The 115,343-nt window shown below is 38.8% G+C and carries 105 protein-coding genes, 5 tRNA genes, 1 pseudogene, 1 CRISPR repeat array and 1 riboswitch (2 of these 113 cut by a window edge); of the genes and pseudogenes, 12 read left to right on the forward strand and 99 right to left on the reverse strand.

All coding sequences use genetic code 11. From position 1 onward, the window contains the following. The 5 genes from PYS62_RS05355 to rho all read right to left on the reverse strand — a co-directional run. On the reverse strand, positions 1-616 hold the 5' portion of the coding sequence (locus tag PYS62_RS05355) for an L-threonylcarbamoyladenylate synthase (RefSeq protein ID WP_066712631.1). 551 nt of this gene lie to the left of the window's left edge; the window shows 616 of its 1,167 coding nt (coding positions 1-616); the start codon lies at positions 614-616; the stop codon falls past the left edge of the window. A gap of 38 nt (positions 617-654) precedes the next feature. Next, positions 655-1,737, reverse strand: a complete 1,083-nt coding sequence (gene prfA / locus PYS62_RS05360; protein ID WP_066712634.1) for a peptide chain release factor 1 — start codon at positions 1,735-1,737, stop codon at positions 655-657. Between the two features lie 90 nt (positions 1,738-1,827). Next, complete coding sequence (locus tag PYS62_RS05365) at positions 1,828-2,754, reverse strand: HemK/PrmC family methyltransferase (RefSeq protein ID WP_066712636.1); 927 nt, start codon at positions 2,752-2,754, stop codon at positions 1,828-1,830. Positions 2,755-2,817: 63 nt separating this feature from the next. Beyond that, entirely contained in the window at positions 2,818-3,018 is a 201-nt protein-coding gene (gene rpmE, locus PYS62_RS05370) for a 50S ribosomal protein L31 (protein WP_066712642.1), read from the reverse strand. Positions 3,019-3,120: 102 nt separating this feature from the next. Then, positions 3,121-4,953, reverse strand: a complete 1,833-nt coding sequence (gene rho, locus PYS62_RS05375; protein WP_066712645.1) for a transcription termination factor Rho — start codon at positions 4,951-4,953, stop codon at positions 3,121-3,123. A gap of 165 nt (positions 4,954-5,118) precedes the next feature. On the opposite strand from rho, the gene PYS62_RS05380 reads away from it, so the two are divergent. Beyond that, entirely contained in the window at positions 5,119-5,994 is an 876-nt protein-coding gene (locus PYS62_RS05380; protein WP_066712648.1) for a TraX family protein, read from the forward strand. Between the two features lie 126 nt (positions 5,995-6,120). Here PYS62_RS05380 and PYS62_RS05385 read toward each other — a convergent pair. The 5 genes from PYS62_RS05385 to PYS62_RS05405 form a co-directional block, all read right to left on the reverse strand. After that, positions 6,121-6,194 (reverse strand) — tRNA-Val (locus PYS62_RS05385). Positions 6,195-6,242: 48 nt separating this feature from the next. Further along, positions 6,243-7,094, reverse strand: coding sequence for a CPBP family intramembrane glutamic endopeptidase (locus PYS62_RS05390; RefSeq protein WP_315573868.1), 852 nt, complete (start codon positions 7,092-7,094; stop codon positions 6,243-6,245). A gap of 2 nt (positions 7,095-7,096) precedes the next feature. Further along, positions 7,097-7,444, reverse strand: coding sequence for a DUF1292 domain-containing protein (locus PYS62_RS05395; protein WP_066712654.1), 348 nt, complete (start codon positions 7,442-7,444; stop codon positions 7,097-7,099). Between the two features lie 18 nt (positions 7,445-7,462). Continuing rightward, positions 7,463-7,885, reverse strand: coding sequence for a DUF1292 domain-containing protein (locus tag PYS62_RS05400; RefSeq protein WP_066712656.1), 423 nt, complete (start codon positions 7,883-7,885; stop codon positions 7,463-7,465). Between the two features lie 106 nt (positions 7,886-7,991). Further along, positions 7,992-8,063 (reverse strand) — tRNA-Glu (locus PYS62_RS05405). 132 nt (positions 8,064-8,195) lie between these two features. Between PYS62_RS05405 and PYS62_RS05410 the strand changes: the two genes are divergently transcribed. Further along, positions 8,196-9,038: a metal ABC transporter permease gene (locus PYS62_RS05410; RefSeq protein ID WP_066712658.1), complete on the forward strand. Its 843-nt coding sequence runs from the start codon at positions 8,196-8,198 to the stop codon at positions 9,036-9,038. Here PYS62_RS05410 and PYS62_RS05415 read toward each other — a convergent pair. Further along, positions 9,035-10,276 carry a DNA polymerase Y family protein gene (locus PYS62_RS05415; protein WP_066712660.1) on the reverse strand — a complete coding sequence of 414 codons (1,242 nt, stop codon included), beginning with the start codon at positions 10,274-10,276 and terminating at the stop codon, positions 9,035-9,037. The genes PYS62_RS05410 and PYS62_RS05415 overlap by 4 nt on opposite strands. A 174-nt stretch (positions 10,277-10,450) precedes the next feature. Between PYS62_RS05415 and PYS62_RS05420 the strand changes: the two genes are divergently transcribed. Both PYS62_RS05420 and PYS62_RS05425 read left to right on the forward strand, forming a co-directional pair. Next, a complete protein-coding gene (locus PYS62_RS05420) occupies positions 10,451-10,843 on the forward strand; it encodes a helix-turn-helix domain-containing protein (RefSeq protein WP_066712663.1) in 393 nt (130 codons plus the stop codon). Between the two features lie 7 nt (positions 10,844-10,850). Then, on the forward strand, positions 10,851-11,423 hold the full coding sequence (locus PYS62_RS05425) for an ImmA/IrrE family metallo-endopeptidase (protein ID WP_066712666.1): 573 nt from the start codon (positions 10,851-10,853) through the stop codon (positions 11,421-11,423). A gap of 182 nt (positions 11,424-11,605) precedes the next feature. Here PYS62_RS05425 and PYS62_RS05430 read toward each other — a convergent pair whose 3' ends face one another. From PYS62_RS05430 to PYS62_RS05475, 10 genes are all read right to left on the reverse strand, one after another. After that, positions 11,606-13,018, reverse strand: a complete 1,413-nt coding sequence (locus PYS62_RS05430) for a S1C family serine protease (RefSeq protein ID WP_066712669.1) — start codon at positions 13,016-13,018, stop codon at positions 11,606-11,608. 101 nt (positions 13,019-13,119) lie between these two features. Further along, complete coding sequence (locus PYS62_RS05435) at positions 13,120-13,521, reverse strand: hypothetical protein (protein WP_066712672.1); 402 nt, start codon at positions 13,519-13,521, stop codon at positions 13,120-13,122. Positions 13,522-13,600: 79 nt separating this feature from the next. Continuing rightward, entirely contained in the window at positions 13,601-15,343 is a 1,743-nt protein-coding gene (gene pyk, locus PYS62_RS05440) for a pyruvate kinase (protein WP_066712675.1), read from the reverse strand. A 15-nt stretch (positions 15,344-15,358) separates the two neighbouring features. Beyond that, positions 15,359-16,084, reverse strand: coding sequence for a hypothetical protein (locus PYS62_RS05445; RefSeq protein WP_066712678.1), 726 nt, complete (start codon positions 16,082-16,084; stop codon positions 15,359-15,361). Between the two features lie 87 nt (positions 16,085-16,171). Beyond that, on the reverse strand, positions 16,172-16,900 hold the full coding sequence (locus tag PYS62_RS05450; RefSeq protein ID WP_066712680.1) for a pseudouridine synthase: 729 nt from the start codon (positions 16,898-16,900) through the stop codon (positions 16,172-16,174). Between the two features lie 127 nt (positions 16,901-17,027). Then, positions 17,028-17,711 (reverse strand): YitT family protein, encoded by a 684-nt coding sequence (locus tag PYS62_RS05455; protein ID WP_066712683.1) that lies wholly within the window; start codon positions 17,709-17,711, stop codon positions 17,028-17,030. Between the two features lie 513 nt (positions 17,712-18,224). Continuing rightward, a complete protein-coding gene (trpS, locus tag PYS62_RS05460; protein ID WP_066712687.1) occupies positions 18,225-19,313 on the reverse strand; it encodes a tryptophan--tRNA ligase in 1,089 nt (362 codons plus the stop codon). Positions 19,314-19,349: 36 nt separating this feature from the next. After that, the gene (locus PYS62_RS05465; RefSeq protein WP_066712689.1) at positions 19,350-21,776 is read right to left on the reverse strand and encodes an HAD-IC family P-type ATPase; all 2,427 of its coding nucleotides are present in this window, start codon (positions 21,774-21,776) and stop codon (positions 19,350-19,352) included. Then, complete coding sequence (locus PYS62_RS05470; protein WP_066712692.1) at positions 21,757-22,269, reverse strand: deoxycytidylate deaminase; 513 nt, start codon at positions 22,267-22,269, stop codon at positions 21,757-21,759. The genes PYS62_RS05465 and PYS62_RS05470 overlap by 20 nt, the downstream gene beginning before the upstream one ends. Positions 22,270-22,303: 34 nt before the next feature. Further along, positions 22,304-25,096 (reverse strand): transglycosylase domain-containing protein, encoded by a 2,793-nt coding sequence (locus tag PYS62_RS05475; RefSeq protein WP_066712695.1) that lies wholly within the window; start codon positions 25,094-25,096, stop codon positions 22,304-22,306. 229 nt (positions 25,097-25,325) lie between these two features. Between PYS62_RS05475 and PYS62_RS05480 the strand changes: the two genes are divergently transcribed. After that, positions 25,326-26,294, forward strand: a complete 969-nt coding sequence (locus tag PYS62_RS05480; protein ID WP_315574168.1) for a DMT family transporter — start codon at positions 25,326-25,328, stop codon at positions 26,292-26,294. Positions 26,295-26,576: 282 nt separating this feature from the next. Here the strand turns inward: PYS62_RS05480 and mgtE are convergent, their stop codons facing one another. The 42 genes and pseudogenes from mgtE to PYS62_RS05690 all read right to left on the reverse strand — a co-directional run bounded on the left by mgtE (position 26,577) and on the right by PYS62_RS05690 (position 73,318). Further along, positions 26,577-27,968 carry a magnesium transporter gene (gene mgtE / locus PYS62_RS05485; protein WP_066712701.1) on the reverse strand — a complete coding sequence of 464 codons (1,392 nt, stop codon included), beginning with the start codon at positions 27,966-27,968 and terminating at the stop codon, positions 26,577-26,579. A gap of 282 nt (positions 27,969-28,250) precedes the next feature. Continuing rightward, the gene (locus PYS62_RS05490; protein WP_066712704.1) at positions 28,251-29,102 is read right to left on the reverse strand and encodes a carbohydrate ABC transporter permease; all 852 of its coding nucleotides are present in this window, start codon (positions 29,100-29,102) and stop codon (positions 28,251-28,253) included. Between the two features lie 10 nt (positions 29,103-29,112). Further along, the gene (locus PYS62_RS05495) at positions 29,113-29,997 is read right to left on the reverse strand and encodes a carbohydrate ABC transporter permease (RefSeq protein WP_066712707.1); all 885 of its coding nucleotides are present in this window, start codon (positions 29,995-29,997) and stop codon (positions 29,113-29,115) included. A 70-nt stretch (positions 29,998-30,067) separates the two neighbouring features. Further along, positions 30,068-31,408 (reverse strand): extracellular solute-binding protein, encoded by a 1,341-nt coding sequence (locus PYS62_RS05500; RefSeq protein WP_066712709.1) that lies wholly within the window; start codon positions 31,406-31,408, stop codon positions 30,068-30,070. Positions 31,409-31,417: 9 nt separating this feature from the next. Beyond that, the gene (locus tag PYS62_RS05505) at positions 31,418-33,229 is read right to left on the reverse strand and encodes an alpha amylase N-terminal ig-like domain-containing protein (RefSeq protein WP_066712711.1); all 1,812 of its coding nucleotides are present in this window, start codon (positions 33,227-33,229) and stop codon (positions 31,418-31,420) included. A gap of 15 nt (positions 33,230-33,244) precedes the next feature. After that, positions 33,245-34,288 carry a LacI family DNA-binding transcriptional regulator gene (locus PYS62_RS05510; protein WP_066712713.1) on the reverse strand — a complete coding sequence of 348 codons (1,044 nt, stop codon included), beginning with the start codon at positions 34,286-34,288 and terminating at the stop codon, positions 33,245-33,247. A 226-nt stretch (positions 34,289-34,514) separates the two neighbouring features. Next, positions 34,515-34,980 (reverse strand): annotated as a pseudogene (locus PYS62_RS05515) (hypothetical protein); the annotation flags it as partial. Then, the gene (locus PYS62_RS05520) at positions 34,979-37,129 is read right to left on the reverse strand and encodes a DNA gyrase subunit A (RefSeq protein ID WP_066713014.1); all 2,151 of its coding nucleotides are present in this window, start codon (positions 37,127-37,129) and stop codon (positions 34,979-34,981) included. The gene PYS62_RS05520 and the pseudogene PYS62_RS05515, both read right to left, overlap by 2 nt. A gap of 163 nt (positions 37,130-37,292) precedes the next feature. After that, entirely contained in the window at positions 37,293-39,281 is a 1,989-nt protein-coding gene (locus PYS62_RS05525; RefSeq protein ID WP_066712715.1) for a toprim domain-containing protein, read from the reverse strand. 146 nt (positions 39,282-39,427) lie between these two features. Continuing rightward, positions 39,428-39,501, reverse strand: a tRNA-Arg gene (locus PYS62_RS05530). A gap of 10 nt (positions 39,502-39,511) precedes the next feature. Beyond that, positions 39,512-39,582: transfer RNA gene (locus PYS62_RS05535), tRNA-Gly, on the reverse strand. Between the two features lie 202 nt (positions 39,583-39,784). Continuing rightward, positions 39,785-40,357 (reverse strand): xanthine phosphoribosyltransferase, encoded by a 573-nt coding sequence (locus PYS62_RS05540; RefSeq protein WP_066712717.1) that lies wholly within the window; start codon positions 40,355-40,357, stop codon positions 39,785-39,787. Continuing rightward, a complete protein-coding gene (locus PYS62_RS05545; RefSeq protein ID WP_082714261.1) occupies positions 40,354-41,754 on the reverse strand; it encodes a nucleobase:cation symporter-2 family protein in 1,401 nt (466 codons plus the stop codon). Before PYS62_RS05545 ends, PYS62_RS05540 begins: the two co-directional genes overlap by 4 nt. A gap of 57 nt (positions 41,755-41,811) precedes the next feature. Continuing rightward, positions 41,812-41,907, reverse strand: a riboswitch (purine riboswitch). 51 nt (positions 41,908-41,958) lie between these two features. Continuing rightward, positions 41,959-42,465 carry an ATP-binding protein gene (locus PYS62_RS05550; RefSeq protein ID WP_315574169.1) on the reverse strand — a complete coding sequence of 169 codons (507 nt, stop codon included), beginning with the start codon at positions 42,463-42,465 and terminating at the stop codon, positions 41,959-41,961. A gap of 366 nt (positions 42,466-42,831) precedes the next feature. Next, a complete protein-coding gene (locus PYS62_RS05555) occupies positions 42,832-43,203 on the reverse strand; it encodes an AlbA family DNA-binding domain-containing protein (protein WP_082714262.1) in 372 nt (123 codons plus the stop codon). A gap of 190 nt (positions 43,204-43,393) precedes the next feature. Then, positions 43,394-44,542, reverse strand: a complete 1,149-nt coding sequence (locus tag PYS62_RS05560) for an MFS transporter (protein ID WP_066712719.1) — start codon at positions 44,540-44,542, stop codon at positions 43,394-43,396. 95 nt (positions 44,543-44,637) lie between these two features. Further along, a complete protein-coding gene (locus PYS62_RS05565; RefSeq protein WP_066712721.1) occupies positions 44,638-46,134 on the reverse strand; it encodes an ATP-binding protein in 1,497 nt (498 codons plus the stop codon). 29 nt (positions 46,135-46,163) lie between these two features. Next, positions 46,164-46,913: a YebC/PmpR family DNA-binding transcriptional regulator gene (locus PYS62_RS05570; RefSeq protein WP_066712728.1), complete on the reverse strand. Its 750-nt coding sequence runs from the start codon at positions 46,911-46,913 to the stop codon at positions 46,164-46,166. 135 nt (positions 46,914-47,048) lie between these two features. Continuing rightward, entirely contained in the window at positions 47,049-47,807 is a 759-nt protein-coding gene (locus PYS62_RS05575) for a hypothetical protein (protein ID WP_066712733.1), read from the reverse strand. Further along, positions 47,804-48,169, reverse strand: coding sequence for a hypothetical protein (locus tag PYS62_RS05580; RefSeq protein WP_066712735.1), 366 nt, complete (start codon positions 48,167-48,169; stop codon positions 47,804-47,806). Before PYS62_RS05580 ends, PYS62_RS05575 begins: the two co-directional genes overlap by 4 nt. Before the next feature lie 181 nt (positions 48,170-48,350). Beyond that, on the reverse strand, positions 48,351-49,307 hold the full coding sequence (recO, locus tag PYS62_RS05585; RefSeq protein ID WP_066712737.1) for a DNA repair protein RecO: 957 nt from the start codon (positions 49,305-49,307) through the stop codon (positions 48,351-48,353). 4 nt (positions 49,308-49,311) lie between these two features. Continuing rightward, on the reverse strand, positions 49,312-50,997 hold the full coding sequence (gene era / locus PYS62_RS05590) for a GTPase Era (protein ID WP_066712740.1): 1,686 nt from the start codon (positions 50,995-50,997) through the stop codon (positions 49,312-49,314). Further along, the gene (locus PYS62_RS05595) at positions 50,981-53,344 is read right to left on the reverse strand and encodes an HD family phosphohydrolase (protein WP_066712743.1); all 2,364 of its coding nucleotides are present in this window, start codon (positions 53,342-53,344) and stop codon (positions 50,981-50,983) included. Before PYS62_RS05595 ends, era begins: the two co-directional genes overlap by 17 nt. Before the next feature lie 3 nt (positions 53,345-53,347). Next, entirely contained in the window at positions 53,348-54,322 is a 975-nt protein-coding gene (locus tag PYS62_RS05600) for a PhoH family protein (RefSeq protein ID WP_066712746.1), read from the reverse strand. Between the two features lie 73 nt (positions 54,323-54,395). Then, positions 54,396-55,481, reverse strand: a complete 1,086-nt coding sequence (locus PYS62_RS05605) for an RluA family pseudouridine synthase (RefSeq protein WP_066712748.1) — start codon at positions 55,479-55,481, stop codon at positions 54,396-54,398. Positions 55,482-55,493: 12 nt separating this feature from the next. Further along, positions 55,494-56,003, reverse strand: coding sequence for a signal peptidase II (gene lspA / locus PYS62_RS05610; RefSeq protein WP_066712750.1), 510 nt, complete (start codon positions 56,001-56,003; stop codon positions 55,494-55,496). Further along, positions 55,988-58,072, reverse strand: a complete 2,085-nt coding sequence (locus PYS62_RS05615; protein WP_066712752.1) for an ABC transporter substrate-binding protein — start codon at positions 58,070-58,072, stop codon at positions 55,988-55,990. The genes lspA and PYS62_RS05615 overlap by 16 nt, the downstream gene beginning before the upstream one ends. Positions 58,073-58,195: 123 nt before the next feature. Beyond that, positions 58,196-58,268: transfer RNA gene (locus PYS62_RS05620), tRNA-Lys, on the reverse strand. 93 nt (positions 58,269-58,361) lie between these two features. Then, on the reverse strand, positions 58,362-59,729 hold the full coding sequence (hemW, locus tag PYS62_RS05625) for a radical SAM family heme chaperone HemW (RefSeq protein ID WP_315574170.1): 1,368 nt from the start codon (positions 59,727-59,729) through the stop codon (positions 58,362-58,364). 97 nt (positions 59,730-59,826) lie between these two features. Next, a complete protein-coding gene (locus tag PYS62_RS05630) occupies positions 59,827-60,765 on the reverse strand; it encodes an SPFH domain-containing protein (protein ID WP_066712758.1) in 939 nt (312 codons plus the stop codon). Positions 60,766-60,780: 15 nt separating this feature from the next. Beyond that, positions 60,781-61,257, reverse strand: coding sequence for an NfeD family protein (locus tag PYS62_RS05635; protein ID WP_066712761.1), 477 nt, complete (start codon positions 61,255-61,257; stop codon positions 60,781-60,783). A gap of 66 nt (positions 61,258-61,323) precedes the next feature. Continuing rightward, the gene (locus PYS62_RS05640; RefSeq protein ID WP_066712764.1) at positions 61,324-62,541 is read right to left on the reverse strand and encodes a 4-(cytidine 5'-diphospho)-2-C-methyl-D-erythritol kinase; all 1,218 of its coding nucleotides are present in this window, start codon (positions 62,539-62,541) and stop codon (positions 61,324-61,326) included. A gap of 8 nt (positions 62,542-62,549) precedes the next feature. Beyond that, positions 62,550-63,485 carry a YitT family protein gene (locus tag PYS62_RS05645; RefSeq protein WP_066712767.1) on the reverse strand — a complete coding sequence of 312 codons (936 nt, stop codon included), beginning with the start codon at positions 63,483-63,485 and terminating at the stop codon, positions 62,550-62,552. 119 nt (positions 63,486-63,604) lie between these two features. Continuing rightward, positions 63,605-63,859, reverse strand: coding sequence for a YdbC family protein (locus PYS62_RS05650; protein ID WP_066712770.1), 255 nt, complete (start codon positions 63,857-63,859; stop codon positions 63,605-63,607). A 173-nt stretch (positions 63,860-64,032) separates the two neighbouring features. Then, a complete protein-coding gene (locus tag PYS62_RS05655; protein ID WP_066712773.1) occupies positions 64,033-64,755 on the reverse strand; it encodes a hypothetical protein in 723 nt (240 codons plus the stop codon). 183 nt (positions 64,756-64,938) lie between these two features. Further along, positions 64,939-66,378, reverse strand: coding sequence for an ATP-dependent Clp protease ATP-binding subunit ClpX (gene clpX, locus PYS62_RS05660; RefSeq protein ID WP_066712776.1), 1,440 nt, complete (start codon positions 66,376-66,378; stop codon positions 64,939-64,941). 1 nt (position 66,379) lies between these two features. Further along, a complete protein-coding gene (gene clpP, locus PYS62_RS05665) occupies positions 66,380-66,982 on the reverse strand; it encodes an ATP-dependent Clp endopeptidase proteolytic subunit ClpP (RefSeq protein WP_066712779.1) in 603 nt (200 codons plus the stop codon). Positions 66,983-67,164: 182 nt separating this feature from the next. Next, the gene (gene tig / locus PYS62_RS05670) at positions 67,165-68,523 is read right to left on the reverse strand and encodes a trigger factor (protein ID WP_082714264.1); all 1,359 of its coding nucleotides are present in this window, start codon (positions 68,521-68,523) and stop codon (positions 67,165-67,167) included. A 240-nt stretch (positions 68,524-68,763) separates the two neighbouring features. Next, on the reverse strand, positions 68,764-69,531 hold the full coding sequence (locus PYS62_RS05675) for a nucleoside phosphorylase (RefSeq protein ID WP_066712784.1): 768 nt from the start codon (positions 69,529-69,531) through the stop codon (positions 68,764-68,766). A gap of 155 nt (positions 69,532-69,686) precedes the next feature. Beyond that, on the reverse strand, positions 69,687-70,262 hold the full coding sequence (locus PYS62_RS05680) for a xanthine phosphoribosyltransferase (protein ID WP_066712787.1): 576 nt from the start codon (positions 70,260-70,262) through the stop codon (positions 69,687-69,689). Positions 70,263-70,374: 112 nt separating this feature from the next. Beyond that, positions 70,375-71,517, reverse strand: a complete 1,143-nt coding sequence (locus PYS62_RS05685; RefSeq protein WP_066712790.1) for a class II fructose-bisphosphate aldolase — start codon at positions 71,515-71,517, stop codon at positions 70,375-70,377. A 91-nt stretch (positions 71,518-71,608) separates the two neighbouring features. Next, entirely contained in the window at positions 71,609-73,318 is a 1,710-nt protein-coding gene (locus PYS62_RS05690) for a Yip1 family protein (RefSeq protein WP_066712798.1), read from the reverse strand. 206 nt (positions 73,319-73,524) lie between these two features. Here PYS62_RS05690 and nadE point away from each other — a divergent pair, with 206 nt between their 5' ends. After that, positions 73,525-75,606: an NAD(+) synthase gene (gene nadE / locus PYS62_RS05695; RefSeq protein WP_066712801.1), complete on the forward strand. Its 2,082-nt coding sequence runs from the start codon at positions 73,525-73,527 to the stop codon at positions 75,604-75,606. Between the two features lie 93 nt (positions 75,607-75,699). On the opposite strand, the gene PYS62_RS05700 is transcribed toward nadE, so the two are convergent. Continuing rightward, on the reverse strand, positions 75,700-77,124 hold the full coding sequence (locus PYS62_RS05700; RefSeq protein ID WP_066712932.1) for a CCA tRNA nucleotidyltransferase: 1,425 nt from the start codon (positions 77,122-77,124) through the stop codon (positions 75,700-75,702). An 11-nt stretch (positions 77,125-77,135) separates the two neighbouring features. Continuing rightward, positions 77,136-78,197, reverse strand: coding sequence for an asparaginase (locus PYS62_RS05705; RefSeq protein ID WP_066712934.1), 1,062 nt, complete (start codon positions 78,195-78,197; stop codon positions 77,136-77,138). A gap of 466 nt (positions 78,198-78,663) precedes the next feature. On the opposite strand from PYS62_RS05705, the gene PYS62_RS05710 reads away from it, so the two are divergent. Then, positions 78,664-80,025, forward strand: coding sequence for a uracil-xanthine permease family protein (locus PYS62_RS05710; protein ID WP_066712937.1), 1,362 nt, complete (start codon positions 78,664-78,666; stop codon positions 80,023-80,025). Between the two features lie 298 nt (positions 80,026-80,323). Here PYS62_RS05710 and PYS62_RS05715 read toward each other — a convergent pair whose 3' ends face one another. The 5 genes from PYS62_RS05715 to PYS62_RS05735 form a co-directional block, all read right to left on the reverse strand. Continuing rightward, the gene (locus PYS62_RS05715; protein ID WP_066712942.1) at positions 80,324-80,788 is read right to left on the reverse strand and encodes a hypothetical protein; all 465 of its coding nucleotides are present in this window, start codon (positions 80,786-80,788) and stop codon (positions 80,324-80,326) included. Between the two features lie 159 nt (positions 80,789-80,947). Next, complete coding sequence (locus tag PYS62_RS05720; protein ID WP_066712944.1) at positions 80,948-81,436, reverse strand: LURP-one-related/scramblase family protein; 489 nt, start codon at positions 81,434-81,436, stop codon at positions 80,948-80,950. A gap of 105 nt (positions 81,437-81,541) precedes the next feature. After that, positions 81,542-81,886, reverse strand: a complete 345-nt coding sequence (locus PYS62_RS05725; protein WP_066712947.1) for a DUF4298 domain-containing protein — start codon at positions 81,884-81,886, stop codon at positions 81,542-81,544. Positions 81,887-81,908: 22 nt separating this feature from the next. Then, positions 81,909-82,463, reverse strand: a complete 555-nt coding sequence (locus PYS62_RS05730) for an LOG family protein (protein WP_066712951.1) — start codon at positions 82,461-82,463, stop codon at positions 81,909-81,911. A 56-nt stretch (positions 82,464-82,519) separates the two neighbouring features. Next, positions 82,520-83,293: a gamma-glutamyl-gamma-aminobutyrate hydrolase family protein gene (locus tag PYS62_RS05735; protein ID WP_066712953.1), complete on the reverse strand. Its 774-nt coding sequence runs from the start codon at positions 83,291-83,293 to the stop codon at positions 82,520-82,522. Positions 83,294-83,567: 274 nt separating this feature from the next. Between PYS62_RS05735 and arcA the strand changes: the two genes are divergently transcribed. Then, a complete protein-coding gene (gene arcA, locus PYS62_RS05740; protein WP_066712955.1) occupies positions 83,568-84,788 on the forward strand; it encodes an arginine deiminase in 1,221 nt (406 codons plus the stop codon). A 94-nt stretch (positions 84,789-84,882) separates the two neighbouring features. Here the strand turns inward: arcA and PYS62_RS05745 are convergent, their stop codons facing one another. The 9 genes from PYS62_RS05745 to PYS62_RS05785 all read right to left on the reverse strand — a co-directional run bounded on the left by PYS62_RS05745 (position 84,883) and on the right by PYS62_RS05785 (position 92,344). Continuing rightward, entirely contained in the window at positions 84,883-85,143 is a 261-nt protein-coding gene (locus PYS62_RS05745) for a hypothetical protein (RefSeq protein WP_156422936.1), read from the reverse strand. A gap of 46 nt (positions 85,144-85,189) precedes the next feature. After that, positions 85,190-85,438, reverse strand: coding sequence for a type II toxin-antitoxin system Phd/YefM family antitoxin (locus PYS62_RS05750; RefSeq protein WP_066712961.1), 249 nt, complete (start codon positions 85,436-85,438; stop codon positions 85,190-85,192). Between the two features lie 340 nt (positions 85,439-85,778). Beyond that, positions 85,779-86,591, reverse strand: a complete 813-nt coding sequence (locus PYS62_RS05755; protein ID WP_066712962.1) for a carbohydrate ABC transporter permease — start codon at positions 86,589-86,591, stop codon at positions 85,779-85,781. Next, complete coding sequence (locus PYS62_RS05760; protein WP_066712964.1) at positions 86,584-87,468, reverse strand: carbohydrate ABC transporter permease; 885 nt, start codon at positions 87,466-87,468, stop codon at positions 86,584-86,586. Before PYS62_RS05760 ends, PYS62_RS05755 begins: the two co-directional genes overlap by 8 nt. Positions 87,469-87,535: 67 nt before the next feature. Next, a complete protein-coding gene (locus PYS62_RS05765; RefSeq protein WP_066712967.1) occupies positions 87,536-88,909 on the reverse strand; it encodes an ABC transporter substrate-binding protein in 1,374 nt (457 codons plus the stop codon). 238 nt (positions 88,910-89,147) lie between these two features. After that, entirely contained in the window at positions 89,148-90,059 is a 912-nt protein-coding gene (locus PYS62_RS05770; protein ID WP_082714265.1) for a DMT family transporter, read from the reverse strand. 58 nt (positions 90,060-90,117) lie between these two features. Further along, entirely contained in the window at positions 90,118-90,807 is a 690-nt protein-coding gene (locus PYS62_RS05775) for a GntR family transcriptional regulator (RefSeq protein ID WP_315573758.1), read from the reverse strand. A 70-nt stretch (positions 90,808-90,877) separates the two neighbouring features. Next, complete coding sequence (locus PYS62_RS05780) at positions 90,878-91,990, reverse strand: sodium ion-translocating decarboxylase subunit beta (RefSeq protein ID WP_066714651.1); 1,113 nt, start codon at positions 91,988-91,990, stop codon at positions 90,878-90,880. Positions 91,991-92,002: 12 nt separating this feature from the next. Then, positions 92,003-92,344, reverse strand: coding sequence for a biotin/lipoyl-containing protein (locus PYS62_RS05785; RefSeq protein WP_066714653.1), 342 nt, complete (start codon positions 92,342-92,344; stop codon positions 92,003-92,005). Positions 92,345-92,596: 252 nt separating this feature from the next. Here PYS62_RS05785 and PYS62_RS05790 point away from each other — a divergent pair, with 252 nt between their 5' ends. Then, on the forward strand, positions 92,597-92,848 hold the full coding sequence (locus tag PYS62_RS05790; protein ID WP_315574171.1) for a hypothetical protein: 252 nt from the start codon (positions 92,597-92,599) through the stop codon (positions 92,846-92,848). 32 nt (positions 92,849-92,880) lie between these two features. Here the strand turns inward: PYS62_RS05790 and PYS62_RS05795 are convergent, their stop codons facing one another. The 7 genes from PYS62_RS05795 to citX form a co-directional block, all read right to left on the reverse strand. After that, the gene (locus PYS62_RS05795; RefSeq protein ID WP_066714649.1) at positions 92,881-93,162 is read right to left on the reverse strand and encodes an OadG family protein; all 282 of its coding nucleotides are present in this window, start codon (positions 93,160-93,162) and stop codon (positions 92,881-92,883) included. Continuing rightward, positions 93,162-94,607 carry a pyruvate carboxylase subunit B gene (locus PYS62_RS05800; RefSeq protein ID WP_066714648.1) on the reverse strand — a complete coding sequence of 482 codons (1,446 nt, stop codon included), beginning with the start codon at positions 94,605-94,607 and terminating at the stop codon, positions 93,162-93,164. The genes PYS62_RS05795 and PYS62_RS05800 overlap by 1 nt, the downstream gene beginning before the upstream one ends. A 72-nt stretch (positions 94,608-94,679) precedes the next feature. Then, positions 94,680-96,014, reverse strand: coding sequence for a 2-hydroxycarboxylate transporter family protein (locus PYS62_RS05805; protein WP_066714646.1), 1,335 nt, complete (start codon positions 96,012-96,014; stop codon positions 94,680-94,682). A 34-nt stretch (positions 96,015-96,048) separates the two neighbouring features. Then, positions 96,049-97,593, reverse strand: a complete 1,545-nt coding sequence (gene citF / locus PYS62_RS05810) for a citrate lyase subunit alpha (protein ID WP_066714644.1) — start codon at positions 97,591-97,593, stop codon at positions 96,049-96,051. Further along, positions 97,590-98,483, reverse strand: coding sequence for an aldolase/citrate lyase family protein (locus PYS62_RS05815; RefSeq protein WP_066714640.1), 894 nt, complete (start codon positions 98,481-98,483; stop codon positions 97,590-97,592). The genes citF and PYS62_RS05815 overlap by 4 nt, the downstream gene beginning before the upstream one ends. Beyond that, positions 98,480-98,773: a citrate lyase acyl carrier protein gene (gene citD, locus PYS62_RS05820; protein ID WP_066714637.1), complete on the reverse strand. Its 294-nt coding sequence runs from the start codon at positions 98,771-98,773 to the stop codon at positions 98,480-98,482. Before citD ends, PYS62_RS05815 begins: the two co-directional genes overlap by 4 nt. Before the next feature lie 160 nt (positions 98,774-98,933). Continuing rightward, positions 98,934-99,476: a citrate lyase holo-[acyl-carrier protein] synthase gene (citX, locus tag PYS62_RS05825; RefSeq protein WP_066714636.1), complete on the reverse strand. Its 543-nt coding sequence runs from the start codon at positions 99,474-99,476 to the stop codon at positions 98,934-98,936. A gap of 64 nt (positions 99,477-99,540) precedes the next feature. On the opposite strand from citX, the gene PYS62_RS05830 reads away from it, so the two are divergent. Next, positions 99,541-100,383, forward strand: a complete 843-nt coding sequence (locus PYS62_RS05830; protein WP_066714633.1) for a triphosphoribosyl-dephospho-CoA synthase — start codon at positions 99,541-99,543, stop codon at positions 100,381-100,383. Positions 100,384-100,631: 248 nt separating this feature from the next. Here the strand turns inward: PYS62_RS05830 and PYS62_RS05835 are convergent, their stop codons facing one another. Together PYS62_RS05835 and PYS62_RS05840 are read right to left on the reverse strand one after the other, a co-directional pair. Then, on the reverse strand, positions 100,632-101,195 hold the full coding sequence (locus PYS62_RS05835) for a biotin transporter BioY (RefSeq protein ID WP_066714631.1): 564 nt from the start codon (positions 101,193-101,195) through the stop codon (positions 100,632-100,634). Positions 101,196-101,237: 42 nt separating this feature from the next. Further along, a complete protein-coding gene (locus PYS62_RS05840; RefSeq protein ID WP_066714628.1) occupies positions 101,238-102,131 on the reverse strand; it encodes a biotin--[acetyl-CoA-carboxylase] ligase in 894 nt (297 codons plus the stop codon). A gap of 55 nt (positions 102,132-102,186) precedes the next feature. Between PYS62_RS05840 and PYS62_RS05845 the strand changes: the two genes are divergently transcribed. Further along, a complete protein-coding gene (locus PYS62_RS05845; RefSeq protein WP_066714626.1) occupies positions 102,187-103,242 on the forward strand; it encodes a GNAT family N-acetyltransferase in 1,056 nt (351 codons plus the stop codon). A 297-nt stretch (positions 103,243-103,539) separates the two neighbouring features. On the opposite strand, the gene PYS62_RS05850 is transcribed toward PYS62_RS05845, so the two are convergent. Next, positions 103,540-104,937, reverse strand: a complete 1,398-nt coding sequence (locus PYS62_RS05850; protein ID WP_066714624.1) for a YfcC family protein — start codon at positions 104,935-104,937, stop codon at positions 103,540-103,542. 141 nt (positions 104,938-105,078) lie between these two features. Between PYS62_RS05850 and PYS62_RS05855 the strand changes: the two genes are divergently transcribed. Further along, entirely contained in the window at positions 105,079-106,251 is a 1,173-nt protein-coding gene (locus tag PYS62_RS05855) for a M20 family metallopeptidase (protein ID WP_066714622.1), read from the forward strand. A 166-nt stretch (positions 106,252-106,417) separates the two neighbouring features. On the opposite strand, the gene PYS62_RS05860 is transcribed toward PYS62_RS05855, so the two are convergent. The 10 genes from PYS62_RS05860 to cas9 form a co-directional block, all read right to left on the reverse strand. After that, a complete protein-coding gene (locus PYS62_RS05860) occupies positions 106,418-107,038 on the reverse strand; it encodes an NUDIX hydrolase N-terminal domain-containing protein (RefSeq protein ID WP_066714620.1) in 621 nt (206 codons plus the stop codon). Positions 107,039-107,159: 121 nt separating this feature from the next. After that, positions 107,160-107,765 carry a phage antirepressor protein gene (locus PYS62_RS05865; RefSeq protein WP_390086219.1) on the reverse strand — a complete coding sequence of 202 codons (606 nt, stop codon included), beginning with the start codon at positions 107,763-107,765 and terminating at the stop codon, positions 107,160-107,162. A 276-nt stretch (positions 107,766-108,041) separates the two neighbouring features. Beyond that, positions 108,042-108,698: an SWIM zinc finger family protein gene (locus PYS62_RS05870; RefSeq protein WP_066714618.1), complete on the reverse strand. Its 657-nt coding sequence runs from the start codon at positions 108,696-108,698 to the stop codon at positions 108,042-108,044. 4 nt (positions 108,699-108,702) lie between these two features. Further along, on the reverse strand, positions 108,703-110,112 hold the full coding sequence (locus tag PYS62_RS05875) for a DEAD/DEAH box helicase (protein WP_156422991.1): 1,410 nt from the start codon (positions 110,110-110,112) through the stop codon (positions 108,703-108,705). Positions 110,113-110,267: 155 nt separating this feature from the next. Next, positions 110,268-110,804 (reverse strand): SNF2 helicase-associated domain-containing protein, encoded by a 537-nt coding sequence (locus tag PYS62_RS05880; RefSeq protein WP_066714614.1) that lies wholly within the window; start codon positions 110,802-110,804, stop codon positions 110,268-110,270. A 125-nt stretch (positions 110,805-110,929) separates the two neighbouring features. Then, positions 110,930-111,280 (reverse strand): hypothetical protein, encoded by a 351-nt coding sequence (locus tag PYS62_RS05885; RefSeq protein ID WP_156422989.1) that lies wholly within the window; start codon positions 111,278-111,280, stop codon positions 110,930-110,932. Between the two features lie 365 nt (positions 111,281-111,645). Then, positions 111,646-112,077: direct repeats of the CRISPR family, unit length 36 nt; unit sequence GTTTTAGTCCTATTCAAAACTACATACCTCTAAAAC. An 87-nt stretch (positions 112,078-112,164) separates the two neighbouring features. Next, on the reverse strand, positions 112,165-112,845 hold the full coding sequence (gene csn2, locus PYS62_RS05890; protein WP_082714316.1) for a type II-A CRISPR-associated protein Csn2: 681 nt from the start codon (positions 112,843-112,845) through the stop codon (positions 112,165-112,167). Further along, entirely contained in the window at positions 112,835-113,155 is a 321-nt protein-coding gene (gene cas2, locus PYS62_RS05895; RefSeq protein ID WP_315574172.1) for a CRISPR-associated endonuclease Cas2, read from the reverse strand. The genes csn2 and cas2 overlap by 11 nt, the downstream gene beginning before the upstream one ends. A gap of 4 nt (positions 113,156-113,159) precedes the next feature. Further along, on the reverse strand, positions 113,160-114,032 hold the full coding sequence (cas1, locus tag PYS62_RS05900) for a type II CRISPR-associated endonuclease Cas1 (protein ID WP_066713967.1): 873 nt from the start codon (positions 114,030-114,032) through the stop codon (positions 113,160-113,162). 17 nt (positions 114,033-114,049) lie between these two features. Beyond that, positions 114,050-115,343 carry the end of a type II CRISPR RNA-guided endonuclease Cas9 gene (gene cas9, locus PYS62_RS05905; RefSeq protein ID WP_066713970.1) on the reverse strand. 2,915 nt of this gene lie beyond the right edge of the window, so 1,294 of the gene's 4,209 nt are visible here — the last part of the coding sequence; its start codon lies beyond the right edge, outside the window — the gene reads right to left on this strand; its stop codon occupies positions 114,050-114,052.

The following is a 115,343-nucleotide window of genomic DNA, read 5'->3' on the forward strand; positions in this document are numbered from 1 at the left end:
CGGGACGCAAAATATGAAATGTTTCCTGGCTCAAATCAAGAATCGTCGATTCAACGCCAAAAGCACTGTCGCCACCATCAATTATGCAAGGCACTTTGTTCCAAAAGTCATGTACAACTGCTTGACTATTTGTCGGGCTTGGACGGCCTGAAATATTGGCAGATGGAGCAGCGATACCTTCGCCACAGTAGCTGATCAAACGTCTTGCAATCGGGTTAGATGGCATTCTAATACCAACTGTATCAAGATGAGCCGTAATTGCGTTATTTACCAATTTGCTACGCCGCATAATAAAAGTAATTGGGCCTGGCATAAAATGTTCAATTAAAAACAATTCAACTTCATTTAATGGTTGTACATAACGTTTCAGCATAGCGAGGCTATCAACGTGCAAAATGAGGGGATTGTCTTGTGGACGCCCCTTAACTAAGAAAATATTTTTGATTGCCTGCCATTTGTTAACTAGCGCACCAATTCCATAAACTGTCTCGGTTGGAAAGACCACGAGCTGGCCTGCTTTTAAGAAATTCGCAGCTTGTAACAATTCAGCGTCATCCAAAGAATAAACGCCATCATCATTCCTTTTGGCTGTAAACAATTTTGTTGTCATCAGCATTCAAATCACTTCTCTCTATTTTCCAATGCTCTTTACAATCAGTTAGCTTGTTTAGCAATATTATTGCGTTCGGCTGCCTGTAATTGTTCAATAATTAAATCTAAGTCGCCATCCAAAACTTGCTGCAACTGATACAAAGTTAAACCGATTCTATGATCAGTTACACGGCCTTGTGGGTAATTGTATGTTCTTATGCGCTCACTTCGGTCACCTGTACCAATTTGTGAACGCCTCTCTTCTGACAATTCTGCCTGATGCTGTTCATTGTATAACTGTTCCAACCTCGACATCAAAACCAACATTGCTTTTTCGCGGTTTTTTATTTGTGAACGCTCATCTTGACAAGTTACAACCAAGCCTGTCGGGAAGTGCGTAATACGAACAGCAGAGTCAGTCATATTAACATGTTGGCCACCTGCACCAGAAGCTCTATACGTATCGATACGAATATCTTTCGGATTAATTTCTACCTTAGATGTCTGAGTCGCTTCCGGGATAACTGCAACTGTAGCTGTAGAAGTATGAATACGTCCGCCTGACTCAGTAGCTGGCACACGTTGTACGCGATGTACACCCATCTCGTACTTCAATCTGGACCAAGCACCCTTACCTTCAACTTGGAACACAATCTCTTTGATCCCGCCAATTTCTGTTTCGTTCAGTTCAATGGTTTTGCATTTAAAGCCATGCTCACTCGTATATAATTGATACATACGATAAAGCTCATAAGCAAACAAAGCAGCCTCTTCGCCACCAGCCCCAGAGCGAATCTCCATAAAGAGACTAAGCTCATCACGCGGGTCTTTGGGTAACAAGGCAACTTGTAATTCCTCATCTACCTTGGCTAACTCTGTTTCCAAATCATGCTGTTCACTCTTCAGCATCTCAACTAATTCTGCATCTTCTGTTTCGTTGAGTAGCTCATGATTCTGCTTGATTTCTGCCTCGATCTTTTGGTATTTCTGAAATTGACTGACAATTGGTTCTATATCACCCAACTCCTTAGATAAGGCTGTAAAACGTGGTAAATCGCTAACAATTTCAGGCTGAGAAAGTGCCTGTTCAAGTTCTTCCATACGCATACTCATGCGTTGTAATTTCAACAGATTAACTTCTAACATAAATTCTACCTTTTACAATTTACTAACTTTTCTAAGTTCTCTATATCCTCGCGGCCTTATTATAACAAATAGTAATTAATTTTCTCATATTTATGGACAATACTGTATAACCAGCACGCGATCTTTACCGTGATAGTCTTGGCGCCATTTTTTGATTTTAAACAGCGAATAAGCAGGTTCTGATAATAAATTAGCTAGACTTGCTTTCTGCATATAGCCGTGCTCAAACAAAATATAAGCACCAGCACGCAAATATTTTTCCGTCCTTACTTTATCCAATATACGCCGATAAACTGCTAAACCCTCTTCTTCGGCCAATAAAGCATTTTTAGGTTCAAAATTTTTCACAGACTGATCTAAATCATCCCATTCAGCTGGCGCAATATAAGGTGGATTGCTGTACAAAAGATCAATTGGCAAAAGCCCTGCTTGTTTAGCTGTATCTAAATCAGGTAAAAGATCAACTTGCCATAATTTAGCTGGTACATGTTTAGCTAGCAAATTTTCTTCACTCAATTTGATCGCCAATGGATTTATATCGCTCGCAAACAAACGTAATTGCTTATCCTTAACTGTAAAATGGCTATAAATTCCCGCTAATAAGGCAGCACTTCCAACGCCTATTTCGCAAACATTGAGCGTATTTTGCGGCACATTGGTCGCTAGATCAGTTAGAACACGCAAGCATTCTTCTACAAGCACTTCACTATCAGGTCTAGGGATCAATACACCTTCTTTGCATTTGTAAGTCTCATCAAAGAAATCAGTTTCACCCAATACATATGCAAAAGGCCAGTTATCCAACAATTTGGCTATATCTGCCTCGTAATTTGTCACAATTTGCGAAGATAAGGCAATTTCACCAGGCCTAGCTAGGTGAACTTTCTGTTCACTACAGGCTAAATATTTATGTGCCAGCAGCTTAATCAATTGCCCCCGTGTCAAATCAGGTCTATCTTTTGCCAAACGTTCCTTAGCCTGTATGATCAAATCCAGGTGATTAACTGTTACGGTCACAAAATACTCTCCTTATGCCTAACCGATGGGGTAAAGAAAAAGGAGGTCGTAGCCTCCCTTATCTTACTTACGTGATTCACGACGTTTGAACTTATCAACACGTCCGCCTGTATCGATGAGCTTCTGACGGCCTGTGAAGAATGGATGGCACTTACTGCAAATATCAGCTGAAATGCTGTCCACTGTTGACTCAGTTTCCCAAGTCTCGCCGCAAGCACAACGAACTACGCACTTATCGTACTTCGGATGGATTCCTTGCTTCATATCTTTCACCTCACAAAAATATAGCGTGTAGCAGCTAGCTGTACATATGCTATACCAGTAATAACTTGATTAGTTTAGCGCTAAATACCTAGCTCTGTCAAATTAATTTTGATAGTTATTAGCCTTATTATTAGCATTTTTCTTAATCAACGAATCAATCACATCTTTGTCATTCAGTGACATACTGATGCATTCAACAAAATGAGCATTATTTTTAGTTTTTTGCATGAAATTAATGATTAATTCCGTGACTGAAGCTGTGTCCAAACGGCCCATCGCCTTACGAATTGACCAGACTGCATCAAGTTCACGCTCATTCAACAATAATTCCTCACGGCGAGTACCTGAACGGTTAATATCGATAGCTGGGAAGATACGTTTCTCAGACAACTTGCGATCCAAGTAAACTTCCATGTTACCTGTACCTTTAAATTCCTCAAAGATAACTTCGTCCATGCGCGAACCAGTTTCCACCAAAGCTGTTGCTACAATTGTCAAGCTACCACCATTTTCAATTTTACGAGCTGCACCGAAGAAACGCTTCGGACCATGCAATGAACCTGGATCCAAGCCACCAGACAAAGTGCGACCAGTTGGGTTAATTGTTAGGTTGTAAGCACGTGCCAAACGAGTAATAGAATCCAACAAAATAACAACATCTTCGCCAAGCTCAACCAAACGTTTAGCTCGTTCTAAGACTAATTCAGTAATACGCACGTGATTCTCAGCTGTCTGATCGAAAGTAGAATAAACAACCTCGCCTCTGATGCGTCTTTGCATATCTGTAACTTCTTCTGGGCGTTCATCAATCAACAAGACAATTAAATGTGCTTCTGGATTGTTACGACTGATTGCATCAGCTATTTTTTGGAGCAAAATTGTTTTACCAGCTTTAGGTGGAGAAACAATCATGCCACGCTGTCCCTTACCAATTGGGCAAACTAGATCAATAATACGTGTACTCAATTCCGTACTTGTAGTCTCTAAGGTATAACGTTCTTGTGTATAAATTGGAACTAGGCGAGCAAATTGTGGACGCTTGAACAATTTCTCTGGTGCAAACCCATTAACATCTTTGATAAAGTTAATAGCTTGAAAGCGTTCATCACCACGTTTCTTGCGCAAAAATCCATGCACTTCATCGCCTTCACGCAAATTAAATCGTCTAATCAACTGAGGGGATACAAAATAATCATTTGCACTTAAATTATAATTTTCAGTCCGTAAGAAGCCGTAGCCATCTGGTGTAATATTAAGGATACCACCGACAAGTTCTCTTTTTTCAAGCTCTTTCTCATTTTCTTGCTCAAGTTCAACTGCTTCGGCTGTATTGCTCTCAGCTGTTTCTGCTTGTGTATTGACTTTATCTTCGGCTGGAATTTTTTTATCTTCAGTTTCTACTTCTGCCTGTTTTGGTTTGTGAAGTTTGACACTTAATCTCTGTTTACTGAAAATCTTTTTTTGCCTATTAGCTGATTTGCTCTTTGTTACAGGCCTTGAATCTGTTTTATCATCACTTAAAGTAGTGGATGCAGGCTCATCTTTTAATTCAGTTTTAGCTGTTTCTACACTGTTTTCAGTGCTTGGTGCTTGCGGGCTTTCCAAATCATTTTCTTTACTTAGCTTTGTGACTTTTTTTTCGTTCTTGGCTTGCTCTTTGACTTGCAAATTAGCTACCGCTTCCTCACTCATAACTTGTTGAGCGGCCAATTCTTTTTTACGTGGTTTTTTGCTAAATGTATCAGGCGTAAATTCGAAATTTTGATTTGCTTCGACAATTGTTTTATAACCGTGTTTACGATCATCTTCAATCAATAAATCCATCAAAAATTGACGTTTTTTTTGCATTGCTTTACTAATTTGCATCAATTTACGCTGCACAATTAACTTGACAAGCGTTTCTTTACTAAGTTCACTATAAAAAATTGGAACCATGAATCCTCCACAATCGAACATATAAATAAATGGGATTACTTAGATAAACTAAGCTGAATTTACAAGCCTGATGAGCAGCGGCAAAAAGCTTGTATCCTCTGTTGCTGGACTTGTGAACTTATTTATTTTAACATATCTTATATTAAAGAAACAAGGTGATTTGTAATGCTAAAATTAATTGCTTTTATTTTGATGACTATCGACCATATGGCTTGGCTTTGGCCCCATATTATTCCCTATCAGGTTAGCTATATTTTGCGCTTAATCTGTCGTCTAGCTTTTCCGCTTTTCGTCTACGATTGCGTTTTGGGCCTGAGAAGAACTAGAAGTATTCCTAAATATCTAAGTCGTTTAGCTATTTTGGCGGTCATATCACAAATATGTATTCATCTCTGTTACGTTAAGCTTAACGTGACTGATTTTGAGGGCTTTGTCAACATTTTCTTCTCACTCTTTTTCGGTTTGATCTTCATCATGGCAATCGACCTCTTATTAGCCTGTCTCTTACGCTTAAAAGTAATAAAGTCGCTACCTTTTGAATTATTTCATTATAAGAATTTCAAATTATGGCATGGTTTACTGAACAGTTTGCATTCCAAAAAGAAATCTACTTTAGCAGCCATCTTATTTTTCAGTTTAGTCATAGTTATCACATGTCCAATCATCGTGTTTATAATTCACTGCGATTACAGTCTTTTCGGTTTAATCTTATTCGTCTGCTTACATTATCTTGTTTATGCCAAAGGTGCTTTCTCAGCTGAGCTTAGTCAAGTTGAATTGAAGAACAAAGTGCCTGCATACATTTTGTATCTAGCTATCGTCTTTGGTATTTATCTCGGTATAGCAGACTATTTGCTGCCACGTTTGGGTGTAACAGCTTTCATGTTTGGCGACTTGCAAACTTGTGTCATCTTCTCGCCATACCTCTTCCCACTTGCTGCTAAGAGCAAAAAGCCAAAGCGGTGGTTAAGTCGACTTCTCTACTTCTATTACCCACTGCACCTAGTTTTAATCTCAATCGTGCGTTACCTGACAATTTAGCATTACCAATAATTAAATAGACAGAGCCCCTTAATCTAACGTATCCAGAAATTCTGGTACAGTTCAATTAAGGGGCTTAATATTTGCAACAAAAAAGAGACTACAACGTAGTCTCTAAAATCGAAATGGGTAGTATTGGACTCGAACCAACGACCCCTTGCATGTCAAGCAAGTACTCTAACCAGCTGAGCTAACCACCCGCAGTGCTATTTAATTATACATGTAAAGGCTAAAATGTCAACCATTAATTACTGTTCAACATGATTATCAGCTTCCAAATGCACTTTTTGCTGCTTATCCATGTACTGATGATATAAATTGCCAAAAGCAAAATAGCCAACCAGAGCCAAGGTCAATAAAACTAATACATAAGGAATTTCGAATTGCGGATAGCGTAAAACAAGATGTGGAAAGACTAAGCCACAAAAATTAAATATTGCATGTAAGGCAATCGAATAATATATGCTTCCAGTCCAAACATAGACACAGGCTAACGCTAATCCAGCAGCGAAAGTATAGACTGATTGCAACAAATTCCAATGTGCAATTGAAAAAATTAGGCCCGAAATAAAGCAAGCCCAAGTAACAGATGTAATCTGCTTCAATTCGCCTACAACAAAGGCACGAAACAGAAACTCCTCTGCTATAGGTACCATCACAACAATAGCCAACAATGTCATAGGATTTAAGGGCTGTAACTGTTGTAGAAGTAAATCGCTGTAATCTTGTAGAGCGTTCGCAAAAATTGTAAAATACTTGGCCAAGAAATTGATAAGATTCGTAAGTAAACCACTCAAGAAAAGCAAAAAGCAACATAGGCTTGGCAACTTAAACCAATTTCTCAAGCTAACTTTGTTCAGCCAGATATAACCTGTCCTCACAGTTTCCTTATACCTAAACCAAGCAGAAAAGGCAATTATCTGTACAAAGCTATATAAACTTGCTGCAATTGTGAAGGCATAAACTGGATCACATTTAAGCACACCGTTATCAAGTAAGAGTTTAATAAATTCACTTATCAAACTGGCACTTACTAAGAAAACTAATATACCTAAGACTAAGTGAGAAATCACCTGTCCAATATTCTTTCGTTTAGTCACCATTACTCCTTAACCAAAGCTTCCATGACCATTCGTTCGTTAAATTTAGCAAAGACCTCATCCAACTCGTTACGATCCAAAATAGATTCAAATTGAATCTCTTCGCCTAATTGCTTAGATTTTTTTCTTTGTACTGATGCGTGCAGAATACGCATAATCACAATATCTGGGGCATTATGCTCGCCATCAGCTGGCTCAAACGGAGCAAACACAATATATTCCTGCCCGTTATAGGCGAACATATCTAATTTGCGCATATAAAATTCATAGCCGTTATCTAGATCTTCTAGCACTATCAGCTTTTCATCATCAGAAATTTGTTTATTAGTTTGCTTTTTATCATCTGCCATTATTAGATAACCTTAAACCTACTCGTTATAGACTATATCAGACGCTTCTCCTGGCTCAATCTCTGTTTCATCATCCATCAAATCACACAAGCGCTCATATTCAGCTGCAACTTTTTCAAATTCGTTATCAGTTAATGTTTCAAAGCCATCTGTACCATCTTCCAATTTAACAGAACGGGCAAAAAGTGCTTCTGGTTCTTTCTGATTTACAGAAACTAGAACATAATAATACTCATCTTCAAACGGGAACTCATAAGCAACATAGAACTGTAAGTCCTCGCCTGTCTCGCAATCTGTTAATGTCACGGTAGAAGTTGCTAAGAGATCTTCATCACTTAGCTCACTTTCGTCCAACATAACCTCAGCCTCTTCACCTGTTAAAGATTGCTCATTCTGAACATCTGTTTGAGCTGTTTTCAATTCGGACTCTTCCTTTTTCATAAAGCTTAACTCCCGTATTTTTCTAAAATTATAGCATATGCAACTAAGCAATTAGCTTAATATCTCATATATAAAAAAGTCGCTATCTTAAATAGCGACTTAAAAGTGACTCTACCGAGAATCGAACTCGGGATTCCGCCTTGAGAGGGCGGCGTCTTAACCGCTTGACCATAGAGCCATATTTTGTATTCTAGCAAATTAATTAGTTGGCTGCAAGTACTTCTTGCAAATTTTACATTTGTCCAGCCAATTAATTTGTCTTTGTCGCTATAATTATGAGTAGTTGTGCTTATAATGTGAAAGGTCACCTATGCTATATCAATTCTTTCTCAACTTGTTATCCTATCCTTTTTTCCGTAACGCACTACTTACTTCTATCCTCTTAAGCATAGTTTGCGCTTGTTTAGGGCAAGTTCTCTTATTGAAGCACCTTTCTTTAGCTAGCGATGCTTTTTCCCATAGCGCCTTGACTGGCGTAGCTTTAGGCTTAGCCCTGGGCTATAACCCAACTGTTATAGCTATTATAGTCTGTATTGTCGCCTCCTTACTGATTGAATTTTTCCGCTACTTCTTCAAAAGCTATGCCGAATTAGCCATCGCAATCATCATGAGTCTATGCATCGGTCTAGCTGGTATTTTCAGCAAGTACATGCCTTATTCAGCTGATCTCAACTCATTTCTATTCGGTAGTATCGTCAGCATTAACAATCAAGATTTAGTCAGTATATTCGTTCTATGTGGAGTGATTCTAATTATTTTCGCCTATCTCTATTATCCCTTATATTTAGTTTGTCTTGATGCACGCAATGCAGCTTTACTGGGTATAAACGTTAAATTACTTAACTGCGTATTTAACATATTGACAGCTGTATGCATTGCAGCCTGCAGCCATAGTGCAGGTACATTAATAGTTTCTAGTTTGCTTGTCTTACCTGCTGCTAGCGCTTTTGTCTGGAAATTAAGCTATTTTCAGACATTACTCTTAGCTATCAGCTTCGGTATAATCAATACAATTACTTCCTTCTTCCTTGCTTTTGTACTTAACTGGCCAACTGGTGGCAGCTTAGTAATCGTAAGCACGCTTAACCTGCTTTTATCACTCACCATCTACCAATTAATTCAACATTTGCCAAATAACAAGCAAAAAGTCTAATCGACATAAGTAAAAGAAGATGTCACACTATTTTCCTTCATTTTAGGAAACAAATCATTATATTTAACTTGTACCGCATAATTAGCTGCCGATTGCCCATACGTTGAGCGAATCTCTTGCAAAGTTAAATCTAAACGTCTATTTCGTTCAAATCTTACATAGTCATCAGACCAATCAATTTGTTGGGCTTGCCTAGTCGTTAGATTACTAGCTCTAAGCGATAGGGCGCGGATAGGAGCAAATAATAAATCACATTTGTAGACTAACGGTAATATATTATCGACAAAATAGCGTGCAGATGCCGCTGGATAAGCTAGTGGCACTTGAATCTGTTTATGATTAAAGTCTTGATACCGTACATTTAGCTGTAAAACTCTTGCCAAATAATCATGCTTAGCTAAACGAGCTTGTACTTGTTCAGCTAAGTTCAAAAGTACAGCTTCTAATTCCGTTAAATGCACAATATCACGAACGCAAGTCATCCCATTACCGATACTTTTAATTGGTATTGCCTGTGCGTAAGAATGGACTTGGCTCATGTCGCGGCCATTGGCAAAATACCATAATTTTAGTCCATTAATACCTAATAAGCTCTCAAGGAATTTAGCATCTGCCTTGGCATAATCTCCAATGGTATTTATTTCGTATTTGGCTAGTAATTTACGCGTGTGGCGGCCAACTCCAAGCAAATTAGCTATATCCAATGGCCAAACTTGCTCTCTGTAATGAAGAGGACTTATGGTAAGTAAACTAGCATTATCTGCTAAATCACTAGCTAATTTGGCAAATATCTTGTTGTAACTATATCCAACTGAAATAGTTAAACCTAATTCCTGCTTGATTCGCATGATAATCTCCCGCGCAATCTGTTCTGGGGAGCCAAACAACTTCTCACTATGTGTAATATCTAGCCAGCATTCATCCAGGCCGAAACTTTCAACTTGATCAGTGTAGCTCAAATAGATTTGCTTAGCTAAGTTAGAGTATTTTAGATATTTGTCATAATGGGCAGCTAATAAATACAAATTGCCATTGCACTTAGCTTCGGCCTGTTGAATGGTTTCACCAGTTTTCACGCCCAACGCCTTAGCTTCAGGTGATTTAGCCAAAATGATGCCGTGACGTTCTTTGGGATTGCCGCAGACAGCTACCAGCTTGCCCAGTAAATCAGGCCTGTCCAATAGCTCTACTGAAGCAAAAAAATTGTTCATATCACAATGCAAAATTCGCCTATACATACAAACTCCTTGCTGAACTTATTTGCATAATGCTTGCAAACAAGAACTTTGTTGCATTTAGAATACGCATTTCGTTGTAGTTTGTCAAGAACTTAAGTTCATGCTATACTTTGAGCATGCAACATTGTTCCTTTTTAGAGCTATTGAATGTTGATCATTATACGAGGTGTAAGTATGAATTTTGGCGAAAAACTGAAGAAATTAAGAGCCGAACATAATATGAAGCAGGAAGAACTAGCTCAAATGCTCGGTGTTAGCGTGCGTAGCCTATCTAATTATGAGAATGGCTTACGCTTTCCTAAACACAAGGAAACTTATGAAAAATTGTCTCATATTTTTCAAGTAGACTATAATTATTTGCTCGATGAGAACAGCGCTTTCGTCAATCAAGTCTATCAAGAGTACGGTACCCAAGGAAAAGACGAGGCTTTCAGTCTGCTTAACAATCTCACCGCCTTGTTTGCTGGTGGCAAATTAAGTGAAGATGACCGTGACGAAATAATGCGCTTGCTGCAGCAAGCTTACTGGCAATCTAAGGATAAGGCCAAACAGAATCACAACTATTGATACAACTATGGAATCAAGAGAAATCAAGCAAAAAGTTCTTGAACTGAGGCAATTTTACGGTCAAGCAGAACCAGCCAAATTAGCTACTAACTTAGGCGTTGAGCTTATATTTTCGTCTAATTTACAGACTGTACTTGGTATGTATAGCCAGGTAAATAATTTTCCCTTCATTTTTATTAATCAAAAGCTCGATGATAACGTACAAAAATTAGTCTTAGCCCACGAGTTAGGTCATGCCATTCTCCACACTCAAACTCTGAAGCAAGATGTTTTCACGACCAATGACTTCTTCAAATTGAACCAAAAATTATTAGTAACTTACGAACATGAAGCAAATCTGTTTGCAGCCTTTCTCTTGATCAATGTCCCAGAATTAAATGAGCTTTTGCAGCATGGCTTAAGTTTAAACGAAATTGCTAATGCTTTGGCAGTCTGCCCAGAGCTTTTAATGTATTACTGTCGAATTATCCAGAAGGAGCCTGATTTGTGCCCAGAATTAAACTTAACTATTACCTTAAGCAATAAGTTCCAAGATTTTACGCAAACTGTCGATTTCTGGCAAAATTACTGCAAGCACTAAGCTTAAAATTTCACTAACGTTAGACATATACATTAGCATCTTAACTAGCACATCTGGTTTTTATTTTGTAACGATAGTACGCTGCCCTTATTTGTATACGTTATACCTACAGTCTTAATTAAAAAGCAGCTCATAGTTCAATCAACTAGAGCTGCTTAAAATATTAATTATCTAAATTAAATTTATTTGAAAGCATCCATGTCTTTCTTCTCATGCTGAGCTAGTTTAGGTGCAGATGTTGCTTCTGGTTCTTTACCCTCAACTTTAGCATGATTATCATTAGATGACTTCTCATCTTCAAATGACTCATCTGGCTTAGATTCCATGATTTCATTAGGCTTATCAACAAATTCTGGTGTACTAGCCTCTGGCTTAACCTCGCCAAAAGTAACTTTGATTTTCTTAAGTTCACCCTGACGCCAAACCTCAAGTTCAGCTGTGTCGCCTGCTTTGTAGCGATCCTTAACAGCATTGAGCATTGTCGAATTCTTAGTATCTTCGCCATCCAACTTCGTAATAATATCGTGGCGACGTAAACCAGCTTTATCGGCGGCTGAATTTTTCTCAACAGCAATTACGTATACACCAACTGGCATACCATACATTGCAGAATTGCTCTCTGTTAAATCGGTGACTCGAACACCTAAATATGGTCGACCGCTCACATAACCATTCATGAGTAATTCATTGATAATTTTCTTAACTGTATTAGATGGAATAGCAAAGCCGATACCTTCAACGCTGACGCCATCGCGTGAGGTTGCTTTGGCTGTATTGATACCAATTAACTCGCCTCTTGCGTTTAAGAGAGCGCCTCCTGAATTACCAGCATTGATTGAAGCATCTGTCTGCAAAACATTGCTGAGGCGTGTCAATTTACCACTTTGAGCTGATTTAGTATAAACTTCACGATTCATGCCTGAAATAATACCTTGTGTTACTGTACCTTCCAAATCGCCAAGCGGGTTACCAATTGCAATTGCCTTCTCACCAATTTCAACCTTATCTGAATCGGCTAAATGAATAAATGGGAATGGGCCTTTTTTATCAACAATTTTGAGCACGGCCAAATCTGTCCGTGAATCGCTAGCTACCAATTCTGCCTTGTGTGGCTTTTCATCACTAGCTAATTTGATTGAAATATTTTGTGCCCCTTCAACAACGTGATAATTTGTAACAATGTATCCCTCTTTGTCAATTAAGACGCCTGAGCCAGCGCCAACGGCCATATCCTTGCCCCAGAAATTTTGCACTTCAACTTCTGTCTTAATAGCCACAACGGCTGAAATTGCCTGTTTGACAACTTGCTGAGTTGACATAGTCGCAGCCAAAGACTGTCCTTCATTAGACTCGTGTTCAATTTGCTCTGACTTATTAACTGGTGTCTCAACACCATTTAACTTATCAGCTAACGTATTGTACCTTTTAAGCAAAACAAAATTGGCAAACAAAGAGAACCCGAGACCTGCTACGAGAATTAATGCGAAAGCAGTTTTAAAGAATATGCCTAGGCCGCTCTTCTTAGCTTTGGGCATTGACTTCTGCATTTGTTCGCAAAATGCTTGATAATCGAAATTTGTATTTTCATTCTCCATAAGATCACCTGTTTTCTTCTAATGTTTTCCTAAGTTACTGTCTCAAGTATAACAAGCTTTTTTGGCTAGATTGCAAATAAAAGCAAGGCTTTTTGTGTCAATTATTTTAGTAAATCCCGACGTTTATTCAAGAATAGTAACTGTTTAGTTAAAACAATCAAAACAGCCACTGCTAATGAGCAACAGATAGCTGCTACACTGAATAAAGCAACGGCAAAAAAAGGCATCTGATGTAAATCATTAGAAAATTTATAGACTAATAGCAAGCAAATGGCTGCTAGTACCAAAATAGCTAAGCTGCATATAAGTAAACTCTTTTGCAGCCTCGTTTTTTGTAAATCAAGCGCCGCTTTCAAAATTACTTTGCTAATATTTTCATCACAATTTGGACAAATTAAATCCGACTGAACATGCCAGCGTAAATTTAATGACCATGTTGATTTGGCAGAACAAAAAGGGCAACTAACTTGAAACTCATCCTTTGCACTTGCTAATTCTCTCATTTTCACTCCTGATTTTACAAATTGAGCTACCGTTTTAACTAGCGGTAGCCCAGATTGTAGGTTATATTTAAAGCTTCTTTTAGTAGATGATACCACGGATTGGATCCAAGGTAGCAATCGAACCATTCTTAAGAATCTTTGTTGCATTTTCACAGCCAATCAAGACTGGAATATCAAGAACTGAACCTGCAACTTTAGCAAAATCTTCAGCATCTTGTGCCTCAACTACCAATGCTGATGCATCGCGAATGATAGGTAATTGTTTCTCACCAATTCGCTTAGCAACCAAAATTGTTCCATTTGGCAACTGCAAATTATCAACAAAGTCCGTGCTCTTTAGCACCTTAATCTCGCCTGTCACCTGATGAGAACCAAAGCCTTGGCCTTTTGACAAGATGTTACCAACGTTTTGTACCATCAAGCTATTAGTTGTACCGCTTAAACCAAGTGGCTTACCACAAGTTTCAACGACAACGTCGCCTTTTTCAACAAAGCCATTTTTCTCAGCCAAAGCCATTGACTCCGCAAACAACTGATCTTCCGTATCGGCAATCTTAACTAAATATGCTTGAACGCCCCATGCTAATTGCAAATTACGTAAAACGCGTTCAGTAACAGTTGTGGCAATGATTGGGCACCATGGACGGAAACGTGAAATAGAACGAGCTGTCCGGCCAGACATAGTAACTGTCATGATTGCCTTAGCATTCAAGTCCTTAGCTGTCGTACAACAAGCATGTGAAATAGCTGTTGATACTGAAGGTTGTTCGAAATTATTGTCCTGTTCAAAACGGTGCCAATAGTTAATATTTGATTCTGTGTAACGTGCAACCTTATCCATCATCTGAACACTCTCAACTGGATATTTACCAGCAGCTGTCTCACCTGACAACATGATAGCAGATGAACCATCATAGATAGCATTGGCAACATCGGTAACCTCAGCTCGTGTAGGACGTGGATTTCTAATCATAGAATCAAGCATCTGGGTAGCTGTTACGCAAGGCTTACCTGCTTTGTAGGTTGCATGAATCATCATCTTCTGAGCAGCTGGAACTTCCTCAACTGGAATTTCTACACCTAAATCGCCACGTGCAACCATAATGCCATCAGATACAGCCAAAATTTCATCGAAGTTACGGACACCCTCGCGACTCTCAATCTTAGAGATAATCTCATAATGAGCTGCATTATTCTCTTTGAGTACACGCTTAATGGCAATAACATCAGAAGCTTTACGAATAAAGGAAGCAGCCACAAAGTCAAAATCATTAGCTGCAGCGTATTTCAAATCAGAAACATCCTGCTCTGTTAAAGCTGGTAAATTAGTTACAACTTCTGGCAAATTGACGCTCTTATAGTCTGAAACTGGGCCAGAATTCATACATGTACAATAAATATCACGATCAACAATCTTATCAACTCTTAAGCCAACTAGACCATCATCAATTAAGATTTGATCACCCTTTTTCAAGTCGCGATCCATATTTTTGTAACTGACAGAGAATTTCTCAGCTGTGCCCATAACATCAGCATGTGAGATGATAACCTTTTTGCCTTCTTCTAGGAAAACTTTTTTATCTGTGAAATGACCTGTTCTGATTTCTGGACCTTTTGTATCCATCAATGCAGCTACTGGAATATTTAATTCTTTACTTACTTTGCGCAACAAAGCTAAGCGGCGGCCATGTTCTTCATGTGTACCATGAGAAAAATTAAAGCGAGCAACATTCATGCCGTTTAAGATCAGCTTACGCATGACCTCTTCATCATCAGTAGATGGACCTAAAGTACAAATAATTTTTGTTCTCCGATAATTCATAAGTTATCCTCTATTCTATTTATTTCGCTTGAATGACTTTTTGTTATGTCGACCTTCATTCTGCCGTTGCACACGGCTGACATGTTGAACTAAGCTCAACATCTGTTTAGGTACAACAATTTTTTTCTTGCGTACCAAGACACGCGAAAAATCAACACAAATCCACATTATGTCATCAACGACTGCTTGCAACCAACGTAATAATTTAAAGTACAAGAAAGGTAGGCAAATGCACATGCTTAGCAGCAAAATTCCGACAATCAGTGCAATTAAGCCCAAAACTGCTGTACTTGCAAACAAGCCTGATGTTTGATAGCGCTCTGTATAATACTCGATGGCTGTACCAACTGTATCATTCAAAAATACAGTTATTGAAGTTAAAGCATTGGCAAAATCTATCTCCAAGCTTGGTGCCAACCACTTAAAGAACGCTAAATAAAGAGCTACATATTTACCAAACTGAACAGACAGAATGGCAAAACGAGCTACCAAAGGGCAACGATAATAAATCAAGCAAAGTAACGGTGAAGCAAGGAAAAGAACGCAACCGATAAAGGTCCAATTAAGGAAATTGTCTGCTAACAAAAATGGCGTTCCAGAACTGTTAATCCGATAGAAAGCATAGAACAAATAGAGCCAAAAAGTAAGTGAGATTAACAAATTAAAGCCCGTATGGCGGCGGGTTTGATAATCTGTATCGCTCCACAATGGTCCCAGTAGGGTACCTTCCAAAAAATCCATGGATGACCTCCTTGTCCATTTATATTTTAGCAGAAAATAGCGCAAAGGTATAAGTAAAATAATTAACTTTCATTGGCAGCCTGCCAATTAATTTCGCTCCAAAGCCACCTCTGCATAGAGTTTTGCATATTCAGCGGCATTAAGTGGCCTAATTTCGCCAGTTTGCAAGTTGCCTAATTCAATTGGCCCTTCACACAAGCGAATCAGGCTTGTAACTTCATGCGCAAAATGAGCCATCATGCGCCTAACTTGATGAAACTTGCCCTCGCTAACTGTAACTAACGCTGTATTTGCACTTAAAGCTTGAAAAGTCGCTGGTTTACAGATTAAATCTTTCATCTCTAAGCCATTAGCAAATTGTGAAGTTATAAGTTCAGCTTCTCCAGCTTTAAGTTCTGGGCTAAAAGTTACTTTGTATGTTTTCTTAATCTGCCATTTGGGTTGGGTCAAACGATGAATAAGTTCGCCATCATTAGTCAATAGCAATAAACCCTCTGAATATTTATCTAAGCGACCGACACAGCTATATTTCCGCGTCTGTAAATTACTAGGTAAATAATCAAGCGCACAAGGGGATTTATCATCTTTGGCGGCACTTAAAACTCCAACTGGCTTATACAGCATGAAAACCTGCTTGCTATAAGGTGACAAATTAGTAGCTTGATAAACAACCTGCTCTAATTCAAAATCAGCTAATTGGTATTTCGCTTCTTTCACAACTTTTCCATTGATGGTAACTAAATCCTTACTAAGCAAAGCTTTTATTTCGCTCCGTGTACCTAAGCCGCGCTCGGCCAAAAATTTATCAAGTCGCATAATTTCCTCACATTTTAATTGCTGCTCAAATTATCGCATAAGCTAAGCTCGGGTAACAAGTAAAAAATGAAACAGCTTACATAATGTAAGCTGTTGTCTAAACTACTATGGAATGCTTGAGATTAAATTATTCAACTGTTACGCTCACATTGTTCTTTACCTTTGACTTATTTCGAGCCAACTGACTACGCAAGTATGTGGCAATCTTGGATGTTTCAAATTTACCAACTACACCAGATGAAATAGTTGTCGTCAAAATTGACCACAACACGTTGTAGAATGGCAGATATGACAATGACATACCCAAAACAATTAAATCAAGTGCCATATAAGTGATGCCCATTGGAATTTTGAGCTTGTTGAACATCAAGATAACGAAAGCATCATCACCACTCGTTGCAAAGCCTAAAAGAACGACTAATGAACAGCCAACACCGATACCTAAGCCTCCGACCAAAGCTGCCAAAGCTGGCATATTTTCTAGACTTGGTAAAATTGGTCCGATTGCCAAAAATACTTTCAGCATTAAAGCATATAAGCATGCAGAAAATAAAGCTTTTTTTATAAAGGCGGCACCTAAGAAAGAAAAGGCTAATAAATAAATTGTACCGTCTATAAACAAGCCACAATAAGATGGCTCAATTCCCGTAAAATGGGACACTAGTAACGATAATCCCAGCATACCTCCTTCAGTTATTTTGGCCTGCATATCAACATTAACCATTGCAAAGGCCATGATGGTACAGCCCAAAAATAGGCTCAAAAAAGAAACCTTGTTCAGGCCCAAATGACGTTTAAAAAACTTCAGCATATAACACCTCTTACCAGTTACGGTATTAGAGACCGGCACCTTAACAAAGCTTAAAGTCACCTAAGCTATTAAAAGCTAGGTCTCCAGTTCTTTGGATGGTGGTTGATGATATTTGTTTGCTGATTTTTTCTTGTAAAAACTCTGCCTCGTTTGAACTTTTTCTCTGCCGTCAACCTACATCAGGATCAACGTAGCGCTTTGAATCGCCCAAATCAGTATCAGATAAAAACTACTTGCGAAGTCACAAAGCAAATAAAAATTTCTGCCCGTCTTGCAAGCAACCATCGCGCGACTTTTGTCGCTACTCATGCATATATTTTGCCACAAAATTACTAGATTTGCAAATTTGGCAGGTTTTTGGTCAAATGAATCAATATATAGTCCAGCAATTATTTGCTTTATACTTGTTAAATATTATTTATTTTTACTTACGCCTCTAATGAATTTTATTTTACATATAAAAATAAGCCTAAACATTCAAGTTCAGGCTTAGAAAATAAAACTTGCTACTTATTATTTCGCACTAAATCTAACTTTCTGTTCATCCAAGAAATCAGAGCCATCAAAATAATTAATTTTCATCGCAGCTCTAACTTCAGCCAATGTCTTGCTAGCAGCTTCTTCCGCTTGCAAGGAACCTGTTTTCAGAACGTCATAGACATAGTCAAGGTTCTTCGCTAATTCTTTGCGGCGTTCACGAATTGGCTTGAGTGTAGATTCCAAAACGGCTAACAAGAAGCGCTTGACTTTGACATCACCAAGGCCACCTCTAGTATAATGTTCTTCCATCTCAGCCAAATTCTTATAATCAGGACAGAATTCTAAGAAATGCTCATCTGTCGCAAAAGCTCGCAAATAAGTAAAGACAGGGTTGCCTTCAACTTCACCAGGATCACTTACCCGTAAATGCTTAGGATCAGTGAACATAGACATAACTTTTGTCTTTAATTCTTCTGGTTCATCAGATAAATAAATGCAATTGCCAAGTGACTTACTCATCTTAGCTTTGCCATCGATACCAGGTAAACGGTTACAGACAGACTTTTCTGGTAATACAGCCCTAGGATTTACCAGCACCTCACCATATATATTATTAAATTTAGCTACAATTTCCTGACATTGCTCAATCATAGGCAACTGATCTTCACCAACAGGAATAATGTTGGCCTTAAAAGCCGTGATATCAGCCGCCTGACTGACTGGATAATTCAAGAAACCGCTTGGAATTGTGGCAGCAAAATCACGCATTTGAATTTCACTCTTAACCGTTGGATTACGTTGCAAACGGGCAACTGTGACCAAATTCATGTAATACATTGTGAGCTCACAAAGTTCAGGGATCATAGATTGTACGAAGAAATTTATCTTTTTGGGATCAAGTCCGCAAGCTAGATAATCTAATGCTACTTCTAGCACGTTATCACGAATCTTGCTCGGATTTTTTGCATTATCAGTTAAAGCTTGAGTATCAGCAATCATGACATACATTTTCTTAATATCAAGCTCATTCTGCAATTCCACTCTTCTACGCAAAGAACCAACATAATGGCCAACGTGCAAGCGTCCAGTCGGACGATCACCAGTCAAAATAATCTTTTCCATCTTCATCTCTTCTCTACGTCCAAGCGTCTATGACTGCTAAGACAAATATTTAGTAAAAATTGGCATTAATTTTAACACGAACCTAGTCAACAAGTAAACTAAGCTAAACCATAAGCCACAATACATGATGTCAAATAAATTCAAAACTGGCAAGCTAAACAAGTTTGGTAAGTAAATTATCGCTAAGCTAAAAGCAAGGCCTAACGTTATAGCCAAGCCCAATTTCAGCTTATCTAACGGCTGAGCTTTGTAAACTAATAAAGCAAAGGCAGGTGCTGCTAAACTAAGTAAGATATAAATTTGCCGCCATTTAATGTAAAATGCGTTGCCAGTTAATAATAATTCGGCACTAACAAGTAAAATCAAACTGACAGTTGCTGTAAGGCCAGCGCTACTCAAAACATCACGCCAAAAATGCCCTGTTAGACGCTCTTTGTTCGCCTTTAATGTCAAACAGAAACCAGGTATACCTATCGTCAAAGTTGAAAGCAAAGTCAGTTGAATTGGATAAAGCGGATAAAGTTTACGGCTGAACAGATAAAACACAGCCATCAGCGAGGCATAGATGGTTTTGTTCAAGAAAAGGCTTGCTACTAACTTAATATTGTTAATCACGCGTCTACCTTCATAAACAGCTTGAATTAAGACGGCGAAATCATTATTTAGCAAAACTAAATCTGCGCTCTTACGACAAGCATCACTACCGGAACGCATAGCTACGGCACAATCAGCTTTTTTCAAAGCTGGCACATCATTAACACCATCGCCTGTCATTGTTACAACATGGCCTGTCGCTTGCAAAGCCTCGACCAAGCACTCTTTTTGAGCTGGACTTACCCGCCCAAACAGCTGATATTCATTGACTAACTTTGTATAATCAGCTACTTTAGAGAGCTTGCTCAAATCAATGTATTTTGCATTTTCAACCAAGCCAGCTTGTTTGGAAATTGCACTTAACGTTTCTGGATTGTCGCCAGATATTATCTTAATATCTACACCCTGCTTGCGAAAATAATCAAACGTCTGTTTAGCCGTTTGCCGAATTTCATCTGTCAGTAAAAGGAGCGCTAATGGCACAATTTCACTTGTTGCATTCGGCTTATATGCCACAAGTAAGACCCGATATGCCGCCTGACTGTATGTTGATATTTTTTGAGTTAAGCTAGCTGGTATTGCCTGATTTAAATAGATAAATTCAGTTGCACCGATATAAAACGTCCCCAAGGCAAATTTTAAAGCTTGATATTTCCTAGCCGAATTAAAAGGCTGCTTCATGATAGCTTGACCTAATTTCGCTTCCACCTGCCTACAATCAATCTTAGACCAAGCTTTAAGTAAAGCTTTAGCTGTCTGATTGTCGCTATCATTAGAAATAAGCAAATACTTAGTTAAGGCAGCCAAATCAAAAGTGGCTAATTGTTGTGGAATTTCTAAAGGAACTAATTCAATTAATTGCATCGCGCCAGTTGTAATTGTGCCGGTTTTGTCCAAGCATAAAACATCTGTACGTGCTAGCATTTCAACCGCCGATACATGTTGAACCAAGCAATCAACTTTGGCTAACTTCATGGTTGCTACGGCAAATGCCACCTCACTCAATAGAATCAAGCCCTCAGGTATCATGCCTATGACAGTTGCTACGGTCAAAACTAAGTTTTTAGCTAAATCAATATTTTGCAGATAGTTTTTGTAAAACAAAATAAGGCCAAGCGGTAAAATCAAACTAGCTAAAATAGCAATTAGGCGGCTTAAGCCCAAGCGAAGCTCAGATTTCTCGCCTTTTACTTTCTTAGCCTGTAACGTAATTTGGTTAGCGAACGAATCTTTTCCAACCAAACAAGCTTGGACAAGCGCAGAGCCACCTGTACAGTTAGAACCTGCAAATATATAATCGTGAGCTTGCTTAGTGACAGCTACCGATTCACCTGTCAAAAGTGATTCATCAACAGTTAAGCCTTGGCTCTCAACAACTATGCCATCAACGGGCAACTGTAAACCACTTTTAACTTGGAAAATATCGTTAACAAGCAACTTATCACTACTAATCTCTTTGGCTTTGCCATCTCTTATAACCGTTACATTCAGATTAAGTAAAATCGATAGCTTATCTAATATCCGTTTAGCCTTTAATTCTTGACTGAGTGCAATTAGTAAATTGCTCAAGACAACACCCATGAACAAGCCATTTTTTAGGTAAGCTATATCATAACTAGCTGCCCACAAAATGAAAAAAGCCAATAGAAAATTGACAATATTAAAGACGTTAAAAACATTGCGCCAAATTATAGTTCCAACTGAAGTGCTATTAGGATTTTTGCAGACATTAATCTGGCCTGTCGCTTCGCGCTTACTAACTTGCTCTACGCTTAAACCGCTTTTAGGGACAGCCTGATATGCTGCTTTAATCCTCGTTAAATGCTTATATATTTCAGGCACAACGCTTTTATTCGCACGCTTCAGCATCTAAATTCACCGTCAAAGATTTGTGCTTTACTTTTAACTGACGCATTTTAACAGAAGCTGCTTCTAACATTCGTCTAGAAGCTTGCATATTAGGCGATTTGGCATACTTGTCTGACAGATAAATCACTTCCTTGATGCCTGTCTGAATAATTGCCTTTGCACATTCATTGCACGGGAAAAGCACAACGTAAATGCGACAAGCTTTTAAATTTTGGCCAGAATTGTTCAAAATTGCATTTAGTTCGGCATGACAAACATAGGCATATTTGGTCATACTAAAGTCACCATCACGTTGCCATGGAAATTCATCATCGCTGCAACCAAGTGGGAAGCCGTTGTAGCCAGTTGAAACAATTTTATTTTGTTCATTAACGATACAAGCGCCCACTTGTGTATGCGGATCTTTACTACGCTTAGCTGCTAAAGCAGCCACAGCCATAAAATACTCGTCCCAATCAATATAATCTTGTCTTTTGCCACTTTCAACTGTCATAGTTCACCTCGTTCAATCGAGCGCAAGCACACTTTTAGTTGTTAATCTGCCAGCTGTCATCGTGTTGCCCACTGTTACTATCACTTGTTGTCTCTGTCTCTTTATCCTCAGGCTCTTCTTCTCGCTTGTGGCGACGTCTCAAGCCTCTTAAGCCACGCTTTTTCTTCTTAGGCACACGCTTAACTTCGCCATCTACAAGCACCTCTTCATAATCCTCATCTGAATCAGACTCTTTCTCATCATCAGTATCCCAATAATCGCCAGGATAAATCTTATCAAGAGCGTCATAGTAGCTCTCCAAATCTTCCTCACTTGAAACTGTCGTTGGTTCCAACTTCGAGCCTTTGACGAAGAATTCTTGTTCAGCATAATTACTTGCAACTTCAGATTCACTTGCTAATTTACCTGTGATGGTTGAAATTGTATGCGCCACAATATTATCTGGCTTGATCCAACCTTTCGGTGCTTTATCTTTATGAATACGGTTCATTACATCTTGCCAAATGTAAACGACATTACCATTATCCGCTTCCGAAATTTCAGTTGTTTTGAGGCGGTTATCAAAGCCATACCAAGTAGCAGCAGCATAATATGGCGTGTAGCCGCAGAACCAACGGTCAACGATTGCATCTGTCGTACCAGTTTTAGCAGCTACTGGAATTGCCTGGCCCTGTCCATTTTGAATCCCACGGACATTCCACAAGTAAGCCAAACCAGCTGTATCATTAGCTGAAATAGCGCCCTGGAAATAGCCTTCCAACATTTTCGTAATCATATAAGTCGTAGCTGGACTGTACACTTGTTGGGTTCTTGGTTTAACTTCAAGAACAACATTATCTTCAGCATCAACAACTTTACTGAAGCAAGTTGGCTCAATGTACTGTCCAGCATTAGCTAAGACGTGATAAGCAGTTGCCATTTCAAGTGGGCTTACACCGTATGTCAAAGCACCTAGAGCTAATGACAACCAAGACTGGTCATCTTTCAACTCCATACCTTGCATGTGTAAATATTCTTTGGCTTTCGGCACAGTCAACTGATTCAATACTTTGACAGCCACAACGTTGTTAGATTGTTTAAGAGCATGGCGAACTGTCATTGGTCCACGATGCTGACGATCGACGTTGTTTGGCCACTCCTCAGTTGGATTATCCTTGTTCATAAACACAGGCTCATCAACCACCATCGATGCACCTGTAATTAGGCCTTCTTCTACAGCTGGGGCGAAGACTGCTACTGGTTTGATGGCAGAACCTGGCTGTCTGCGAATGTCAGTTGCACGGTTGAGATAAAAGTTACCAGTCTTAACACCAAAGCCACCTCCTAAACCAACGATACGCCCTGTCCCAACTTCAATAACAGCCATACCAGCTTGTGGTTTTTCAGGCTCATTAGCAAAAGCTTTCGGATTTTTTTGGAAAAGTTTTTCGGTATTAAAGCTCTCATCTATTTCATTTTGAATTTTAGGATCAAAATATGTGTAAATTCTTAAGCCGCCAGAGCCTACCAAGCGTTGTGCTAATTCTAAGGAATAGCCCTTTTCTTGTTGCAAGGCCCTAACTACCTGCTGATACGCATATTCGACATAATAAGTATTAACAGAATAATTTGCATTAGTGCTCTTATTCTGACTAAATACAATCTCTGTATTTAACGCATCTTTGTATTCTTCTGCGCTGATAAAGCCTTGCTCAAACATCTTAAGCAGCACTTGTCTTTGGCGTCTCAAAACATTGCGTCTACCACTTTCACGGAACGGATTGTATGTAGATGGACTCTTAGGAATACCAGCTAAAAGCGCACATTCAGCTAAATTCAAGTCTTTAGCATCTTTGTCAAAATAAGCCCGTGCCGCACTCTTAATACCATAGAACGAGTTGGCCATAGGTACCAAGTTTAGGTAGTTTTCCATAATCTTTGATTTGCCTAATTCTTGCGTTAATCTAATAGCACGATACCATTCTTGGACTTTACGCTGAGCACTCGTACGATCATCGCCTGTCAACAATTTGACAGTCTGTTGGGCAATTGTCGAACCGCCATGGCTATTTTCAAAATTGAAGATGAAGCCAGCAACAGCTGACAAAATACGTCTAGGGTCAATACCGATATTACTTGCAAAGCGCTGATCTTCAATAGCGATAAAGGCCTTAGCAATATAAGTATCTGCCACTTCACTCAGTGATACATAGTCACGGTCAATGTTTTGCGCACCAGTCTGCTTACTAATCTCATTCCCATCCTTATCGTAGAAATACGAAGTTTGCGCACCTCTAGCAAGTAAAGCTGATGAAACAGGTTCAGTGGTAGCAACATATCCAGTGACAATGCCCAAACCAATCGAACCTAAAAAGATGACTAGCGCTAAGACCAAGACTAAGCCTAATTTGACGACTTTGAAAAAGCCCTTAGACAAAGCTGAAAGCATCGGTAATGAATATGCCGCCCTAATTGGACGTCCTTTTACCCTTTTTTTCATGCTCTTCTCTAAATTTATGCTCAATTCTTTCGCCTCTTTTATCTCTTCAGGCGATAAATTTTGCAAGGCGCTTTGATATTCTTGCTCTAAAGCTGTCTGTTGCAAAACCATACTATTGAATTCAGAATTGACAGCTGTACTACTTTGGGTTGCGTTTTCGTTTACGTTATTTAGATTGCTATCCAACTTTCTACTAGCTATATCAGTTAATGCCTGTGTTGCTTGTAAATCATCATTTTTCGGCTCAGTTTGCTGAATTTGCAAGAAAGCTTTCGTTTCGGACAAATCTTCAGGTTTGACTTCTTGCTGATTTTTTTCAGCTTGCTGCTTGTTATTATTTTTAAGCATTTTCTCCTCCGCCGCTATTTAGCTTAGCTTATTTTAGCAAAGTTTAGGCAGTGAAGAAAGGTTAATTGCAAGCAAAGCATAAACATATAGTGTATTTTTTGCTTATAATTAAGTTTTCAAATCAGATCTGTCTATTTACACCATTTAGTGTTTTAGGTGCTTTTAACTTGTGAGAATCGCTTATCTAGTGATACACTAAAAGAAAATCCAACAGATTGGGATGACTAATATGGACACAAATTTAAAACACCAAAGTAGTTCCTGGGCCTACCTCTTACCTAGATTAGCGCTCTTAACGACAGCTATTTTATGGGGTACGTCTTTGACCTTTGCTAAGTTTGCGATCGATGACATTCCAACCAATACACTTTTAGCTTTGCGTTTCACAATTGCTGCCCCTATCACGGCTATCATCTTTTGGAAGCGCTTGAAGAACTTAAAGCTAAAAGACGCTATCGTTGGTTTTATCTGCGGTACTTTCCTCTATTCTTCCTATGCTTTGCAGACATTCAGCATTAACTTCACTACACCTGGTCGAGCTGCTTTTCTCAATACGACTTATTGCGTATTAGTACCATTTTTGGCTTATTTGATCATGAAAAGTAAATTAGATCGTTACAATATCATCGCATCAATTTGCTGCTTTGCCGGCGCTAGTTTGATTGGCATGACAGGTAGTAATGTTGCAGATATTCAAACGCAATTAAGCGCTTCTTCTGTCTTGTTAGGCGACGGAATTGCTCTATTTAGCGGCATGCTCTTTGCACTCTACATAATAATTATAGGTAAATATACGAAAGATATTGACCCATTTGTTTTGACAACAGTTCAGTTCTTCACTGCTGCAATTGAAGCATGGATCTGCCGTTTTGCTATTCAAGAGGAAATCACAGCTAATATTATGAATTTCAAAGTCATCGGTAGTGTTATCTACTTAGGTATAGCTTGCACAATCTTGGCTTTAATATTACAAGGTATTGGTCAAAAATATACCGACCCTTCAACTGCAGCTATTTTTCTCAGCACCGAATCAATTTTCGGCTTAATCTTTCCGGCTATCTTCGGGATGGAAGCTATCACACCATTAGTGATTTTAGGGTTTGCCTTAGTCTTCATGGCTACCATAATTTCCGAAACGAAGTTAAGCTTCCTTAATTTAGGTAAGAAGAAGGATGCAGCTTCTACGCCTAAGGAATAATAATTCTAAGACAAGCAATTAAGAAGCTCAAGCATTAACTTGAGCTTTTTGTTTGCTTGTTTCCGCCTAGATGGATCTGCTAGAGTAAGCACTACTCCCTAAATCTCCACGCTAACAACTCTTCTACTTCTCACTATCTGCCACACCTAGATATAACTACTATATTCACTTATAAAAGCTAAAAATAAAGCAACAAAAAGAGGAAACTCTAAAGTCCCCTCTTATAACTAAGCTCTACTTATAACTAAGTCTTCCTGTAACTAAGCCAGCCATTTGGCCAAATTAGAACACATGCTCCAACAAGAAAATAGCAGCTAGACCATAATAAGTTATAACAGCAACAAGGTCATTGATTGTGGTGATCAGTGGACCTGAAGCAACAGCTGGATCGACGTGAATCTTATCAAAGAAGATAGGTATTAAAGCGCCAATCAAGCCAGAAACTAGCATTGCTATACAGAGTGAAATACCAACACAGGCAGCAATTGAAGCAGCGGCGGCAAATAGATAGCCTTTGAACAAGCAAAGATAAACTGTAACTGCAAACAGCGCCATACCGCCTAAAATTAAGCCGTTGATCGCACCAATCTCAAGCTCTTTCAACATAAATAGTAACTTCTCTTTGCCTGAAATATCCTTATCCATCAAAATACGAATCGTGACAGCCAAAGATTGCGTGCCAACGTTACCAGCCATATCCAAAACAAGTGATTGGAAGCTTACAATAATGGCCAGTTTCATGACAATTTTTTCAAAGATACCTACGACACCTGAAACGCCCATACCTAAGAATAGCAAAAGAATCAACCAAGGTAAGCGCTGCATAGCACTTTTAAATATCGGCTGATGGTCCTCTTCTTCTGCCGTCAAACCAGCTAACTTAGCATAATCTTCGCTCATCTCATCATCGACAGCTTCAATCACATCTTGAGCTGTGATAACACCGACAATCTCATCTTTTTGGTTCAAGACAGGTATAGAGTCTTCTGAATAATCTTTGATATCTTCAATACATTCTGTGATGTTTTCATCAACTCTTAAGAATGGATAATTACACTGTATGATGCTTTCAAGTACGGTATTTTCTCTAGCGCGGATCAAATTACGCAAATCGATAGCACCGTAATATTTGCCATCTTTGTCTTTGACGTAAATTGTACTGACATTGTCATTGTCTTCAGCTTGACTAATGAGTTGCCGCATCGCAGCTTTAACTGACAAGTCATTTTGGATCAAGATATAATTGGTCGTCATCATGTTACCAATCGTATCTTCCTCATAAGAACTAATTAACTTAACGTTCTTAGAAGCCTTGTCACCCATCATGGCGACTAATTTCTCGCGGACGCTTGAATCCTCGATCTTATCAAGAATATCAACCGCATCATCGGAATCCATGTTGGCGAGAATTTCAGCCGCATCAGCCAAAGGCATATGTTGAATTTCTTCAGCACCATCTTCTAAGTACGAAAAGACATCAGAAAAGCGTTCAATGCCCAAGGCTTTGAACAGTTCTTCTCGTTCTTCGTCATTCAGGTCCTGTAAAACATCAGCGATATCTCGATCATGGAAGTCATCTAAGCGATGGCGAATTTCTATGAGCGGTAGATCGCTGCGAATAATTTCTAAAATATTGTCGTAACTGACGTTGTCTGTGAGCTTTTCGTTGTTCATGCTAACACACCCTCTTATTGCCAAGAGACTTTCTATTGAATTAATAAGCTTGCAGATTCGATCACTCAGCTATCTAAGCTTGTTAGTGAGCCAATCTCCATTTGTGAATTTTACTTAGCCCTCCTCAATGAACTTCATCTCTAACTAGTATATACCATTTGCCACCTAAAGCCGACTCATATTATCTTTTTCAAAGCTAAATTTTGAGTTCAAACATAAAAACAGCAAGTTGCCGATTGGCAGCCTGCTGTTTCAAAAATTATAGCTAATTTAATCTGTGAGTTAGCCTTTTACACCGCCTGTTTGTAAACCAGACACGAAATACTTTTGCATACTGATGAAAACTATTATGACTGGTATTAAGCTTGATACAGACATGGCAAACACGTATCCCCATTGCGTGAACTGATGTTGGCCAAAGAAACCAGATATAGCAATAGGTAATGTGCGTTTAACATTATCGTTGATTACCGTCAGCGCCCACTGATATTCATCCCAAGCTGTCAAAAAGTTAAAGATGCTGACTGTGGCAATGGCAGGACTTGCTAAAGGTACAACAATTTTAAAGAAAACTGTATACACACTACCACCATCTACATAAACTGCCTCATCAAAATCTCTCGGAATTGTCTCAATATAATTTTTAATCATAAACGTTGAAAATGGTATTACCCATGCAACGTAAAATGGTACCAAACCTAACAGTTTATTAGTTAAATTAAAGGTATTAGCCAACTGATACTGGGTAATTATCAAGGTTGTACCCGGAATAATCATGGTAGCAATAACTAAAGCAAACAAAATTTTACGACCCCAAAATTTAAATCTAGCAAGACAAAAAGCTAAAGCTGTCGAAATAAATGCAGCCAAAGTAACCGTCAGTACTGCCACAACTAAACTGTTTAAGAAATTACGATAGAATTTCTCTTGACTAAAGATAAAAGTATAGTTAGCAAAAGTTATTTCTTTCAAGCGTGGTAAAAAACGTGGTGGATATTCATATAGCGCACCATTCGGACGCAACGACGTGCTAATCATATACAGCATCGGCAATAACGAAATAATTGCGCCAATTATCAATAAGCCATACATGCAAATATGCTTAACCAACTTATTCGATTTATTATTTAGCATATCTTACTCCTTAATTTTTCGCTTTATCTTGCTGCATAAACTTAAACTGCAAAATAGCTAAAAGCATCAATGTTATGGCAACAATGAAAGATAAGGCAGCTGCATAAGAGAAATCTCCAGCATTAAAGGCCTTATAATACATCCAAGTTAGAACCGTTTCAGTTTGGTGCATAGGATTGCCATTCGTGATTAATTTAATCGACGTAAATGAGTTAAAGCCGCCAATTGTCAACATAACAAGCACGAAAAATATAGTTGATTTGATACAAGGCAGGGTAATATAAAAGAACTTGGCAATACTACCACAACCATCCATCTCGGCCGATTCGTAAAGTTCTTTACTAACACTTTGCAAAGCAGCTAGAAAAATTACCATATTCCAGCCAATGCCTTTCCAAATGCCCAAGATAATTAAAACAAACAAGGCCCCTGAACGTGTATCTAGCCAAGCTATATTCTCTGCTGACCAATGTAAAATATTCGTCAATACATAGTTCAGCATGCCTTCGGTGTTAAAAATATAGCGAAAAACGAGCGAAACGATAACCCACGATGTAATAACTGGCAAGTAGTACATTATTCTGAAACTAATTTGCAATTTAGGAATTGCATGTATAAACGTTGCCACTAGCAAGCCGATAATCATTTGACCAGGTACAGTTGTAATCGTATAAATCAGTGTATTCATAAAAGCTACTTGAAAGTTCTTATCACTTAGGACATTAAAATAATTTTTCAAGCCGCAAAAATTAGTACCCATACTTGAAAAATCCCATGTATAGAAACTCATAAATAGTAATTTCAATATAGGATAAATTGTAAATAAGACAAACACTAAAATACCTGGTAAAAGTAAGGAAAGAACCTGCCATTTTTCCTTATTTAATTTACCCATTTTAAGAACCCCCATCCTAGCTAAGAACGAATGGGAGATAAACTCCCATTCGCAAATTAAATAGTCACATTTACTTAGCTAATAATTCATCTACCTGCTTAGCTAATTGATCAAGGCTGCTCTGTACATCTTGTCCATCTTTAATAATGGCTGTCATTGTACTCTGCAAAGCATTATCAATTTCTGTCCATGTTGCAACTTGTGGACGTGCTTTAGCTGTTTTTAGAGCCTCTAAGAATGGTGCATAATCAGCTTGTTTAACTACGTCACTGGCAAGAACTTTATTATTTACAGGAATTTGGCCGCATTTAGCCATCTCGGTTTGCGCAAATTCGCTAGTCATAAATTTCATAAACTTCCAAGCACCCTCTTTATTAGCAGTATTGAACATGGCAATATCTTCACCGCCTAATACAGAAACGGATCCTTTTTCGCCCTTAGGAATTGGACATGTAGCATACTTAAAATCCGGATATGCTCCCTTTAATTCAGCTGTTTTCCATGGTCCTTCCAATAACATTAGATAACGACCTGTACCAAATCCATCAGTCATAGGAATATCACCGCTATTGAAACCAGTAAATTGTTTGTTAGCATAAAGGTCCTTGAGCATTTGCACAGCCTTTACAGTAGCTGGTCCATTCAATATGCCGCTAGCCTTAGTATTATTTGCATCGCAAATATCACCGCCATTGCTCCAAATCCAAGGTAAAACGTTCCATCCAGATAATGCTGGTTCATTCAAAGCCCAAACTTGTTGACCGTTTGCGTTTTTACCAGATAATTTAGCTGCTGCTGTAACTAGTTCGGCCATAGTTGCAGGTGCCTTAACCTGAGCTTTTTCTAAAGCCTCAACGTTGTAAAACAAAATCTTTGTATTGGTGTTCAACGTTAAAGCATAGTAATTATCTTTAATTTTGCCTGTGCTTATAGCACTTTCTAACAAACTATCCTTTACTTGCTTGAAATCAACTTGTTCTTTGTCAATAGGAGCTAAAACATTAAGCTTTTGTAATTCAGGTACCCACGCTATATCTAGGCGAGCCACGTCTGGTAGAGTCTTTGAACTTGCACTAATTAACAATTTATCATGCAAGCCTGCCCAGTCATGTGAAACTGCATTTATCTTGTAACCTGGATTTTCTTTCTCAAATTCAGGAATCAAGACATTCATCAATGTTTCGTTCTCTTTAGATTGCGCACTGTAATGGTGCCAAAAATTTAAGGTAACAGTCTTTCCAGCTGGTTTAGCTTCAGAACTCGTTGCCTGACTTGCACTAGTTGTCTGAACTAGCGTATTATTAGTTTTGCTGTCTGGCACTTGTTTAGAGCTGCAAGCACTTAATGCCGTCAACATGAGGCTTGCTGCACTAATCAGTGCTAGATTTCTTCTTGTGGTTAGACATTTCATATGTCATACCTACCTTTCTAAACTTATTACTTTCACACTATTTGCCGGCATTTCACAAAGTAAAACACCTGTTTTCACATCAGTTACCGCTTCTTCTGCAAGGCTTGTTACTCTAATCTCACCAGTTTCAGCATCAGCGGTTAAAATCGGCCTTGTTTGCTTATAATTGTCTAGTTCTAGCTTAAATTTGCTACTCTGTTCGCTAGCATTAATCAAACACAAAAGAGCTTCATCAGCATACGAACGCAAAAAGGCATAACAATTAGCTTCTTCCGAACAATAAACGGTTTTGAAATCGCCTCGCATTAAAGCAAGATTATTTTTGTATAAACTAATCAATTGTTTATACCAATTAAAAGTTACATTTTCTTTTTCATATCTCTGCCACGGCATAGCTTGGCGGCAATCAGGATCATTAGCACCAGATACTTCTAGCTCATCTCCATAAAAAATAGCTGGGCAACCTGGCAAAGTCATCTGTAGAAAAACTGCTAAACGTAAACAAGTCACATTGTTGTCAGACTGATAAAGGAAGCGTTCAGTATCATGACTATCAATTAAATTGTACATGCGCAAACAAATTTCATACGGATATAGCATCAGCATCTTATTAATTCGCTCATCAAATTCTACTGCTGTAAGTGTACGTTTAGCCAACCATGCTGTAACGGCATCGCGGAACACATAATTCATAGCGCTATCTAGGCGTTTACCGGATAATAGTTCTGTTGCATCACTCCATGTTTCGCCTAACAAAAGTAGTTCAGCATTTTCCGCTTTCAGAGCTTGGCTCAACTTATCGATAAAAGTAATTGGTAGCTCATCTGCAACATCGAAGCGCCAACCGTCAATTTTAAATTCACGGCACCAATACAACGCAACCCTAATCAAATAATTCTGCACGTCTAAATTAGCATGATTGAATTTAGGCATATATTTATAATGACCAACACAGTCATAATTAAGTGGCTCGCTAGTCAAAGGATAAGTATAAGCTGTAAACCAGTTGGCATAAGGTGAAGCAGCACCATTTTTCAGGACATCCTGAAAATAAGGAAATTCATAACCGCAATGGTTAAATACAGCATCCAATATTATTTTGATTCCAAGCTCATGCGCATGTTCAACCAATCTTCTAAAATCAGCCTGCGTACCGAACTCAGGATCTATCGTGAAATAGTCTATCGTATCGTATTTGTGATTAGAAAAAGCCTTAAAAATCGGGGTTAAATAAAGGCAAGTACAACCTAGATTGCTAATATAGTCTAATTTGCTATCGATACCAACTAAATCGCCACCCATGAAATTACTGCGGCTTGGTTTAGATCCCCATTTCACAACCGTCTTAGGTGAAAGCTGCGAATTACCATTATAAAAACGTTCGGGAAAGATTTGATAATAAACCTGTTCGCTAGCCCAGCTTGGCACAGAATAGTTGACAAAGTCCAAACTGTTAGGCCATAAAAATTCAAAATAATTCTTACTTTCCGTAACAAGAGCTAAATCAAAGCAATTTACAAAGCCATTGGCTGAAAAGTATACCGTTTCATCAGAGCTAGAAACCATGAAACAATAGCGTAAGTAACTTGCTAACGGCGCAAATTGGATATTTGCTTGAAAGCATTTATGCTCTTTATCATTCAAATAATTCGTCATGACTTTGCGTTTAACTTGTGTCGGGTCACCGTTAGAACGTTCCCAATAAAATAATTCTACTCGACTAATATCTTGGCTGGTAAACAGCCGTAAACAGATTTTCTCACGATCAAGTGGATAAATATAGCTATCAGTCGCTTTATGAAAAATTGCTGCTAGATTCATTTTATGCCTCATTACTTATTTTATTTTCTGTGTCGATAAACGTGGACAAACTGCACTATCTAATAGAATATGTTCTATCTTGCTCTCGCCCTTAGCCTTAGATTTGGCTTTAGCAAGTTGCTTAAACAACAATTCCGCTGCCTTAACTCCTAAGTCGTATGTATCAATCTCTAGGCAGCTAACTGCTGGCTCATAAAATTGGGTTAATTCTGTATTGTCATAGCAAAAAACGCCCAAATCCCTAGGCACAAGCAAGCCTAAGCTTTTGGCCATTCGTAACGTAGTAATAGCCAACTTATCAGAACTGCAAACAATTGCATCTGGTCTCGTACTTGAGCCCAACCAAGCACTTAATACTTGTCTTGCATCTCTTAACGTATTGACCGACTGCTTAATATAATTCCGCTCTGCCCTAATTCCATGACGGATACATTCCTCACTAAAGCCTTTTAGACGAGCCTGATTAAAAAACTCCTTGTCACAATTGCTGATAAAGGCTAAACGTGTATAACCTTGTTGGTAAAGATGGCGAACTGCATAAGCTCCAGCTTGAACGTTATTAATATCAACCCAGTTAATTTGCTTAGTATACTCAGTATCATTACTACCAAGCACAACGTAAGGGAAAGCATATTGCGCCAGTTTGTTAGCCAAATTCCGGCTAATTAAAGCCTCTGGCAAAATTAGGCCGGCGATTTTTTTGCCTAAAATTAATCGTTCAAGATTTTCCATATCTTCACTTGAATCTGTACAATTAATAATCAATAAATTGTGTTGCTTCGCGTGTGCTGTCCGCTCAATGCCAAAAATTGTAGCATTGAAGAAATTGTTAGCATAACTTTCCAACTTAGTTGAATCTATAGCTAAAGCTATTATCTTGACCTTGCCAGTAGCAAAAGTACGTGCAAATTCATTAGGTACATAATTAAGTTTTATCACAGCTGCTTCTACTGCTTTGATAGTTTCTGCAGAAATTTGAGCGCTGTGATTCAGCACCCTTGAAACTGTTGAAGGCGAAACTTTGGCTAATTTAGCTACATCTCTAATGCTTGCAGACATATACTTTAATCCCAGCTAAAATCATTTAGCGAACAAACTGGCTTGGTTTATGCATAATAGCAATGTTTTTATGCAACCGTTTGCATTAACTATTTTAGACCCCTACTAATAATTTGTCAAAACAAAATGTTATAAATTATCATTTTTCCCAAGCATGAAAAATAGACACATATTACTTAGCCGTAAAGATATATGTTTATAGCCAATCAGCAAATGAAGCAACTAACTAAAAATTTAGAATCAAACAAATTATATGCGCTGAAATTCCGGCAACAAGACCGCCGATGGTATGGCTAATTAGAGCTTTGCCAGTCGCCTCTTTTGTACCCAAGGCATCCATCATGCAATTTGTGTAGAAATATAACTGCTCCAACACATACAAATAGCTGTGAATACGGCAATACCATTAGCATTAACTCGCCCACCTCAGCCATTTTGGCAACTGCTGCTATTGCTGCGCCTGTAGAACCTAGTGCTGTAATTGGCACCGCTATCGCCTCAGGTGCACTAAAGCCAAATAGTGGATTTATGATAAACCTCAATTTATCACCTGGCCATGGCAAAAAAGCAATGCCTTCATTGGCAGCTCCTGTGTAAATACCGCCTGCTGACGGTCCTTTCGTAAGAATTGTAACAATGGTACAGATGATTACAACACCGGGGATAATAGATACGCCCATCTCTACAAAACTACTTAAATAACGTCACTTGCCTCTCGCCTAAGTCAGCACTCTTCAGCGTAATGCCTGTCGTACATAACTTTAAGCTTCTATGCCGTTGCCACTCACTAGGATCACTCATTGAACTTAATGGCAAGAAGCTGATCACCTTGGCCTGCTTTTTCAATTTAAGCACCTGATCGCCGCGATTGCTTCTAGTTGTTTTTTTGTTGACCAAATTGATGTTAAACAAAATAGCTCTCTGCTGATCGCTAATCATGATAAAGTCACTTGTTGCAGGATCATTTAACATTTCGTCTGTTAAATAATAAACTGCCACAACAGGACTGTGACTGCTTACAGCTTTAACGAGCTTTTTACGATTCTGTTTAGTTTCATAGTTGCTCAAATCAGCCCGGCTGACACGTCCATCAGCATAGGCAACGGCTATTTCGCCCTGATAATCACTCGTGATAACCAAGCCGACAATTTTTTCATCACTGGCTAAATCAAGCAAATTTGGCAGATACGTACCCCAGTCTGAAGGTTTGTCATCATTCAAATCGGCTAATTTCAGCTTATATAAATTGCCTAAAGAGCTGAACAACAAAACTTCCTGCTTGTTGCTACCTTCCATCATGCCAATGATGGCATCATTATCCTTCAGCTTTAATTCAGCCGTACTTCTCAAAGATGTTAAAGCTATCTTCTTCAGGTAACCGTCACGAGTTAAGAAAGCTTTCAAATTGAAATCAGCAATGAAGTCGCTCTCTTTCACTGTCACAACAGAATCGGCTGAAATTAACTTGGTTTTGCGCTCTTTACCGTAAGTTTTGGCAATTTCTTTTAATTCTTGCGCAATCAAATGATCTAATTTCGTCGTCGAAGCTAAAGTAGCTGCTATATCGGCTAATTCAGCCTGCAATTTATCTTTTTCTGCCAAGCGCTTAAGCAAATGCTCCTTGTTTAATTGTCTAAGTTTAATCTCAGCCACATACTCAGCTTGCGCTTGATCAATCCTGAAGGCCGCTGCCAAATTTGGCACAACTTCACTATCTAATTCCGTATTTTTAATGATCTTAATGGCTTTGTCGACATCTAACAAAACTTCAGCCAAAGCAGCTAATAAGTGCAATTTGTCTTTTAACTTAGCTTCTTTGTACAAAAGGCTACGTTTCACACAATTTCTGCGGAAAACCAGCCACTCAGAAATAATCCCGCGAATGCCTAAGACAACTGGTCGGCCATTAATCAGCAAATTGAAATTGCACGGGAATGTATTTTCCAATTCACTTAAGCTGAATAATTTCTGCATAAGTTGCTCAGGATCAGCACTCTTTTTGTAATCAATCGTAATGCAAAGACCATTAATGTCCGTTTCATCACGCACATCGACAATTTCTTTAATTTTATTCGTCTTAACAAGCTCAGCTAGCTTATCGATAATGCCCTCAATTGTTGATGTATATGGTATCTTGCGAATTTCAATGCAATTTTCAGCTTTATTGATCGTATAAGTTGCTCGCAATTTAAAGCTACCACGACCACTATTGTAAATTTCACGCATTTTAGCTTGGTCATAAATTAAATTAGCACCAGAGGCAAAGTCAGGCGCTGGCATATAAGTCAACAGATCACATGTTGGATCATCGATATAAGCAATAGTAGCTTCACAAACTTCCTTCAAGTTAAACGAGCAGATATTGCTAGCCATACCGACAGCTATACCCTGATTTGCATTCACAAGCACACTTGGGAAAGCGGCAGGCAATAAAGTTGGTTCCTGCATCGTGCCATCATAGTTTGGCACAAAATCGACCATATCTTCATCAATTCCGCGAAATAGCAATGCAGCAATTGGGTCTAACTTAACTTCTGTATAACGAGGAGCAGCAGATTGCATATCTTTGGAATACTGCTTACCCATGTTACCCTTAGAATCAATATAAGGGTGTAGCAAGCTTTCATTGCCTCTAGTTAAACGCACCAATGTATCGTAAATTGCCTGATCGCCGTGCGGATTTAACTTCATTGTAGCACCGACAACATTGGCTGATTTACTTCTTGGGCCAGTCAATAGACCACTTTTATACATCGTATATAGTAATTTACGGTGAGCGGGCTTGAAGCCGTCAATTTCTGGAATTGCACGTGAAATAATTACGCTCATGGCATACGGCATGTAGTTATTTTGCAAAGTCTGGCTGATGCGTTCCGTACTGATTGAACCAGCTTCATCTGCCAAATAGCTTAGTTCTTCTGGTAAAGCCGCCAAGCTCTGCTGCTTCTTTGCTGATGTATGTTCTTTATGCTGTCTTTTCATCTTTATCCTTGCCCTATAAACGCTAATCTAAATCTAACAAATCAAGATAATTGTGGCCCTCTTCAGCAATAAACTCTTTACGACCATTCAAGTTATCACCTAACAACAATTCAAAGCAATCTTTAGTTGTCACGGCATCTTCAGCCTGCACTTGTACCAAGCGCCGAGTTTCGGGGTTCATTGTCGTCAGCCACATCATCTCCGGCTCATTTTCACCTAACCCTTTTGAACGTTGCAATTTACAATTACTTGAGCCTAAAACTTTTAGAAAATCGGCTTTTTCTTTCTCATCGTAAGCAAAGTAAGTAACAGTTTCTTTTTTGGCCTTGTTCGTGTATGTCAATTCATACAACGGTGACTCTGCAATGTAAACTTTGCCCAATTTCAATAAGCTCGGCACCAAACGATAAAGCATTGCTAAAACTAATGTCCTAATCTGGAAGCCGTCAACATCGGCATCGGTACAGATAACAATTTTGTTCCAACGTAATAAATCTGGATCAAACTCGCCAACACCTTTGAGCTGCTTGTGTTTCAATTCAACGCCACAGCCAAGTACACGAATGAGGTCCATGATGATGTCATTTTGGAAAATCTTCGTAAGTTGTGCTTTTAAGCAATTCAAAATTTTACCACGCAAAGGGATAACAGCTTGAAATTCTGCATCGCGGCCTAATTTGACTGAGCCTAAAGCTGAATCACCCTCAACGATGTAAAGTTCACGTTTGGTTGCATCTTTGGAACGGCAATCGATGAATTTCTTGATCCGGTTAGTAATATCGACCTTGCCCTGTAACTTACTTTTGACGGTAATTCGCTGTCTTTCAGCACTCTCACGGGCCCGTTTGTTGATCAAAACTTGTTCCAATACTTTATCAGCCACAGTTTTCTGTTCGATGAACCAAAGCTCTAATCTTGATTTCAACAAATCAGTCATGAAATCTTGAATAAATTTGTTGTTGATCGCTTTCTTCGTCTGATTCTCATATGAAGTGCTGGTTGAAAAAGAGCTTGTAACCAACAAAAGGCTATCAGCAATATCGTTAAAAGTTATTTTGCCCTCATTATTCTTGTATTTGTCTTGCTCTTTGCAGGCTTTGTCAAAGGCGTAGGTAAAGGCCTGACGGCAAGCTTTCTCTGGTGAACCGCCATATTCTAGGTAGCTAGAGTTATGATAAAATTCCATGCGTGGTGATTTGTTGTTAAAGGCGAAAGCTACTTCAACTTTCACATCATATTCTGGCCGATCTTGCTTATCGCGGCCTCGTCCTTCATCTTGAAAGGAGAAAACATCTGTCAAACCATCATCCACATTGATTTCTGTAAGGTAACCAACTATGCCTTTATCATAACAATACTGCTCAGTTTGGCCAGTTTTTTCATCGATATATGTGAATGTGATACCAGCATTAACGACAGCCTGTTGTTTAAGGACAAGCTGCAAATATTCATCGCTGATGTTAATATCCGTAAACACTTCTGTATCTGGTAGCCAGCGCTGGAAAGTGCCTGTAGCTTTACCTTTGTATGGTGTTTTCTTCAAGCCACCAATGTTTTCGCCGTGCTCAAAATGTAATTCGTATACGTAGCCGTCACGCTTGACTTTGACATCAAAATAGCTTGAAGCGTACTGCGTTGCGCAAGCACCCAAACCATTTAAGCCAAGGCTGTAGCTATAATCCTGTCCCGCTGCATTGTTGTATTTGCCGCCAGCGTAAAGTTCCATGTAAACCAATTCATAGTTATAGCGCTTTTCACGTTCGTTATAATCAAGCGGAATGCCACGGCCGAAGTCCTCAACTGAAAATGAACCATCTAAGTAACGCTTAACGATAATTTCATGTCCGAAGCCTTCACGAGCCTCATCAATTGAGTTAGATAAAATCTCAAAAAAAGCATGTTCGCAGCCATGTAAATCATCCGAGCCAAAGATAACAGCCGGACGCAACCTGACACGGTCAGCGCCTTTTAACGCGGAAATTGATGCATTGTCATACTGTCTTTTCGTCACTTATCTAGCCTCATCTTAAACAATATTAGCCGCCTGAATAAAAGCAAGCTGTCTATCAGTTTAAGCTTAAAAGGGGGATTTTGGCAAATAAGGCTTTGTATTGGTCAATAAAAAAGTCGACAGTTACATGAACTATCGACTATATACGAGCCCAAAGGGATTCGAACCCCTGACCCACAGCTTAGAAGGCTGTTGCTCTATCCAACTGAGCTATGAGCCCATATTGACGAAGCAGGTGAAGGGAATCGAACCCTCATAGTCAGCTTGGAAGGCTGGAGTTTTACCACTAAACTACACCTGCATGTGCAGATGTGATTATACTACAAAAAGTCTAATATAGGCAAATTGCCTACGCACATCACGTAAAATACCGTGAAATAAAAGCCACTGGTAAACATAAGCTTTGCCAAACAACAAACTCAAAACTGTTTGAATATTTTCATGGCAATTAAGCAATAATTACCAATGGCTATATTAAAAGTGCTTCTTAATGTTATAGCTACTTAAGCTTGAAAATGCACCTTGCCACCCTCAAAGCTACTAATCATCGCCTGACTATAAACGTCATAGCCTAAATCTCTAAAATATTTACCGCCATTTTGGAAGGTTTTTTCAATCGCTATACCATAGCCTACAATTTCTGCCTCAGCCTGCTTGCAAATCTCACTTAAGCCCTGCAAAGCTGCGCCCGTAGCTAAAAAGTCGTCAACGATTAAAACTTTATCACCTGGCACAAGGAACTTTTTGTCAACTTTAATATCGTAGGTTATTTTTTTCGTAAACGATTTAACCACACTCGTGTAAACTTCATCAGTCAAAGTGACAGACTTTGTTTTCTTGGCGTAAACCATCGGCACATTAAGATATAAAGCGGTTGTAAAAGCCAAAGGGATACCTGAAACTTCCAACGTTAAGATTTTAGTTACGCCCAAATTGGCATAGTGCTTAGCCATATCTTCGCCCATCTTATTGAGCAAGTTAGGATCAACCTGGTGATTCAAAAAGTTGTCTACCTTCAAAATATCGCTATCTAACACATGTCCTGCTTCTAAAATTTTCGTTTCTAATAGTTTCATTGTCTATTTCCCTTTCTGTTTGGCACTAATACGATGTTTAGGATTAAAGCTGCTAATGTACCAGTTGAAATACCTGATGCCAAAATCATCTTTAAAGCTGTTGGCAAGCTAGCCAGAATTTCAGGTTTGACTGTAACGCCAATGCCGAGTGCAAAAGCAACTGAGATGATCAACAACTCGCGATCACCTAAATGACAAGTAGCTAATGTTTTGATACCCTGAGCTGCTACTAAGCCGAACATGATTACGCCAACACCACCTAAAACAGGTTGCGGCATGACAGCAATTAATGCACTTAACTTAGGGAAAACACCTAAAATCATCAGGATAACGCCCGCCATAGCCATGACATTCACACTAGCGACCTTCGTCAATGTGATTAAGCCAACATTTTGCGAGAAAGAAGTGTTAGGACCAGCGCCAAAGACACCAGCTAAAAGCGAACCTAAGCCATCACAAAGCACTGCGCCTGCTGATTTATTACTAGAAACTTTGGTATTAGAAGCAGCTCCGATTGCTAGCATAATACCCACAGTGCCAATAGTTGAAACAATATAAGCTGGTACGAAAGCAAGGCTGCTTGCTAAATCGAAATGGATACCATATCTAAATATTCCTGGTAAAGCAATCCAATTGGCCTCATAAACTGAGCTTAAGTCGACCATGTCAAGTGGCAAACAAATAATGTAACCAAAGACAATACCAACAAAAACAGCAGCTGTTTTCATTAAGCCCTTACCATAATGATTAAGGAACAAAGTAAAAAGCATAATAACAAAGGCAACCAGCAAATTACGCAATGAACCGTAATCAGCCGCACCCGTGCCGCCTGCTGCCCAGTCGATGCTAACAGGCAACAAGGTAATACCAATTAAGGAAACAACAGTACCTGTAATCAAAGGTGGGAAGAATTTCTGTAAAGGCTTAATAAAACGGCTCAAAATAATTTCAGCAAAGGAGGCTGTTATAGTCGCACCAACTATACCAGGGATACCAAATTTGGCGCCCACACTAATTGCTGGATTAACGAACGTAAAATCGGTTCCCATCATAGCTGGCAGACGAGAACCGATTGGACCTAAGCCTTTTGATTGTAATAGAGTTGTTAAACCTGAAACGAAAATCGTTGCACTGACCATAATTGCAGTCTGCGTAACATCAAATTTCAAAGCTGCGCAAACGACCAAAGGCACAGCAACTATTCCAGCAAAAGCTGCTAAAACATGTTGAAGTGCTAGGATAATTGTCATGATTAGAGGTGGTCTATCTTCTACCCCATAAAGCAACTCGGACTCTTGATTTGAGCTTGTTGGCTGAACTTGTGGACATTTTTCAATATGCCCTGCTGAAGCTGCCTGCACTTTGGCAGACAGCAAAGTTGAATTTACGCTTTGCATAAATACCCTCCTACTATAAATTCAATTCACTTGAACTAAAGCGTCATTGAGAATATCCAGCAAAATGGTTAATCTCATAGTCTAAGATTAGGTCTTAGGTAGAAACGCCTTGCCAAATTCAAGGCTTATATGAGCTTTGTTCTCTCCATGAATAAGTTACGAGTATAAACTAAAAAACTAAAATTGGCAAATTTACAGTTAAAATTATTTAACATCTGCCACTATCTGCAATTCACCTTTTTGACTGCTTTCCTTTCTCTCTACTATTCCTTTGTCCTGTAATTTACCGATATAATATTTAACGCTGCTTAATTTCCAACCTAAAATAGCTGCCATCTTGCTTTGACTAAGTTTAGCCTGTTCACTTATAAGCTTGAGTAATTGTTTTTCTTTATCGGTAGCTTGGTCAGTTTTTGCCTTGCCCCTATACAAGTTAATACGCAAAGCAATGCCCATATCAACAAACTCCAGCTCAGCTAAGCCATAGTTTCGCATTACTTTCATTAATCTTGGTATGCCACTTCCCCACGCTTCAATTAAATTCATGTACAAAAAGGAATGCGCGAGTGCACGGTTTCTAATCTTGGAATAACCTTCTTTCATACGTTCTATCGTAACGCCTGGCATTAAACCGCCTGGTGATGTTATTTCCAAACGATTATCATAAATTGCAACTTGAAAACGTGTATTCTGTAAAAAACTACAATTCATAACCGCATTTATAATTAACTCTCTTATACTATGGCAATTCGTAAATATAATTTCTATATATTCCGTCTAAGCATGCACCTAAATGAATATTACTTAACACAAACCTAAAAGCACCTTCTATTTGTTGCCATAAAGCACCTTTATATTCGCGTTTATCAATAAATATAGTCCTTGTTTCATCTTTAAACATTGCACATTGAATTTGCGAAAGGAAATTATCTTCTCCTCGTAAAAAAAATAAGCATTCGTTGGATGAATAACACCTACTTTGTCTTCTGCTAACAATCCCCAACTTATAAGTACATTCCTCGTTAGATCTCTTACGGCTGCTTTTTGCGTTAATGATTGCGCATTGTCCAAAGCTACTTATTTCATCTGTTGACACAAGTCAACAATATCAGCATCGGAAACAGTTAAATCATTACGTACAACGCTATCATATGAACAAACAGCATTTTCATAATACATCTCAGCCGTTAAATCTCTACTAGCCAAACGTGTAGTACCTGCAACACGTATATACGTGCCTGATTGAATACCCTTGGCTTTAAGATAATATGGCCTTTGTTTTCCAGGCGCAATTTCTACAATAATAATTGTTTTATCATCAATTGTTTGTGAGTAAATATCGGGTATTATAACTGGCTCACACGCATCTGAAATAGCTGACGTTATGGCATCCATTTCTGAAAAAAACAAGCTCTTTAGAGATACCAACGACTGAATGGCTCTTATCATCGATACCAAAAACTAATCTTCCACCTAATCCATTGGCAAACGCCACAACAGTTTTTAGATATTTTGAGCTATCTTCAGAGGCGTCTAACTTTAAACTCTACATTTTTTGTTTCACCCTGCAGAATTTCGTTCTCAGTCATAAAAGCAAGCTCTCTTTTCAGTCTTATTCTCAGTTACCATTAACATCGCTCTAAAGCTTCTTTTTACATAAGTAAGTCAGGAAAACACCTAATACTAACAAGCCACAGCTTGCTAAAAGCATAGCCCTAGTGCCAGCTTGCCCTAACAAAATGCCAGCGCCTGTTGATCCAAACATGATGGCAAAATTAAAGGAAGAAGATTGCAAAGAATTAGCTACTGCCGCACCCTCTTTTACCTGTTTGGCCGTAGCTGTCTGGAACAAACTACTCAAAGAGCCGAAGCCTAATCCCCACAAAATAAAAGCAATATGGAACAGAATCTGAGCATGATTAAACACAAAAAGTAGCATCGTGCAAGCGCCAACTGCAAACACAGCTAGCATTATACCGTACATATAGCGGTCAATAAAGCGCATCACCAGCAAAACTGAAATCACCGACCCAATGCCAAAAAAGAATTGCGCCGTTGCAACACTTGGATACTGAGAATCGCTGACCAAATTAGTGATAAAAGTATAAACGCCATAGTTAGCGCCCACACCCAAAAACGTTAAGCCAAGCATCCACAAAACACCTTTGTTTTTGAACATCGTAAATGGTGAATTAGACTTTGAGGCCTTTTCACCTTGTACACTAGGTAAGTACAAATGGCAAAGGATCGCAATTAAAACTAAGCCGACAACTAGAGCCAAAAATTCCAAGTGAAAGCCATAAATCGTGCCTATCAAAGTCATAGCTGGCACGCCCAAAGCCATGCCAACTGTAATACCAGACATAACAATAGTTATCGCTTTACCCGCTTCTTCTTTGGAAACTAACTCCATGGCATAAGCTGTTATCATGGGCCACATCGTACCAGCACATGCTCCACCTATAGCCCGGCCAATAAGTGCTAGAGTGAAATTAGGAGCTAAGCCAACAATCAAATTGGCACAAGCAAAACCGATCAACAAAATTTCAAGTAGCAATTTCCGATTCCAACTGATGGTTATAGAAACTAACGGAATACCTAAAAAAGCGGAAGCAATCGCATAAGCTCCAATTAAGCCGCCTGCTGTTCCTTTAGAAATATTAAAGTAGTTAGCCATATCGGGCAAAACGCCAGATGGCATAAGCTCAGCCAAAATAGCCATAAAAGTTATACTTGCCATCAGAGTCAAAATTGCTAATGAACTTTTCTTAGTTTTCACATCTGTCATAAATTCGTCCTTCACAAAAACGATCATCTCTATTTTAGCACATAAAAGTTAAACTAAAATCCACCAAAAAGAGAAACTTTGTCTGCATAGACAAATTATTCCTGGGCATGTCTAGGTTTGTCCATCTGCACTAGTTTTTCAGCCACCAAACTTACTTGCAAAATATTCATAGCTGTCAGACGGCTGACGGCATCTACAATTGCTGCTTGCGCCTCTTTAAGAGCTGTTTGGGCATTAAAGCCGTAATACAACGACAAATTTATATTAAAGACTAAGCCAGTTGTCTCTTGGCGCACCTTACACTCACTCATTTTTTGCACAGCCTCGACTTTTTGCAAACTGAACAAGACAATGTTTTTCAAAGCTTGGTCCGTGATACTATAATGCCCCAGAACCGAGAAACTAGGTCTAACAATACTCTGCTCAACTGCCAATGGTCGACTGCCACTACTTGTTAGAGCATAAGTTGTCAAAACTGGCAAATTCTGGCTAATCTCTTTTACGCCATTTTTAATATCTTTGGCTGAAAAACGTTGCTTCAATAATTGTAATGGTTCAAAAATTGAGCCTGAAAATTCATGTTTCAGTTCCATCGAAGGCACAGGAATGGCATGCTGGCCAGTGTGAATCCGATTGTAACGTGCTTGCTTAATCTCAGTTTCAGTTGCTACATCGCTGATATTGATCCACTCTTTGGGGGCGGTTAAGCTGAGCGCCTGACAAATTTTATTGATCATGGCCTTGCTTGTACCTAAGATAAGCAAACGATCAGGCAAATGGCTCGCTAAGGCACGTTTCATCGTTTGGGCACGAATTGGATCTAAGAAAATTGCTTGCCGTACAGACTCAATTTTGGTTTTAGCGCGTTTAGCTGAACTACCTGCCACAATATGGTTATCCTTGATTAGCAAGGCATCGTCAATAATGTAATTGCACTTAGACAAAAATGCCACTTGGCTGGCACGCGTAGACTTGCCAGTTCCTGAAGGGCCAACAAAGGCAACAACTGTTATTGCGGCCAATAATTCAGCTATCTCCGCTTCACTTAACTTGCTAAGCTCGACCTGACTCTTCTTTTTTACTTTTTTACCTTCCTGCAAATCTTCTTTGCTATTCAAAAAATCAAGATTAAGCTTTTTCTTCAAATCAGCCAAAACTTCTGGCATTTGGCTGCTTTCAGCTGACGTTTCAGCTAGGACTTTTTCAGCCTGAGCATTTGGGAAATTCTTCAAATCAGCAAAATTAGGATTTTCTTGTTGCAAAAATTCAGGTAATTTTGAACGTTGTTTGTCCTCTTTAACATCCTTAGGCAGATCTTTAGGTTGTTTATGGCTATTACGCCAACTTGGTAATGAGCTAGGCCAATTAATAACAGATTGCGCTTTCTCTTGCCCCGTTTTGGAAGCTTGGTTATTATCGCTGACTTTTTTTGGCAATCTAGCGGCCAATTTATTGACTAGCTGACGCGCTCTTAACTCAACGTCATTTAAGTTTGGTAATTTGCCATTCCACATAGCAAACAAGCCAAGTCGTTTGTTTCCTGACTCAGCTTGTTTCTCTGACTTATTTCGCTTAGGCAAATTAATCGGCACAATAGCTCCTTTGATAGAAGACTAATAAATTAATCTTCATTCTCGTCCCAGTTATGATACACAGCCTGTACATCATCATCTTCTTCTAGGGCATCAATCAAATTTTCCAACTTCTTAACTTGTTCAGCATCCGTTACGCTGATGTAATTATCAGCTACTTGATCAATCTGACTCTCAAGCACCTTGTGGCCTGCATCTTCCAAAGCTTGTTTAACAGTGTAATAGTTCTCAACGGCTGTGCTAATGCAATAGCCAACTAACTCACCATCTTCATCGCGTTGAGCTTGCAAATCTTCAGCACCTAAATCGATAGCTTCAAGCATTAAGCTCTCTTCATCCTCACCTGTTGGATCTAATAGAATTGAACCTTGACGCTTGAACATGAAAGATACGCAACCATTTGTACCCAAGTTTCCGCCATGTTTATCGAAAGCATGACGTACTTCACCAGCCGTACGATTGCGGTTATCTGTTAAGCATTCAACCAAAACAGCTACACCAGCTGGGCCATAACCTTCATAGATAACTGACTCATAATTATCATTGGCACCTGAACCAGCTGCTTTTTGAATTGAGCGTTGAATTGTATCGTTTGGCATATTATTGCTCTTAGCCTTGGCGATAACATCTTTCAGCTGGGAGTTTACGTTAGGGTCAGGACCACCCGATTTAACAGCCACTTGAATTTCGCGCCCGATTTTAGTAAATACAGCTCCACGTTTTGCATCGGCTGCGCCCTTTTTACGTTTAATATTATTCCACTTTGAATGTCCTGACATTTTGTCCTCCCATATATATCATCACTTGCGCCCAAATTGCTCAGAATAAGGGTCCAGTGAAATTTCAGTTAATAAGCATTCCTATTTTAGCACAAATTGTTTGAAAGATAGTTGTTGTGAGCACATTAAGACAATTTACGTCACTTTTAGCTTGATTGTTCTGACTAATTGCTTGATTTCTTTGTCTTTATCAGCATAGTAAGTATGGAATTCCTTGAGTTCGATTGTCTGTGCATCTAGCGAGGCAAACTTGAATTTAAGAAGTGCAGGCGTACCTCCATCTAATATTACGGGTGAAGGTAAGTAATACTTATCTCTGGGATAAATTATAGTTGACTTGCCAGCTCTATTAGTTGTCAATTCCCAGCTAAAAAAAAGGCATCCTCCTGGTACAATTATTTCTAATTCTCTATCTGATACAGATTTTCTATCCAATGTAATCACTTTGGTTTTATTCTCATCAAGCTCATTATCCATAATGGTATACGCTACACCATTTAGCATAATCACACTATTTTTAGATCCAAGTGGAAATTTAGCGTAGGCAGATCGGTCCATATACCTATTTTGCAAAATTTCGAGTAATGCTTCTGGTAAATTCTCATATGTGTAATACTTTAAGCTGTGGAAAAGATTATATAAAGGTGCTTCTCTAGGCAATTGAACAAGATAAGCTTTCATAGTATTGCCATGTTTGACGCTTATTCCGTCTTTTTGTATCGATACGGAACTCTGGCCATCTTGGCTTAGCAAAGTATAAGCTATATCGCCCTTTGGCAATTTGGCAACTTGAGTGAAATAAGGTTCTGGCTTACTATCAAAGAATTCTCGCTGAAAAGCATAAAGTTTGGCATTTAAGCAGCTAAATTCCTTAGGGTTCAAATTACGTGTCATTCGACAATTTTATCTTTCTCATACAAGCGCCAAAAGCGTTGGACTAAATCACGCAACTTGTTATTCACCTGCAAATTTACGATATTCTCGTTGATATAGCTCTGCAGACTAGCTAGTTTTTCAGCCTTTTCTGGCTTAATCTGATAACATGTATTCTGTTTAATCAGATTGTGGTCATTAAACACAAGCTGTTCATTACTGCTTAGACAATAAAATTTTTCGCCTAACTTAGAATTTACCTTAAAGAAATCATCAGCTTGTAATTCCTTGATATAATTTTGCAACTTTTCTTGCTGTTCAGTAGTTAATAAATGCCCATAAGTCAAATTAAGTGGTCCACAGATGATGTTCAAGATAAACATGCTCACAGTTAGAGATAGGCTTATCCAATTTTGCGTCAGCAAATTTATTAGAAAAACTACAAGCAGCCAAAAGGAAAGAAAGAAAGAAAGAAAGAAATAGAACTTACGATCAAGATCTGACGAAGCTTCAACATAAATCGTCGCCTACTATTCTTGGAATTATAGCATAAAAACAAAACGATTACGGATTTTTATGGCTCTCTATATCCCTCGCGTTTTTATCTTTCCGCTTTGCCTGTAACTTGGCAAGCAAGCTTGCAAACTCTAATTGCTCACCTATCAATTTGGCCAAAGCATCCTGACTTTCATAATGCCGATCTAAGCTATAAATTAACCAGCATTTGGCAAAGTCATAAAGTTTGGTGGAAAGTTGCTCACTTAGCTCAATATTGGCCATTTTTTCTGGTTGGCAAGATAAAACGACATGCAATAAATTGGAGAATTTGAACGAAACTGTCTGTTGATTTAGCTTTTTCTCAACTTCCGCCAAAGTCTGCTCACGCGGCAAAACATTGGAAGTGACACTGTAATTTGTCGCTAGTTTTCCCTCAGCAAAGGAAAATTGATAAGCTTGTTTAGATGAATCTTTGAATAACTCATCAATATCAGGTTTATAGCCACTTTCAGCTAAAACACGCAAGATAAAAATTGCTAAAAAGCTCAACAATTCAGCTGATTTTATCGTGTTTTCACTGGTTGCTAACTTCTGTAAAGCATATAAAGCATGCAGATAAAAAGGCCATAATTTCTTAGCCTGATCAGCATCCGTGACTAAATCCACCAAAAGGTCATTAAAGACCTGACTGCACGTGTAAGCTAAGATATTTTTAGTCAAAGCCTGAAAATGATAAATCAATGTAAAATCTTTTAGATAGTACTTATTCTTGTAGCGAAACAACTTACATTCAGCATAGCTATACTCTGGCCAGTAATAACTCTTGTTGGAGATAAACTGCGCATAGATTTTATCGCTGTCAATTTTGGCAAAGGCCCGCTTTTCGACGCACTCAATTAAGCCTAGTTCTGGACTGAATAAGCGCAAGTAACGGCTATGTTTGACTTTAGCCGTTACCCTTAACAAAAAAGCTTTACAGGTTATTTCAGAGGCTGCTTTCGCCTCGACAACTGTTTCTAACATTGCCTTAGCGTAATGGCCGATTCTGAGCTTGTTTCAAGTTATAACCGAAGTTATTCAAGAACATCTCTTTGTCGCGCCAATTTTCCCTAACCTTTACCCGAATTTCCAGATAGACTTTACAATCTAGCAAATCTTCCATCTTGATCCTGGCTGAAGATGCCAAACGTTTCAGTGCAAGTCCGCCCTTACCTATCAACATCTTCTTGTGGCCCTCGCGCTCCGTAATGATCGAAGCTTGAATTTTAGCTAAAACTCGTTGGCCATCTTCATCGTATTCTTCTGCAAATTTCTCAATTTCAGTTGCTACACCATAAGGCAATTCCTGGTGATAGTATTTCAAAACCTGCTCACGAATAAGCTCGGCACAGATATTACGCTCTGTCTGATCGGTGAAATAATCAAGCGGATAATAGCGTGGACCATTTGGCAAGTTTTGCTCTATTTCGTTAAGTAAATCTTTAATACCCTCATTATCTAAAGCTGAAATTGGAATGATGGCAATAAATGGATACAGCTCATTATAATTAGCCATTAAAGGTAGTAGCTCCTGCTTCACAATCGAATCGCTCTTATTAATAACCAAAATAGCGGGCTTTTTCAGTTCCTCTAAACGTTCAATCAGCTTCTTTTCGACAAGTCCGGCGGTTTTGAAGTGAGCATCAACCACCAGCAAAACTAAATCTGCATCTTTGATGGCCGCAATGCCTGATTGGTTCATATAAGTGCCTAACTTATCATCAGCCTTATGCGCGCCAGGCGTGTCTGTGAAAATAATCTGACTGTTATTGCCGTTATAAATTGTGCGAATGTTGTCACGCGTTGTCTGCGCTTTTTGTGAAGTGATAGCTAAATAAGCTCCAGAAATTTGATTAAGCAAAGTTGACTTACCGACATTTGGTCTCCCAACAATTGCCACAAAGCCTGACTTGAAATTATCTGGTACAGTCTCATCGATTTTTGCTTCACTTTCTGTCTGTAGCGTCAAACAATCTTGCTCAGAAAACTCTTTTGCTAAAGCTACCAATTCACTAGCTTTAGGTTCAGTCAAAGTCCGCTCAATTTGTAAAGCGCTCAAAATTTGATCTTGCAAAGCAAATTGCAAGCTTTCTTCCCTTTGGCCCTCTTCATGGTCATAACCTAAAACATGTAAAAAGCCATGGCAGCATAAGAAATTGAACTCACGCCAGTAGCTATGGCCGTAATTCTCAGCTTGTTCAGCCACTTTATCGCCGCAAAGGTATATATCACCCAAATTCAGGCAGAAAACTTCTTCATCATCAGCCACATCCGACAGGGCCATTGGTACATCATCAAAGCACTCTGCGAAATCACTCTCCTGCCACTCGCGTGTCGCCTTACCCTCATGTAAATCTAATTGTGGGAAAGACAAAACGTCTGTAACATAATCTTTATGCCGAAATTCCTTATTCAAAGCCTGGATTGTGCTAGCAGCGCCCAAATTAACATTGAGTTCAATAACATCAACTTCATTCTCTAAGCTTGTCAGTAAGTTGCTGGCAGCTAATTTTAATGTCGTTTTTAATAACCTTGTTAAAGCTGCCTGCCATGCATCTAACAACAAGTCTACTTGGCCGTTAAAAGCGGCCAAATAAGCCTCTGGCACAGCAAATTTATCAATAAATTCCGCATCACTATCAAACTCATGAAAGAGCTTAACTCTTACTAACATCTGGATACTTCACCCTTTCTTTAAATACACCAGCATAAACACGCTTAAACGCTTGGAGAATATCTTCGACATCCTGATATGATAAGCCAGAATGGATCAATTGATCCTGACTATTCTTGTCATGCACGATTTTACGTGCCATCTCTTCAACTTGTTGTACAGTACGATAACCCGTAGACTTCATCGCCGCTTCCAAAGAATCAGCTAGCATCACAATAGCTGCCTCTTTACTTGACGGTGTCTGCCATGGATAGCGCCAGTTGGCTTTATCTACAGGTGGCAAATTAAGCTTCTGATGCTCTTTTTCAGCTTTCTTGTAGAAATAGAACAAAACCGTTGTACCATGATGTTCTTTAATAATGTTCTGTAAAGCTTGCGGCAAGCGATAACGCTTGGCCATCTTTTGCCCCATCAAGACATGCCGTGTGATAATCTGGTAACTACTTTCAGGCTGCAAATCATCATGAGGATTGTAATCATCCTGATTTTCCGTAAACATCAATGGCTGCTCCAATTTACCAATATCATGATAATAAGCACCGACACGACAGAGCAATGTGTTTGCGCCTACTGCTTCTGCGGCTGTTTCAGCCAAATTAGCCACCATCATTGAATGTTGGTAAGTACCCAATGCTTCCATAAACAAGCGCTTCATTAACGGCGCATCTGGCTGAGCTAAAGCAACCAAGCGCATAGGTGAAACGGCGGCAAAGGTGAAATCGAACAATGGCACAACGCCAATTGTCACTAAAGCACAAAGAAGGCCGTTCAAAAGGCAGAAGCCTAAAACCTTGATAGCTTCCATCAATGTCTGATATTCAAATACAGCATAGAAAGCACCGCCAATTATCATTGCGACACTTGACGCAATAATCAAAAGCAGGTAATTATTCTTCTGCTTGGAATAGCTCATAATTAATAGCATGATCAAAGCTGCAACTGTATAGCCTACAAAGTGGGCCACTGTATTATCACTCAAAATACTCAAGAAGCTGATCAAGACCATCGTCAAGAATAAGCTGTCACGCGTGTTGAAATAAATCAACGAAATCAGAATAAAGAATGGAATTGGTAAGAGGAAAGTTGAAATTTTGGCAGTATACAAGCTACAGATAATTACAGCTACAGCACTTGTCGTCAAAATGAAATTCGAACCTCTAGCTGCACTGTAATCGTTGGTCCGCCTAGACAAATAAACAACGCTCAAGCCTAAGCAGACAAAGGCCATCGCCAGCAACACGAAGAGATACTGGTAATTTTGATCTGCATCTTTCAAGAGACCTAGCTGTTTCAAATTCTCATATTGTGATTCACTAATTACATCGTTGTAGTTGACAATTCTTGTCCCACGATGAATCTGAATCGGATTAGCCATTGCCCGCTCGTAGACCGTATTTCTCGCTTCTCTTGTTACTTGTGCATCATAGCGCAAGTTAGCGGCCAAAATACTACGCAAAATTGGAGCTGTAACGGAATACAATTCAGTGTAGTTTTTGACCGTTTCAACCAATTTAGCGCTCTTATGCGTAATAGCAATGTCTAACTTCTCTTTGTTCAGATCCTGACTCATGATTGACTTAGCAGTCGTTCTAAGTTCAATGATCAAGGACATAAAAACGCTTGGTTCAGCTTCCGCCAATAAATGGGCATAAGTTTCAGCAATATAAATACCCTTGTTCTTACTTAAACTACTGATTCGTTTAGCTAATTCTTTAAGTTCAGTATTTTTCGGATAGCTAGCTTCAACCTTCGCTTGAATTGCTTTTTTCTCAGCCTCTGTCAAGACCTTAACTTCTGGTTTGACATTTTTAGCAAGTGCAGACTCAGCATCTTTTGCCACGCTAGAACTAGGCTCAACACCTTTTTCTTGATTAGCTGTCGCTGTTTCTATAGTTGTTGCTTCAGTTGCTTCAGTTTCGGCTTTATTTTCAGCTACGTCTCTATCAGCATCAGGGAAAATTGCATTAAAATCAGCCAAAGCATTGACCAAATTATCTTTTAATTTTTCGCCACTTACCTCTGCATAATCTTGCCAGACTGGTAAACGCAAATTGTAAAGTATGGATAGATATTCATCTAGCTTAGCTAAACATTGCGCTGACATAGCTTCTGAACGTGTAAAAATCGGGCTAACAGCACTAGCTTCAGAAATAGCTTTCAAGCGGGTAGCATTTTTATCAATCAAGTTATGGCTAGCTGTAATATCATATGGCGAAACTTGCCCAATATGCAGATCATACTTTCTCGGCAAAGATTGCCAATAGACAAACAATAAAAAGACAATTAATAATACGCTGGCTAAAGTGCAACGCAAAAATTTGTTTAGGCGATGAAAATTTAAGCGCATAAATCACCGCTCATTTCTCGGCTTTTTCTTAACCTGATCATATTTCTCATAAGCTCTAACTATACGTTGAACAAGCGGATTTCTTACCACATCCAAATTATTCAACATAACAAATTTAATTCCCTCTATATGTTCTAAAATTGGTTTAACCATCTTTAAGCCAGAACGCTGGCCTTGACCTAAGTCAATCTGCGTCAAGTCACCTGTCACAACTACTTTGGAATTAAAGCCGATACGGGTCAAAAACATCTTCATCTGTTCTGGACTCGTATTCTGCGCCTCATCCAAAATAATAAAAGCATTGTCGAGCGTGCGACCGCGCATATATGCCAAAGGTGAAACTTCAATCAAGCCCTTTTCCAAATTGGCCATATAAGGTTCAACGCCCATCATCTCTTGTAAAGCGTCATAAAGTGGGCGCATGTAAGGATCGACTTTCATCTGTAAATCACCTGGCAAAAAGCCGAGCTTCTCACCAGCTTCAACCGCCGGTCTAGTTAGAATGATGCGATCAACTTCCTTTTTGCGAAAAGCATTGACCGCAATTGCCACAGCCAAAAAAGTTTTGCCCGTGCCAGCAGGTCCGATACCAAATGTAATATCATGCTGCAAAATAGCCTTGACGTAATTAGCCTGCCCCTTAGTTTTGGCCTTGATCTCTTTACCTTTAGCTGATATACAAACTAAATCTGGACTAAATGTCGCAAATTCTGTCATATCACCAGCTTTGACTGTATCTGCCAAATAATTGCTAGTCTGTTCTGTCAAAGCATGACCTTGCTTAAGTAAAGTGTATAAACGTTCTACGACCAAGCAAGCTTTCTCTAGCTGCTCTGGATTTTCCGAAAATAGGACAAGACCTTCTGCAGTTGGTTCGATTGAACAAGCAAAATCATGTTCAAGATTTTTAACATTCTGGTTGTAAGCACCTAAAAGTTGACGACTCTGTTCACTAGTCATCTCAATCAAACATTGCATCGTCATCCTCCTACTTGTCGTAATGTGATTAATTATACCATCAAAGCACTAGCATCAATATGTTTCACAGCAACTATAGCTTGCCCTGTCTAGCCAAAGCTAACAAATGCTGGAAATATGCTGGCAAAGGGCTCTTAAATTCCATAAATTGCTTAGTGACTGGATGCTCAAAGCTAAGTTTGACGGCATGTAAGCATTGCCCTTTTTCAGTTTGTTCAGCTAAACTTTCGCCACCATACAACGTATCACCAACTAATGGATGATCCAAAGCTGCCAAATGCACACGAATTTGGTGGGTTCTTCCAGTTTCAAGCTCCAATTGTAAATAAGCAAATCGAGCAAACTGTTCTAATAATTCAGCATGGGTAATAGCTAATTTGCCACCTGGAACTAAAGCCCGTTTCAGCGGGTTAGCTGGGTCGCGCGCTAATGCACCTTTAATTGTGAATTTTTGCTCACTCATCTTGCCCCACGCTAGAGCTAGGTATGTTCGTTTGATAGCATGCTTCTGTAAAGTTTGCTGCAAACTCTGCTGAACTTGCAAAGATTTGGCCACCACTAAAAGGCCCGATGTATCCTTGTCTATACGGTGGACTAAAAAGGCTTTGTGCGGTTGGAGATAATAGAGTAAGCCATTCAATAAAGTACCTTGCCAATTGCCAGCAGCCGGATGTACAACCATTCCTTTGGGTTTGTCTATCACTAAGAGATAGTCATCTTCATACACAATATTTAGCTCCATCTTCCCAGGTTCAGCCTGATAAGTTAAAGCTAAGTTAGCTGGTGCCAAGCACAAAAAGCTACTTGTCGTTTTTAATTTCAATCCTGCCTTGTAGGCTTTGAATTGAAGCTCAGCGCCGAAACTTGCCATTAAATTGGCCCGATAATTATCAATCTCACTCATATTCAAGCTTGAAAATTCAACATCTGAGCTAACTTCTAATTGCCATTCTCTAAGTCTATTAGCTAAGTCAGGTGTTGTAAGCAACGCTAGACATGCTTTTTTCAAGAAAGCTTGAATTTCGCTCCGACTAAATGGTAAAAACTGCTGTAAAGCCTGATCTAGGCGTTGATTTGCTTCTACTTGCACAATTTTGCCAATTGCCAAGCACTCATTTTTTGCGCCGATCAAATCCTGCCATTCTTTATTTTCCTGCATACTAACCTTCGTTCATAAGTTATTTTTTTTAGAAAGAGCCTGTTCTTCTCCATTAAAGAGGGGTAAATTCAATTGGCCAAGCAAACTCAGCACTAAGCACAGACCAATTGCAATGCATAAATAGCTGTCAGCCAAGTTAAAGGTTGGGAAATGCCACGTTCCTACATAAAAGTCGATAAAATCTATCACTTTGCCTAGAATAATTCGATCAAGCAAATTACCTATACTACCAGCAATCAACAAGCTCATAACTAAGCGCATTATCACCGTGAGTTGCTTACGATAGCTGTAAAAATAAATTAGCAAAGCTAAAGAGGCAAGTAATGAACAAGTTGTCAGAGCATATATGCCCCAAGTTTTTTCAGCTAAAAAGCTCCATGCAGCACCGGTATTATAAGTCAAGCTAAAATTAAAGCAAGGTAACAAAGTCTTTTCGCCATATTCACCTAAGGCTGCCAAAATGCCACGTTTGCTTAGCTGATCCAAAACTACTAATAAAATAATGATTAAGGTGTCGCCCATATCCACAAATCCTCCACGCCTGACAAAGGATCCAAGGCAAACGGCCTAAGCTCTCCCCGCAAGCTATCTTGTAAGTACAAAGCCCGATTATATTTCAGTAAAGGCATACTGTTACTGTATTGATATAATTTGCTGAATTTCTGCTGATAATTCACATCTTCCAAAGGATTGTTAGCATCAGCTGTAAACTTGTAATTGTTCATATAATCAATCAAAGGCTGCGCATCGTTAGGATAAACATAAAATTCTGGCATAAACTCCTCGCCACGACTTTTACGCCAAAAATTACCGTTACTGAGTTCTTTTAACTCATAGCCTAAATCAGGTATCCGATGCGAAAGTAACGGGTATAAGGCAATATCCCAGGTATTAGTACTGACTGTTCGCTTAAAATCGGCCAAATTAACCCGTTTGATTGCTGCTTTCAAACCCATTTTAGCAAACTGATGTGTTAGCCTAGCTACTATTTCTTCCCCAAAGCTCAAGTCGTTCGGCACTAATAAGCGCCATGTCTTTTTCGTAAAATCGCTAGCTAATTTTTCACGTTCCCGAATCAACTGATTGAGTGGATAGGCTGGAATTAATTTGTAAGGCTTAAATAAATCCTCTACAAAGGCATACGCAGCCGGTGACAGAGCTGGATCTTTCGGTCTAAACAAAGCTTCGTCATTATAAATTGCACTTAACTTCGTTTTAAGTAACTGAATATCGGCATAGTAATCTGTCAAAGCGTTATTCGTAGCACCATTAGTATTAGTGTTATTAGTGTTATTAGCGCTGTTCATAGACTGCAATTCACTTGGCCAGTTAAATGTTAAGTTCAAAGTTGCCAAAGAGTTAAAAACGTAATGCTCATATTGCGCTAACTTGTCAGTATATGCTGGCCAGGTATAGCAAAGATCAATCTCTTTATTAATAAAAGCTTGGACAGCTTCTGCTTCCGAAGCATAATTTTTGACAGCAAAGCGCTGCAATAAAGAATTGAAATAAGCTGGCCGTTCCCCTAAGCTCCGTTGCATATAAAAAGCATCGAAATTACTCAACTGCTTACGTTGCTCTTCTGAATCAGCTGCAAGTAGCTTGTCCAAATTCACCTGCTTGTAAGCACCAGAACTCGTAAAGCTTAACAATCCCTTGTTATACAATTCACTACCTTTAACAATTGGGAAAGTCAAAGCATAGGCCAAGTTCAAATCTGGCTTTTTCAAATAAATTCTCAGATCATATGCGCCAACTTGTTCAATTTTTTCAATCGCATCTAAGCTTCTGAAATAGGCAGAACTCACAACCAACTTACTAGCAGCATTTGAATTACTGTTATCTTTAAGCAAGTTAAAGGCCTGAATAACATCCACAGCATCGATTGGCGTCTGATCGGCATACAAAGCCTTCTCATCCAAACTGATTTCAATTAATTTTTGGTCATATGAATAGTGATAGTCTTTGACTAGGTCCTTGGTCAGGCGGCGATATTTGTCAAAGCGAAATAAACTTCTAAATAGCATGTGATTAATAACTTGATCACATTCATTCCGTTCAATATATGGATGATAATTTGCCGCATCAACAATCGGTAAACGTAACACTTGTTGCTTAACAGTTGGGATATTTTGCACCTCAGCTACTTGCTTTAACTTCGCATCACGATCAAAATTATATGCATCTTCCCGTCCCAAAGCCTGCCGAATTGTAGATTGTGGTCTTAGGGGTTTATCAGCTTCGCTAGGAGAAGTATTCTCACTAGATACAGTTTCTGCGCTAGATGTAGCTTTTTCGCTAGGATTAACAGACTCACCAGATCCGTTTTTTTCACTAAATATAGCCGTCTCACTAGAATTAGTATTATTTGCTGCTTCAGGCGCTGTTACTTCTTCATCAGTTGCCTCAGTTTCAGCTGTCTGCAAAGCCTGTTCAGGATTTAACGGCAACATCTTGCTAAAATTATCTGATTTTTGCCCGAGATCGCGCTTAAATTTCAAATCAAGTGGCTTTTTATAAAAATGGCAAGCGCTCAAAATCATAAACAAGCTCAAATATCCAGCTATAAGTCGTTTCTTACCCAATTTCACTTAGCACAACTATCCTTTCCTGTAGTTTCTCAATTTTAGCATAGTATGGAACAAGTTAATAATATTAGTCGCAATGAAAAGGCAAAATAAAAAAGAGTACGATCACTCGTACTCTCTACTGTATGCACCCTTGGGGACTCGAACCCCAGGCCCACTGATTAAGAGTCAGTTGCTCTACCAACTGAGCTAAGGGTGCTCCTGAAATCAGCTTCTAAATAATACAACTCATATTTTAACTTGTCAACAATCAAGTGTAGAGTTTACAATTACGTAATTTTATAGTTAGTCACTAGTCACTCAGGCAGCCTATAAGCTGGCGGCTTATGACATCCAAATAGTCTTGACCTTCTCTCGTCACATACAATACCGTATTTTTACTTATCTCGTCAACTTGCGCCTGATTGCTTGAATTAAGATCAAGCTTGGAGCTAGAAAGTCTCGGTTCTTTTTTGGATAATAAGCCTTGTTTTATTCCCCAGAGCAAAATTGCTTTGATATTAGCAGGTATATCCTTGGCAAAATAAGCAACAAAATCCTGGCAGGCAACACCTTTTAGATAACGCAAAGCAAACGCAAAGTAATCTTCCATGGCACTAGCTTCATCATTGACATCCGTAAAAGCAGCCGCCTTATATAAATCACTGCTTAAATAATTTATCTCCTCGTTGCTACTAAAAGCTAAGTTCGTCTGCCATAAATCAATATAGCGTTTAATTTGCTTCGTATTAGTCCGTCTAACTCCCGCTAAATACGAACTTGCATTCAGGCCAAAGCCAAAATAAGGCCTAGCGAGCCAAACGGCTGTATTATGTCGACTTTCAGTAGCTTTTGTCTTAGCAAAATTCGAAATTTCATAGTGACGAAAGCCCTGCTTTTCCAAATAGTCAGTGGCAAAGTGCATCATTTCCCGTTCCAAATCTTCATTTGGCAAAACAAGGCCTTGCACCATATTGGGGCAATTAGCATGTTCATACTGCCAATAGAGCTTTGAGCCAGCTTCCAAAATCAGCGAATAAATTGATAAATGCTTGGGCGCTAAAGCCAAGGCTAAGTCAAGGTCTTGCTTAACATCTTTCAATGTCTGACCAGGTAAAGCAATGATCAAATCAAGTGAATAGTTATAAATTCCTGCTTGCTTAACAGCTGAAACGGCCTGTTTTACTTCAGCATAACTATGCTCACGTTGCAAAAATCTTAACAAATTGGCATCGCTTGTCTGCATACCTATCGAAATACGATTTAGGCCAAGACTGTGCAAATAAGCTAAATCTAGATGACTGTAATGATTCGGATTAAGCTCCAACGTAATTTCACAATCTGCCGCTGTATTAAATACTTTCTTACAGGTGTTAATTAGCTGCGCAATTTCCTCTGTCTGCAAAGTACTAGGTGTGCCGCCACCAAAATAAATACTTTTAAGTGCATTAATTTGCTTCGCCTGCTGCCAAAAGCTGCCGATACTTATAATTTCATTTTGTAAAGCTGTTAAATAGGGCTGAATTAGTTTAGCCTGCCTCGACTTTCGTTCTTTAAAAATATCAGGACACTGCAAAACACAAAAATCGCAATAGCTACAGACTTGATGACAAAAAGGAATATGAATATAAACATCTTCTACTTTTTGCCGCTGAAACTGTTCTAAATTTTCGTTCGCCAACCTATTCGTCACTTCTCATTTAACCTTTTCTAGCTTCAAAATAACGAAAAGGAAGCTTGCAAGCTCCCCTTTCAAAAATAGTTAAGTTCATTAAGCATCACTTAGCTGAATCACTCGTCTGCTCAAAACTCTCTTTAAGCGTTGCCGCTAACCCAACCAAGCCCTGCAAATTAGATGGTATGATCAACTTCGTAGCCTTGCCATCAGCCACTTTAGCTAAAGCATCATAGGCTTTCAAAGTTAATACACTTGTATCAGCCTGAGCTGATTTCAAAGCCTTTAAGCCAGCTGCCTGCGCTTCAGCCACTTTTAATATAGCTTCTGCCTCACCTTCAGCTTTGCGAATCCTAGCTTCTTTATCTGCCTCAGCTTGTAAAATTTGCGATTGCTTATGACCTTCAGCTTGCAAAATCAAAGACTCTCTCTGACCTTCTGCTAACAAGATAGCCTCACGTTTTTCACGCTCTGCTTTCATCTGTTTCTCCATCGCCGTCTGAATTTCACGTGGAGGTAGAATATTCTTCAACTCAACTCGATTGACTTTGATACCCCAAGGATCTGTCGCTTCATCCAAAACTGTTCTCAAACGGGTGTTGATAACATCACGACTGGTCAATGTCTGATCCAATTCCAAGTCACCGATAATATTACGCAAAGTCGTAGCTGATAAATTCTCAATCGCTGTGATTGGACCATCAATACCATATGCATACAAAACTGGATCTGTTATCTGGTAAAAGACAACTGTATCGATCTGCATTGTAACATTATCTTTCGTAATAACAGCCTGCGGTTCAAAATCGGCCACCTGCTCTTTCAACGATACACGTTTCGCCACGCGTTCAATAAAAGGCACCTTCAAATGTAACCCAGTTGTCCAGGTTTTGCTATAAGCTCCCAAACGTTCAATGACATAAGCATTTGCCTGTGGCACAATCCTAATATTAGTGGTTAAAAACCAAGATACAAAAAATAGAACAACAATAACAGGAAATATTGACAAGTTATTCACGAGCAAAGCAACTGTTAGTGTCATATAAACTACCTCCTTTTATTCTGTAGCTGTGACATAAGCATGCACACCTACAATTTTAATCACCTTAACTTTGCTACCAACTATATAACTAGTAGCTTCAGTCTCGTCAGGGCTAATATAAGCTGACCAAATTTGCTGATTCACCCTAATTTGGCCAGCTGCTTGACTCATATCATTAGTAACTTCCTTGATCACTACACCTACCTGGCCAATCAAAGCATCACAATTAGTTGGTACAACTTGCCGGCACAAATGCCGTCTTAAAGGTTGAAATTTAAACGTAAATGCTAAAGTCAATAAGGAGCTACTGAAAAATAACAATACTTGTGTTGTCAAACTCGCGCCTAAAATTTCAGCAATCCAAGCTAATAAGGCACCTAAAGCAAACCAAACGCTAACCAAAGCAACGGTCATTGCCTCTACGAAAAGGGATAGCAGCATAATTACTAACCAAAAATTTTGTCCTATAAATACACCAAGCTTAATTAACATATAGTTCCTCCCCCCTCTTGAATATCTATATTATTATAGCAAAATCTTCGGTTACATTGTGAAATTTCAGTTAGAAAGTTGAGCAGATAATAGCCAAGCAAATTCAGAATTTTCCCCACATTCTCTTGACTTATCTACTAATTTCAATAATTTAGTACAGGCCATATCACATGCCACTTTATCTTTGAATAACAAGTAAAAGGCTGATCCGCTGCCACTCATAGACATAAAGTCAGCAGTCACAAGCTGCCTTAACTGATTATTAAATTCAAGTAGCTCTGATCCCTGTAAACAGGCTAATTCGTAAAAACTGTTTTTAGCATATTTGGCCAAACTAGTTAGATTACATTCTTTCCAACACCGCCTTGCTAATTCAGGCTCTGATTGCAAATTAGCTAACTTGTAATTTGAATACTTTAACTCTAATTGATCACAAGCCAAAAAAGCCGCCTTACTAGACACTGCCACATTAGGCTTAACTAGCAAGATATGAAAAGGTTTTACATTTGACAAAATTTGAATATCTTCGCCAATACCTTTAACTAAAGCCGATTGACACTCTGTCTGTAAAGCAAACGGTATATCTGCGCCTAAGTTATAAGCTATATCGCTTAATTCAAAGCACGCAATAAACGTTTTTAAGTCAAAAGGCAGATTGCTTTGACTTTTAGCCATATCATTTAGCACCCTATAAGCTACTTGCCAAACAGCTGCTGCATCGAAGCTACCAGCCCCTAAGCCAGACTGCACCGGCACACGTTTTTGCAAGCTAAATGACCATTTACCCAAACATAGAGCAGCTAAATATTGTTCAAGCAAGCTAACTGGCAAGGCCCTAAACAAAGCACACAATCTTTCTACGCTTGCCATTTGCGCCTTTCTTAAATTTGCCACAAGAGATTGATAATCATTGGCATAACAAATTTTAGCGAGACTTAATACTAATAAAGTCCTTAAATAGCGCCACGCTCTTACAAGCAAATTATCAGCTAGCTCTGCTTTTAATCGCCTAAATGTACTTTCTGACAACACAAGCTGTTTAGAAAGATCATATGAATTTTCTAGCTCTAAGCTAAAATTTGCATAATCAGGCTTAAGTGCTACATCTAGCATTTCGGGGCTTAAGATTTGATCAGCATAAACCAAATCCAAGTCTAGCCTGTCACCACCTGGAACTCTGACAAATAAAGAATCCAAGCTATGATAGCCATTTGCCAATTTACCCGTAATATCCAAATAGATATTCAGCTTAAAATCACAATCTATCTGCCAATGTCGTTTCAATTTAGCTCCTAAAAATATGTTTTGGCAAAGCCCTCGCCATATACCTCACGGCTATCTAAAACAAAGACAAATGCCTTATGATCTATTTCCGATACAAACGTCTTTAAGCGTGGAACTTGCTTAGTATCCATAACTACAAATAGAACTTCGCCTTCCTGCTTACTGTAATGGCCAATTGACTTTAAGCCAGTTACACCACGATGCATCTTATGCAAAATAGCTTCTGCAATCTTATCATTATGCTTAGAGATAATGAACATTACACGTTTATAGCTGTAACCACTCAAAACTAAGTCTAAAAACTTAACATCTGTCATCAAAGCAACTATCGAATAAAGAATGATCTTTGTGGCCAAATTGGCTTTGCCATTAAAATACGCACCAGCTAAAATAATACTTAAATCGAAAGCCCATACAATGAAAGCAAACTTTAAATTCTTGAAAACTAGTTTAACTAGGAAAGCTACATTATCCGTTCCGCCCGTAGCATAGCCCGAACGCACAATCAAGCCACAGCCCATACCAAACAAAGCACCGCCAAACAAAGCAACTAAAATATAATCAGCTTCAGCCACACCAGTTGGAAATAAAATTGGCACGACATAAGCACTGAGATTATGAGCAAAGTCCAACGCATAACCTAACGTGATCATTCCAATAATAGTTCTAACTAACAATCTACGACTGATGAAATAGAAAACAGCTAACAAAACAGGCACATTCAGAATGATTGTTATCATACCGACTGTAATTTTCAAGTTGAAGATATGCTGCAAAATTAAAGCTAAGCCAGAGAATCCACCAACTTGCAAATTAGCTTCTTGATAAAAGGTAAAAATTGAAATACCAACTAAAAAACAGCCTATAAACATCGTAAAAAATTCTTTAAGCGCATTTAGCGGATCACCAAAAATATCTTTCAGCCAACTCTTAATTTGCAGCATACATTGTCAACCTCTCATAGTTAGTAGCCTCATACAGCTATCAGCCTAACGAGTTAATTATAACAAGTAACATGCCATGAAAGTCAATTCATTATTCAGCATAAGCTTGGCCTAAATCGTCAAGCACTTAAAGCTTTGACTAAAGCCGTGACTTCATTCTCATTCAAGCCTATACCGCGGCCCATCTTCTTATGCTCAGGATTCCAATCACGAATATCATAGCGCTCAGGTCCATCATTCCACGCTACGATATTAAGCTCGCGTTTCCAGCCAGAATTAGCCTCACTAAGCACAGCAATATGCCGCTTAATAACAAATTTAACTGTTTCGTTTGGCTCACGCCGTCTATTTGTACTTGTCGTCTGAGTATCCATATAAATACTCTCCTTTCTTATCAGCCATCTTATCGGCTGCTTAAGTTCAGTCTAAAAGAAAGTACACGCAAATAAACGACTATTTTGATTCAAAAATTCAAAAATTCAAAACTCAAAATCATAGCGACGTTAAGCTAAGTTTCAATTCTAAATTGCTTTAAATAAGCCTGAATCTAGGCGACTTTGGAACTTTTTCGGCTAATTTTGACTAAAAGGGCGAGCAAAACAACTAATAAGCCTACGCCACTTACACTGTAAGCTAACTTTTCACCAGTTGGCGCTACTTGGCCACGTTTGAGGCTAGCTCTAGGCACAAGCTCAATGACAGTTACAGAGTCAAAATCAGATTGTAAAATCAAGTCATTCTTTTGGCCTTTGGCTAAATAATATTTATTAGCAAGCTCATCACCCAGTTTTTCACGCACAAATTCTAAGGTATTAACAAGGCCTGATTTGCATAATTCAATCTTAGTACCTGGGACTAATGTCTGAGTACTCCTATCATAAAAAGCAACAAAGGTATAAGCTCTGGCCTCATCAGCTATTTTTTGTAACTCAACTGCCTTTTTATGAATAGGTTTGCGTGCTGTCTCTAATTTAGCAATTTCAGCTTTAACAAGCGGAATTTGTTGTTCTTCATAAGAGCGATCAAAGCCACTTTTTTCGCTATAATCACGTTCTAGCTTCTCTAATTTGTTTTTCATAGAAAGCACTTTACTCTCAGCTACTGCATCGTCATAGCCAGCTTTTTTAGCAATCTCAAATGTCTCTTTCGCTTTTACAACAATTGGATCATTTTCATCTAAGTGGGGAACAGGTAAGTCTATTGCTTTAACCTGCCAAGTAAACATATTTACACCTAAAAGCACCAATAGGCTAATGATTAATTTACGCATCTTCACACCTCACTTCCATAAAGGACTAACTCAATTTTAACATTTAAGTTCAGCTAAAAGTTACATAAAATGCTATTAATTCAACAATTATTAGAAAACAATAGAAAATTCATTTATAAAAAAGCCTCCAGCTGCAAAAACTAGAGGCTATAAACAAACGTAAACACGCATGCATACAGTTATTTACTTATTTTCTGATTCATCTTCTGTACTACTCACTTCAGCATCTAATGTGTAAGGTTTATCCTTAGCATCAAAGAGTTCTATTTCTCCCTCGCCTAACACAGCATCCTTCGTAACTAGGCAGCGCTTAACTTGTGGTGTGCTAGGAAGCTCATACATCAAATCAAGCATCAATTTTTCCATCATTGCGCGTAAACCGCGTGCGCCAGTTTTGCGTTTCAAAGCTAGTCTAGCAATTTCGGCCAAAGCATCATCGGTGAATTCTAGTTTAACATCATCTAACGCTAACAACTTCTGATACTGTTTGACCAAAGCGTTGCGTGGTTTCTTCAAAATGCTGACCAAGGCTTGCTCATCCAAATCATTCAACGTAACCAAGATAGGCACACGCCCAATTAGCTCCGGAATCAAGCCGAAGCGTTGTAAATCGCGCGGTTGAATAGCAGCTAAGTCAAGTTCATCGACCTTTGCTTGATCAACCTTAGCTCGTTGCTCTGCCCCGAAGCCAAAATACTTCTTACCAAGTCTGTTTTTGATAACTTTGTCAATACCTGCAAAAGCACCACCACAAATGAACAAAATGTCACGTGTATCAACATGAATATACTCTTGATCAGGATGCTTACGTCCACCTTTAGGTGGTACATTGGCTACCGTACCCTCAAGAATTTTCAACAAAGCCTGTTGTACACCTTCACCACTTACATCACGTGTAATTGACGGATTGTCGCTCTTTCTCGCAATTTTATCAATTTCATCAATGTAAACAATGCCTCTTTCAGCTCTAGCTAAATCATAATCAGCAGCTTGTAACAACTTAACCAAAACATTTTCGACATCTTCACCGACATAACCAGCCTCTGTTAAAGTTGTAGCATCAGCAATGGCAAACGGTACATCCAAAATTTTAGCTAAAGTCTGGGCTAAATAAGTCTTACCTGAACCTGTTGGACCAACCAACATGATATTACTCTTTTGAATTTCAACTTTTTCAGCTTCACTTTCAGATTCAAGCGCTGCTATTTTCGAAAAAGCTTCGTTATTGCGCTGAGAACGCCCTTTTACCTCTTTTTCACTCAGTTCTTCTTCACGACTTTGAATACGTTTATAGTGATTGTAAACAGCCACAGCCAATGTCTTCTTAGCTGCATCTTGCCCAATTACATACAAATCTAAAGCTGCTTTAATCTCACGCGGGTTAGGTAACTTACTTAGCTCAATTTTGGGAACATTACGTGTCACTGCCGTTCCACGCAAACGTGATACATAATCATCCATATTACCATTTTGTTCCCATAGCATCTCCATACTACGATAAATACAATTATCGCAGATAATACTATCACCGCTATAAATAGCAAACGTTTCTGGATCTAACTCTATCCCGCAAAACGAACATCTATCTAAAGGTTTCTTCTTTTCATTCTTTGTTCTTGCCATATTATCTAGTTAAAATTTGGTCAACCAAACCATACTTAACAGCCTCTTCCGCTGTCAGCCAACGATCACGGTCTGTATCTTTGGCAATCTGAGCTAAGCTCTTACCTGTACGCTCAGCTAAAATCTTATTTATACGTTGCTTAATTTTCAAAATGTGCTCAGTTGCTATCTCAATATCGCTAGCTTGACCTTGTGTTCCACCAAGTGGTTGGTGAATCATAACCTCAGCATTTGGCAACACAAAGCGCTTGCCTTTTTCACCAGCAGCCAACAAAAATGCGCCCATGCTTGCTGCCATACCCATACAAATAGTAGAAACAGCTGGCTTAATATATTGCATTGTGTCGTAAATCATCATGCCTGAATGGATTTCTCCGCCAGGGCTATTAATGTAAAATTGAATATCCTTATTTGGATCTTCAGCTTCCAAGAAAAGCAATTGTGCCGTCACTAAGCTAGCTGTCGTTGAGTTGACTTCTTCACTTAAAATGACGATACGTTCTTTAAGCAGACGTGAAAAAATATCATAAGCTCGCTCACCGCGGTTGGTTTGCTCTATAACAGTTGGCACCAAACTTGCACGTAATAAATCCGAATTGTTCATCTTACCCTACCTCTTTCTTTCCAGCTTAAATTTTCTCGGTATAAAAATACTGACTATAAGAAAAGTCTTCAAAGCAACTTTGCCTTAGCAGATAGTTTAACATTGAAGACTCATTATCATATTATTAAATCGTAAATTGCTCAATAACAAGCTGTACGAAATTAACTAGATTAACGCACCTTTTATAGCTTAATCTCCTCAGTTGGAGCAATACTAATTGCACGTTCACACAACAAATCAGTTGCCTTACGCAACAAAGCACCACCAAACAAGTGTTCGAGGTTGTTACCAACTTGTTTCTTAATCATATCGACAGTCATGCTGTAACGCTTAGCTAATTTCTCTAACTCAGCATCCTTCTCTTCATCTGTTAAGCTAATATTTTCGGCTTTAATAATAGCCTTCAAGACTAACTCTGTCTTAACATGGATCTTAGCACTCTCTTCTAGGGACTTGCGATATGTCTGAATGTCTTGACCACTATATTGCAAAATCTGCTCAAATGAAACGCCTTGCATCTGGAACTGACGGGATTGACTCTCAATCAAATCATCAATCTCATTCTCAACCATAATAGCTGGAATATCAACTTCGCTTGCATCAACAGCAGCTTTCAAAACGTTGTTCTCAAACTCACGGTCGCTACGTTCTTTGTTGGACTTCGCAATTCCCTCTCTTAAATCAGCCTTGTAAGCCTCTAAAGTATCGAACTCAGACACATCCTTAGCAAATTCATCATCTAAGACAGGTAATTCTTTAACCTTGATTGCATGAATAACTACCTTGAAGACAGCTGCCTTGCCTGCCAAATGCTCAGCATGATATTCAGCTGGGAATGTAACATTGACATCGAAGCTATCATCAACATTATGGCCCATAATTTGCTCTTCGAAGCCTGGAATAAAGGTCTTGGAACCAATTGTCAAATCATAGTTCTCAGCCTTACCACCTTCGAACTCAACGCCATCAACACTACCGTTGTAGTCAATTGTAACAATATCACCATCTTGAATAGCTCTACCTTCAACAGGTACTGTACGAGCCGAACGAGCCTGCACACGTTTCAATTCAGCTTCAACTTGTTCTTCCTTAACATCAGCTTCAGGACGAACAGCTTCAACACCGAAATACTTGCCTAATTTAACTTCTGGCACTAATGTCAATTTCAATTCAAAAACCGTATCAGCCTTTGAACCAATTGCTTTAACATCAAGTTCAGGACGTGTAACAAGTTCCAACTTGTTCTCTTCAATTGCAGTTGGCAAATTCTCATTGACTAAAATATCAATTGCTTCTTCGTACAAAGCTTGCTCACCATAAGCTTGCAAAGCTAGAGCAAAAGGTGCCTTACCCTTGCGGAAGCCGTTAATTCTGAAATGATTCTTGCTACGATTGTAAGCCTTAGGTAATACAGCCTTAAATTCTTCTGGGCTGAATGTCAGCTCTAGCGTGCCTAAATTCTTCTCTTGTTTAGTAAACTTAGCTTGCATTATGTTCTTTCCTCCGCAGGCTGTAATCCGGGTCGCGCCCTTTTCAGCCATAAATATGCTTTTTAATAGTAACACAAGCAACGGGGGCTGTAAACAACGAACGTCGCACCGAAAGTTCTGCCTATTCTTAGAAAGCTTTGCCTATATTGCTATTACATAGCACGATATTAATTCAAAGCTATTAAGCCGAACAATTTAAGCTTTTCAGCCTTCGTTACAAAAAATAAGCTCAGTTGCTTAATTTCAGATAATTAAGTTTTATTCAATGATATATGTAATTAGCATGTCTTTTTAGAGTTTAATTACAGCATCAAGACAAAGTTGCATAGCGTACGCATACGCATCGCCGCCCCAGTTTCTCGCATCATACTTGTCAACATTTGCTAAACTATCAGCCGTGTAAAGTATCATCCCCCATGTAGCGCCTCTGAATTCAGCACACGCAGCAAGGGCTGAACATTCCATCTCTACAACTTCGCAGCCTTCTTTTTTCCGACATGCTACTTTTTCTTTAGTCTCGCGAAAAAAACCATCAGTTGACCAACTTGTAACTTCTTGATAACTTAGTCCATGCTCATGCATAGTTGATTCAATCGCTTCTCTCGCTTGTTGACTAATGTCTATAAACCGTGATGGCGGAGCATAATGATAAGATGTTCCTTCGTCACGTAAAGCTTTATTTGGGATAAGAAATATACTTTCAGGAAAGTCTGTTAGCGTCCCACAACTACCTGCTGAAATGATTTCTCTAACGCCATAGCCAATCAACCAATCAAGAATTTGAACTGCAGGCGCTGCTCCGACTGGGGCTTGGCAAATGACAATTTCTTCGTCCTTATATTCTGTTAGATAAATTGGAAAACTCTTTGTTGCATTTATAAAGGTAGCTATCTGCTTTAAATCATATTGAGCAGCATACTCATCTATATAAGTGCCTAGGAAAGCAAATACACATTTCTTAGGAAATTTTAGGCCGAGATTATCATGAGTTGGATTAAGTACAGCTATTTGGGCAGCATCGAATTCTAAAAGTGGTATTTCATGTTCAATTATAGTCATCGTATCCTCTAGCATTATTCATAAAAACAAATTCAAGTAGCTAAATGCTACCTAGCAAAACAGCCTATTTCGTATGGAAAAGGCCGTTTAGAGATAATCCAATTTTGTATGGAAATTCTGTTTTTTAGTATTCTATAACTAAAATTAATTAACTTCTATTCAGTAAAAACAATTTTACCATTTTCTACTTTTTCAATCTTAGCTAATGACTCTAAATGATAACCCTGCGCACGCAGTTTGTCGCCACCACCTTGGAATACTTTCTCAATTACGCTACACAAGCCAATTACCTCTGCCCCAGCTTGCTTACATAAACTAATCAAGCCATACATAGCTTCACCATGGGCTAAGAAATCATCAATAATTAAAATGCGATCAGACGGCTGCAAATAACGTTTTGACACACGGACATTAGACACAATGCCCTTTGTGAAGGACTTAACTGGCGCACTATAACTATCATCGATCATCGTTGACGGCTTATTTTTCTTAGCATAGACAAGCGGCAAGCCACCGTATTCCAAAGCAACCACTGTCGCAATAGCAATACCGGATGTTTCGATTGTCAAAATCTTGTTAATCCTTTCATCCTGAAAACGGCGATGAATTTCTTTGCCTAAAGCTTGAAAAAGATTAACATCAAGTTGCTGATTCAAGAAAGAATCAACTTTTACCGTATCTGTTCCGATTACTAAGCCATCTTGGACAATTCGTTCTTCTAATATTTGCATGCCTACGTCCTTATCTCTTTTAAATTGCCGTTTATCAGCTACATCTATTTGTGAATAGATAAAAAAGCCGCCACAGAAAACCGTGGCGACTTATATTTAATCAGTCACTTGATTAATATGTTTTCTTCAATTCATCTAATGTCAAAGCTTCAACATACTGAGCTTGGTGATAGCTGCCGAAAGCAACAACCAATTGGCACAAAACTTCTTGGATTGCATCTTCAACTTTCTGCATAACAATCTGAATCTCAGGCTCATTTATCTCAGCGCCCATAACAACATCCAAAATTGGTACTAAGTATAGACGTGGATCGAAAGCCTTAGTATTAGCTTGCATCAAATCGTAGATAGCCTTGACCTTCTCATTCTTGAGAACTTCAGGATGCTTTACCCACAACTCACGGATATTACGTGTTGTAGCCATACGAATATCTGTATCAACATTGATCTTATTGATACCGCCAGCCTTAACAACAGCTTGCAATTGATCCAATGGAATACCACCTGAGCCATTGATTGTGCCGCCCAAATTATTAATTTCAGCAACAACATCTTGTGGAACAGTTGATGAACCGTGTGAAACCAAAGCTGTGCTCAAATCAGAACGCATCAAGCACTCATTAACAGCGATAGGTACTTCTTTACGCAAAACAATGTTCTTGCCCTTAGCTGCACCATGAGCTGTACCATAGCTGATAGCCAAAGCATCAACGCCTGTTGCCTTAACAAAGGTAACAGCATCCAATGGGTTTGTATATGTTGAGCTTGCAGCCTTAACATGGTCCTCTTGGCCAGCAATAACACCAATCTCACCTTCAACGCTAACTCCGCGTGGATGAGCATAGTCAACAACCTTCTTAGTGATTTCCATGTTCTCTTCAAATGGCAAAGCAGAACAGTCAATCATAACAGAGGTATAACCTGCATCAACAGCAGCTTGGCAAACTTCGTAGCTACGGCCATGATCCAAGTGTAAAACAACTGGAACTGTAGCAGAATCACCGTATTTATGAGCTAAAGCTACCAAATTAGCCATACCTTTCTTCTTGTCATCTAATGTAGCGTTCATAAAGTCAGCACGACCACCCATGAAAGCGTTAGCAGCCTCTGCGCCTTGTAAAATAGCAGGACTTCTCATAATCTCATGGATTCTGATAGCTGCTTTAATTTGAGCAGCAGAGTTGACGTTAAAGCCGCCATAAGCGAAATTACGTTCATGCGCAACTTTTAGTAAGGGTTTAAGTGATGTTAGCATTGTAACCTCCTAGTAGTACGGGCAGAAAATGTCCGCCAATATCTTACATTTTACTATTTTTCTCAACAAGTTCAACAAGTCAGGCTCTAGTCTAGAAGAGAAGTCTGATAAATGTCGGCATCAAAGCAGCCAAACTTGCAATGATCAAAGCAACTAAATCAGCCTGCTTGCTAAATTTCTGGCTACCTTGCTGTCTAACGAATTTATCAACTAATAAGACTGACCATGTAAAGCAGATCACTCTCAACAGAGATACGATTGCAGCAGCAAAAATATTGAAGATCAAATAGAACGGAATGAAACAAGCTTGCAATAACAGCAAAGCTGCCACACAATTCAAAGTCGACATAAACGGCTGCTTATGATAACTCAAATAGTTAGCCAACATGAAAATCAATGTGTAAAGCCCGATATGGCAAACAGCTGTCAAAATTGTCACTAACAAAGCTGCCCAAACTGACAAACCATCTGTACCAGTTAAATAGCCTGTCAATAGACCGCCTCGATCTGCTCTAGCTGAACCATAAATTAACTGCAAGACAAAATAAAGCAAGGCTACTGGTACAAAAGCCATCGACTTAGCTTTGGCTATCTTCTTGCAAGCTTCCTCTGGGAAATTAGTAAATAGTGTCTGCAAGAGATTAACTAAATCTTGACCAGAAGTTAATAACGAACCAACCAAACCTGTGTCATTAGCTAAAGCAGCATCATATCTATCTGGCTGCTCTTGTGGTTGTGCTTCATTATTTTGCATATTCGCATCAACTCGTTGCTCAGTTAGTGCGTAGTTAGCTTCATTCGGTACCTGGCGATACTGTCTAACTGGCTGTTCTGTTTCAACTGGCATGTCAGCTACCTTAGCTGCCATATCTGGCATAGCTTGTGGTCTGTACATGTTATTAGCATAATCTCCATACTGACCTGCTTGATATGCATAAGCAGCTTGATCTGGATTTGCCACTAAATTGTCATAAGCTTGGAAGCGATCGTTTGCTTCTTCCGTTTCAGCTTTAGGTGCATAATCATCTGGCACATAAACTGGTGTAGCACTATTGTCTGCATCTGTTGTTACATAAGTTGGAGCTTGATATGAAGTTGGCTCATAATCATCAACTGCATTATCGGCTGAATTATTGTCTGGAGCGTAGTGTATAGCTCTGTAATTCAGGGCATCTACATTGTTCTCAGGTTGAACTTGTTCATTCTCTCTAGAGTTAGCTGTTGTCTGAGCTTCCCACATTCTAAAAGCATCTTCTCTAGCCTTAGCTAAAGCTTGAGCAGCTGGATCAACGCGTTCAGGCTCAGGTGCTGCTGTCTGTTGAACAGGTTCAGTTTCCACTCGCTCTGGCTGATTCATAGCTGTAGGGACTTGTGGATTTAATGGTTGCTTCTGCGTTAAATCTGCCAAATTCTCACGCCATTGTTGGTTACTAGCCAATTCTTCGTCTAAATCATTGCCTACCTTAGCTGCCAATCGACGCATCGTATCTTGATCTTTCACCCGTGAGAACAATTCCTTGCTTGTAACAGGTTCAGGTGATATACGTCTTGGTTGTTCACCGATATATTTAGCTGGCATAGCTTTAGCTTCAGTTTGGGGCAAACGAACAGAGCGTAAATTTTGTTGTTGCAAAGGACTTGGCGTAAAGCGCCTAGTTTCAGCAGCTTGGTCGGCCTTATCAGGCGAAGTTGCTGATTGCTCAGCTGTATAATGGCTCTCACGTTTTAACCCAGGAATTACAGTTCGGCGCATGCCATCCTGCATGGCAGCACCTGCTTGCTCATTATCATAACTTTCCATACTAACTCCACCGCACACTCACACAAGTGGTAAATGCTTTCAAAATTCATTTCTATTATATTACACGAAAGTTACACCAGTCACAAGTACTAATCTGCCAGTAATAGCAGATAAAAAGTGCAAAAATTCGGTTAATTTCACTGATCCACTAGTTTATAATTATCTTTTTTAGCTATAATTTAAACTTATAAAGAAAGAGGTAATTTATGTACAACGCTAAACTTTTCTTAAATTGTCAAATAGCTAGTCCCATTCTACGTGCATGCGATATTGCTTTCAATAGCAAGCTCATTATCAAGCTCGCTGAACAAGCAATTAAGGCTAAACGGGCACTACTTATTTTACCTGAGCTGGCGCTAACAGGTGGCTTTCTCAATGATTTACACCAAAGCGGCAATGTACTTGATCAAGTCCAGCACTATCTGCAAGACATTTTATTAGCTTCCGCCAATTGGCCTAGCAATTTTGCTCTAGTTTTCGGTTCTCCTCTTGTCACTCCAGAAGGTCAACATAACGCTGCTTTAGTTATAAGCCAAGGCAAAATCATCCAAACAGCTTGTAAACAAAACTTAACCAATGTAGAACGTCAACAATTTTTAAAGGCACAGCCCAAACAAGTTACAGATGACATATTCCTTTTACCAGTCTTCGGGCCTTATAAGCCTGTCCGTGTGCAATTAGTAGTTGGTGATGACATCTATCTACTTAATGAAAGTGCAGCTGATTTAATCGTCCATATCAGTAATGAGCCTTTCACTAGCAGACAAGCAGCTAAACTTAAATTGCATTTACAAAATCTCGCACAAGTTGCAAATTTGGCTATTTTACATGTCAATAGCTCAATCATGTCACCCTCTGACCTTTACTATCATCAAGCTGAATACCAGGCCTATGAAGGCAATTTGTGTTTGTTAAACAAGCATTTACAAACTGCTGATTATCTACAATTTGCAAAAATGCAGAATCTTGATATTTCAGCTAAATTAGAGCAGATAGAGCAAGCTTGCAAGCTGTCATATCAAAAATCCGTCACTTGCTCCCTCCTAATTCCTAGGCTCACCAATTGGCGTATAAGACGTAGACTAAAAATAGCGACAGAAGCTGAGCTTGTGGCGATCTCAGCTTATTTTGACCTAAGGCCAGCTGAAAAAAGATTGTTCAATCCAGCCCCTTATCTCTATCAAAGTCCAAGCACTTTAGCTAATTGTGGCTGTCAAGGTCTAGCACCTTATACAGATTGTTTGGATAAAGTTGAGTATTACAGTAATTTTTGGCAGGCAGCTTCTGAAAGCCTATTGAAGCGCTTATACACTGCCCATGCTAAGAAGTTCATTTTGGGCTTATCTGGTGGACTAGATTCATGTGTAGCTTTACTTACCTGTTACTTAGCTTGCAAGCTAGGCAATTTGCCACTTGCTACTATTCAGCCCATCTGCATGCCTGGTTTTGGAAGTAGCCAACAAAGTCAAAATCAAGCCAACGACTTACTAAAAGCCCTTCATATCGAAGCTGAAACGATCAATATTAAGCAAGCTTGTTTGCAGCATTTTGCCGATATTAAGCAAGCGATTGACAATTACGATGTCACTTATGAAAATGCACAAGCGCGTGAACGTACACAAATTCTCATGGACAAGGCTAATCAGTTAAATGGCATTGTCGTTGGCACGGGTGATTTAAGTGAAGAATGCTTAGGGTTTTCTACATATAATGGTGATCAGATGAGCATGTTTAATCCTAACGCTGGTATTCCAAAGAGCCTAATGCCAAGCTTGTTAGCCATTTTCCCAGCTTGTTATGAGAAACTAGCTTGCGAACCGTCTTTTGACCCTAAAGAATTAACCCAGGCACTCAAGTTAATCTACGAAGCTAATATCAGTCCTGAGCTCTTACCGCTCACTAAGACTGGTGAGCAAAAACAAGTTACCCAAAAAGTGGTCGGTTCTTATCTTTTGCACGACTTCTTCTTCTATCATCTAGCTGATGCAAATTATTGCATAGAGGAACTCTTAGAATTAGCCTGTGACAGTTTCAGCGCTGATAATATTCAGGCACTTTCAGAAATTAATTTTGATTTTGGGCCGAAGGCTAATGTCTATGCTAAGCAAAGTTTCAATCGTCAAGAAATTAAGCAAACTTTGGAAGTTTTCACTAAGCGCTATGTCCAGCAACAGTATAAGCAGCTACCTGCCCCAGCTTCTGTTAATTTTACAGATTACAATTTGGCGAACGCCTTGCATATTCCAAGTGATTTAGCGGTAAATCCATTCATTCATGAAAAGTATTGACTAAAAGCCCGGCATCAGCTGGGCTTCTTACTTTGTTGTAAATTTTTCACTATTAAACTTGATGTAGAGCAATAAGCCAAACTCAATAGCTCTCTACTTCTCAGTTTTCTCAAGACTTAATTTAACATAAGCCTCTAAGGCTGATTTTTCGTTAACAACTTCGCCTTTTAAGACAGCTAACCATAAGTTTTTCAGTGTCTGATTAATTAGCGCGCCTTGTAAATCCGGGCATAATTTCAATAATTCATCGCCTCGCAAATTTAAGTCACGCAAGGTCCAACAAGAATTAGCCTGTACAAAGGCTAAAAAAGCTTGCCAATAATCTAAACTTAACTTGGCGCTAGCCACAGCATAAATCAAGCTATAAGCAAGTTGTTCTGCTCCGTATATACAAAGTAAATCAGACCAATTAACAGCCTCTACCGTTTGATACTTGTGCCAAAAATCAGGTGCTAAAACGTCACTACACAAGCTCACTAAATCGCGCCTAACGTTAGACCAGCACATGCTATTTGCCAGTTTTTTGGCTAATTGCTTAGAATTAGGCAAGTTAAACTTTTTACGTAAATTATCTAGCTGTGAATGGACGTAAACTGACCAATAAAAGACTAAACTAAGTTCTCTTTGCATAGCGCCAAAATTAATCATGTCAGCGCCATTCTCTTTAGAAACAAAATAGCTTTTAACAAACGGCAAATTGCTCTGGCTTTTGAGTTTTATAAGCTCTAGAAGGCTAGATTGAATGAAAGCTTTATGCTCTGTCAACGCCTCTACAAGCTCTACACAATTAGCCTCTTTCAGCAAATTCGTTTGAAAAAGTTCAGGATATGAGAAAGCAAACAAATCAAGAAACTCTCTCAAAACTGGCGCTGCGAATTGGCCTAAGAACAATTTGTCAATCTCTTCTAAAATTCTTTCCCGAGCTACATATGACAAAGTGTCAAACAAGTTCCAAACTGCTTGTTTCGTCTTAGATTCAATCTCAAAGCCAAGTGTAGAGGCAAATCTTAAAGCCCTTAAAATTCTTAAGGCATCTTCTTTTAAGCGTTCATTTGGCTCATTAACAGCACGAATCAAGCCGTTAGACAAGTCAGATAAGCCGGCATATAGATCAACTAAGCCTCGCTCAGGCGACCAAGCTAGGGCATTAATAGTAAAATCACGCCGAGCCAAATCTTCATCCAAGCTGTCAGCAAAAACAATGCCATCAGGATGGCGATGATCACTATAAGTCGTGTCTTTCCGAAAAGTGGTAATTTCATAGCTGCTATTTGCCAGCAAAACAGTTACCGTACCATGTTTAATGCCTGTTTCAATCACCCTTTGCGTATGGAAAAGCTCCTCTACCTGCTCAGGCCTTGCATTGGTCGTAAAATCATAATCATGCACTTTTTTGTGCAAAAGTAAGTCTCGCAAAGAGCCACCAACTAAGTAGCATTCATAATTAGCCTTGACAAATTTGCTTAAAACTTGTTTGGCGCCACTATCAAGTTTGGCGTAAATTTCTGCATCTTTCACAGCTAATCTCCCTAACGTGGCTGCTTGGACAAATTAATCTCGCCAGCCAAATTACGACTGAAGTAATCTTTGACAAAAGCTAAGCGGCGTAACGGATCAGTGATTTGTTTTTTCTCAGCTTGTCCCAAGGCGAAATAAAGTTTTGTAATGGCAGCTTCTGTCGACATATCAAACGCCTCGATTGCACCTAAATCCAGGAGCTTACGTCCAACTTCATAGACCCGCAAACTCGATTGTTCATACAAGCATTGGCTTGTAACAACTACCGCAAAGCCCGCATCTATCAATTTGCCCAAACCTTGCAGCAAATCTTTGTGCAAAAAGTTGATACCGCCGATGCCAAAAGCTTCCAGCAAAATTGCTTGATACCCTAATGCAGGCAAATAATCAAGCAAAGCGGCATTAAAAGCTGGCGTCAGCTTGAGTAAGAAGGCAGCTGCTTTTAACTCTGTTGCTAATTGCATTGGCCCACCTTGCTGCCTTAAATAACGAATTGTCTGCAAAACTTGCTCATCGAACTGTAAGCCAGAAGAATTAACTTTGGCTATTGGTGGACAATTCACGCTTTCAAAAGCCTGAAAGTCTAAAGTGCGCACTTTTACAGCTCTTGTACCTAGCATCACTTGCCGATTAAAGGCCAAAAATACACCTGGCACACCACTGGCAGCCATAGCTAAGGCTGTCTGTAAATTATCATGCGCATCGCTCAAAGGCTCGTCGACTGGAAATTGTGAACCTGTCAAAACCACTGGCAAGTTCAAATTCGTCAGCATATAAGACAAAGCAGATGACGTATAAGCCATCGTATCTGTCCCGTGCGTAACTACAATCCCATCATAATCATTGCGCGAAGCATAAATAGCTCTTGCAATTGTCTGCCATTCAGGGATTTGGATATTGGAGCTATCCAAGCTCAAAATATCTTGCATAGTCAAGTCATAGTAGGTGCGTAAAAGTGATGCTTTAGGAATAATTTGGTCAATGCTATAACTTGGTGCTAAACCAGCTCCTGTTTGTTTGGAAGCAATCGTGCCACCTGTAGCTAAAATTAAAATGTGTTTCTTAGCGCTCATTTTGAACTCCTTACCTTCAGGAATTATCGCTTTTGTTATTTTATTATAACTGCTATCAACAATATTGCCGCCTCGTTTTCAGGTTAATTTTTGTCTTTTCAGAGCATCGTGCTTTATCCATTGAATTGAATATCAGCAAGCCAAAATGCTTTTCTCAGTTGCAATAAGCATTTTGCTTGATCTTGCATAGCATCTAATTCGCAAACATTATCGCTTATGCAACAGCAAAAGCCACACATTGCGTTTTGCTTTTTAGTTAGTATGCTCATTAATTATATCTAAAAATTAACAACTAATTTCAGCTGCTTTAAGCATTTTAGAGGGTATTTTGCGTGATTTTCAGGGTTCATTCTGGTCAATTTTTTACCCGCTATATATTGTTGACTTGCAAAAGCAAAACAAATAGTGCATAATACCATCAATTTGCGCGGCGGTAGTCGCAAACAGATAATTCAGGAGGTTTTATATGGCGGTTAACAACACAGTCAAAATCGGCGAAGAACCAATTCGCGACATTAGACTTTTACCGAAGGGAAAAGTGCTTTTATTAGGTTTCCAACACACATTTGCGATGTTTGGAGCAACAGTTCTCGTTCCTCTCTTAACCGGATTGAATATTAACACAGCATTATTGATGGCTGGTGCGGGCACATTAATCTTTCATTTATTTACGAAAGGTAAGGTTCCCGCTTTTTTAGGCTCTTCATTTGCATTTATTGGTGGTTATAATTTGGTGGCTCCTTTGGTGGACGGCAAAGCTGATCCTCATAAAATTGCCATCGCTTCCGGTGGCGTTTTTTTTGCCGGTCTAGTTTACCTGATCTTAGCTGGTTTGATTAAGTTCTTTGGTACACGCCGAGTCATGCGTTTCTTCCCACCAGTAGTTACTGGTCCGATCATCATCGCAATTGGCTTAACCCTTTCACCATCAGCAGTTGCTAACGCTTCAACTAACTGGTTACTTGCAATTACCGCTATCTCAGTGGTCGTCATCTGCAACATCTGGGGCAAAGGCATGTTGAAGATTATTCCAATCATCATGGGTATAGGTTGTGCCTATGTTGTAGCACTTTTGACTAACTCAATAGACTTCAGCAGCTTTGCTAACATTAAAGTTCTCGATTGGCCAGTTGATCCTAGTAAGTTCATGGTTTTCGACCTCAGCGCAATCTTAACAATCGTGCCTATCTCCCTCGCTACAATGATGGAACACATCGGCGATATTTCAGCTATCAGTGCTACAACTGGTGAAAACTACATCGCTGATCCAGGTCTACATCGTACCTTGATGGGTGATGGTATTGCTACATCCTTCTCAGCTATCTTCGGTGGCCCTGCTAATACAACATACGGTGAAAACACAGGCGTGCTTGTCTTAACTAAAGTTCACGATCCTCGCATCGTCCGCTTAGCAGCTGTCATTGCAATCATCTTAGGTTGCTTCCCAATCTTAAGCAGCTTCATTCAAACCATTCCAGCCGCTATCATCGGTGGTGTTTCCTTAATCCTCTATGGTATGATCTCCGCAATTGGTGTACGTAACTTAGTTGAAAGTAAGGTTGACTTCACTAAATCAAGAAACTTGATTGTAGCAGCTACCATCTTGGTTGTTTCACTCGGCTTTAAGAACGGTGTAAGTTTCCAAGTAAACTCTGTAACAATCACCCTCTCAAGTATCGCTCTGTCAGCTCTACTGGGTATTGCTTTGAACGCTATCTTGCCAGGTAAAGACTACGTCTTCACAGAAGCTAATCCTAAAGAAACAGGTGTTAACTTCTCAGCAGTTGATACAACTATGGAAGGTCACGGCGATACAGAAGAAGCATAACCTAAATGCTAATCTCCCAAACTCAAAAGTGACTTAAAGTCAATATGTACCCTGTTTACTTGAAAACAGTAAACAGGGTATTTTTATGTACCATCGAGTTCCGCCCAATCAAGAGGTAGAAAAATAAAATGGATACTAGTAGAAAAATAAAATGGATACTACCTGTAAATACAGGCGAATATCCATTTATTCGTGTTTAGCTTATAACTACGTGTCAAAGTTTCTCGGTTTTTGACCTCACAGCAAATTAAACGGCCTCAACTAAAATTGAAGCCGCTTAGTTTTTATTTAATAGTTGCTATTTATTATATTGTTTAGCTTGTCTAGGTTTAGACGTAGTATCAATCAATTCAGCTGGCTTTGCCTCTGTTTTAGATACAGCTTCAGAACTTGTTACTAATTTGTGAGCCTCTTGTTTTGTGTCTTTTTCCTCAAGCTCTGGCTTGTCTGTTTCTGTTTCTTTCTCTGTTTCTACTTCTTCATGAGCTTGACTTGCTTCCTCAGTTTTAACAGGTTCAGATCCCTTCTCTTTTTCTTTGGCAGATTCACTGTCATTAGCTTCGCTAGTTTCTACTTTACTAGCTTTTTCATCCTTGCTTGTTTCAATTGTTGGCTGCTTTGCCTCTTTCTTAGGCTTATAGAGGAATGGAAAAAGCGTATTCTTAGGCTCTTCTCCCCTTGCCATCTGCCGCATAATTTCCACAAATAAATAAGTTATATAAGCAACTAAAAGAATACCTAATACAATGAATAAAATATACATACATACCTCCTAAACAAAGCCTGTAAAGATACGTAAATAATAACATCATCTTTATTTATTTGCCAAAATAGAAAGCAGCTTTTCTAAATTGAATTAGAAGCTAAAGGCACTTTCTAAAAGTTGAACCGCCTTTTTGCTTAATTTGGCAAAGGTCATGCACTAATGCCGAGCTTTTTCACCATCTTTAATATTGTTAAGACAAATTACCAGCGCCAACGAGGCAAGCGTATACTTTTCGGCATAGACGGTGAGTTCATAGGTATCGGTTAAAGTCAAAGGCTTTTTGACAATCTCACCTATAAGCTCATCATCAATGTAAATTGCAAAATTAAAATCCCAAACATCGCCTTTAAGGACAATATCGCCAAAATTTGTTGCTACATCTATCACTTTTCTGAAAAATGAAAATCTAGCATTAATTTCTAAGCTCGTACCATCACTAAAATTAACAAAATACCGTGGCAATAGAGATATAACTTGTCTACTTATCGTAAAAAGTTCAACCTGTTTCGTATTAAAAACCGTAGCTGAATAACCTATAAGTTTAAGATCTTGGTCGAGGTAAAAACACTTTTCCCCATTTTCATCAATAATCCAATATTGGTCAGTAAACTTAAATAACTTTTCTTTAAAGTAATATTGTTTCATCTGTATTGCCCAGTATCTTTCGTAATTTGTTGAGCTAACATCTTCATAAGGTATAAAATTCCCTAACTTCTTAGAGATATTTTATGGTCTAAAATGTTGAAAGCCCTAATTTTCAGGCTCTGCTGTATTCAAAATTTTATTCACGATATTTAATTGCTGCAAGGCAAATTGATAAATCTCACCCAAGCAATCATAGGCTGCATCTTCTGACAAAACGCCGCACGGTACATCTTTGGGAACTAAACCTTGGCTATGCGCATCATAATCGCTAAACCAATTAGCACTACTGTAGTAATTGCTCAAAGCTTGATAATGTGGCAAGGCCGCTTTTACCTTTGTCTGAAAATTTCCAAGTTCAGGTAAAAACTCATTCAAATAGTTAAGATGGCCCTCCATCTCCTTGATTCTTGCAAGCTGCTTAATATCCATTGTCTTTTTTTCTTCACTCATCGTTAATGCTTAAACCCTCACCTTAAAATAGTGGTACAACCTTGTAAGTTTGAATGTAATTAGCTATTTCAGTTAAATTATCTGAAAACAAAACGTTGTTACGCTGAGCTTGCTCCAAAAAATTTGCTTTGACCATTCTATCAAGCATCTTTTCTAACGGTGCATAGTAATTATCGACATTATAAAAGACAGCTGGTTTTTTATTCTTGCCAACTTTAGACCAGGAAATCACGTCTGCAATCTCCTCCAAAGTTCCTAAGCCACCTGGTAAAGCGATGAAGGCATCCGCCTTTTCAATCAAAATATTTTTGCGTGTTGTCATATCATCTACTTCGATAAATTCCGTCAAATTAGTATGCGCCATCTCTTGTTTCATCAGAAAAGTAGGCATCACACCGATAACTTTACCATTTTCAGCTAAAACACTATCTGCTAATAGTCCCATCAGACCATTATTGCCACCGCCATAGACCAAGTTAAAATTGCACTTAGCGAGCCACTTGCCAAGTTCAATTGTCTTTTCTCGATAAATAGATTTGTTACCAGCACTGGCACCACAGAAAACTGTAATATTCATTACGCTCCTCCGTTTCTAATTGGACCTATTATACGCTAATATTAAGTTAATTAATTTTATTGTTGTTTGTAAATTTGTGCTTCTTGCAAAAATGCAGCAAAAATTGCCTGCATCTTCATATCTGTCGCTTGCAAAAATTCTGGATGCCACTGCAAAGCCAACAAAAACGGATAATTGTCTAGCGTAAAAGCTTCAATCAAGCCATCTTTAGCCCAAGCTACAGCCGTTAAATTAGCAGCTAACTCTTTAATGGCCTGGTGATGTAAAGAATTGACCTGCAGAGTTTCAGTTTGGCAAATTCTAGCTAATTCACTATCCTTAGCTAATTCAATCTGATGCCAACTTTTATAAGGTGCTGACCTTTGGACGTGCATAAATGTATGTTCCTTACGCTCGGCTAAGTCCTGATACAAGCTGCCGCCAAAATAAACATTGATTAACTGTAAGCCGCGACAGATAGCTAAAATAGGCATTTTCATTTCTAAAGCAACTTTTAAAAGACAAAATTCAGATATGTCACGCTCTAGCAAAGTTGAACTCAAATTAGCCTTGGGCTCTTCATTGTAAAAGCGCGGATCTAAATCGTGCCCACCTGTCAACAACAAAGCATCCATGCCACTTAAAGCAGCTTGATAATAGCTAATTAATCTGTCCGTACCTTGCTGTTTAGGGTCAAATGTTGCAGATGAAATTTCGTCACTTACACATGGAATGATCAGCGGAACTGCATTTTGCTTAGCTAAAGCTTCAATATAAGCATTGTTGGCATAGGCTAAATTGTAGCCTTCCTCATCTTTGTGCAAACTTCCACTAACTGCTATTCTCAACATCGCTAGATCCTCCTATTTAATCGGTTTGCTTCACAGACCAAGTCTTTATATACTTATTATATAGGATTTTTGTATATGATTTGACAATTTAGCTTAAGCTTTTTAGCTAACTTTTGTCAGCTAATTGCCCTAATCATCCACATTAAACTAAATATGTAGAGTTCAATTTGGTGAAATTTCTTAAAAAAGCTTGTTCGGCAAGAAATTTTCAGCTAAACTTATGGTCAAATTTACGCCGTATACTTAATGTATGGTTGAACTAAAAGGAGGCGCTATGAATCCAGTTAATATCAAGTCAGAAATTGGCAAACTTGAAACTGTTATCCTGCATCGGCCTGGTCGTGAACTTTTAAATATCACGCCGGATGCAATGGATAATCTTTTATTTGATGAGCTACCTTTTTTGGATATTGCCCAAAAAGAACATGATAATTTTGCGCAAATTCTCAAAGATAACGGCGCTAAAGTTTACTATTTAGCTGATTTAGCTGCAGAAGCAATCACTGACGAAAGCATTCGGGAAGAATTCATCAATACATATTTGGCTGAAGCTAATATCTCTGTTCCACGTGAGAAGAACTTGTTGAAGCAGCATCTTTACAGCTTAAGCAATCAAGATTTGGTCTTAAAAATGATGGAAGGTACGCGCAAAAACGAACTACCACTTTATACCAAAGCTACTTTAACTGAGATGACAGAAGCACGCTCTTTCTTTGTCGCTGAGCCTATGCCTAACCTCTATTTTACAAGAGATCCTTTCGCTTTTATCGGAAATGGCGTTAGCTTGAATCATATGTGGTCTGTCACTCGGCGGAGAGAGACTTTGTTTGGCCGCATGATTTTCAAATATCATCCACTATTCAAAGACAGCAAGTTGCCATTCTGGTACGATCGCTATGATGGCTTGTCAATTGAAGGTGGCGATATTATCGTTTTGTCTGATAAAGTCGTGGCAGTCGGTATAAGTCAAAGAAGCAAAGCTTCCGCTGTTGAACGTTTGGCTAGCAACTTACTAAAGAGTGAGAGCGGTTATGAAACGGTTTTGGCCTTAACTATTCCAGAATCACACGCTTTCATGCACCTAGATACAGTCTTTACAATGGTCGATCGCGATTTGTTCACCTTGCATCCACAAGTTGACGAAACTCTAGAAATCTATGCTCTAAATCTTTTGGGACAAGAAATTAAAACAACTTTTGTCGGCAATGATTTGGCAGCTGTTTTGAAGAAATATCTTAAAATTGGGGCGGTTAATCTCATTCGTGAAGGCTCTGGTACCATAATGGATGCAATCAGGGAACAATGGAGTGATGGTTATAATACCCTAGCAATTGCGCCAAGAGAAGCTGTTGTTTACGATCGCAACGTCTATACTAACGAAGAATTAGATCGCTATGGCGTAAAATTACACATCTTACGCTCAGGCGAATTGTCACGCGGCCGAGGCGGCCCACGTTGCATGTCTATGCCACTAAGCAGAAAAGATCTTAATTAGAAAATTACTCTTAACTAGAGAAGTAAGCTTAATTAGGAAACAATCTTAAAGAAAAAGCCTGCAATGCAGGCTTTTTAACTTTGCTAAAACTAATTTAGCCTTGAGAATCCACATAAGCTGTGGGATATTCAAAAATATCTAAAATGGCAACGATAGCAGCTTCATGCACCATAGAATCATGCTCAACCATACTCATTCTTATTTCAGTTGAACGCAAAATAGCTGGTATGCCCTTCTCAACTACTTTATTAACTTCAGAGCATAATGTCTGGACAAATATGAGACATTTCCAAAATGTCAGCCTGTATTTGCTTCCAAGTGTCGCCTCTTGCAGCATAAACTTTAACCTTAACATCGCCTTTAGATTTCGTAAGGTGGTAAATTTGGTTAATGATTTTCGTTCACCAGGTAACCTCATTTCCTGATACACATTCAGCAAGTAGTGTATGCAAGCCAGCCTTAACTTTTTCACACATAGCTGAATTAGAAACAACATATAAAGTCTCTACTAGGTCATTGTATTCATCTTCGCTTAAAGCTACGACATTGCCATTTTTGGTGCTGATATTGATACGCGCATTAAACTGTATTATTTGCTCAAGTAAGGAAAAAAGATTTTTACAGAAATCAGTTGCTGTAATATTCAGCATCTAAAATCACCCTCGTAAAGTTTATGTACATTATATCTAACAAGCATACTAATCAACTAACGAAAAAATTTTTCAATTGCCACTATAATGCCAATAATAAGCAAAATCAGCCTGATAACGTTCCTCACAATTTTTAAGCTTCGCTTAATTGTAGCTTTCTCTATAAGCATTAATTTATCCCCACTTCACTATATAATTTAGATTCTAGCACATAATATCAGGCTAAGCTGCAAGCAAACAAGCACAAAATAAGCGCCAGCTAAAATGCTAGCGCCACCATATAACCCCCGTTCAAACAATATTCCTTAATTAGATTGAACGAAATTTCTATTGAACTAAATTATTTTACAGCACCTGTAATACCAGCTGTAAAATTCTTCTGTAAGAGGAAAAATACAATAGCTGTCGGCAAAGTACAGAGAAGCACAGCTAACATCAACACGCCATAGTCGGTGACATAGCCCTCTTTCAAGTTCGCAACCAGCATTGGAATTGTGATTGTATCAGCTTTCGTCATGATGACTTTCGGCCACAAATAACTATTCCAAGCACCCATGAACGTAATTGTCAAAGCAGCAGCAAAGGTTGAACGCATAGTTGGAATGAACATGGTGAAGAAAATCTGTAATTCATTGAGTCCATCAATGCGAGCTGCCTCAATAATATCACGTGGGAAAGAACGAGCGCTCTGCCTAAATAACATGATTAAAAATGGTGTAGCTAAGGTTGGCAAAATAAAGCCCACCAATGAATTAAGTAAGCCCCATTTGGAAAACATTTGATAGAGCGGAATCATTATAGCTACAAACGGAACCATCATAGCTAAAAGTAACACCTTCATCACATTATCTTTGACCTTGTCATGATAAACTTCAAAGCCATAACCAGCTAAAGAGCAAATCAAAAGCGATAGCAAAGTTAAAATAAAGCTATAAGCTAATGAATTCCATAACGCACCAAACACGTCATACTGATCAGTCAATCTTTGTAAATTGACAAAGAATTGCGAGCCAATTGTCAATTTACCCCTCGTCACTTGCAAGCTACTATTTGTACTTGCGGCAATCATCCAATAAAGTGGGAAAACAGAGATAAACGATACGATACTCAAAAAGATATAAGTACCTATTTTTTTATGTCTTAACTTAGTCACGCTTATCACCAACTTTCAATTGAATCATTGTCAAAATCACAACTAAAAACAGTATGAAATATGACATTGCAGCGGCATAAGAGAAATTAGGCACAAACTTAAACGACATATTATAAATGTAATGCGACATTGTAATTGTCGCGTTAGCAGGTCCGCCACCTGTCAAGTTGACAGACTCATCGAACATCTGCAATGTACCGTTAATCGACATAATCACAGTTAAAAGTATCGTTGGCCGTAAAAGTGGCACGGTAATCTGCCAAAAAGCTTGCCAGCGGCTAGCTCCATCTATTTTCGCAGCTTCATAAACTGAATATTCAATATTTTGCAAACCAGCCAAATAAAAGACCATATTGTATCCTGTCCAACGCCAAAGCAAAGCCAAAATGATAACAATTCTAGCACTAATTGGGTTAGCTAGAAATTCAAAGCTCTTATCAATTATGCCCAAATTAAGTAGCAAGGAATTAATCAGGCCATCATTAGCAAATAAAGCTCTGAAAATTGTGGCATATGAAACCAATGATGTAGCACAAGGCAAGAAAATGGCTGTCCTAAATATACGCTTAAATCGTAATTGACGATCATTTAATAAACTAGCCAATAGCAAAGCAAAAATCAACATCAATGGCACTTCAATAACTAAATAAATAATGCAATTGATTAATGATTGAATAAAAATTTTATCTTGGAAGATTCTTATATAGTTGTACGCCCCACCCCAAGTAAGTGTAGCTCCTTTACCTTTCATCAAAGAAAGAATAAAAGCAGACAACATGGGATAAAAGCTCAAGGTGACAATCAAAGCAACAGCTGGGATAATAAACAGCCAACTGATCACATTCTGTTTTTGCCGTATCGTCATTTTTCCAGTCATTCTACGATCATCTCCATCTAAAGAGAAGGGGTGGCCTTGCCACCCCAACTAAAGCCAATTGAACTAATTATTTACCCATAGCAAATTCAACTGTCTTCTGAGCTTCAGCTAATTCTGCATTTAGATCTTTACCATCAATAAAGTTATGTAAAGCAGTAGCAACGGCATCACGTGCTTCATAGTGATAAGCACCGATAACTGTATAAGGCACCTTAGTTGCAAAATCAGTTAAATCTTTGTAGATAGCCTGACCGCCAAAGAACTCTTGTGGTTTAGCGTAAATATCGCTCTTACCAGCTGGAATGTAAGTAGACAAAGCACCAGACTTAGGTAAAATTGTTTCATACAAGCTGACGCTTGAACCGAAAGTTGTCTTCAAGAAATCAAATGCTAATTCCTTGTTCTTGCTCTTGTCAATAACTACCCAGCTACTACCACCGTTGTTAGAATAGTTTGTAGCACTCTCAACGCCATCCAACTTAGGCATATTTGTGATAGCCCATTTACCTGATTGATCCTTAGCTGTTTGAACACTTGCCAAAATCCAGCAACCATTCAAAACACCGACTGTATTACCACCAGTCATGGAGCCAATGTACTGATCCCAGTCATTAACTTCGCCTAAGACACCAGACTTTTTCATATCCAAATAAATTTGGAAGACTTTCTTCATGATCTCGTTGTCTTTCAATGTAACATTGCCATCTTTATCAAACATAGAAGCGCCAGCTGATTGTAACATCATCATGACTGTATCATTCTCGCCTGCTATGTTTGTCAACAATGGTTTACCTGTCTTTTCGACAACTTTTTTACCAATCTCGATGAATTTGCTCCATGTAATATCTTTCATGTCATCGAGATTGTAGCCAGCTTGCTTCAACAAGTCTGTCCGATAAGCAGCAACAACTGTACCATTATCAAAAGGAACGCCTAAATGTTTACCATTGACAGTTGAATAACTAGCTTTTGCTTTAGCAAAGTCTTCAAATTTAACACCTGATTTCTCTAAATCAGCGAACAATTCAGGATAGTTAGCAGCATTCTTTTGGAAAGCCAAATCCTGCATCAAGAGAATATCTGGCAAAGTGGAATAATCTTTTGATGTAGCAGCTGTAATGATCTTAGTCTGAACATCCGGCCAAGGAGTTTCAACGATATTAAGTTTGAAATCAGGATGATCTTTCTGATAGATCTTCTCTGCTTCTTTCATGGCATAGATGTTAAAGTTAGGATCCCAACACCAAACTGTCAATGACTTACCGTCAGCTGGCTTAGCTTCATCAGTTTTTGTTTGCTTGGTTTCTGCCTTGCTTGCCTCAGTTTCAGTGTCTTTCGTTTTAGCTGATGGCTTAGCGTCATTCTTAGGCGCTGGTTTTTCACAAGCTGTTAAGAATAGTACAGCAGTAAGTGCCAAAGCGGCTATCTTGCGAAATTTCATAAATTACCCTCCTTGTAGCAAGTTAATACCTGCAGATAAATTGTAGCATAAAAGTTGCCCTCATTAAAATAATGCACTCATTAAACGCTGATATCTTCACATTGTTTGTGCATGTTTCACAAGTTGGAAATCAACATATATCAAAAAAGCTCCCTTGCAATTCACAAGATAGCTAGTTCACATAGCTAAAATAATTCCTAAAATTTTAGTTTATATTAATTTAAGCGCTTGAAATTAATCAGCTGCTCTCTGTCTGCTTACGACTGAAATACCACTTGAAAATAGCCGCACCTATGATAATCACATAGCCAATCAAGCTATACACATCTGGCAATTCGCCTAGGAAGACAAAGCCAAGCAAAGCTGCAAACAGAACTTGCGTATAGTCAAAGACAGAAATTTCTTTGGCAGGTGCATAAGTGTAAGCCTTAGTCACAAAGACTTGACCGATAACTCCTGAAAAGCCAGCCATTAATAAGCACAAAAATTGTCTTATACTCATTGGCTTGTACTGAACAAGTACAAACGGTGTCATTGCTAATACGGAAGATGCAGAAAAGCCGAAAATAATAAGTGGTCCCTTAACACCAGAAACGCCCAATTTACGGACAAATGTATAAGCAGAACCTGCACAAAAGCCTCCTACCAAGCCAATTAAAGCTGGCAAGCTGACTAGACCTTTAGTTGGTTTCACCACAAAAGCCGCACCAATCAAAGCCAGTAAGACGCTGAAAATAGCTAATTTATCCACTTTTTCTTGTAAGATGAAATAAGACATGATAATGGCAAAAAATGGTGACATCTTCTGCAACATGCTCGCATCGCCTAAATTAAGGTAATCAAGAACGAAGAAATTACAGATGATACCGATGGTACCAAAGAGGCATCTAAAGAACATTGTCCAACGATTTTCAGGCGCTAATTCAATTCTGCCACCTGCTTTTTTTAACATAATATAGGCGGCAATGCCAGCTATGATATTACGAAAAATTGCTTTCTGCATAACAGGCAAACTCCCTGCCTGCTTAACAAAAAAGGCCATTGCGGCAAAGCCGAGTGCTGATAATACGATGGACACTATGCCACGTTGATAATTATTCTTAGGTGAAGTTGAAATTTGCTTTTGTTTTAATGTTTCTGTCTTTTCCATAATTAAATGATAAAGCAGCCAAGCTAATTATTCAATGCAAGCAAAGCTGCACGCTGCATCAATTTTCATCAAATTGCCCCCTATCTGGCACAAAACTAATAATATATTCAGAAGCATGTTGTAAATGTTCCTTTACACGGCTATAAATCAAAGTATTATCACGACTACGCATCGCACTTACAATCGCCTGATGCTCACGCACAGCTAATTCACGGCGCTCAGAATTTTGTTCAAAAGACATTGTTCTAAAATGTTGCAAGTATTCCTGAATCCCATCCTGTAGCAATCTAAGCCTCGGCATAGCGCAGAATTGATTAATTCTGGCATTAAATTTGCTTGATAATTTGTAAAGCTGATGATAATCATTCGGATTATTTTGAATAGCGGCCAAAGCATCAGAATTAATCTTATCCAATTCAGCAAAATCAGCTTCTGTCATTTTGGCTGCCGCCTCACAAGCAGCTAATGATTCCAAAGCAATTCTGATTTTGAAAATTTCTTGAATATCTTCTTTCGTCACAACCTTGATGAAATAGCCCCAATTTTTGCTATAGTCAAGCAAGCCTTCATCATAAATAGCTTGCAAGGCACGGTGAACTGGCGTGCGCGACACAAACAAGTCATCAGCAATCTTCTTTTCATTCAGCCGCATACCAATCGGCCAAGCACCGCTAATAATCTTGCTTCTGATTTGGACATATATACTATCTGACAACAAATCATTTTTTTGTGTTGCTTTACGGTACATAGTGCCTCCCAAATAATCTTAATCTACATAATGTAACAAAAGGGGGTAGTTCAACCTAACCCCCTTTAGCTTAACAGAATAAGTTAAGAAGTAAACCAGCAGCAACGGCTGAACCAATTACGCCTGCCACGTTCGGACCCATAGCATGCATCAACAAGAAGTTGCTCGGATCTTCATTTTGACCGACTTTTTGCACAACACGTGCTGCCATTGGCACAGCTGAAACGCCAGCAGCACCGATCAATGGATTAATCTTGCCACCACTTAGTTTGCACATAATCTTGCCGAACAGCACACCACCTGCCGTACCAGCTGAGAAAGCAACGAAGCCCATTGCTACAATGCCCAAAGTTTGAGGTGTTAAAAATCTTTCAGCTGAAGCTGTAGCACCAACTGTTGTACCTAACAAAATTGTAACTGTATAAAGTATGGCATTAGTTGCAGTTTCAACCAAATGTGGAACAACGCCACTCTCTTTGATCAAGTTACCTAACATCAACATACCAATTAAAGGAGCTGCTGAAGGAACGAGCAAAGTTACAATGATTGTGACAGCAATTGGGAAAATGATTTTTTCGTTCTTGCTAACCTTTCTCAAACTACTCATATGAATGCATCTTTCAGCCTTAGTTGTTAAAGCTTTCATAATCGGTGGTTGAATAACAGGCACAAGTGCCATATACGAATAAGCGGCAATAGCAATAGCACCTAATAGATGTGGTGCTAAGCGTTGAGTTAGATAAAGAGCCGTCGGGCCATCAGCACCACCAATAATACCGATAGAAGCTGCTTCAGCCGGATTAAAGCCTAAGCAAAGTGCACCGATAAAGGCAATAACAATACCAAACTGAGCAGCTGCGCCCAAAAGCACGCTCTTTGGATTAGCAATCAGCGGACCAAAGTCAGTTGAAGCACCAACGCCTAAGAAAATCAAAGGAGGATAAATTCCGTATTTAACACCCATGTACAGCAAATTCAACAAGCCGCCTTCGTCCATCAACCCTGACAACGGCAAGTTAGCTAAAAGCATACCGAAGGCAATCGGTATTAACAAATATGGTTCATAACCACGTTTAAGTGCAAGATACAAGAAGAAGCAGGCCAAGCTGATCATCAAGATCTTACCCCAAGTTAAAGCATATAAACCACTTGAATATACAAAATCTAAAAGCATGTTAACCATAAAGCACACCTACTAAATCAAGCTGAAAAGCGGGGCATTAGTATCAACTTGCTGGCCTGTTTTGACAAATACACCTGTAATTTTCCCCTTACGTGGAGCTACAATTTCATTCTCCATTTTCATAGCTTCAATGATCAAAACTGGTTCGCCAGCGTCAACTGTGTCTCCTGCTTGTTTCAAGATTTTAAAGATGGAGCCTTGCAAAGGCGCATTAACCGTTTCACCTTCAGCGCTGGTTGGAGCAACACTAGCTTCAGAACTAGCTTGTTGGCCTGCTTCTTTCTCATTAGCATCTACTTCTTCCAACTCAACTAAATACTCTTTGTTATTTACTTTAACCTTATATGTCTTCATATTTGCATCCTCGTATTATTTAAATTGTAGTTTTTATAGACCCTCAGCAAGGTCTTATAATCTCTAACAGACGCTGTGGATTAGTATTTACCTCCTAACGCATAGACGTTTTAAGAAAGGCAATAACCACAGCCGTTTGTTTAAGCGGTAATTAGTTAGATAACGCATGACGTTTTATGTAGCACGAGGTTACGTGAGAACAAACAAGTCTGCGGGGCAATATAGTGTCTAATTTTTCACTGGAGGTCTGCTATGTTTTACGCAGGAATTGATGTAGCCATGGATAAACACGGCTGTGTTATCCTAGATGCTAATGGCAAGTGTTCCATTGAAGTATTTACCCTCAAGAACAGTCATGACGGGTTGCCTTTATTCCTCTGGCTTAAACCGCTACCTTTATACGACTTATTTGCCAAGCACCTCGTGGTGCTTATTTCGTTATGCAATTATCAAGGTTCTTTTATCCGATTTGCATTTCTGCATTTTCATGCTTTTTCTTCTTGACTTTTAATAGTTAGTCTTTCTTACCAGACAAATTAATTAATGCGTTTACAGCTGACAATCTGCACGTCTTTTTTTAGTTCCTGCTTGGCAACACAAGCTGCTGTCAACATAGCTACCATTTTTTCCTCTGCATCTGTGTGAGATGTAGCGGTTGGCAACGTAGGTTCTTGCTTCTCCGTCGTTTCAGGGCCCTTAACAATATACTTGAGAGAACCTAAAATTACGGCCAATAAATAAAGGATTAAGAAAACAATCAGCATGATAAAGAGCGAAACTAGAATACCGTGCCAGACTGTAAAATTATTCATATCCATTATGTTCTATCACTCCCTTCTGGCAAATATAGATTAAAGCTCGTCACTTTATTCGCTTCTGAAGCTTTAACGTCTTGATTGGCTTTTACTTGCGAAGTTTCGGCCGTACCATGTAAATAAGCAAGCACTTGTTTAGGGAAGACTATATAGCTAACTACTTCCTCTTCTGTCACCTCACGCCCTAATTTGGCCTTTAAGTCAGCCTCGGCATCATCAAAGGCTGTCGGAATTTCCTCAATTTTAGTTGGCGTAGCAGGTTTAACACCAGATAATATCTTGGTCTTAACTTCTTCATTCAAGCTAGAAGGAGCTTGACCATAGAAACCTTGGCAATAATCCTTAATCTCTTTTGGCGAAATTTTGTAGCGTTCTCCTAACAAGACGTTCAAAACAGCTTGCGTACCAACCATCTGAGACAGAGGTGTAACCAAAGGTGGATAACCTAAATCTTTACGCACATTAGGCACTTCTTGCAAAACTTCTTGCAAGCGATCAGCAGCATTTTGTTGTTCTAGTTGACTAATTAAATTAGTTAGCATGCCGCCTGGCACCTGATAAGTCAAAATCTTAGGATTTGGAATTAAAGCACGTGTCCGATAATCACCCTTTTTGATGTACTTATCAGCCAATTTGTCAGCTAATTCATAAGCGTCTGATAAAGCAGACAGATTGAGATTAACCTTTCTGTCAGTCAACTTAGCTATTTCGGTAATTGTTTCATCTGCTAAATGTGCCGTACCACCAGAAAATGGAGATATGCAGCCATCAACAATATCCACACCAGCCAACATAGCTTGTTCCATAACTAGAGAACTTGTGTTAGCTGTGGCATGCGTATGCAAATCTAACGGCAAGTCAGTCACCTTTCTTAAAGTACTGATCAACTCATAAGCATTCTTTGGTGTCAAAATTCCAGCCATATCCTTGATACAGATAGAATCAGCACCCATGTCTATATAAGTTTTAACTAATTTTGCGTAGTAATCATTGTTGTGGACAGGACTGACAGTATAAGCAATAGCTGCCTGCACCTCGGCCCCATATTTCTTAATAAATTTGAAAGCGTATTTAACGTTGTTCGGATCGTTCAAGGCATCGAAACAGCGAATGATATTCATGCCATTCTCTACAGCCAGTTTGATAAATCTCTCTAACGTATCATTGTCATAGTGCCGATAACCAACTAAGTTTTGGCCACGCAAAAGCATTGATAACGGAGTATTAGGGCAAGCTTTTTTGATAGCTCGCAAGTTGTCCCAAGCATTACTTTTCAAGAAACGAAAAGCCGAATCAAAAGTTGCACCACCCCAAACCTCCAGGGCATGGAAGCCAACTTTGTCGAGTTTGGTCAACAGAGCCAATATATCAGACATTTCCATACGGGTTGCAAGCAGAGACTGATTACCATCACGCACAGTAACGTCATTAATTAATAATTCTTTCATAGCACTCCCTTCATAAATAATAAATAAGGCTCAATAGCTGAACATGCAGCTACGAGCCGTAGACTAATTCATTTATAGCATAAATGCAAAACAAATTGAACCGATGATCAAGATGATAGCACCGCCTAAACGACTGGATAATTGAGCATAAGCCATCAATCCCATACGCTCAGCTGCACCTAAGACAGCCAAGTCACCTGAACCGCCACGATTAGCCATGCACAAGCCAGCTGTGACAGCTGTATCGATTGGATAGAAGCCAACCAAGTAACCAACTAAGGCTGAACCTAAGATAGCACCGATAACGACGAACAAAGGAATCAACAAGTTACCCCATGAGGTGATAGCGTCAACCAATTCACTGATGCTCAAATCAACACCAACACCAACCATGATGACCAAGGTCATGCAGCTTGAGAAGAAGCTTTGTAAACGCTTAGCACCCATACGGATATTTTCAGGAATAACACCAGTAGCTGCCAAAATAACAACCAATAAAATCATGCAAGCTAAAGCATGAATTTTAACTTGCTTACCGAAGATAAACTTCGTTACAACCGGCAAGATGTATTTGCTGATCAAAACACCGCCTGCATAGCTTGAGAAAGCGAGCATGAAACCAGCACCAATATCAGCAATACTTGGTACAACAGCTTCTTTCTTAGCAGATTCAGTTTTGGTGTCGCCACGCAACAATGTAAATTTATCGCCTGTCCAAGACTTCTTGTAGTTACCCACCTTATTAAGCAAAGCAGCAGCCAAGATAGCATAAATGTTTGCAATTGTCAGAATGATGACAGCAAAGTTGTAATATTCATCTTTACTTCTACCTGTCACACTCTCATACATTTGCGACAATGGCACTGCACCACCGCCATTACCACCGCCCATGATTGGAAGAACGTAGTGAGTAATAATTCTGTATGGACTTACGTTGAAGAATAAACCAGCAATCACACCAAAAAGCATGGCAACGCCTACACCACCTAAGATAGCTGGGAAATAGCCAACGAAGCTCTTCAACAAAGTCTTTCTATCCAAAGACAAAACAGAACCTGAAATTAAGATGATGATAAAGACAGTCAAGAAGCCACCTTTGCCAGTGAATAAGTCGATTGACTTCACATATTTTTCAGGAATAACTGCAAAATGGTTCAAAACAGCTGTACCTAAGAAAGCCAGCAAAATACCGCCGCCAATGTAACTATTCCAAATTGGGATTCGTTTGCCCAATTCATACAATGGGACACCGATTGCTAACATAATAACGATTGTAGAAGCCATGTCAGTTCCTAACAAACCTAAGAACATAGCTGCCCATACAACCACACAAGCAATAATTGTAATTGGCCAAGGCGCACCAAATAGTTTCACGCACTTTGAACCGTTAAGTTTTGTCTGATCCATAATTCCTCCAAAGAGTTTTTAATTAGGTTTAATATTATTTCTTCACTTGCCGAATAACATCAATGATTGTGCCATCACGATATTCTACGAGTGCAATCACTTTGTCTGTGTACTCGATCGGAGCTGGCTTACCACAAATTGATTCAGCAATATCTGCCAATTCTTCGATTGAACGAATTGGTAAATTACAAGCTTTTAATTGAGCCAAAATATCTGGGCGATTAGGATTAACAGCAATACCATAATCTGTAACCAAGACATCAACGCTCTCACCTGGTGTAGTTACTGAAGTAATTTCACGCTTAACAGTAGCTAAACGGCTACGCAAAAGTGGAGCTACGATAATTGTGCATTTAGCGCCAGCAGCTGTATCTGGATGGCCACCTGGTGCACCTTGAATCAAGCCATCTGAGCCTTGCACAACGTTGACATTGAAGTTCGTATCAATTTCCAAAGCGCCCAAAATAACGTAATCTAGATAGTTGACATATGCACCTTTATTCAAAGGATTTGCATATTCTGAGCAACTAATTTCATAGTGAGTTGGATCTGTATGCACCGATTGAACGGCTGGAATATCGAAAGCTTGGTCGTCCAACAAGGCACGAATATAGCCTTTGTGTAACATATCAACCATTGGCTCGGTAATACCACCCATGCCCCAGCCCATCTTGATACCAGCTTCATCCATATACTTTTGTAAGAATTGAGTAACGGCTAAGGAAGCGCCACCAGCACCTGTTTGGAAAGAGAAACCATCTTTGAACCATTCAGTTTTAGCCACAACTTCTGCGCAATATTCAGCCATCTTCAATTCACGTGGATCTTTCGTCATACGAATAGCGCCACTTGCGATCTTCTTAGGATCGCCAACTTGATCAACTTTGACAACATAATCAACATCGATACCCTTGATCGATGCTGGCATATTTACGCCCTCAACAATGTTATCTGTAATAACAACAACTTGGTTAGCATACTTAGCATCAACATCAGCGTAAGAAAGAACTCCGCACTCGCTATTGCCGCCTTTACCAGAAGCATTACCATAAATATCGGAACTAGCTGCACCGATGAAAGCAACATCGATTTTAACTTCGCCAGTTTCAATAGCACGAACACGACCGCCATGGCTACGAATCCAAGCTGGAGTTTTTAACCTACCCTCCGAAATAGCCTTACCAATTTCATCACGTACACCGCTAGATGAAATACCTGTAATAGTGCCATCTTCAATCATTGGCACTAATTCAGCATGTGCTTTACCCAAGCTAGAAGCGCAGATGAATAAGCTCTTAATACCTAATTCATGAATAACTTTCATCACTTGAACACAAACATAGTCACCATTTCTGAAGTGATGGTGGAAACTAATTGTCATACCGTCGTGTAAATGCAAAGCTTCAATTGTGGCTTTCAGACTTGGCATCACCTTGTTACGATTTGGCTTAACATAAGCCATGACTGTTGGTGCTGCTTTAGTATATTCGTAGTTTTCTCTATAATATTGGCCCTGAAAAGGCTCCAGACCAGTTTTTAATAACTCATCAGGTATCTCACGACCTACTTTATTCTTCATACTAAATCTCCCTCATACAATCCTGTTGCTTTTGCCAACTGTAAAGTACGTTCAGCGCCCTCTTTCATGGCAACATCAACCATCTTGCCATCAACGACCATAACACCGATACCCTTTGCTTTATTTTCGTTAAGAGCCAAAAGGATATGCTCAGCATGCTTGATTTCTTTTTCAGTTGGATTAAATACGGCATGAATGACAGCAATTTGTTTAGGATTGATAACAGACTTACCATCGAAGCCCATGTTACGAATTAACTCTGTCTCTTTGCGCAAACTCTCTAAGTCATCCAAATCAGTGTGGACTGTATCAAAGCACATAACGCCTGCGGCACGAGCTGCCAAAGCAATCTGGCCACGAGCGATGAACAATTCTTCACCAGTCTTTGTGTGTTTAGCATGCATAGTGCGTGTGAAGTCACCAGCAGACAACGCAATACCCATCATACGGGAACTTGCAGTTGCAATGTCATAAGCATTGATGATGCCTTTAGGCGACTCCAAAGCAGCCATCAAAAGGGTTTGGCCAACTGGCACTTCAAATTCTTTTTCAGCCTCAGCAATCAGTTTCTCAACTAACACAACATCTTCTTTTGATTCACAAACAGGAATACGGATACCATCGGCATGGCCAGCTACAGCAGCTCTAATATCCTCGTGGAAATAAGGGGTATCAACGCCATTAATACGTACCCAACGTTCTGTTTTACGGTAATCAAGATATTTCAGTGTATTGTAAAGCTGAATACGAGCAGAATCTTTCTCAGAAGTAGCAACAGCATCTTCCAAGTCGAGAATTACGCAATCTGGCTCATAGACATATGGATCTTTAACCAATGATGCCTTTTGACAATTCAAGAACATCATCGTACGACGAATTTCTCTTCTCATAGCTTCGTCCTCCATGGTAAATTCTCAGTCTGACCATTGGCGCGAAATACAGCTGTTTCCAATCTTGCTCTTAACGTGCAATCTAGGGCTCCACGGTCATTAATTTGTACCTTAGCTCCGTCGACATCCAAATTTTTTAACACTTCATATGCTGTTTTGCGAATTTGTTCGCCAAATTGAGCATATACAGAGCTGTCGATTTCAACTTCTAATGAATCTGCAGGTTCAACTGTGACCATGGCATCACTTGATTCCAAAGTCCCAGCAATCGCAGCTTGTAACAACTTCATGAGTTTTTGCCTCCCAGTTACTTTCTAATACCATAATTATATAAAAGAGTTGCTAAATTTTATTTAGATTAGGGAGCTTCTGCTTAAAAACGCATCAAAAAAACACTTTCTTTTATGCATTTCTGCCAAGAAGGTGCGCAGTTATTCATTAATTTGTGTTCTAGATCAAACCGTCTTTTCTTAAGGCGTTATCGATCCAAGCTTGCATTTCTTCAATCGAATGGCGCCTAGATCGCGCACAAACTTTCGCTTCTGCATCGCACAAGTAACAGCGCCTAGGTGGTAGATTTAAATCTTTACGCGTTAGCGTTTTTTGCTTGGTCAATACATCAACATCAAGCAAACGGCTGCTTGTTTTACGAGTCTCAATCGAAAGTGCTAACTCTTTCCAGGTTAGAGCTAAATCTCCACCTGCGATAATAATTTCAGGGCCAGTTAAAAGCTCAAGCTCTGAAAAAACAACCTTATATGTGAGTTCTTTGGCCTCTATAGCAGCCCAAAAAGGTTTTAGCAGCCGTTCAAAACAAGCTTTAATTTGGGTATTATTTTTAATTGGTCCAGGGATATTTAATTTGAGCGAAATTATAGTTGCCGTTGGCTCTTTTTGCCAATAATTGTAGTAAGTAAGCACACGTTGTTCACGGCGTTCAAGCATCTTTGCTAGCTCAACCTTGGCACCATCGGAAAATAAATTGCTTGTCATAAACTTGCTCCATATGTTAGATTACATAAATTAGTATATCTAGTATAGCAAAAGAGGTATCCACATGGCTTACAACTTATTTGTAGAAGCATTAGGGCACGCCCTAGAAGCTGAATTATCACGTGATTTAGCTTTTGGTTGTGTCAATATGCAAAGTCAGGGTTGTCATAAAGACATGGATTATCTGCTTTTTCTAAAATCTAACAAAGTGATTTGCACCGAGATAGCCGCCCTCCCCTTGAGTGCTGCTAGTTCTTTTAAAGCTTTGCGCCAAACTGGTTATGGCTGTGAATGTAGGCTCATGCAAGCAACTAACGGCATCAATACGCAAAAAGGCTTACTCTTTTTAACCCTCTTTCTCTGGCAAGCTTGGGTAACTAGCACACCTTGGGCCGCCCTTTTAGCCCACATTCAAACTTTTGCAAGTAATCTAAGGCTAGACTACATCAATATGGCCAAATCTCGTAGTTCTCGATCCAAATCAGCCGGCCTAAACGACATTCGTCAATTGCCCTTAACCGGCTTTCAATTCCTCTTGGATACAGTTGAACGTTATGCTACTTACAAATGGTCAGATTTGGAGCTGACTTTGTACCTCATAGCAAACGTCGACGACACAACAACTTATCATCGTGGAAATACGGTGGGCCAAAATACTAGTGCTGCCGATAGTTGTGGCAAGCTTGAAGTTAGTGCTGGCCTAAGGAAGTTAAGATACGTCCAAGAAACAGCTAAATCCATACTTAGCTCCGACAAAGCAGACTTACTAGAAAGGGCTAAGCAGCTAAATAAATTTTATCTTATGCATAATCTCTCATCTGGCGGTGTAGCTGACTTATTCAGCTTAATCAAATGTTTAGCTGAACTTAGGCCTAACTGGCCAAATAGTGGTGTTTGGCTGAATTAGGCTCTCCCAGTTGCCAGAGTAGTGCCATCTTAATGTCAATTCAAGCCTTATCAGTGTCATTGCAGTGCAAATTGCGCTTCATCAGTGCCAAGTAAAGACATATCAGTGTCATACTAGTGCCACATCAGTGCCATATTAGTGCCAAACCATAACACTACTTTCATCTAACGAAGCATAAAAAACAGCCTGTACAACAGACAGACTGTTTCGCACCTAAAACGCAAACTATTAAATTTAACTAACTTGAATTACTTTCTAAGCAATTTAAGTTCAGGCAAGCTGCGGTAGATATAAGCTGCCACCAATAACTTTATCGCATCGCCTGGAATAAACAGCAACATACCCACTTTTAAGATAGTGAAGAAGCTTAAATTTTTGCCCAAATAAACATTCAAAACATAGGCCATATACGGCAAACCAATCAGATACAAAACAACTTCTGCCACTACCAACAATAAAATGACTTGACCAAAAGCTAAATGCTTTTTCTGCCTTTGCGAGCTAACAAAGCTTGCTGCCACAATAAAAGCGATTAAGAAACCAAACGAAGGTGTAACAAAGACGCTGAATCCACTTGTCAAGAAACGCAAAAGCAAACACAGTGCCATCGACAAAGCAGAATAATATGGATTTAAATAAAAGCCACACAATAAAACAAAAAACGTCTGTAAGGTAATTGGCACTGGATACATAGGTATAGAAATGTAAGTTCCCAAGAATGTCAAAACGCCAAACAAGGCTGCTAAGACTAACTCAAAAGTCTTTTTAGAATTAGCTACGTTTCCATTCATAGCTGAATTATTATTTTGCATAAGTTATCTCCTCACAGTTGCAAATTGTGTCCTAGGACACAATCACCAGTTTACACCTTGCTTATCGTCAATAAGTAAACTTAGCTCACCAGAAGTGATTTTTAGCTGTTTTTCTCCCTGCAAAACTATTAATCCGCCGTCTTGATGGTCAACACCAATGAGCTTGACACTCGCACCATTTGAAAGTTGCACATGCTCATTTTTCGCTAACATATTTTCTTCATAAACAGCCATGAAATCAGCTGTACCTAACGTGTAAGCAAGCTGCCAATTGGCCAAATTTTGAAAAAACTCTTTAAGCACGTCTATCTGCAAAGGGCTGAGATAAGCATGTTCTCTAGACGTTACTGGCTCTTTATTTAGCTTTAAATTTCCAACTCGATTAGCAATTAAATCAGGTACTTCCACCCCAATTGGAGCCTGCCAATTAACCCCAACGCCACAAACCAAATAGCTCTTGTCTTTATCAGTGACACATTCTGTAATGATGCCAGCGACCTTCTTTTTTTGAAAATAAAGGTCATTCACCCACTTAATTTGGCAGCTACGTTTAACAATCGTAGCTAAACTTTGCTGCAAAGAAACAGCCAAAAGTGGTGTATAAAGCAAGCGATTTAAGTCTGCAACAAGTGGCAAAGTGAAAGTAAAATAAAGGCCACCTAAAGGCGAAAAGAAGCGCCGACCGAAACGGCCACGCCCCTTTGTCTGGCATCTTGCAATGATCAAATTGATTAATTGTGTATGTGCTAATTGTTTAGCCCTGAGCTGAGTTGAATCGATATTTTGCCAATATTCAAAATTAGCAGCTTCTAACTTAAAAGCATATTTTTCACTAACTAACGCTCCTTTTTTAGCTAAATTGGTCTGAATTTCAGCACTAAATTGCTGCAAAAGATTAGAATAATTTTGACAAATCTCAGGCAAAGTAATCTTCATAGCTTTACTCCTTATGCTATGATTATTTTACCATAAGGCCAAAGGAAGCTAATCTATGTCTGAATATCAAATTCGTCAAATACTAACAAATAGCCCTAAAGAAAAGGCTGAATTACAGGCTTTGTTGAACGAGGTGAACTTAAAGCTCGACAACAATATTGACTATATTTTGGGCCTCTATGCTGAAGATAACTTGATTGCCACAGCTGCTTGCTATGAAAATACACTCCGCTGTTTGGCAGTCCAATCCAAGCACCAAGGCGAGGGCTTACTCTCGAAGCTAGTTAGCGAAATTATCAGAAGACAATTTTTAGCAGGTTATAATCACATATTTGTTTACACTAAGCTGCAAAATCAAAAATTGTTAGAACAGCTAGGTTTTTATTTGATTGCCAAAACAGACAATATCGTTTTTCTCGAAAATAAATCTAACGGTTTTAGTAATTATTTAGAAAATTTGGCTAAAGAAAGCCATAACCTAGATGCTAATTCTAACGTCAATAAGGCTAATGCTAATAATGCAGCAATTGTGATGAACGCTAACCCTTTTACGAAAGGTCACCTCTACTTAATTAAGCAAGCAGCTAAACAAGTTGACACTCTCCACGTCTTTGTCGTAAGTGCTGAGCATAGTGTTTTCCCATTTCAAGTTAGGAAGATGTTAGTTAAGCAAGGTAGCGCCATGATCAAAAACATTGTTTATCATGACACAGGTTCCTATATGATTAGTACGGCCACCTTCCCCGCTTATTTCCAAGCTAGCGAAGATTTGGCAACTGAAAATCAAGCAGTACTTGAGGCGGTCATATTCAGTAAAATTGCTAAAGCATTAAATATCCAGACACGTTTTCTCGGAGAAGAACCAATCAGCCATACGACAGCTATCTACAATTCCGTTCTAAAAGCCGAACTAACAAAATACAATTTGAATTGTAATATCATTCAAAGAGCTGAAGCAGATGGCTCAATTATCAGTGCCTCGAAAGTCCGCCAGGCTATCAAAGTGAACGATTGGCAAACATTAAATTCAATGTTGCCAGAGAGTAGTCTAAAATTCTTAAAGAGCGAAAAGGCTTCTCAAATTATAGAACGCATCAAAGCAAGCAAATAATCATTTGGGCCTCCACATCTCGTAAAGCACCTGCAAAAAAGCTTGCACGAAGGAGCATAACTTCATCTAAAACTCACTTAAGCTTTGTCGCCTGCTCTTGGGCGCAGATTCAACTCAGACTTTTGCGCCCAACTTTGGCTCTGGCTTTTGCGTCTAGCTTTGATTTCGACTTTGGCGCCTAGCTTTGGCTCTTGTTTGGAGGCCCAGCTTTGACGCCTAGCTTTGACGCAAAAAAGAGCACAAGCTTGAAGTTGTGCTCTTAAATTTTGTCCGTATAATTTAATGTCAATTTGAACTTTAGACGTGATGGAAAACTGGTGCCAGGATAACGAATGCACAGGACAAGAGGAACCAGATTACGAATAGTTTCCAGAAGAACTTGACCCACTTTTCGAAAGGAATATTGGCAGCGCCCAAGATACCCATCAAAGCTGAAGAAGTTGGCACAATGTAGTTACCAAAGCCATCGCCCATGCAGAAAGCTGTGATAACAGCTTGTCTCGACATACCGATACTATCAGCAATTGGCAAGAACACTGGCATAACAACAGCAGCCTGACCAGAACCTGAGGTCAAGACTAAGTTGATCAAATAGTTACACGTCAACATTGAAACGCCTTGAATTGGCTTTGGCAAAACTGTAACTAAGTGTGTCAAGAACTCAATTGTTGTATCGATAATCAAGCCAGCTTTCATGATGTCACCGATTGAACGAGCAACACCAATGATCATGACAGCACCCATCATCTTCTTAACACCAGCTACGAAGTCGCTAGCAATTTCTGATGGTGTACTCTTAGCTAAAAAGCCATCAACAATAGCCAAAACTAAGAAAGCAGCGGCAATCTGAGCCATACCCCATTTCCATTTAGCACCACCGATAACAATTATCGTCATAGTTGCAAACAAGGTAATGATGATAAGCACTTTACGCCATGTTAATTGACCATACTCATCAAGTTTATTTTCGCCAAACACATTGTTGACCTTATCAATTTCATAAACAGGACTCAAGCTTGGATTAGCTTTAATCTTTTTCGCATAAACCATAATGTAGGCAATAGAAGAGATCATAAAGACAACAAAAATAGCAAAACGATAATCTAGACCAGAATATGGCGGCAAGCCTGCAATACTTTGGCTAAGTAACGTCGTGCTTGGTTGGAACATACCACTTGAGAAACCAACTGCACCACCTAACAAGATGATGGAAGCACCGACAAGTGAATCCAAGCCAAGTGAATAAGCAATCATTACTGTCATTGGTGTAAAGGCAATAAATGTATTAACACCAATTGTTGTGCACAAAGCACCAAACATAACGGTCAAAATTGGAATAATCCAAATGCCCTTGCCCTTTGCTTTTTCAAATACCTTACTTACAGTTGATTGGAAGGCACCGGATTTTGTAATGATTGAGAAAGCGGCACCAGAGAACATGATCATGAGCAAAAGATCCATATTCTTGATGAAGGCTTTACAAACAATCAAAGGTAAATCGACGATAGATACTGCGTGACTCTCTACGAAATGGAACGAACCAGCTTGAATTATCTTCTTACCAAGGTCATTCTTAACACGTACGTACTCACCTGCAGGTACCAACCAGGTCAAGGCCCAAATAATCAGGACCATACTGAACAAAATAACTAACGAGTGTGGTGCTTTTTTACCACTTTTAGTCTTATTTCCCATGATTTTAACCTCCAAAGGAAAATACGCGAACTGCACTTTGTGTAATTTGCTGAAAACTATGTTATCATGAAAAAAGTATAAATAAAAGCGTTTTTCACAATTTAACGTAAAAAAATTGCCTTATAGAAGGGAATTTGCACAATGGAAGACCAAAAATTATTTAACTGGATTGATCAGATTAAGCCTAGATACTTGGATATGGCAGATGAAATTTTCGATAATCCAGAATTAGGCAAACAAGAATTCAAGACCTCAAAATTATTGATTGATGACTTACGCGAGATGGGTTTTGACGTTGAAGTTGGTATCGCTGGCCTCGAAACTGCTTTCAAAGCTACTTACAGACGTGGCCAAGGCGGCCCTAACATTGGTTTCTTAATTGAAATGGATGCTTTGGAAGGTATCGGCCATGCTTGTGCTCACCACATGCAAGGTCCGTCTATCTTGATGGCAATGAGCGCTATTATCAACAACTTCGAAGGCGACAATTTCCAATTGACAGTTTACGGTACACCAGCTGAAGAAACAGCACATGGCAAGATCATCATGTTAAAAGAAGGTTACATGAAAGAACTCGATGTAGCTCTCATGATGCACGGTTCACCAACCACAACTGCTGATGTTAAGTCAATGGCTATGACCACAGCCTTTATCACATTCCATGGTAAAGCTTCACACGCTGCTATCAAGCCAGAAGAAGGCCGTTCAGCTTTGGATGCAATGGTCCTCTCCTTCACTGGTGTTGAGTTCTTGCGTGAGCATGTAAGAGAAGATACAAGAATGCACTATTCAATCCTCGAAGGCACTGGCGCAGCTAACGTTGTTCCAGCTAAGTGCAGAGCTAAGTTCTATGTTCGTTCTTATTCAAGAGAATACTTAAACGAGGTTGAAAAGCGTTTCGAAAACATCATTAAGGGCGCTGCTTTGATGACTGACACAACTTACGATTTCCAATGGGGTGATCGTTTGAACAACAAGATTCCTGTTTTGAAATTGAACGAAGTTTTGATGGAAAAGGCTGAAGAAGCTGGCGCACCTCAAATTTCAGGTCCACGTAAAAAGACTGGTTCAACTGACTTGTCCAATGTTATGTATGAAATTCCAGGTTCCTGCATCAGAGTAGCATTCGTGCCAGTTGGCACAGCTTCCCACTCACAAGCCTTCATTGATTGCGGTAAAACCAAAGAAGCTCATGTCGCAATTGAAATGGGTGCTAAAGTCTTGGCAGCTTCAGCTGTTAAGTTGATCGAAGAGCCAAATATCGTGGCTGAGATCAAAGCTGAATTTGCTGAAAACAAAGCAAAATTGAAATAATGAGAAACTGAATTGTGTTTTAACTTGAACTTGCTTTGAAGCTTAGCTTCTCTGGAGTAGTTGAAGTTATCGTAATAGCCCAACTGGCAATGTGCTGGTTGGGCTCTTTGTTTGTACTATGCAAGTATTCCCTAGAAGTTAGCTCTTCAATAAACTCAATATTTACTTACTCAAAACGAGTTACCCAATGAGGATCATGTAAAGCTTCAAAGCACATTAAAACTTGTTCAGCTGAACCTTTATCACTGCCAAGTTCTGGCAATTCATCGACTGAAAAATATCTGCTATCTATCGTTTCGGCATTTTTAGAAAAATGTCCTGCTTTTGGCTTGCACAGAAAGAAAACTTCTAAAACGCCGTAAGGGTAGGCTTTAGAACTATGCTTGCTTAAATCATGTAAAGCAATCACTTTTTCCACCTCTACATCAACTCCAGCTTCTTCTTTGGATTCCTTTATACAGTTATCTTTTACCGACAAATTCACCTCGCACCAACCACCTGGCATAGACCAACTACCGTCATTTTCTTGAACTAATAATATTTTTTGCTCCTTGAAAATTGCTGCACGAGTTGCAATTTTAGGTGTTTGGTAGCCAATTTCATTACAAAAAAGAGATTTAACCTTTTCTAAAGGCATGTCACTTTTCCAGGCCATCATTTCGGCAGAAATTTCTCGAAGCTCTTGATAACGCATTAGATCAAACTTGTCTTTACCATAGGTTAATCCAGCCTGCGCTAAGCTTTGTAATCTTTTAGCCCATTCTATTAAAATATCTCTCGTCTGCATAATATTTGTTCCTTATTGTTTTAATTCAGATAGTATAAACCAAGCTGGTGCAAGGAGAAAAGCAACGGTGCACATGACGTGCAGCATGTAAAACGTCTGCGAAATGAAGCGCAAAAACACCCTACTTACTAGCATTGCTGGCAATGTTGCCGCCTTTTTGGGCAACTTTTTTATTTTGCTCTAGGCTTTTTAGATTAGATGAATTAGTAATATCTTTGGTAGCTGTTTCGGCAAGCATATTCAGAATAAGTTCGGTTGTAGACATATTATCTCTGAGATTTTCTTTTTTGAGGCCTTGCAAGTTCTTATACTCTCTAGTTGTCATGCCCGACCCAGCTTTTGATATTTCATTCGTCAAAATTGCATATTCTCTACCTGCTTTTACGCCATGATTCTGCCATGTATCGGTCAATTCTTTTCTAACTTTAATTGCTTGAAGCCTTTGGTTAATCCATTCTCTTGTGTAACCTTTTTGGAGATAAGTTTGCAAGGATCGATCAATTGTGAGTTCTGGGTCTATGACTTCATCAATTCTTTCTTTGCCAACTTCAGCTAACCACATCTTAAAAGGTTCAGCTTGGGGAGAGGGTATAGATTGAATGATGCGGAAAATACCCTGTACGCCAGTAGCGTCTGTTTTGCGCATCTTGCCATCTGTAGCTTGCATTTTCAACGGCTTACAAATTGTAAGCCGTTCACTTTCTTCTGCTTTCAACCGCTTCTTCAATAGAGGCCCAGTACGTGCTAGCGCCTCTTTAACTTGTTTGATGAGTCAAAGTCCCAACAACATCTACTACCAAAAAATGCCATTTCTCTTTCTCTCTGTCACAAAAGGATACAAATATTGCTTTGGTAATCGGAGATAGATTGCTTCAATTAAAAGTAGCGTCAAAGGTAGGCTTGATGAGGATTTTAGATAGGAAGCGTAGTAAGGTTCAGCGTAGGAGCATCAATGAAAATGGCAAATAACGTATTTTCGCCTATACCTAGAACTATCTTTTACTTAAAGTTCGCCAAATATTTCATTAACGTCACTAGCTACAATTTGGCGCTCACTTGCTTTACTAGCATGTTCCAAATAAACATCTAGACGTTCATCAATTGTAGCTTGGACTAATTGGCCAATTTCCAAATTACGCAATTTAAAGAACAAGCTCGGATCTTCATCAAACACAACGCCTATACTATATAAAACCGCGCCAACGTGCTTACAAAGATAAGCCATATCCGGGCATGAACAATAAAAGCTTATCTCATCATCCGTAGGAAATAAGGGACAATCTCCCTTTAAAAATTGATCTGCCAAAGACTTAGGAAATGAACCAGTCAAAAGCTCCTCGACAGAACTAATTTGCTCATTAAATAGCTGCCTAATAACTTGCTTTTTGTAATCACTCAGCGGCTCAATATAAACTTGCACATTATATGGTCTTGGACGAGTGCCTTTAACTTTAGCAGTTACGAAATTAGGCTCAATTGCAAGCTCACGCACCTTGCCATTACGCAGATAGCTTCTAGCTCTAGGCAAACGGTTAGCATAATCAGAATAACTTGTGATTTTATCCTGCCAAGCCATGCCCCACCAGCTAGTTGTGATTTTCCTAGAACTTACAGAAATTGTAAACGTCTTCGATTCAGTCGTTTTCTTTTGTCTTGCCATCAGCTTATTCCTTTCTCAATGCGAAGAATTTACAGATTTCATCGTTACTTAACTCTGTCAAGTTCGGCGCTTTGTTTTCAGCAATGACACTGTCCGACAAATTCTTTTTGTTTTCTAAAAGTTCGTCAATCGCTATATCAACTGTTTGGCGACAAATAAAATAGTGAACAAGCACATCTTTCATTTGACCGATGCGATAAGCACGGTCTGTTGCTTGACGCTCAATTTGTGGATTCCACCAACGGTCAAAGTGAATCACATGGTTAGCACCTGTTAAATTCAAGCCAACGCCACCTGCTTTTAGGCTAATTAGCATGAAAGGATAATATTTATCGCCATTGAACTCATCTACCAATTTTTGCCTATCTTTAGCTTTCGTACCACCGTGCAAAACCAACGGCTCAATATTATTGTCACCCAATGATTTACACAAGAACTCAGCTAGATAAGGAATAATTTCTCTGTATTGTGTAAAAATTAAGACACGCTCACGAGCTTGATAAATTTCTTGCACCAGCTCTGCCAAGCGTAAAAATTTGCCACTCTCAGTAGCCTTATATTCTTCACTACCGCTATATTGGCTTGGATGATTGATAATTTGTTTCAAACTACCTAATGTAGCCAAAATCATGCCCCGGCGATCCATGCCTTTAAGCTTAGCAATTTTCTTGGCAAAGTCAGATACAACTTTGCGATACAAAGCAGCTTGCTTAGGCGCAAGATCAATATATTCCTTGCGCTCCAGTTTCTTAGGCAAATCCTCAATAATTGACTTATCTGTTTTCAGCCGGCGCATAATAAATGGTGATACTACCTGTCTAAGTTTTAGATAGCCATCTGTTGTTTCTTTTAAGTTACTAGCGTAATTTTGAAATTGCGTAGCTGATCCTAAAAGATCTGGCAAAATAAAGTCAAAAATAGAAAAGAGGTCCATCAGGTTATTCTTAATTGGTGTACCTGTTAAAGCTATTTTCATTCGGCCTTTCAAAGCTTTGACGGCTCTTGTTTGTTGAGTATTTATATTTTTGATTGCCTGCGCTTCGTCAAGGATTACGACATCCCATTTTTGGTCTAATAATTTTGCTTCTCGTTTCAATAATTCATAGCTTGTCAGAGTAATATATTCACCAATTTCTCGATTTTTCGCATGATAAGTAACAAATGGTGCGCTTGGAGCAAACTTTTTCAATTCTTCTTCCCAGTTAGCCAGCAATGAAATTGGCAGCTCAATTAATACTTTGTCTGCTTTTTGATAGTAACGCAAATTCTCTAAGTAAGCTATTATCTGTACAGTTTTGCCTAGACCCATATCGTCAACTAAAATTACACCCATGTTTAGCTTGTCCATTGCAAGTAACCATTTGTAACCTGCTAATTGATATGGCCTAAGTTCAGCCTTTACACTAAGGGGCAAGTCAAATGTTTTGTCTTTTTCCCGTAGTTTCTTAATGGCTTGTTGAAATAATTTTAATATACTTCTAAATCAAAGAACTTTTGACCTTTTCTAGCTAATTTAAGTGTTTCCATCAACGTCAAGCCGTCACTTGTTTCAGCTTCTAGTTCTTCAGATTAGGCAAGTAGATCTTTTAGCTTTTCGTGATTTATCTCAACCCAATTGCCCTTGCATAATCTAAGCCCCTCACTATATTTTAGGAATTCTTTGAGTTCTTTTTTGCTGAGCTTAAGGCCATCATACATAATCTCTGGTTGGAAAGCTAATAAACTATCTTGGCCAAATTTAGAGGCTGCTTGGACTTTCATCTGTAAGCTGCTATTTTTCTTATTTTTAGCCCACCAGTTAGGTATCTTGACTAGTATGCCAGCTTTAGCATAAAGTTCCAGTTCCTTTAAGAATTGATATGCTTCAGTTTGTGTAAAATAAATAGTTTGAAAGAGTTCACCGCTATGTAAAAGTTGCTTAATCAGGCTAGATTCTTTTTCTAGTTTGGCAATCGAACTGATTAATTCTAATATTTTCTTTTGCTCATTCCGATATTTGGTTAAGGCATGAGCAAGCGGATAATGATGGATTTGGCCAGCTTCTAGTTCACTATAGCTAGCCATGAAGGCAAAAGGATATTTAGAATTATTTTTTGTTTCAGCCAAATGAAAAAATATACGCTCAGGCGTTGTAAATTAAAGTTGTTTTTCACGGTAATATTCGCTGACTGATTTAGCATAGGTGCCCATTGCTTGTTGGAATTGAGACGTTAATTTGGCAAATTGTAAATCTAGCCACTCTTTAACCAAAATATCCTTATAGATAGAGCTATGTCGCCCTGCCAAAGTACACTCTCTAAATCTGCTTCCGTATATGTAAATTCCGCTTTTTCGCGCAAAAACTCAATATCGCGTGTCGCACACATATGTTTGTAAAAGAACATACTCAAGCGCATAAACAACTGCTCACTCAATTGAGTAGACTGGATAACTTCTCTACATTGCCACGGCATTTCATACCAAGCTTGGTATTTATCTGCTTGCCAGGCAACTAGCTCGTTTTCTTCACCTAGATATTGAAAACTTGTTTTGGTTATGATGAATTCGATGGTCGTATTCCCCTGCATCCTGTAATTACGCATAGGCGTTAAAAAGTGCGCCTAAGACATTGTTTTTGCATGATAGCAAATTTGAAGGCTATGTACAATATGCCGGCGTACATATTCAATTGCTTAAGCTGGTTATTTTGAGTGATGTTGTTTCATTTCTATTTAATCTTGAATATGCTAAAACGTAACTGACAGCGAGGTTGTTGCCTCTCTGTTAGCTACTCTTTATTTAGCTTTTTGATCTCTAGCCTTAGCTTTTCAATCTCTAGCTTTTTGAGTTGGACTTGCTGATAAAGTCCATAAGCTTTTTTGATTGATAGAACTGAGGCTATTATTTTCTCTAATAGGATGTCCCTCGCTTAAGCTAGGGGCATTTACCACTACAATAACGTTCTTTAGTTTTAGTCCTATTCAAAACTACATACCTCTAAAACTTGCGCGCACCAACATGCAAAACGGTTAGCGTTTTAGTCCTATTCAAAACTACATACCTCTAAAACTCGCCCGTCCGCTGTGCTTTGCTTTATACAGTTTTAGTCCTATTCAAAACTACATACCTCTAAAACCAGCGCAACTACTTCGTTATTAGCTAGTGAGTTTTAGTCCTATTCAAAACTACATACCTCTAAAACCAGCGCAACTACTTCGTTATTAGCTAGTGAGTTTTAGTCCTATTCAAAACTACATACCTCTAAAACGCTTTTGGCGGCGGTGACTATGTGGCAAGTGTTTTAGTCCTATTCAAAACTACATACCTCTAAAACTACAGGTAGTGCTGATACAGTGCTTAATTTGTTTTAGTCCTATTCAAAACTACATACCTCTAAAACTGTTTCTTAACAGGTATGCAAAGATTTCAAGGTACGTGTATATTATAACTCATTATTAAATCTAATTCATTTTTATTAGAAATGTCTCTAATATTCGCAAATATCAGGCTTAATTTCATAAAAATAATAATCTGCATCCATGCATAACTGATCCACGCCTTCAACTTTATGCGTTTCCAAACATAAGATATCAATTCCACTTAGAGAAACATATTCCTCAAGTTTAATAATCTCAGATTCACTCAAGTAAGACAAAGCATTAACTAATATTAATAATTTCTGCTTTCCTAAATAATTACTTACTTGGACAATTGATAATATTTTTTCAAAGATTGAATCTGCTTGACTCTCACATCTTATTTTTAGACTCGAAAGATATTTATCTAGTTGAAATTCATCTAAACTTAAATTAAGCTCATGATCAACTAACTCTTCGCATAATAAATCATACAAATCAAATAAAAGTTTTTCGATTTTAGTTTTTCTTTCATACGCTTGATTTAATTGATCCAACAAATCACTAACTACGCGTTTATGTAAAACATTCGAATTTAAATCATAAGCTAAAATATCTGTTATTAACTGTAACTCACTAACCTTTACTTCAGACATATCATCATAATATAGTCTAATATCTCCATCTTCTTCATATTGATAGAGCTTCTCAACCAATGTTGCAAAAGCGTGATGATCCTCCATAACAAGCACTGTCATATTTTCAATAACTAGAGGTTTATCAAGCAAATGAAAATTGAGATTAATCATCATTGTCACCTAATATTACTACCCGTTTGTCGCTATTAGCCACACTCATATCCGCATTACCGCACAAATAAATCATGCGCGCAAATTGTTTTTCCGTAACAGTCAAAATTGTTACATAGCCAGTTGGTGGCTTATTCCATTTAATCCGCTTGATTAAGCTATCTTTTACTGTATCATTGAGAAATATTTTGCTATAGATTGAAAATTGATGCATCAAAAATCCTTCTTTGAGCAAAAATTTACGAAATTCTCGATAAGCTTTTCGTTCAGTAGCTGTTGTCGTCGGTAAATCAAACATAATTAGTATTCTCATAAACCTATAGCTCATATCTAAACTCATCAATTTCAGTAATTTCTCGATTCAAAGCACGAATTATCCTACGCACGTAATCACTAATGATATTAGTTAAATAAGCATTTTTGTCATGATACTTGTAAGTGCGATTAAAAATATCCAAAATTCTCCGCTTAATATAAACGAATGATTCATGCCTATTCTCATAAACTATTTGGTCAACCAGCACACGAAATGGCTCCATCAAGTCACTTGCAAAATTAAACTGGTTAAATTGATTACAGTGATTTATACCTAATTGCGTAATACAACCATTTACTGCGATCTCTCTTGCTACCATACTAAGTAAAATACTATAGCCATAATTTAAGCCAGCATTAATATCCGTTAATTCACGTCTATGAAAATCTGCTCCGAACAAGCTTTTGAAATACATTTTCGCAATTTGTGCTTCGGTATTAACTGGATCGCTTACATTTACGTTAAGTATCAAGTCGTCAATAGCCTCTACTTTAGTTAATAAGTCATTACTCTTAAGCAAGGCGGACTGATTCGTCATTTTCTGTAAAAGTATTTGCTGTAAAACTTTGTCTTTGATTTCATTGTCCCACAATATCTGCTTTTCCAATTGCGCTGCACTATCATATCTTGAATATAATGCACTCAAATTAGCAATCGGCAGCGCTTTGTCATCACAAAATATAACTGCAATTTTTTCATCAATCAATCTTTTAATGAGCATCGTTGTCATAGTAATCATTGTGTTTTCAAGTATCAGTACATCAATTTCAGATAAATGAATTTGTTCCATTTTATCTGCACTTTGAAAGAGCAAATGATTATTGCGATAACTCAACTTTGAATGACAATTTACAACTAATGTCCGCCAAGCCATAATACTCACCCATTTAATTATTGATTATATTTGTACCTACTTTCACGCAATCCGCTTAATGACTGGAAAATAATAACAGGCTCCTTTTTCTCATTTATACTTTGGTATCTTATGCGATTTATTTCTAGCCCACTAAACTTAAATACGCAAGCAGATTTAGAATCCACTAAATGTAATAAGCTCAATAAAGCTTTGCCAATCTCAGCATAAATTTTTATTTTATTATCATCTTGGCATAAACTCTCCCGTAATTTATGATATTCTTCGCTAATTTTAGAGCTAACAATTTTTGGCGGCTCAGAATATTTATCTATAAATTTCATCATATGCTCAAATAATTTATCAAACTTTGCTTCTATATTATTCGTATTTTTGATAACTTTAGTCATTTCTTTTATACCAAAATCGTGTTTCTGCCATTCCTGTAAATGATGAAGTAAAGCCATCATATTCCTAGGTAAAAGCAACTGATTTGCTCTTACAAGTTCACACCTTTTTCCTGTCACGCCTGTAAGATATCTACGCTTTCCATCTTCATATTCAAGTAAAGTATATTTAAGTAACTTTTGTACCAACTTAGGTTCATCGAAGCCCTTAGCTTCAAGATATGTAACTGGATCTTGTTCAAATTTCTGTCTATCAACAATTGGTACTCCAATTAACTTGCGTTTTAATTTACTCTTAGCTTTATAATCAAATAATATGAAATACGCATTATTTACATTAGTAAATCCTCCGTACTGTTCAGTATTTTGCAAGACTTTTACCGATGATTTAAGCGATCTAGTACTACTTCCGCCATTTACCTTATTCTTTTGAATTGTTTCATTATAAAATTCACCACTTGCAGTTTCTGGATGTTTAACTATATTTACGCGGCACTTATCTAGTGTCCGTTCAACTACAAACAAACAATTAAACTGCGTATTTCCAAAGTAATCCATAATACCATTACTGTTGTTAAAACCGTTTTTCTTATACTTACTATAAGCTCCATATTTTAGCAAATCACTCAGATAGGCATTTTTATTTAACGTATTTGCAATAACTGCATTTAAGTACGCATCATGAGCATGGTGCATATCATTAAGCTCACGAACCTTATAAAAGCCGAATGTTTCGCGGAATTGATGACATAAACTGGCACGTGGTAAAAGTATATTTACTTTATCATTTGGATCAGAAATTAACCCATTAAACTTATTATCCAAATATCGAGCTACAAATTTTGTAATTTGTCTTGTTTCAACTAATTGACGCATAATAAAGCCTGCTTTGTCAGCTTCTGTAAATTCAGTTTTCATCAAATTG

The organism is Amygdalobacter nucleatus, from assembly GCF_029167365.1.
GTDB lineage: Bacteria > Bacillota > Clostridia > Saccharofermentanales > Fastidiosipilaceae > Amygdalobacter > Amygdalobacter nucleatus.

Excerpts from the sequence above, each read along its gene's own strand:
- prfA (WP_066712634.1), bottom strand. The coding sequence starts at position 1,737 with ATGTTAGAAGTTAATCTGTTGAAATTACAACGCATGAGTATGCGTATG.
- rpmE (WP_066712642.1), bottom strand. The coding sequence starts at position 3,018 with ATGAAGCAAGGAATCCATCCGAAGTACGATAAGTGCGTAGTTCGTTGT.
- rho (WP_066712645.1), bottom strand. The coding sequence starts at position 4,953 with ATGGTTCCAATTTTTTATAGTGAACTTAGTAAAGAAACGCTTGTCAAG.
- PYS62_RS05380 (WP_066712648.1), top strand. The coding sequence starts at position 5,119 with ATGCTAAAATTAATTGCTTTTATTTTGATGACTATCGACCATATGGCT.
- PYS62_RS05395 (WP_066712654.1), bottom strand. The coding sequence starts at position 7,444 with ATGGCAGATGATAAAAAGCAAACTAATAAACAAATTTCTGATGATGAA.
- PYS62_RS05400 (WP_066712656.1), bottom strand. The coding sequence starts at position 7,885 with ATGAAAAAGGAAGAGTCCGAATTGAAAACAGCTCAAACAGATGTTCAG.
- PYS62_RS05410 (WP_066712658.1), top strand. The coding sequence starts at position 8,196 with ATGCTATATCAATTCTTTCTCAACTTGTTATCCTATCCTTTTTTCCGT.
- PYS62_RS05415 (WP_066712660.1), bottom strand. The coding sequence starts at position 10,276 with ATGTATAGGCGAATTTTGCATTGTGATATGAACAATTTTTTTGCTTCA.
- PYS62_RS05420 (WP_066712663.1), top strand. The coding sequence starts at position 10,451 with ATGAATTTTGGCGAAAAACTGAAGAAATTAAGAGCCGAACATAATATG.
- PYS62_RS05425 (WP_066712666.1), top strand. The coding sequence starts at position 10,851 with ATGGAATCAAGAGAAATCAAGCAAAAAGTTCTTGAACTGAGGCAATTT.
- PYS62_RS05430 (WP_066712669.1), bottom strand. The coding sequence starts at position 13,018 with ATGGAGAATGAAAATACAAATTTCGATTATCAAGCATTTTGCGAACAA.
- PYS62_RS05435 (WP_066712672.1), bottom strand. The coding sequence starts at position 13,521 with ATGAGAGAATTAGCAAGTGCAAAGGATGAGTTTCAAGTTAGTTGCCCT.
- pyk (WP_066712675.1), bottom strand. The coding sequence starts at position 15,343 with ATGAATTATCGGAGAACAAAAATTATTTGTACTTTAGGTCCATCTACT.
- PYS62_RS05445 (WP_066712678.1), bottom strand. The coding sequence starts at position 16,084 with ATGGATTTTTTGGAAGGTACCCTACTGGGACCATTGTGGAGCGATACA.
- PYS62_RS05450 (WP_066712680.1), bottom strand. The coding sequence starts at position 16,900 with ATGCGACTTGATAAATTTTTGGCCGAGCGCGGCTTAGGTACACGGAGC.
- PYS62_RS05455 (WP_066712683.1), bottom strand. The coding sequence starts at position 17,711 with ATGCTGAAGTTTTTTAAACGTCATTTGGGCCTGAACAAGGTTTCTTTT.
- trpS (WP_066712687.1), bottom strand. The coding sequence starts at position 19,313 with ATGGAAAAGATTATTTTGACTGGTGATCGTCCGACTGGACGCTTGCAC.
- PYS62_RS05465 (WP_066712689.1), bottom strand. The coding sequence starts at position 21,776 with ATGCTGAAGCGTGCGAATAAAAGCGTTGTGCCTGAAATATATAAGCAT.
- PYS62_RS05470 (WP_066712692.1), bottom strand. The coding sequence starts at position 22,269 with ATGACAGTTGAAAGTGGCAAAAGACAAGATTATATTGATTGGGACGAG.
- PYS62_RS05475 (WP_066712695.1), bottom strand. The coding sequence starts at position 25,096 with ATGCTTAAAAATAATAACAAGCAGCAAGCTGAAAAAAATCAGCAAGAA.
- PYS62_RS05480 (WP_315574168.1), top strand. The coding sequence starts at position 25,326 with ATGGACACAAATTTAAAACACCAAAGTAGTTCCTGGGCCTACCTCTTA.
- mgtE (WP_066712701.1), bottom strand. The coding sequence starts at position 27,968 with ATGAACAACGAAAAGCTCACAGACAACGTCAGTTACGACAATATTTTA.
- PYS62_RS05490 (WP_066712704.1), bottom strand. The coding sequence starts at position 29,102 with ATGCTAAATAATAAATCGAATAAGTTGGTTAAGCATATTTGCATGTAT.
- PYS62_RS05495 (WP_066712707.1), bottom strand. The coding sequence starts at position 29,997 with ATGGGTAAATTAAATAAGGAAAAATGGCAGGTTCTTTCCTTACTTTTA.
- PYS62_RS05500 (WP_066712709.1), bottom strand. The coding sequence starts at position 31,408 with ATGAAATGTCTAACCACAAGAAGAAATCTAGCACTGATTAGTGCAGCA.
- PYS62_RS05505 (WP_066712711.1), bottom strand. The coding sequence starts at position 33,229 with ATGAATCTAGCAGCAATTTTTCATAAAGCGACTGATAGCTATATTTAT.
- PYS62_RS05510 (WP_066712713.1), bottom strand. The coding sequence starts at position 34,288 with ATGTCTGCAAGCATTAGAGATGTAGCTAAATTAGCCAAAGTTTCGCCT.
- PYS62_RS05520 (WP_066713014.1), bottom strand. The coding sequence starts at position 37,129 with ATGCCGTATGCCATGAGCGTAATTATTTCACGTGCAATTCCAGAAATT.
- PYS62_RS05540 (WP_066712717.1), bottom strand. The coding sequence starts at position 40,357 with ATGAAACTATTAGAAACGAAAATTTTAGAAGCAGGACATGTGTTAGAT.
- PYS62_RS05545 (WP_082714261.1), bottom strand. The coding sequence starts at position 41,754 with ATGCAAAGCGTAAATTCAACTTTGCTGTCTGCCAAAGTGCAGGCAGCT.
- PYS62_RS05550 (WP_315574169.1), bottom strand. The coding sequence starts at position 42,465 with ATGAATTGTAGTTTTTTACAGAATACACGTTTTCAAGTTGCAATTTAT.
- PYS62_RS05555 (WP_082714262.1), bottom strand. The coding sequence starts at position 43,203 with ATGATAAGAGCCATTCAGTCGTTGGTATCTCTAAAGAGCTTGTTTTTT.
- PYS62_RS05560 (WP_066712719.1), bottom strand. The coding sequence starts at position 44,542 with ATGACAGATGTGAAAACTAAGAAAAGTTCATTAGCAATTTTGACTCTG.
- PYS62_RS05570 (WP_066712728.1), bottom strand. The coding sequence starts at position 46,913 with ATGTCAGGACATTCAAAGTGGAATAATATTAAACGTAAAAAGGGCGCA.
- PYS62_RS05575 (WP_066712733.1), bottom strand. The coding sequence starts at position 47,807 with ATGACACGTAATTTGAACCCTAAGGAATTTAGCTGCTTAAATGCCAAA.
- PYS62_RS05580 (WP_066712735.1), bottom strand. The coding sequence starts at position 48,169 with ATGTTTATCTTGAACATCATCTGTGGACCACTTAATTTGACTTATGGG.
- recO (WP_066712737.1), bottom strand. The coding sequence starts at position 49,307 with ATGTTAGAAACAGTTGTCGAGGCGAAAGCAGCCTCTGAAATAACCTGT.
- era (WP_066712740.1), bottom strand. The coding sequence starts at position 50,997 with ATGTTAGTAAGAGTTAAGCTCTTTCATGAGTTTGATAGTGATGCGGAA.
- PYS62_RS05595 (WP_066712743.1), bottom strand. The coding sequence starts at position 53,344 with ATGCGCTTAAATTTTCATCGCCTAAACAAATTTTTGCGTTGCACTTTA.
- PYS62_RS05600 (WP_066712746.1), bottom strand. The coding sequence starts at position 54,322 with ATGCAATGTTTGATTGAGATGACTAGTGAACAGAGTCGTCAACTTTTA.
- PYS62_RS05605 (WP_066712748.1), bottom strand. The coding sequence starts at position 55,481 with ATGCAGGAAAATAAAGAATGGCAGGATTTGATCGGCGCAAAAAATGAG.
- lspA (WP_066712750.1), bottom strand. The coding sequence starts at position 56,003 with ATGGGCGACACCTTAATCATTATTTTATTAGTAGTTTTGGATCAGCTA.
- PYS62_RS05630 (WP_066712758.1), bottom strand. The coding sequence starts at position 60,765 with ATGACACTAACAGTTGCTTTGCTCGTGAATAACTTGTCAATATTTCCT.
- PYS62_RS05635 (WP_066712761.1), bottom strand. The coding sequence starts at position 61,257 with ATGTTAATTAAGCTTGGTGTATTTATAGGACAAAATTTTTGGTTAGTA.
- PYS62_RS05645 (WP_066712767.1), bottom strand. The coding sequence starts at position 63,485 with ATGCTGCAAATTAAGAGTTGGCTGAAAGATATTTTTGGTGATCCGCTA.
- PYS62_RS05650 (WP_066712770.1), bottom strand. The coding sequence starts at position 63,859 with ATGGATACTCAGACGACAAGTACAAATAGACGGCGTGAGCCAAACGAA.
- PYS62_RS05655 (WP_066712773.1), bottom strand. The coding sequence starts at position 64,755 with ATGCGTAAATTAATCATTAGCCTATTGGTGCTTTTAGGTGTAAATATG.
- clpX (WP_066712776.1), bottom strand. The coding sequence starts at position 66,378 with ATGGCAAGAACAAAGAATGAAAAGAAGAAACCTTTAGATAGATGTTCG.
- clpP (WP_066712779.1), bottom strand. The coding sequence starts at position 66,982 with ATGAACAATTCGGATTTATTACGTGCAAGTTTGGTGCCAACTGTTATA.
- tig (WP_082714264.1), bottom strand. The coding sequence starts at position 68,523 with ATGGCTGAAAAGGGCGCGACCCGGATTACAGCCTGCGGAGGAAAGAAC.
- PYS62_RS05675 (WP_066712784.1), bottom strand. The coding sequence starts at position 69,531 with ATGACTATAATTGAACATGAAATACCACTTTTAGAATTCGATGCTGCC.
- PYS62_RS05680 (WP_066712787.1), bottom strand. The coding sequence starts at position 70,262 with ATGCAAATATTAGAAGAACGAATTGTCCAAGATGGCTTAGTAATCGGA.
- PYS62_RS05685 (WP_066712790.1), bottom strand. The coding sequence starts at position 71,517 with ATGCTAACATCACTTAAACCCTTACTAAAAGTTGCGCATGAACGTAAT.
- PYS62_RS05690 (WP_066712798.1), bottom strand. The coding sequence starts at position 73,318 with ATGGAAAGTTATGATAATGAGCAAGCAGGTGCTGCCATGCAGGATGGC.
- nadE (WP_066712801.1), top strand. The coding sequence starts at position 73,525 with ATGTACAACGCTAAACTTTTCTTAAATTGTCAAATAGCTAGTCCCATT.
- PYS62_RS05705 (WP_066712934.1), bottom strand. The coding sequence starts at position 78,197 with ATGAGCGCTAAGAAACACATTTTAATTTTAGCTACAGGTGGCACGATT.
- PYS62_RS05710 (WP_066712937.1), top strand. The coding sequence starts at position 78,664 with ATGGCGGTTAACAACACAGTCAAAATCGGCGAAGAACCAATTCGCGAC.
- PYS62_RS05715 (WP_066712942.1), bottom strand. The coding sequence starts at position 80,788 with ATGTATATTTTATTCATTGTATTAGGTATTCTTTTAGTTGCTTATATA.
- PYS62_RS05720 (WP_066712944.1), bottom strand. The coding sequence starts at position 81,436 with ATGAAACAATATTACTTTAAAGAAAAGTTATTTAAGTTTACTGACCAA.
- PYS62_RS05725 (WP_066712947.1), bottom strand. The coding sequence starts at position 81,886 with ATGAGTGAAGAAAAAAAGACAATGGATATTAAGCAGCTTGCAAGAATC.
- PYS62_RS05730 (WP_066712951.1), bottom strand. The coding sequence starts at position 82,463 with ATGAATATTACAGTTTTCTGTGGTGCCAGTGCTGGTAACAAATCTATT.
- PYS62_RS05735 (WP_066712953.1), bottom strand. The coding sequence starts at position 83,293 with ATGTTGAGAATAGCAGTTAGTGGAAGTTTGCACAAAGATGAGGAAGGC.
- arcA (WP_066712955.1), top strand. The coding sequence starts at position 83,568 with ATGAATCCAGTTAATATCAAGTCAGAAATTGGCAAACTTGAAACTGTT.
- PYS62_RS05745 (WP_156422936.1), bottom strand. The coding sequence starts at position 85,143 with ATGTTAAGGTTAAAGTTTATGCTGCAAGAGGCGACACTTGGAAGCAAA.
- PYS62_RS05750 (WP_066712961.1), bottom strand. The coding sequence starts at position 85,438 with ATGCTGAATATTACAGCAACTGATTTCTGTAAAAATCTTTTTTCCTTA.
- PYS62_RS05760 (WP_066712964.1), bottom strand. The coding sequence starts at position 87,468 with ATGACTGGAAAAATGACGATACGGCAAAAACAGAATGTGATCAGTTGG.
- PYS62_RS05765 (WP_066712967.1), bottom strand. The coding sequence starts at position 88,909 with ATGAAATTTCGCAAGATAGCCGCTTTGGCACTTACTGCTGTACTATTC.
- PYS62_RS05770 (WP_082714265.1), bottom strand. The coding sequence starts at position 90,059 with ATGGAAAAGACAGAAACATTAAAACAAAAGCAAATTTCAACTTCACCT.
- PYS62_RS05775 (WP_315573758.1), bottom strand. The coding sequence starts at position 90,807 with ATGTACCGTAAAGCAACACAAAAAAATGATTTGTTGTCAGATAGTATA.
- PYS62_RS05780 (WP_066714651.1), bottom strand. The coding sequence starts at position 91,990 with ATGGTTAACATGCTTTTAGATTTTGTATATTCAAGTGGTTTATATGCT.
- PYS62_RS05785 (WP_066714653.1), bottom strand. The coding sequence starts at position 92,344 with ATGAAGACATATAAGGTTAAAGTAAATAACAAAGAGTATTTAGTTGAG.
- PYS62_RS05790 (WP_315574171.1), top strand. The coding sequence starts at position 92,597 with ATGTTTTACGCAGGAATTGATGTAGCCATGGATAAACACGGCTGTGTT.
- PYS62_RS05795 (WP_066714649.1), bottom strand. The coding sequence starts at position 93,162 with ATGGATATGAATAATTTTACAGTCTGGCACGGTATTCTAGTTTCGCTC.
- PYS62_RS05800 (WP_066714648.1), bottom strand. The coding sequence starts at position 94,607 with ATGAAAGAATTATTAATTAATGACGTTACTGTGCGTGATGGTAATCAG.
- PYS62_RS05805 (WP_066714646.1), bottom strand. The coding sequence starts at position 96,014 with ATGGATCAGACAAAACTTAACGGTTCAAAGTGCGTGAAACTATTTGGT.
- citF (WP_066714644.1), bottom strand. The coding sequence starts at position 97,593 with ATGAAGAATAAAGTAGGTCGTGAGATACCTGATGAGTTATTAAAAACT.
- PYS62_RS05815 (WP_066714640.1), bottom strand. The coding sequence starts at position 98,483 with ATGAGAAGAGAAATTCGTCGTACGATGATGTTCTTGAATTGTCAAAAG.
- citD (WP_066714637.1), bottom strand. The coding sequence starts at position 98,773 with ATGAAGTTGTTACAAGCTGCGATTGCTGGGACTTTGGAATCAAGTGAT.
- citX (WP_066714636.1), bottom strand. The coding sequence starts at position 99,476 with ATGACAAGCAATTTATTTTCCGATGGTGCCAAGGTTGAGCTAGCAAAG.
- PYS62_RS05830 (WP_066714633.1), top strand. The coding sequence starts at position 99,541 with ATGGCTTACAACTTATTTGTAGAAGCATTAGGGCACGCCCTAGAAGCT.
- PYS62_RS05835 (WP_066714631.1), bottom strand. The coding sequence starts at position 101,195 with ATGCAAAATAATAATTCAGCTATGAATGGAAACGTAGCTAATTCTAAA.
- PYS62_RS05840 (WP_066714628.1), bottom strand. The coding sequence starts at position 102,131 with ATGAAGATTACTTTGCCTGAGATTTGTCAAAATTATTCTAATCTTTTG.
- PYS62_RS05845 (WP_066714626.1), top strand. The coding sequence starts at position 102,187 with ATGTCTGAATATCAAATTCGTCAAATACTAACAAATAGCCCTAAAGAA.
- PYS62_RS05850 (WP_066714624.1), bottom strand. The coding sequence starts at position 104,937 with ATGGGAAATAAGACTAAAAGTGGTAAAAAAGCACCACACTCGTTAGTT.
- PYS62_RS05855 (WP_066714622.1), top strand. The coding sequence starts at position 105,079 with ATGGAAGACCAAAAATTATTTAACTGGATTGATCAGATTAAGCCTAGA.
- PYS62_RS05860 (WP_066714620.1), bottom strand. The coding sequence starts at position 107,038 with ATGCAGACGAGAGATATTTTAATAGAATGGGCTAAAAGATTACAAAGC.
- PYS62_RS05870 (WP_066714618.1), bottom strand. The coding sequence starts at position 108,698 with ATGGCAAGACAAAAGAAAACGACTGAATCGAAGACGTTTACAATTTCT.
- PYS62_RS05885 (WP_156422989.1), bottom strand. The coding sequence starts at position 111,280 with ATGCGTAATTACAGGATGCAGGGGAATACGACCATCGAATTCATCATA.
- csn2 (WP_082714316.1), bottom strand. The coding sequence starts at position 112,845 with ATGATGATTAATCTCAATTTTCATTTGCTTGATAAACCTCTAGTTATT.
- cas2 (WP_315574172.1), bottom strand. The coding sequence starts at position 113,155 with ATGAGAATACTAATTATGTTTGATTTACCGACGACAACAGCTACTGAA.
- cas1 (WP_066713967.1), bottom strand. The coding sequence starts at position 114,032 with ATGGCTTGGCGGACATTAGTTGTAAATTGTCATTCAAAGTTGAGTTAT.